The organism is Mesorhizobium sp. NFR06, from assembly GCF_900115245.1.
Taxonomy (GTDB): Bacteria; Pseudomonadota; Alphaproteobacteria; order Rhizobiales; family Rhizobiaceae; genus Mesorhizobium.
Genome location: NZ_FOVT01000012.1, coordinates 54,692 through 162,556 on the forward strand (window position 1 = coordinate 54,692; position 107,865 = coordinate 162,556).

Annotated in this window: 122 protein-coding genes and 2 pseudogenes; 53 read left to right on the forward strand and 71 right to left on the reverse strand. The window is 64.7% G+C overall.

Features of this window, described 5'->3' with window-relative positions:
- The first annotated feature begins 361 nt into the window (after positions 1-361).
- The 5 genes from F3H96_RS20515 to F3H96_RS20535 all read left to right on the forward strand — a co-directional run bounded on the left by F3H96_RS20515 (position 362) and on the right by F3H96_RS20535 (position 4,966).
- Positions 362-1,528, forward strand: a complete 1,167-nt coding sequence (locus F3H96_RS20515) for a cystathionine beta-lyase (protein WP_149803549.1) — start codon at positions 362-364, stop codon at positions 1,526-1,528.
- 137 nt (positions 1,529-1,665) lie between these two features.
- On the forward strand, positions 1,666-2,364 hold the full coding sequence (locus F3H96_RS20520; RefSeq protein ID WP_149803678.1) for an RNA polymerase sigma factor: 699 nt from the start codon (positions 1,666-1,668) through the stop codon (positions 2,362-2,364).
- 257 nt (positions 2,365-2,621) lie between these two features.
- Positions 2,622-3,146 carry a DUF4142 domain-containing protein gene (locus F3H96_RS20525; protein ID WP_149803550.1) on the forward strand — a complete coding sequence of 175 codons (525 nt, stop codon included), beginning with the start codon at positions 2,622-2,624 and terminating at the stop codon, positions 3,144-3,146.
- Between the two features lie 89 nt (positions 3,147-3,235).
- Complete coding sequence (locus F3H96_RS20530; RefSeq protein WP_244620080.1) at positions 3,236-3,526, forward strand: cupredoxin family copper-binding protein; 291 nt, start codon at positions 3,236-3,238, stop codon at positions 3,524-3,526.
- A 360-nt stretch (positions 3,527-3,886) separates the two neighbouring features.
- Complete coding sequence (locus tag F3H96_RS20535) at positions 3,887-4,966, forward strand: HPP family protein (RefSeq protein WP_149803552.1); 1,080 nt, start codon at positions 3,887-3,889, stop codon at positions 4,964-4,966.
- Positions 4,967-4,977: 11 nt separating this feature from the next.
- Here F3H96_RS20535 and F3H96_RS20540 read toward each other — a convergent pair whose 3' ends face one another.
- Positions 4,978-5,850, reverse strand: coding sequence for a crotonase/enoyl-CoA hydratase family protein (locus F3H96_RS20540; protein WP_149803553.1), 873 nt, complete (start codon positions 5,848-5,850; stop codon positions 4,978-4,980).
- 80 nt (positions 5,851-5,930) lie between these two features.
- Here F3H96_RS20540 and F3H96_RS20545 point away from each other — a divergent pair, with 80 nt between their 5' ends.
- Entirely contained in the window at positions 5,931-6,542 is a 612-nt protein-coding gene (locus tag F3H96_RS20545; RefSeq protein WP_149803679.1) for a TetR/AcrR family transcriptional regulator, read from the forward strand.
- Between the two features lie 161 nt (positions 6,543-6,703).
- On the opposite strand, the gene F3H96_RS20550 is transcribed toward F3H96_RS20545, so the two are convergent.
- The 6 genes from F3H96_RS20550 to F3H96_RS20575 all read right to left on the reverse strand — a co-directional run bounded on the left by F3H96_RS20550 (position 6,704) and on the right by F3H96_RS20575 (position 13,557).
- A complete protein-coding gene (locus F3H96_RS20550; RefSeq protein WP_149803554.1) occupies positions 6,704-7,690 on the reverse strand; it encodes a substrate-binding domain-containing protein in 987 nt (328 codons plus the stop codon).
- 87 nt (positions 7,691-7,777) lie between these two features.
- Positions 7,778-8,854 (reverse strand): ABC transporter permease, encoded by a 1,077-nt coding sequence (locus F3H96_RS20555; RefSeq protein WP_149803555.1) that lies wholly within the window; start codon positions 8,852-8,854, stop codon positions 7,778-7,780.
- Positions 8,854-10,371 (reverse strand): sugar ABC transporter ATP-binding protein, encoded by a 1,518-nt coding sequence (locus F3H96_RS20560; protein ID WP_149803556.1) that lies wholly within the window; start codon positions 10,369-10,371, stop codon positions 8,854-8,856. The genes F3H96_RS20555 and F3H96_RS20560 overlap by 1 nt, the downstream gene beginning before the upstream one ends.
- Complete coding sequence (locus F3H96_RS20565; protein WP_149803557.1) at positions 10,368-11,381, reverse strand: LacI family DNA-binding transcriptional regulator; 1,014 nt, start codon at positions 11,379-11,381, stop codon at positions 10,368-10,370. The genes F3H96_RS20560 and F3H96_RS20565 overlap by 4 nt, the downstream gene beginning before the upstream one ends.
- A gap of 159 nt (positions 11,382-11,540) precedes the next feature.
- Positions 11,541-12,767, reverse strand: coding sequence for an anion transporter (locus F3H96_RS20570; protein WP_149803558.1), 1,227 nt, complete (start codon positions 12,765-12,767; stop codon positions 11,541-11,543).
- Between the two features lie 625 nt (positions 12,768-13,392).
- Positions 13,393-13,557 (reverse strand): DUF3309 family protein, encoded by a 165-nt coding sequence (locus F3H96_RS20575; protein ID WP_149803559.1) that lies wholly within the window; start codon positions 13,555-13,557, stop codon positions 13,393-13,395.
- A gap of 289 nt (positions 13,558-13,846) precedes the next feature.
- On the opposite strand from F3H96_RS20575, the gene F3H96_RS20580 reads away from it, so the two are divergent.
- From F3H96_RS20580 to F3H96_RS20595, 4 genes are all read left to right on the forward strand, one after another.
- On the forward strand, positions 13,847-14,014 hold the full coding sequence (locus tag F3H96_RS20580) for a Thivi_2564 family membrane protein (RefSeq protein WP_149803560.1): 168 nt from the start codon (positions 13,847-13,849) through the stop codon (positions 14,012-14,014).
- 45 nt (positions 14,015-14,059) lie between these two features.
- Entirely contained in the window at positions 14,060-14,350 is a 291-nt protein-coding gene (locus tag F3H96_RS20585; RefSeq protein WP_149803561.1) for a hypothetical protein, read from the forward strand.
- A gap of 101 nt (positions 14,351-14,451) precedes the next feature.
- Positions 14,452-14,895 carry a GFA family protein gene (locus tag F3H96_RS20590; RefSeq protein WP_149803562.1) on the forward strand — a complete coding sequence of 148 codons (444 nt, stop codon included), beginning with the start codon at positions 14,452-14,454 and terminating at the stop codon, positions 14,893-14,895.
- Positions 14,896-15,355: 460 nt separating this feature from the next.
- Complete coding sequence (locus F3H96_RS20595; RefSeq protein WP_149803563.1) at positions 15,356-15,856, forward strand: PAS domain-containing protein; 501 nt, start codon at positions 15,356-15,358, stop codon at positions 15,854-15,856.
- A 128-nt stretch (positions 15,857-15,984) separates the two neighbouring features.
- On the opposite strand, the gene F3H96_RS20600 is transcribed toward F3H96_RS20595, so the two are convergent.
- Positions 15,985-16,212 (reverse strand): hypothetical protein, encoded by a 228-nt coding sequence (locus F3H96_RS20600; protein ID WP_149803564.1) that lies wholly within the window; start codon positions 16,210-16,212, stop codon positions 15,985-15,987.
- A 52-nt stretch (positions 16,213-16,264) separates the two neighbouring features.
- Here F3H96_RS20600 and F3H96_RS20605 point away from each other — a divergent pair, with 52 nt between their 5' ends.
- Positions 16,265-16,600, forward strand: coding sequence for a hypothetical protein (locus tag F3H96_RS20605; protein ID WP_149803565.1), 336 nt, complete (start codon positions 16,265-16,267; stop codon positions 16,598-16,600).
- A gap of 303 nt (positions 16,601-16,903) precedes the next feature.
- Here F3H96_RS20605 and msrA read toward each other — a convergent pair whose 3' ends face one another.
- The 7 genes from msrA to F3H96_RS20640 form a co-directional block, all read right to left on the reverse strand.
- Positions 16,904-17,425, reverse strand: a complete 522-nt coding sequence (gene msrA / locus F3H96_RS20610) for a peptide-methionine (S)-S-oxide reductase MsrA (RefSeq protein WP_149803566.1) — start codon at positions 17,423-17,425, stop codon at positions 16,904-16,906.
- A 76-nt stretch (positions 17,426-17,501) separates the two neighbouring features.
- Positions 17,502-17,756 (reverse strand): hypothetical protein, encoded by a 255-nt coding sequence (locus F3H96_RS31180; RefSeq protein WP_244620081.1) that lies wholly within the window; start codon positions 17,754-17,756, stop codon positions 17,502-17,504.
- A gap of 172 nt (positions 17,757-17,928) precedes the next feature.
- Positions 17,929-18,927, reverse strand: coding sequence for a bestrophin family ion channel (locus F3H96_RS20620; protein WP_149803567.1), 999 nt, complete (start codon positions 18,925-18,927; stop codon positions 17,929-17,931).
- Positions 18,928-19,142: 215 nt separating this feature from the next.
- Complete coding sequence (locus tag F3H96_RS20625) at positions 19,143-19,493, reverse strand: hypothetical protein (RefSeq protein WP_149803568.1); 351 nt, start codon at positions 19,491-19,493, stop codon at positions 19,143-19,145.
- A 343-nt stretch (positions 19,494-19,836) separates the two neighbouring features.
- Complete coding sequence (locus tag F3H96_RS20630; RefSeq protein ID WP_244620082.1) at positions 19,837-20,535, reverse strand: terminase family protein; 699 nt, start codon at positions 20,533-20,535, stop codon at positions 19,837-19,839.
- Positions 20,486-20,899, reverse strand: a complete 414-nt coding sequence (locus F3H96_RS20635; RefSeq protein ID WP_149803570.1) for a hypothetical protein — start codon at positions 20,897-20,899, stop codon at positions 20,486-20,488. The genes F3H96_RS20630 and F3H96_RS20635 overlap by 50 nt, the downstream gene beginning before the upstream one ends.
- On the reverse strand, positions 20,892-21,392 hold the full coding sequence (locus tag F3H96_RS20640) for a hypothetical protein (protein WP_149803571.1): 501 nt from the start codon (positions 21,390-21,392) through the stop codon (positions 20,892-20,894). The genes F3H96_RS20635 and F3H96_RS20640 overlap by 8 nt, the downstream gene beginning before the upstream one ends.
- A gap of 242 nt (positions 21,393-21,634) precedes the next feature.
- Here F3H96_RS20640 and F3H96_RS20645 point away from each other — a divergent pair.
- Positions 21,635-22,605, forward strand: a pseudogene (locus tag F3H96_RS20645) (IS1595 family transposase).
- Positions 22,606-22,664: 59 nt separating this feature from the next.
- Here F3H96_RS20645 and F3H96_RS20650 read toward each other — a convergent pair.
- Positions 22,665-23,447, reverse strand: a complete 783-nt coding sequence (locus F3H96_RS20650; RefSeq protein WP_149803572.1) for a hypothetical protein — start codon at positions 23,445-23,447, stop codon at positions 22,665-22,667.
- Between the two features lie 285 nt (positions 23,448-23,732).
- The gene (locus F3H96_RS30620; protein ID WP_188131471.1) at positions 23,733-23,906 is read right to left on the reverse strand and encodes a hypothetical protein; all 174 of its coding nucleotides are present in this window, start codon (positions 23,904-23,906) and stop codon (positions 23,733-23,735) included.
- Between the two features lie 610 nt (positions 23,907-24,516).
- On the opposite strand from F3H96_RS30620, the gene F3H96_RS20655 reads away from it, so the two are divergent.
- The 4 genes from F3H96_RS20655 (at position 24,517) to F3H96_RS20670 (ending at position 26,286) form a co-directional block, all read left to right on the forward strand.
- Positions 24,517-24,843 carry a hypothetical protein gene (locus F3H96_RS20655; protein WP_149803573.1) on the forward strand — a complete coding sequence of 109 codons (327 nt, stop codon included), beginning with the start codon at positions 24,517-24,519 and terminating at the stop codon, positions 24,841-24,843.
- Between the two features lie 128 nt (positions 24,844-24,971).
- Positions 24,972-25,430, forward strand: a complete 459-nt coding sequence (locus F3H96_RS20660; RefSeq protein ID WP_149803574.1) for a hypothetical protein — start codon at positions 24,972-24,974, stop codon at positions 25,428-25,430.
- Between the two features lie 206 nt (positions 25,431-25,636).
- Positions 25,637-25,906: a hypothetical protein gene (locus F3H96_RS20665; protein WP_149803575.1), complete on the forward strand. Its 270-nt coding sequence runs from the start codon at positions 25,637-25,639 to the stop codon at positions 25,904-25,906.
- Between the two features lie 74 nt (positions 25,907-25,980).
- Complete coding sequence (locus F3H96_RS20670; RefSeq protein WP_149803576.1) at positions 25,981-26,286, forward strand: hypothetical protein; 306 nt, start codon at positions 25,981-25,983, stop codon at positions 26,284-26,286.
- Positions 26,287-26,376: 90 nt separating this feature from the next.
- On the opposite strand, the gene F3H96_RS20675 is transcribed toward F3H96_RS20670, so the two are convergent.
- Positions 26,377-26,799 carry a DoxX family protein gene (locus F3H96_RS20675; protein ID WP_188131472.1) on the reverse strand — a complete coding sequence of 141 codons (423 nt, stop codon included), beginning with the start codon at positions 26,797-26,799 and terminating at the stop codon, positions 26,377-26,379.
- A 317-nt stretch (positions 26,800-27,116) separates the two neighbouring features.
- Positions 27,117-27,872 (reverse strand): tryptophan 2,3-dioxygenase family protein, encoded by a 756-nt coding sequence (locus tag F3H96_RS20685; RefSeq protein WP_149803577.1) that lies wholly within the window; start codon positions 27,870-27,872, stop codon positions 27,117-27,119.
- A gap of 140 nt (positions 27,873-28,012) precedes the next feature.
- Between F3H96_RS20685 and F3H96_RS20690 the strand changes: the two genes are divergently transcribed.
- Complete coding sequence (locus F3H96_RS20690) at positions 28,013-28,486, forward strand: Lrp/AsnC family transcriptional regulator (RefSeq protein WP_149803578.1); 474 nt, start codon at positions 28,013-28,015, stop codon at positions 28,484-28,486.
- A gap of 488 nt (positions 28,487-28,974) precedes the next feature.
- On the opposite strand, the gene F3H96_RS20695 is transcribed toward F3H96_RS20690, so the two are convergent.
- The 3 genes from F3H96_RS20695 to F3H96_RS20705 all read right to left on the reverse strand — a co-directional run bounded on the left by F3H96_RS20695 (position 28,975) and on the right by F3H96_RS20705 (position 30,807).
- Entirely contained in the window at positions 28,975-29,334 is a 360-nt protein-coding gene (locus F3H96_RS20695) for an SPW repeat protein (RefSeq protein WP_149803579.1), read from the reverse strand.
- A 133-nt stretch (positions 29,335-29,467) separates the two neighbouring features.
- Positions 29,468-30,529, reverse strand: coding sequence for a PAS domain S-box protein (locus F3H96_RS20700; protein WP_244620083.1), 1,062 nt, complete (start codon positions 30,527-30,529; stop codon positions 29,468-29,470).
- Positions 30,530-30,561: 32 nt separating this feature from the next.
- Positions 30,562-30,807 carry a hypothetical protein gene (locus tag F3H96_RS20705; protein ID WP_149803682.1) on the reverse strand — a complete coding sequence of 82 codons (246 nt, stop codon included), beginning with the start codon at positions 30,805-30,807 and terminating at the stop codon, positions 30,562-30,564.
- A gap of 269 nt (positions 30,808-31,076) precedes the next feature.
- On the opposite strand from F3H96_RS20705, the gene F3H96_RS20710 reads away from it, so the two are divergent.
- Entirely contained in the window at positions 31,077-31,409 is a 333-nt protein-coding gene (locus F3H96_RS20710; RefSeq protein ID WP_149803580.1) for a hypothetical protein, read from the forward strand.
- Positions 31,410-31,520: 111 nt separating this feature from the next.
- On the opposite strand, the gene F3H96_RS20715 is transcribed toward F3H96_RS20710, so the two are convergent.
- Positions 31,521-31,937: an HD domain-containing protein gene (locus F3H96_RS20715; RefSeq protein ID WP_149803581.1), complete on the reverse strand. Its 417-nt coding sequence runs from the start codon at positions 31,935-31,937 to the stop codon at positions 31,521-31,523.
- A gap of 318 nt (positions 31,938-32,255) precedes the next feature.
- Here F3H96_RS20715 and F3H96_RS20720 point away from each other — a divergent pair, with 318 nt between their 5' ends.
- The 5 genes from F3H96_RS20720 to F3H96_RS20745 all read left to right on the forward strand — a co-directional run bounded on the left by F3H96_RS20720 (position 32,256) and on the right by F3H96_RS20745 (position 35,419).
- Complete coding sequence (locus F3H96_RS20720; protein ID WP_149803582.1) at positions 32,256-32,459, forward strand: CsbD family protein; 204 nt, start codon at positions 32,256-32,258, stop codon at positions 32,457-32,459.
- A gap of 543 nt (positions 32,460-33,002) precedes the next feature.
- Positions 33,003-33,542, forward strand: coding sequence for an inorganic diphosphatase (locus F3H96_RS20730; protein ID WP_149803584.1), 540 nt, complete (start codon positions 33,003-33,005; stop codon positions 33,540-33,542).
- 11 nt (positions 33,543-33,553) lie between these two features.
- On the forward strand, positions 33,554-34,150 hold the full coding sequence (locus F3H96_RS20735; RefSeq protein WP_149803585.1) for an isochorismatase family cysteine hydrolase: 597 nt from the start codon (positions 33,554-33,556) through the stop codon (positions 34,148-34,150).
- Between the two features lie 202 nt (positions 34,151-34,352).
- Positions 34,353-34,865, forward strand: a complete 513-nt coding sequence (locus F3H96_RS20740; protein ID WP_149803586.1) for a ferritin-like domain-containing protein — start codon at positions 34,353-34,355, stop codon at positions 34,863-34,865.
- Between the two features lie 281 nt (positions 34,866-35,146).
- Positions 35,147-35,419 carry a hypothetical protein gene (locus F3H96_RS20745; RefSeq protein WP_149803587.1) on the forward strand — a complete coding sequence of 91 codons (273 nt, stop codon included), beginning with the start codon at positions 35,147-35,149 and terminating at the stop codon, positions 35,417-35,419.
- On the opposite strand, the gene F3H96_RS20750 is transcribed toward F3H96_RS20745, so the two are convergent.
- Together F3H96_RS20750 and F3H96_RS20755 are read right to left on the reverse strand one after the other, a co-directional pair.
- On the reverse strand, positions 35,382-36,389 hold the full coding sequence (locus tag F3H96_RS20750; protein ID WP_149803588.1) for a YihY/virulence factor BrkB family protein: 1,008 nt from the start codon (positions 36,387-36,389) through the stop codon (positions 35,382-35,384). The two genes, F3H96_RS20745 and F3H96_RS20750, sit on opposite strands and share 38 nt — an antisense overlap.
- A gap of 11 nt (positions 36,390-36,400) precedes the next feature.
- Positions 36,401-37,504 carry a flavodoxin family protein gene (locus F3H96_RS20755; protein WP_149803589.1) on the reverse strand — a complete coding sequence of 368 codons (1,104 nt, stop codon included), beginning with the start codon at positions 37,502-37,504 and terminating at the stop codon, positions 36,401-36,403.
- Positions 37,505-37,782: 278 nt separating this feature from the next.
- Between F3H96_RS20755 and F3H96_RS20760 the strand changes: the two genes are divergently transcribed.
- On the forward strand, positions 37,783-37,968 hold the full coding sequence (locus F3H96_RS20760) for a hypothetical protein (RefSeq protein ID WP_149803590.1): 186 nt from the start codon (positions 37,783-37,785) through the stop codon (positions 37,966-37,968).
- A gap of 26 nt (positions 37,969-37,994) precedes the next feature.
- Here F3H96_RS20760 and F3H96_RS20765 read toward each other — a convergent pair whose 3' ends face one another.
- On the reverse strand, positions 37,995-38,312 hold the full coding sequence (locus F3H96_RS20765) for a hypothetical protein (protein ID WP_149803591.1): 318 nt from the start codon (positions 38,310-38,312) through the stop codon (positions 37,995-37,997).
- A gap of 17 nt (positions 38,313-38,329) precedes the next feature.
- Positions 38,330-39,331: an SDR family oxidoreductase gene (locus tag F3H96_RS20770; RefSeq protein WP_149803592.1), complete on the reverse strand. Its 1,002-nt coding sequence runs from the start codon at positions 39,329-39,331 to the stop codon at positions 38,330-38,332.
- A gap of 558 nt (positions 39,332-39,889) precedes the next feature.
- Here F3H96_RS20770 and F3H96_RS20775 point away from each other — a divergent pair.
- Complete coding sequence (locus tag F3H96_RS20775) at positions 39,890-40,189, forward strand: DUF982 domain-containing protein (RefSeq protein ID WP_149803593.1); 300 nt, start codon at positions 39,890-39,892, stop codon at positions 40,187-40,189.
- Positions 40,190-40,319: 130 nt separating this feature from the next.
- Here F3H96_RS20775 and F3H96_RS20780 read toward each other — a convergent pair whose 3' ends face one another.
- Positions 40,320-41,039 carry a Crp/Fnr family transcriptional regulator gene (locus F3H96_RS20780; protein ID WP_149803594.1) on the reverse strand — a complete coding sequence of 240 codons (720 nt, stop codon included), beginning with the start codon at positions 41,037-41,039 and terminating at the stop codon, positions 40,320-40,322.
- Between the two features lie 165 nt (positions 41,040-41,204).
- On the opposite strand from F3H96_RS20780, the gene F3H96_RS20785 reads away from it, so the two are divergent.
- Complete coding sequence (locus F3H96_RS20785; protein ID WP_149803595.1) at positions 41,205-41,438, forward strand: hypothetical protein; 234 nt, start codon at positions 41,205-41,207, stop codon at positions 41,436-41,438.
- A 36-nt stretch (positions 41,439-41,474) separates the two neighbouring features.
- Positions 41,475-42,368 (forward strand): alpha/beta hydrolase, encoded by an 894-nt coding sequence (locus tag F3H96_RS20790; protein ID WP_149803596.1) that lies wholly within the window; start codon positions 41,475-41,477, stop codon positions 42,366-42,368.
- Positions 42,369-42,439: 71 nt separating this feature from the next.
- On the opposite strand, the gene F3H96_RS20795 is transcribed toward F3H96_RS20790, so the two are convergent.
- Positions 42,440-42,664, reverse strand: coding sequence for a hypothetical protein (locus F3H96_RS20795; protein WP_149803597.1), 225 nt, complete (start codon positions 42,662-42,664; stop codon positions 42,440-42,442).
- A 348-nt stretch (positions 42,665-43,012) separates the two neighbouring features.
- Here F3H96_RS20795 and F3H96_RS20800 point away from each other — a divergent pair, with 348 nt between their 5' ends.
- The 4 genes from F3H96_RS20800 (at position 43,013) to F3H96_RS20815 (ending at position 44,451) form a co-directional block, all read left to right on the forward strand.
- Positions 43,013-43,510: a hypothetical protein gene (locus tag F3H96_RS20800; protein ID WP_149803598.1), complete on the forward strand. Its 498-nt coding sequence runs from the start codon at positions 43,013-43,015 to the stop codon at positions 43,508-43,510.
- 131 nt (positions 43,511-43,641) lie between these two features.
- Positions 43,642-43,854: a hypothetical protein gene (locus tag F3H96_RS20805; protein ID WP_149803599.1), complete on the forward strand. Its 213-nt coding sequence runs from the start codon at positions 43,642-43,644 to the stop codon at positions 43,852-43,854.
- Positions 43,855-43,900: 46 nt separating this feature from the next.
- Positions 43,901-44,098 (forward strand): hypothetical protein, encoded by a 198-nt coding sequence (locus F3H96_RS20810; RefSeq protein WP_149803600.1) that lies wholly within the window; start codon positions 43,901-43,903, stop codon positions 44,096-44,098.
- A gap of 35 nt (positions 44,099-44,133) precedes the next feature.
- Positions 44,134-44,451 (forward strand): plasmid stabilization protein, encoded by a 318-nt coding sequence (locus F3H96_RS20815; RefSeq protein ID WP_149803601.1) that lies wholly within the window; start codon positions 44,134-44,136, stop codon positions 44,449-44,451.
- Between the two features lie 229 nt (positions 44,452-44,680).
- Here F3H96_RS20815 and F3H96_RS20820 read toward each other — a convergent pair whose 3' ends face one another.
- Positions 44,681-45,139, reverse strand: coding sequence for an Lrp/AsnC family transcriptional regulator (locus F3H96_RS20820; RefSeq protein WP_149803602.1), 459 nt, complete (start codon positions 45,137-45,139; stop codon positions 44,681-44,683).
- 184 nt (positions 45,140-45,323) lie between these two features.
- Here F3H96_RS20820 and F3H96_RS20825 point away from each other — a divergent pair.
- Together F3H96_RS20825 and F3H96_RS20830 are read left to right on the forward strand one after the other, a co-directional pair.
- Positions 45,324-46,066 (forward strand): annotated as a pseudogene (locus F3H96_RS20825) (AzlC family ABC transporter permease).
- On the forward strand, positions 46,063-46,362 hold the full coding sequence (locus tag F3H96_RS20830; RefSeq protein ID WP_149803603.1) for an AzlD family protein: 300 nt from the start codon (positions 46,063-46,065) through the stop codon (positions 46,360-46,362). Before F3H96_RS20825 ends, F3H96_RS20830 begins: the two are co-directional and overlap by 4 nt.
- Positions 46,363-46,375: 13 nt before the next feature.
- Here the strand turns inward: F3H96_RS20830 and F3H96_RS20835 are convergent.
- A protein-coding gene (locus F3H96_RS20835; protein WP_149803604.1) for an IS5 family transposase occupies positions 46,376-47,127 on the reverse strand; the annotation gives its coding sequence in 2 pieces (ribosomal slippage) (positions 46,376-46,797 and positions 46,797-47,127; 753 coding nt in all).
- A 93-nt stretch (positions 47,128-47,220) separates the two neighbouring features.
- Here F3H96_RS20835 and F3H96_RS20840 point away from each other — a divergent pair.
- A complete protein-coding gene (locus F3H96_RS20840; protein ID WP_188131486.1) occupies positions 47,221-47,802 on the forward strand; it encodes a hypothetical protein in 582 nt (193 codons plus the stop codon).
- A 31-nt stretch (positions 47,803-47,833) separates the two neighbouring features.
- On the opposite strand, the gene F3H96_RS20845 is transcribed toward F3H96_RS20840, so the two are convergent.
- From F3H96_RS20845 to F3H96_RS20865, 5 genes are all read right to left on the reverse strand, one after another.
- A complete protein-coding gene (locus F3H96_RS20845) occupies positions 47,834-49,936 on the reverse strand; it encodes an EAL domain-containing protein (protein WP_149803606.1) in 2,103 nt (700 codons plus the stop codon).
- 358 nt (positions 49,937-50,294) lie between these two features.
- Positions 50,295-51,203 (reverse strand): ankyrin repeat domain-containing protein, encoded by a 909-nt coding sequence (locus F3H96_RS20850; protein ID WP_149803607.1) that lies wholly within the window; start codon positions 51,201-51,203, stop codon positions 50,295-50,297.
- A 319-nt stretch (positions 51,204-51,522) separates the two neighbouring features.
- Complete coding sequence (locus F3H96_RS20855; protein WP_149803608.1) at positions 51,523-52,719, reverse strand: diaminopropionate ammonia-lyase; 1,197 nt, start codon at positions 52,717-52,719, stop codon at positions 51,523-51,525.
- Between the two features lie 313 nt (positions 52,720-53,032).
- Complete coding sequence (locus F3H96_RS20860) at positions 53,033-53,533, reverse strand: hypothetical protein (RefSeq protein WP_149803683.1); 501 nt, start codon at positions 53,531-53,533, stop codon at positions 53,033-53,035.
- 148 nt (positions 53,534-53,681) lie between these two features.
- On the reverse strand, positions 53,682-54,008 hold the full coding sequence (locus tag F3H96_RS20865) for a DUF1330 domain-containing protein (protein WP_149803609.1): 327 nt from the start codon (positions 54,006-54,008) through the stop codon (positions 53,682-53,684).
- Between the two features lie 180 nt (positions 54,009-54,188).
- Between F3H96_RS20865 and F3H96_RS20870 the strand changes: the two genes are divergently transcribed.
- Positions 54,189-54,881, forward strand: a complete 693-nt coding sequence (locus tag F3H96_RS20870; protein ID WP_149803610.1) for a helix-turn-helix domain-containing protein — start codon at positions 54,189-54,191, stop codon at positions 54,879-54,881.
- 286 nt (positions 54,882-55,167) lie between these two features.
- Here the strand turns inward: F3H96_RS20870 and F3H96_RS20880 are convergent, their stop codons facing one another.
- The 7 genes from F3H96_RS20880 to F3H96_RS20910 all read right to left on the reverse strand — a co-directional run bounded on the left by F3H96_RS20880 (position 55,168) and on the right by F3H96_RS20910 (position 61,593).
- Positions 55,168-56,154, reverse strand: coding sequence for a branched-chain amino acid ABC transporter permease (locus F3H96_RS20880; protein ID WP_149803612.1), 987 nt, complete (start codon positions 56,152-56,154; stop codon positions 55,168-55,170).
- Position 56,155: 1 nt separating this feature from the next.
- Positions 56,156-57,043: a branched-chain amino acid ABC transporter permease gene (locus F3H96_RS20885; protein WP_149803613.1), complete on the reverse strand. Its 888-nt coding sequence runs from the start codon at positions 57,041-57,043 to the stop codon at positions 56,156-56,158.
- 7 nt (positions 57,044-57,050) lie between these two features.
- The gene (locus tag F3H96_RS20890) at positions 57,051-57,755 is read right to left on the reverse strand and encodes an ABC transporter ATP-binding protein (RefSeq protein ID WP_149803614.1); all 705 of its coding nucleotides are present in this window, start codon (positions 57,753-57,755) and stop codon (positions 57,051-57,053) included.
- Entirely contained in the window at positions 57,748-58,539 is a 792-nt protein-coding gene (locus F3H96_RS20895) for an ABC transporter ATP-binding protein (RefSeq protein ID WP_149803684.1), read from the reverse strand. Before F3H96_RS20895 ends, F3H96_RS20890 begins: the two co-directional genes overlap by 8 nt.
- A 35-nt stretch (positions 58,540-58,574) precedes the next feature.
- Positions 58,575-59,783 carry an ABC transporter substrate-binding protein gene (locus F3H96_RS20900; RefSeq protein ID WP_149803615.1) on the reverse strand — a complete coding sequence of 403 codons (1,209 nt, stop codon included), beginning with the start codon at positions 59,781-59,783 and terminating at the stop codon, positions 58,575-58,577.
- Positions 59,784-60,076: 293 nt separating this feature from the next.
- Complete coding sequence (locus F3H96_RS20905) at positions 60,077-60,781, reverse strand: SDR family oxidoreductase (protein WP_149803616.1); 705 nt, start codon at positions 60,779-60,781, stop codon at positions 60,077-60,079.
- Positions 60,782-60,996: 215 nt separating this feature from the next.
- Positions 60,997-61,593, reverse strand: coding sequence for a YdeI/OmpD-associated family protein (locus tag F3H96_RS20910; protein ID WP_149803617.1), 597 nt, complete (start codon positions 61,591-61,593; stop codon positions 60,997-60,999).
- 325 nt (positions 61,594-61,918) lie between these two features.
- Here F3H96_RS20910 and F3H96_RS20915 point away from each other — a divergent pair, with 325 nt between their 5' ends.
- The gene (locus F3H96_RS20915; RefSeq protein WP_149803618.1) at positions 61,919-62,647 is read left to right on the forward strand and encodes an SDR family oxidoreductase; all 729 of its coding nucleotides are present in this window, start codon (positions 61,919-61,921) and stop codon (positions 62,645-62,647) included.
- Here F3H96_RS20915 and F3H96_RS20920 read toward each other — a convergent pair.
- Entirely contained in the window at positions 62,598-63,554 is a 957-nt protein-coding gene (locus tag F3H96_RS20920) for a LysR family transcriptional regulator (RefSeq protein WP_149803619.1), read from the reverse strand. The genes F3H96_RS20915 and F3H96_RS20920 overlap by 50 nt on opposite strands.
- A 13-nt stretch (positions 63,555-63,567) precedes the next feature.
- A complete protein-coding gene (locus F3H96_RS20925; RefSeq protein WP_149803620.1) occupies positions 63,568-64,470 on the reverse strand; it encodes a S1C family serine protease in 903 nt (300 codons plus the stop codon).
- Positions 64,471-64,663: 193 nt separating this feature from the next.
- Here F3H96_RS20925 and yghU point away from each other — a divergent pair, with 193 nt between their 5' ends.
- Entirely contained in the window at positions 64,664-65,533 is an 870-nt protein-coding gene (yghU, locus tag F3H96_RS20930; RefSeq protein WP_149803621.1) for a glutathione-dependent disulfide-bond oxidoreductase, read from the forward strand.
- Between the two features lie 111 nt (positions 65,534-65,644).
- On the opposite strand, the gene F3H96_RS20935 is transcribed toward yghU, so the two are convergent.
- Positions 65,645-66,190: a YbhB/YbcL family Raf kinase inhibitor-like protein gene (locus tag F3H96_RS20935; RefSeq protein ID WP_188131473.1), complete on the reverse strand. Its 546-nt coding sequence runs from the start codon at positions 66,188-66,190 to the stop codon at positions 65,645-65,647.
- A 207-nt stretch (positions 66,191-66,397) separates the two neighbouring features.
- Between F3H96_RS20935 and F3H96_RS20940 the strand changes: the two genes are divergently transcribed.
- Positions 66,398-66,691, forward strand: coding sequence for a hypothetical protein (locus F3H96_RS20940; protein WP_149803623.1), 294 nt, complete (start codon positions 66,398-66,400; stop codon positions 66,689-66,691).
- A 251-nt stretch (positions 66,692-66,942) separates the two neighbouring features.
- Here the strand turns inward: F3H96_RS20940 and F3H96_RS20945 are convergent, their stop codons facing one another.
- Positions 66,943-68,127 carry a PLP-dependent aminotransferase family protein gene (locus tag F3H96_RS20945; RefSeq protein ID WP_188131483.1) on the reverse strand — a complete coding sequence of 395 codons (1,185 nt, stop codon included), beginning with the start codon at positions 68,125-68,127 and terminating at the stop codon, positions 66,943-66,945.
- Between the two features lie 341 nt (positions 68,128-68,468).
- On the opposite strand from F3H96_RS20945, the gene F3H96_RS20950 reads away from it, so the two are divergent.
- Positions 68,469-69,209: a sulfotransferase family protein gene (locus F3H96_RS20950; protein ID WP_149803625.1), complete on the forward strand. Its 741-nt coding sequence runs from the start codon at positions 68,469-68,471 to the stop codon at positions 69,207-69,209.
- A 58-nt stretch (positions 69,210-69,267) separates the two neighbouring features.
- On the opposite strand, the gene F3H96_RS30625 is transcribed toward F3H96_RS20950, so the two are convergent.
- The 5 genes from F3H96_RS30625 to F3H96_RS20975 form a co-directional block, all read right to left on the reverse strand.
- Positions 69,268-69,426 carry a hypothetical protein gene (locus F3H96_RS30625; RefSeq protein ID WP_188131474.1) on the reverse strand — a complete coding sequence of 53 codons (159 nt, stop codon included), beginning with the start codon at positions 69,424-69,426 and terminating at the stop codon, positions 69,268-69,270.
- Positions 69,427-69,779: 353 nt separating this feature from the next.
- Positions 69,780-70,514 carry a DJ-1/PfpI family protein gene (locus F3H96_RS20955; RefSeq protein WP_244620084.1) on the reverse strand — a complete coding sequence of 245 codons (735 nt, stop codon included), beginning with the start codon at positions 70,512-70,514 and terminating at the stop codon, positions 69,780-69,782.
- Between the two features lie 70 nt (positions 70,515-70,584).
- Complete coding sequence (locus tag F3H96_RS20960) at positions 70,585-71,781, reverse strand: amidohydrolase family protein (protein ID WP_149803626.1); 1,197 nt, start codon at positions 71,779-71,781, stop codon at positions 70,585-70,587.
- Positions 71,782-72,151: 370 nt separating this feature from the next.
- Positions 72,152-72,610: a GFA family protein gene (locus tag F3H96_RS20965; RefSeq protein WP_149803627.1), complete on the reverse strand. Its 459-nt coding sequence runs from the start codon at positions 72,608-72,610 to the stop codon at positions 72,152-72,154.
- Between the two features lie 234 nt (positions 72,611-72,844).
- Positions 72,845-73,399, reverse strand: a complete 555-nt coding sequence (locus tag F3H96_RS20975) for an isochorismatase family protein (protein ID WP_149803628.1) — start codon at positions 73,397-73,399, stop codon at positions 72,845-72,847.
- 139 nt (positions 73,400-73,538) lie between these two features.
- Between F3H96_RS20975 and F3H96_RS20980 the strand changes: the two genes are divergently transcribed.
- Positions 73,539-73,949: a hypothetical protein gene (locus F3H96_RS20980; RefSeq protein ID WP_244620085.1), complete on the forward strand. Its 411-nt coding sequence runs from the start codon at positions 73,539-73,541 to the stop codon at positions 73,947-73,949.
- Between the two features lie 38 nt (positions 73,950-73,987).
- Positions 73,988-74,299, forward strand: coding sequence for a hypothetical protein (locus F3H96_RS20985; protein ID WP_149803630.1), 312 nt, complete (start codon positions 73,988-73,990; stop codon positions 74,297-74,299).
- A 106-nt stretch (positions 74,300-74,405) separates the two neighbouring features.
- Here F3H96_RS20985 and F3H96_RS30630 read toward each other — a convergent pair whose 3' ends face one another.
- Complete coding sequence (locus tag F3H96_RS30630; protein ID WP_188131475.1) at positions 74,406-74,615, reverse strand: hypothetical protein; 210 nt, start codon at positions 74,613-74,615, stop codon at positions 74,406-74,408.
- On the opposite strand from F3H96_RS30630, the gene F3H96_RS30635 reads away from it, so the two are divergent.
- Positions 74,601-74,822, forward strand: a complete 222-nt coding sequence (locus F3H96_RS30635; RefSeq protein ID WP_188131487.1) for a hypothetical protein — start codon at positions 74,601-74,603, stop codon at positions 74,820-74,822. The genes F3H96_RS30630 and F3H96_RS30635 overlap by 15 nt on opposite strands.
- A gap of 183 nt (positions 74,823-75,005) precedes the next feature.
- Here the strand turns inward: F3H96_RS30635 and F3H96_RS30640 are convergent, their stop codons facing one another.
- Complete coding sequence (locus tag F3H96_RS30640) at positions 75,006-75,146, reverse strand: hypothetical protein (protein ID WP_188131476.1); 141 nt, start codon at positions 75,144-75,146, stop codon at positions 75,006-75,008.
- Positions 75,147-75,190: 44 nt separating this feature from the next.
- Complete coding sequence (locus F3H96_RS20995) at positions 75,191-77,191, reverse strand: amidase (RefSeq protein WP_149803631.1); 2,001 nt, start codon at positions 77,189-77,191, stop codon at positions 75,191-75,193.
- A gap of 367 nt (positions 77,192-77,558) precedes the next feature.
- Here F3H96_RS20995 and F3H96_RS21000 point away from each other — a divergent pair, with 367 nt between their 5' ends.
- Together F3H96_RS21000 and F3H96_RS21010 are read left to right on the forward strand one after the other, a co-directional pair.
- Positions 77,559-77,657, forward strand: coding sequence for a putative RiPP precursor (locus F3H96_RS21000; protein ID WP_149803632.1), 99 nt, complete (start codon positions 77,559-77,561; stop codon positions 77,655-77,657).
- A 383-nt stretch (positions 77,658-78,040) separates the two neighbouring features.
- On the forward strand, positions 78,041-78,142 hold the full coding sequence (locus F3H96_RS21010) for a putative RiPP precursor (protein ID WP_149803634.1): 102 nt from the start codon (positions 78,041-78,043) through the stop codon (positions 78,140-78,142).
- 382 nt (positions 78,143-78,524) lie between these two features.
- On the opposite strand, the gene F3H96_RS21020 is transcribed toward F3H96_RS21010, so the two are convergent.
- From F3H96_RS21020 to F3H96_RS21070, 10 genes are all read right to left on the reverse strand, one after another.
- Complete coding sequence (locus tag F3H96_RS21020) at positions 78,525-79,715, reverse strand: hypothetical protein (protein WP_149803635.1); 1,191 nt, start codon at positions 79,713-79,715, stop codon at positions 78,525-78,527.
- Between the two features lie 358 nt (positions 79,716-80,073).
- Positions 80,074-80,850 carry an exodeoxyribonuclease III gene (gene xth, locus F3H96_RS21025; RefSeq protein WP_149803636.1) on the reverse strand — a complete coding sequence of 259 codons (777 nt, stop codon included), beginning with the start codon at positions 80,848-80,850 and terminating at the stop codon, positions 80,074-80,076.
- Between the two features lie 179 nt (positions 80,851-81,029).
- Complete coding sequence (locus F3H96_RS21030; RefSeq protein ID WP_149803637.1) at positions 81,030-81,683, reverse strand: alpha/beta family hydrolase; 654 nt, start codon at positions 81,681-81,683, stop codon at positions 81,030-81,032.
- Between the two features lie 232 nt (positions 81,684-81,915).
- Complete coding sequence (locus F3H96_RS21035; RefSeq protein ID WP_188131477.1) at positions 81,916-83,046, reverse strand: tetratricopeptide repeat protein; 1,131 nt, start codon at positions 83,044-83,046, stop codon at positions 81,916-81,918.
- Positions 83,043-83,954, reverse strand: coding sequence for a Ku protein (locus tag F3H96_RS21040; RefSeq protein WP_149803638.1), 912 nt, complete (start codon positions 83,952-83,954; stop codon positions 83,043-83,045). The genes F3H96_RS21035 and F3H96_RS21040 overlap by 4 nt, the downstream gene beginning before the upstream one ends.
- A 295-nt stretch (positions 83,955-84,249) precedes the next feature.
- Positions 84,250-86,748, reverse strand: coding sequence for a DNA ligase D (gene ligD / locus F3H96_RS21045; protein ID WP_149803639.1), 2,499 nt, complete (start codon positions 86,746-86,748; stop codon positions 84,250-84,252).
- Between the two features lie 237 nt (positions 86,749-86,985).
- Positions 86,986-87,210 carry a hypothetical protein gene (locus F3H96_RS21055; RefSeq protein WP_149803640.1) on the reverse strand — a complete coding sequence of 75 codons (225 nt, stop codon included), beginning with the start codon at positions 87,208-87,210 and terminating at the stop codon, positions 86,986-86,988.
- A gap of 99 nt (positions 87,211-87,309) precedes the next feature.
- Positions 87,310-88,551, reverse strand: coding sequence for a GNAT family N-acetyltransferase (locus F3H96_RS21060; RefSeq protein ID WP_149803641.1), 1,242 nt, complete (start codon positions 88,549-88,551; stop codon positions 87,310-87,312).
- Positions 88,552-88,560: 9 nt separating this feature from the next.
- Positions 88,561-89,868: a hypothetical protein gene (locus tag F3H96_RS21065; protein ID WP_149803643.1), complete on the reverse strand. Its 1,308-nt coding sequence runs from the start codon at positions 89,866-89,868 to the stop codon at positions 88,561-88,563.
- Complete coding sequence (locus F3H96_RS21070; RefSeq protein WP_149803644.1) at positions 89,865-91,049, reverse strand: glycosyltransferase; 1,185 nt, start codon at positions 91,047-91,049, stop codon at positions 89,865-89,867. The genes F3H96_RS21065 and F3H96_RS21070 overlap by 4 nt, the downstream gene beginning before the upstream one ends.
- Positions 91,050-91,445: 396 nt before the next feature.
- Here F3H96_RS21070 and F3H96_RS21075 point away from each other — a divergent pair, with 396 nt between their 5' ends.
- Both F3H96_RS21075 and F3H96_RS21080 read left to right on the forward strand, forming a co-directional pair.
- Positions 91,446-92,600, forward strand: a complete 1,155-nt coding sequence (locus tag F3H96_RS21075; RefSeq protein WP_149803688.1) for a DUF1972 domain-containing protein — start codon at positions 91,446-91,448, stop codon at positions 92,598-92,600.
- Positions 92,597-93,871, forward strand: a complete 1,275-nt coding sequence (locus F3H96_RS21080) for a cellulase family glycosylhydrolase (RefSeq protein WP_149803645.1) — start codon at positions 92,597-92,599, stop codon at positions 93,869-93,871. The genes F3H96_RS21075 and F3H96_RS21080 overlap by 4 nt, the downstream gene beginning before the upstream one ends.
- Positions 93,872-94,250: 379 nt before the next feature.
- Here the strand turns inward: F3H96_RS21080 and F3H96_RS21085 are convergent, their stop codons facing one another.
- Both F3H96_RS21085 and F3H96_RS21090 read right to left on the reverse strand, forming a co-directional pair.
- Entirely contained in the window at positions 94,251-95,588 is a 1,338-nt protein-coding gene (locus tag F3H96_RS21085) for a VpsF family polysaccharide biosynthesis protein (protein ID WP_210248160.1), read from the reverse strand.
- A gap of 1 nt (position 95,589) precedes the next feature.
- Entirely contained in the window at positions 95,590-97,701 is a 2,112-nt protein-coding gene (locus F3H96_RS21090; RefSeq protein ID WP_149803646.1) for a Wzz/FepE/Etk N-terminal domain-containing protein, read from the reverse strand.
- A 248-nt stretch (positions 97,702-97,949) separates the two neighbouring features.
- On the opposite strand from F3H96_RS21090, the gene F3H96_RS21095 reads away from it, so the two are divergent.
- From F3H96_RS21095 to F3H96_RS21110, 4 genes are all read left to right on the forward strand, one after another.
- Positions 97,950-99,470 (forward strand): formyl transferase, encoded by a 1,521-nt coding sequence (locus F3H96_RS21095; RefSeq protein WP_149803647.1) that lies wholly within the window; start codon positions 97,950-97,952, stop codon positions 99,468-99,470.
- Positions 99,471-99,564: 94 nt separating this feature from the next.
- Positions 99,565-100,848, forward strand: coding sequence for an NAD(P)/FAD-dependent oxidoreductase (locus F3H96_RS21100; protein ID WP_149803648.1), 1,284 nt, complete (start codon positions 99,565-99,567; stop codon positions 100,846-100,848).
- 249 nt (positions 100,849-101,097) lie between these two features.
- Complete coding sequence (locus F3H96_RS21105) at positions 101,098-101,595, forward strand: N-acetyltransferase (RefSeq protein WP_149803690.1); 498 nt, start codon at positions 101,098-101,100, stop codon at positions 101,593-101,595.
- Positions 101,596-101,664: 69 nt separating this feature from the next.
- Positions 101,665-102,666: an aldo/keto reductase gene (locus F3H96_RS21110; RefSeq protein WP_149803649.1), complete on the forward strand. Its 1,002-nt coding sequence runs from the start codon at positions 101,665-101,667 to the stop codon at positions 102,664-102,666.
- Between the two features lie 15 nt (positions 102,667-102,681).
- On the opposite strand, the gene F3H96_RS21115 is transcribed toward F3H96_RS21110, so the two are convergent.
- Entirely contained in the window at positions 102,682-102,909 is a 228-nt protein-coding gene (locus F3H96_RS21115; RefSeq protein ID WP_149803650.1) for a hypothetical protein, read from the reverse strand.
- A 414-nt stretch (positions 102,910-103,323) separates the two neighbouring features.
- Here F3H96_RS21115 and F3H96_RS21120 point away from each other — a divergent pair, with 414 nt between their 5' ends.
- Positions 103,324-103,851 (forward strand): Hsp20/alpha crystallin family protein, encoded by a 528-nt coding sequence (locus tag F3H96_RS21120; protein ID WP_149803651.1) that lies wholly within the window; start codon positions 103,324-103,326, stop codon positions 103,849-103,851.
- 202 nt (positions 103,852-104,053) lie between these two features.
- Here the strand turns inward: F3H96_RS21120 and F3H96_RS21125 are convergent, their stop codons facing one another.
- From F3H96_RS21125 to F3H96_RS21135, 3 genes are all read right to left on the reverse strand, one after another.
- Positions 104,054-104,683, reverse strand: a complete 630-nt coding sequence (locus tag F3H96_RS21125; RefSeq protein ID WP_149803652.1) for a glutathione S-transferase family protein — start codon at positions 104,681-104,683, stop codon at positions 104,054-104,056.
- 132 nt (positions 104,684-104,815) lie between these two features.
- Positions 104,816-105,916: an NAD(P)/FAD-dependent oxidoreductase gene (locus F3H96_RS21130; protein WP_149803653.1), complete on the reverse strand. Its 1,101-nt coding sequence runs from the start codon at positions 105,914-105,916 to the stop codon at positions 104,816-104,818.
- Positions 105,917-106,114: 198 nt separating this feature from the next.
- On the reverse strand, positions 106,115-106,348 hold the full coding sequence (locus F3H96_RS21135) for a hypothetical protein (protein WP_149803654.1): 234 nt from the start codon (positions 106,346-106,348) through the stop codon (positions 106,115-106,117).
- Positions 106,349-106,565: 217 nt separating this feature from the next.
- Here F3H96_RS21135 and F3H96_RS21140 point away from each other — a divergent pair, with 217 nt between their 5' ends.
- Positions 106,566-107,003, forward strand: a complete 438-nt coding sequence (locus F3H96_RS21140; protein ID WP_149803655.1) for a VOC family protein — start codon at positions 106,566-106,568, stop codon at positions 107,001-107,003.
- A 103-nt stretch (positions 107,004-107,106) separates the two neighbouring features.
- Positions 107,107-107,706, forward strand: a complete 600-nt coding sequence (locus F3H96_RS21145; protein ID WP_149803691.1) for a DUF922 domain-containing protein — start codon at positions 107,107-107,109, stop codon at positions 107,704-107,706.
- Positions 107,707-107,865: the final 159 nt, after the last annotated feature.

Genomic DNA, 107,865 nt, shown 5'->3' on the forward strand with positions numbered 1-107,865 from the left:
GGTTGCCGATGCGCTGCCTCCCATTCACGAAACGCATCGAAGGCGATTATTCCTGTGAGGTCAAGGGAAATGACCGAATCCCGACAGGTTTGAAAAGCAATTGCCGCAAATGCCTGAATTGCGGACATGAGCACCAGGAAATCGGCAGACCATGCGAACAAATCAGTCAAGTTGCGCCGTCGCGAATCCATCGCCCGGCGGTGAAATCCGCTTCTGCAATGGGCCTGCTTTATTGAGGGTGCGGGCCGTTGGATTGGCCCAGCGAAAGACCGGCTTTTGGCGGGCCCGGCGCGGTTGCGCGGGCTTTGCCGCCGCTTTATGGCTGATCTCCTGAGATCATTCGACAGGCGACGAACGAACCATGGCTAAAGACGGCATCGAAATGGGCATCAACACGCTGCTCGCGCATTCCGGCAACAATCCGGGTGACTATTTCGGCTTCGTCAACCCGCCGGTCGTGCACGCCTCGACCGTGATTTATCCCGACGCCGCGTCGATGGCCGGGCGCAACCAGAAATACACCTATGGCACGCGCGGCACGCCGACGATGGACGCGCTCACGCTCGCCGTCGATGCGCTGGAGGGCTCGGCAGGCACCATCGCGGTGCCTTCGGGGCTGGCGGCGGTGACGGTGCCGCTCCTGACCTTCCTTGGCGCCGGCGATCACCTGTTGATCGTCGACAGCGTCTACCATCCGACGCGTCACTTCGCCGACACGGTGCTGAAGCGCCTGGGCGTCGAGGTCGAATATTACGAGCCACGCATCGGCGCCGGCATTGCATCGCTGATCAAGCCCAACACCAAGGTGGTGTTCACCGAATCGCCGGGATCGAACACCTACGAGGTGCAGGACATTCCCGCGATCGCCAAGGCAGCGCGTGCCGCAGGCGCGATCGTGATGATGGACAACACCTGGGCGACGCCGCTCTATTTCAAGCCGCTCGATCACGGCGTCGACATCTCCATCCATGCGGCGACGAAATATCCTGCCGGCCATTCCGACGTGCTGCTCGGCACGGTGTCGGCCAATGAGGCCTGCTGGACGAAGCTCTATGACGGCTTCTGCGCGCTGGGTTGCTGTTCGGGTCCCGACGACGTCTACCAGGTGCTGCGCGGCCTGCGCACGTTGGGGGTCAGGCTCGAGCGCCACCGCAAGAGCGCGCTCGATATCGCGCGCTGGCTGGAAGAGCAGCCCGGCGTCGCGCAGGTTCTGCACCCGGCGCTGGAAAGCCATCCCGACCATGCTCTCTGGAAGCGCGATTTCTGCGGCTCGAGCGGCGTCTTCTCGATCGTGCTCAACGGCGGCGGGCAAAAAGCGCAGCACGCCTTCCTCGACGCGCTCAAGATCTTCGGCCTCGGCTATTCCTGGGGCGGCTACGAGAGTCTCGCCGTTCCGGTCTTCCTCGGCGACCGCACGATAGCCAGAGGCGCCTATGCCGGCCCGCTGATCCGCTTGCAGATCGGGCTGGAGGACGTCGAGGACCTCAAGGCCGACATTCTGCGCGGGCTCGCCGCCGCCGCCGGCTGACGGGTGCCGGCGGCCGCATGCAGCGGCAGACAGGCGTGGGTCGAGGCGGTAGGATGGCCGGGCAACCAACTCGGGAACCTTTTGCCGGCAGGCGCGTCCAATTGAGGATGCAACGGCTGCCGGGAGATCGGAGCGAGATGAGAAGGCCCGCGATTGAAGCCGCCGAGATCGGTGCGGCCGAGGCCGGCGACCTGGCGCTGGTGCGCAGGGCACTTGCGCGGGAACCGGATGCGTTCCGCGCCATCATCAAAACGTACAACCAGCGGCTCTACCGCATCGCGCGTGGCGTGATGCGCAACGACGCCGAGGCCGAGGACGTCGTCCAGGAGGCCTACATGCGCGCCTTCGCCAGTCTCGGCGCCTTTCGCGGCGAGGCCTCTTTGTCCACCTGGCTGTCGCGTATCGTCATCAACGAAGCCCTCGGCCGGCTGCGCAAGCGCAAGCGCCTCGTGGCGATGCCTGAAAACCCGGAGGCGCAGATCATCCGGTTTCCCCTAAACCCAAGTGAGTCGAACCCAGGCGACGATCCGGAGCGGACGATGGCGCAGCGGCAGATCCTCGGGCTCGTCGAACGCGCGACCGACAGCCTTCCCGATGTCTACCGCACCGTTTTCGTCGCCAGAGTCATAGAGGGCTTGAGCATCGAGGAAACCGCCGACCTTCTGGGCGTGCGGCCCGAGACCGTGAAGACGAGGCTGCACCGGGCGCGTGCCCTGGTGCGCAAGGCACTGGACGACGAGATCGGCCCGGTGCTGCTCGACGCCTTCCCCTTCGCCGGCCGACGCTGCGAACGGCTGACCCAGGCGGTGATGAAGCGTCTGGGGTTCGGCGATTGAGGTCGTCATCCTCGGGCGCAGCGGAAAGCGAAGCTGACGCGTAGCCCGAGGACCCATGCCCTGCCATCGGCCAAGGGATGCGGCGGTCGAGAAGCGCCTCGCGCAAATCTCCGTAACAGGTCTCACGAACAATGCAGGACCATCGTGTCCCTGCAGAATCTCCCCATTTCCCGGGAACGTTTCGCTCCTGCCCGCATCCAATGGCAGTCAACCACAAATGAAGCCCGAAGCCATGCGCGCCGGGCGAAGGAGATGCCATGTTCATGCGATCGACCACCGCCCTCGCCGCCGTTCTCTTCGTGGGCGCCGCGCCGCTGGCGCTCGCCGCCGAAAAGCCCACCGACCCGCAGATCGCCCACATCGCCTACACGGCCGGCACGATTGATATCGAGGCGGCGAAACAGGCGATCAAGAAATCGAAAAACAAGGAGGTCGTCGCCTTTGCCAAGGACATGGAGCGCGACCATGCGGCGGTGAACAAGCAGGCGCTCGACCTGGTGAAGAAGCTGAAAGTCACGCCCGAGGACAATGACACCAGCAAGGCGCTGGCCAAGGCGGCGAAGGAAGAGCGCGCCAAGCTGGAGAAGCTCAAGGGTGCCGACTTCGACAAGGCCTATATCGACAACGAAGTGGCCTATCATAAGCAGGTCGACAGCGCGCTCGAGACCCTGCTCATCCCCTCGGCCAGCAATGCGGAGTTGAAGAGCCTGCTGGAGACCGGCCTGAAAATCTTCCAGGGGCATGAGCAACATGCCGAACATGTCGCCGGCATGTTGAAATGAGGCCGCTAAATTGCTTTGACGCAATTCCGGACGGACGGCTGCGGCGAAGTCGCCGAGCCCAACCGTTTCACATTTTTCCTGGAATCGCTGTGGCCGCGCTGGCGCTGGCACTCAGCGCCTCGCCGGCGCTCGCGGCGACGATCGAGGTGACGATCGACAAGCTGGTGTTTTCGCCGTCAAGCGTTCAGGCCAAGGTTGGCGATACGATCGAATGGACGAACAAGGACGTGATTGCCCACACCGCGACGGTGAAAGGCGGCTGGGATGTGATGATCCCGGCAAAGTCGAAGGGCAAGGTGACGCTGAAGGCGCCGGGAGCTGTCGACTATTTCTGCCGCTTCCATCCCAACATGAAGGGCCATGTCGCGGTAACCCCTTGATCCGAGCTTCCGTTTGGTCCGCCATCCCCGAGAACGAGGCGCGTCGCGCCTCGTTCGACTTGACGGCGATCGTCTTCAAGCCGGAGCAGAGCCGGCATTGCCCGCCAGCCGCCATACGCCGGCGGCGCTCCTGGCCGAAGCAAGCGACATTTCGTCGGCAAGTTGCCGCACCGATTCCGCAAACTGTCGCAAGACCCCGGCGCGATTGGCAAAGCCGAGGCCGTTGGTGGCGCCCCCGCAGCTCCGCAGCGCGCAATAATATTCCCTGCATCGCCGACGAAGCGGATTGGTTTGGCTTTCCAATTTCCGCCTTGGACGGCATTGCCGACGACACAGGATTTCCGTTCCACAGGACCCGCCATGGCGTTTCGCCTCTTTGTTCCGATCCTGGCCGGCGCGACGCTGCGCGAGCGGCTGATCGCCTGCATCGGTGCGACCGTCGGTATCGCGCTCACCGGCATGATCAGCGGGTTTGCCATGGGCAGCGGCCCGCATGTGGCGCTGCTGGTGGCGCCGATGGGCGCTTCCGCCGTGCTGCTCTTTGCCGTGCCGTCGAGCCCGCTGGCGCAGCCTTGGTCGATCATCGGAGGCAACACGATATCGGCGCTGGTCGGCGTGACGGTGGCGCATTTCGTGCACGACACGGTGATCGCCTCCGGCCTCGCGGTGGCGCTGGCGATCGCCGCCATGTCGTTCACGCGCTCACTGCATCCGCCGGGCGGCGCCGCGGCGCTCACCGGCGTGCTCGGCGGGCCGGCGGTTGCCGCTGCCGGCTTTCTGTTTCCCTTCGTGCCGGTGGCGCTGAATTCGATGATCCTGGTCGCGCTCGGCTTCCTTTTTCATAAACTGTCGCGGCGCAACTATCCCCATGTGCATCTACCCGCCGCCGGTGGCCACGGCACCACCGACCGGCCGCCGGCCGAGCGCGTCGGCTTCCGACCCGAGGATGTCGATGCCGCGCTCTCGGCGCTCGACGAGACCTTCGACATCGACCGTGACGACCTCGAGCGCCTGTTGCGCCAGGTCGAGTTGCAGGCAATGGTGCGCTCGCAGCGCACGCTGCTTTGCCGGGACATCATGTCCTGCGACGTGATCTCGGTGCCGGATACGGCCTCCGCCGACGAGGCGCGCAGACAACTGATCGACCACAACATCCGCACCTTGCCGGTCGTCGACGCGGACGACCGGCTCACCGGCGCGGTCGGTCTGCGCGAGCTGACAAGAGCGACCGACACGGTCAAAGGGGTGATGTCGAAGGCCGGCACGGCCTCACCCGACACGCCGGCGATGAGCCTGCTGCCGGCGCTGACAGACGGCCGCAGCCATGCCGTGGTGATCGTCGATGGCGAGCGGCGCATTCTGGGCCTGATCACCCAGACCGACCTGCTGGCGGCAGCGGCGCGGGTTCAGGCGCCTGCGCCATTCAAGGCAGTGGCATAAAGGGCAGCCGATCACCCCGGCATATCGCCGCCTGCCGTGCGGTCGAGCCATCGCTTGGCTCGTCTTGCCTCAGCGGGCCAGGTGACATGCGTCCACGAACCGTCATAGACCGCTTGCCGCCGCTCGATCCACGCGCTCAAGCCTTCGCGCAGGTCCGCTGTCGGGGCCACGCGGGCGAATTGCTCGGCTTCGACCAGCAGACCTTCCGCGATGCTCGAGTTGATGCCGCGCGCCACCGCGGTGAGGATGCTGGCGACCGCCGTCGGTGAATAGCCGAGAATGCGACGGACAAGGTCGAAGGCCGCTCGCATCAGCTCGGCATGCGGCACGACCTGGTTGACGAGGCCGAGCTCGGCTGCGCGCGCCGGCGAAAACGCATCGCCCGTCAGCAGCAGTTCCAGCGCACGTTTGCGTCCCGCAAGTCTAGGCAGGCGCTGCGTGCCGCCGAAAGTCGGCGGCATGGCGAGCCTGATCTCGGGTTTGGCGAACAAGGCGCGCTCGCTGGCGATGGCCAGCGGCACGGCTTCGGTGATCTCGCAGCCGCCACCGAAGGCGATGCCGTTGACGGCGGCGATGACGGGCTTGCGAAAGGCTTCGAGCCGCGCCGTCAGGCGCTGGCCGCGCATGACGAAATCGCGCAGCGCGGCATCGGTGCCTTCTGCCACGCTCAACGAGAATTCGTGGATATCGGCGCCGGCGGAGAAGGCGCGATCCCCTGCCCCTGTGAGGATGACGGCGCGCACGCCGTCATCCGTCTCGATCAGGTCGAGGAGCGAAAGCAGCCGGTCGATCAGCGCGTAGTTCAGCGCGTTCAGCTTGTCGGGGCGGTTGAGGGTGAGGATCGCGACGCGGTCGCGCGTCTCGCTCAGCACGAGTTCGGTCATGACTTATCCTTTCCGGCGGTCGGCGGGAAGGGAGCACGCTTTCGATTGCTTGTATATTCACTAGGCGGTATACTTACATGATGAGCGAACAGCCCAATCCCACCCGAAAGCGCCTCGTCGACGCAGCGACCAAGCTCTTCTATGCCGAAGGCATCGGACGCGTCAGCGTCGACGCCGTGGCTGAAAAAGCAGGACTCACCAAGCGCACGCTCTACTACCATTTCAAGAGCAAGGACGATCTGATCGCGGCCTATCTCGACGGTCGCGACCAGCCTAACCTCGAGCAGATGGCAGGCTGGTTCGACGCGGCGGGAGGCGGAGCGGACAAAAAGGTCGAGGCTATCTTCACCAACCTGGCGCGGGTGGCCCGCCATCCCAAATGGAAGGGTTGCGGCTTCCTGCGCACGGCTGCCGAGTTGGCGGCGATGCCTGGGCATCCGGCGGTGAAGGCTGGAGCACGCCACAAGACCAATTTCGAGAAATGGCTGGCCGAGGCGCTTTCAAGCCACCATGTCGGCGCGGCGAAGATGCTGGCGCGCGAGATCGTGCTTTTGATGGACGGCGCCTTTTCGTGCATGCTGATCCATCACAATCCCGACTATGTCACCGCCGCCGGCCACGCCGCCGCGACGCTGATACGGGCGAGGATGGCGAGCGAAGGCGCTCACAGCCATTCCAGGAAAAGTGCTTGACGGGGTGGGCTCGGCGACTTCGCCACGGCCTTCCGTCCGGAATTGCGCAAAAAACGGTTCGGCGAGGCCGCGAACGCCGAACCGCTCTGGTGGGGCCTCACCAAAACAAGCAAGGCCCCTCGTAGGGGCCTTGCCATCTCAATCTTCGAAGTTCGGCGCGCCTACTTCCCCATCATCGACTTGGCGTTCTCCGCCGTGATCGCGGTGGTGTCCACGGTCACGGTCGCATCCACCGAGGTCGCGCAATCGAGCAGGATCTTCTTCGACATCTCGATCGCTTCCTTGGCGCCGGTTGGATAGGTGAAGGTCGCCGCCCAGTCGCCCTTGGCCACGGCTTCGATGCCGCCGGCCGGGCCTGGCAGGCCGTCGGTGCCGATGATCTTGACGTCCTTGCCCGCGCCCTTGGCGGCGAGCAGCGCGCCGGCCGCCATCATGTCGTTGGAGGCATAGAGCACCTTGATGTCGGGATGCGCCTGCAGCATGGCGGCAAAGGCGGTCTGGGCTTTATCCGGAACCCAGTCGGCGGCCTGCTCGGCGACGATCTGGATCTTGGCATTGCCCTTCACGCCTTCCTTGAAGCCGTTCAAGCGCTCCACCGCCGGCGTCGAACTCGGCAGGCCTTCCAGCACCGCCGCCTCGCCGCCATCGGGAAGAAGTTTCGTGGCCGTGAACTTGCCGGCTTCCTCGGCGATCTTGAAATTGTCGCCGCCGATGAAGGCCGTGTAGTCCTTGCCGGGGTCGCCCACTGTCTTGCGGTCAAGCTCGATCACCGGGATGCCGGCATCCATGGCGCGCTTCACGGCGGGCGTCAGCGGCGCGGCCTCGAAGGGCGAGATCAGCAGCAGGTCGACCTTCTGGGTGATGAAGTTGTCGACCTGCGAGGTCTGCGTGTTGACGTTGCCGGCGCCGTCGGCGATCTGCAGCGTGAAGCCGGGCACTTCCTTGGCCGCCGCCGTCAGCTCGTCATTGACGTGCTGGCGATAGGGCTCGGCGTTGTTGGCCTGCGAAAAGCCGATGACGAACTGGCCGTCCTTGGCACAGGCCTTGACCATCGGATCGGCGGCCTGGGCGGCTCCGGCAATGCACAGGCCGGCACCGGCCAGAAGCGCGGTCCGAAGTACGCGCGATCCTCTCTGTGTGGTTCTCATGCTCTCTCTCCTCCTTGTCTGGCGGGGCGCCAGACCTTTGGTTTCAGTCCGTGATTTCCAGTCCTTGGGAATGCTGCCGCCGGCCTCCTATCGCCCCAAACCCTCGCGGCGGCGAACGAGGGATTGAAGCACTGCCGCGAGCACGATGATCGCGGCGGTCGCGAGCAACTGCGTGGCGGGGGTGATGTTGTTGAGCTGAAGGATGTTGGCCAAAGCGCCGAGCATGATGGTGCCGGCCACCGTGCCGACCATCGAGCCCGCGCCGCCGAACAGGCTGGTGCCGCCGATGACGACGGCGGCGATGGCGGTGAGCTCATAGCCCATGCCGTCATTGGCGCTGCCGAAGTTGAACTGGCCGGCGTGCACGATGCCGGCAAGGGCGGAGGCAAAGCCGGTGATGGCGTAGACCGAGATCTTCACCATCGACACCGGCACGCCGGAAATGCGCGCGGCGCGCTCGTTGCCGCCGACGGCATAGACGTAGCGGCCGAAGCGGGTGGTGTTGAGCACCAGCGTAGCGATCGCGGCAAAGATGATGAAGACGATGGTCGCCACCGGCACGGTGTTGCCGAACAGGCGCTCGCCCAGCACCGCGAACACCGGAGGCGCGAGGCCCGGGCCGTCGCCATAGGAGATGTTGATGTACTGGTTGCCGGACACGATCAGCGCCAGGCCCCGCGCCGCCTGCAGGCCGGCCAGCGTCACGATGAAGGGCTCCAGCCGGAAGCGGGTGGAGATCGTGCCCTGGACGATGCCGAAGACGACTCCCATGGCGAGCACGGCCAAAATCGTCGGGATCAGCCCGAAGCCGCCGGAGATCATCATGGTGGCGGTGACCACGGCGGAGAGGCCGAGCACCGCGCCGACCGACAGGTCGATTCCGGCGGTGATGATGACGAAGGTCATACCGATGGCGATGATGCCGGTCTCCGACACGGCGCGCACGATGTTGGCGATGTTGTCGGGATTGAGGAACAGGATCTCGCCATGGCGCCGCGGCGAGAAGATGACGCCGCCGATCGCCACCAGCACCAGGCCGATCAGGCTCTGGAAGCGAACGATGATGGCCAGCGGGTCGACGCGATGCTTTTGCGCCGCAGCTGGCGCGGCCGTCGGGCTTGGCATCGCCGGGTTAGCCGTCCTCTCAATCTTCTGGTCCGACATCAGGCCTCCCTGCCATTTGCCGCGGCAAGCACGGTGTGCTCGTCGACGCCGCCGTTGAATTCCGCCACATTGCGCCCCTGGCGCAGCACCACGATCCGGTCGCAGAGCCCGATCAGCTCCGGCATCTCGCTGGAGGCCACCAGAATGCCCAGCCCCTGTGCCGCCAGCGCCCGCAGCCGGGCATAGATCTCGCCTTTCGCGCCGACATCGACGCCGCGCGTAGGCTCATCGAGCAGCAGCAGGCGCGGATTGCCGAGGATTTCCTTCGCCAGCACCACCTTCTGCTGGTTGCCGCCGGAAAGCGCTCCGACGGCGATGTCGGGATTCTTCGGGCGGATGTCGAACTGGCCGAAGGATTGTCTCACAGCCTCCGCCTGGCGGCGCGCCGACATCAGGCCGGCCGGCGAGATGCGGCGGATCACCGACATCACCAGATTGAGACCGACCGCCATCCTCAGCATCAGGCCGCTGCCGCGCCGGTCGTCGGTGACGAAGGCGATGCCGGCCTTGCGCGCCGCGTTGATGGATTCAAGCTTCACCGGCCTGCCGTCGACCGCGACCTCGCCCTGCCAGCGGCCGGCAAGGCCAGTACCATAGAGCGCGGAGAGCAGTTCGGTGCGCCCTGCCCCCATGATGCCGGCAAGGCCGACGATCTCGCCTTGCCTTACCTCGAGCGAAATGCCGCTCGGCGGCTGCCAGCCGGCGCTTTCACGGGCGAGTTTGAAGCTAGCATCCTTGAGCCTGAGCAGCGTCTTGCCGGCGCTCTTGGCGCGCCCCGGATAAAGCTCGTCCAGCGGCCGCCCGACCAGCAGCCGCACCAGCTCGGCCTGCGGCGCATGCGGCTCGGTGATGCCGGCGACACGGCCGTCGCGCATCACCGTCACGCGGTCGGCGATATCGGGCACTTCCTCGAGGCGGTGCGAGATATAGACGATGCCGACGCCGGTGGCAGCGAGCTTTCGCATGATGTCGAACAGTCGCTCGACTTCGCCGACGGTAAGCGCCGCCGTCGGCTCGTCCATGATCAGCACGCGCGAGGCATAAGACAGCGCCTTGACGATCGCCACCACCTGGCGTTGGCCGATGGAAAGGTCGGCGACGAGGCGCGCCGGGTCGATGGCGAGCTCGATCGCCTGCAGTCGCTTGCTTGCCTCCCGGCGCATCGCCGGCACGTCGAGCAGGCCGCCCGGCCGCATCAGCTCGCGACCAAGGAAAAGGTTCGCCGCGACGTCGAGCGATGGCACGAGGTCGAGCTCCTGGAAGATGGTGGCGATACCGGCAGCCTGCGCCTCGCGCGGATTGCTGAAAGTGACCGGCTTGCCGTCGATGCGGATCTCGCCCTCGTCGGGCGTGTGGACGCCGGACAGAAGATTCATCAGCGTCGACTTGCCGGCGCCGTTCTCGCCGAGCAGCGCATGGATCTCGCCGGCCTTCAGATCGAAATCGACGCCGCGCAGCGCCTGCACGCCGCCGAAGCGCTTCACCGCGCCGGTGACGGAGAGCAGCGGCGCGCTCATGCTGGCCTCGTGTGGACTGGCTTCGCGCAGGATTCACGCGCATGCAGCGTCGCCTGCAGCCGCACGGCGTGGGGTGCGGCGTCACTGGAAGCGATGCGGGCGCTGAGCAGCGCCGCCGCCTGGCGGCCGATCTCGGTGCAGGGCTGCTCGACCAGCGTCAGCCTCGGCTCGAAACAGTCGGCCCATTCGAAATCGTCGAAGCCGACCAGCGACAGATCGTGCGGGATGGAAAGACCTTTCTCGCGAATGGCGCGGACTGCCCCGATCGTCGTCATGTTGTTGCCGGTGACCAATGCGGTGGGCGGCGTCGGCAGCGACAGGATCGCATGCGTCGATGCTGTGGCAGCGCCCGTGTCGACATTCTCCGGCGAGACATAGTGCGGCAGACATTCAAGTCCATTGGCGGCGAGCGAGGCGCGGAAGGCGTCGATACGCTCGCGTGTGGTGGCGAGCCCCGGCTGGCCGGGGATATAGCCGATGCGCCTGTGGCCGAAGGAGGCGACGTGCTCGATCAGCGCCCGCATCGCCGTCTCGTTCTCGACGCCGATCTGGTCGAGGCGGTCGTCGGCGAAGCGGTCGATCAGCACGCACGGCACCTTCTTGTCGGCGAGATACTCGATCGCGCGCTGCGGCGCGCCCGAAGGCGCCAGGATCACGCCGTCGACCCGGCGCTGGTGGAAGGCGCGCACGACCTTGAGCTCGCGATCGGGGTCCTCCTGGGTGTCGGACAAAAACACCATCAGGCCAAGGCGCGCGCATTCGGCTTCGACGGCGCAGATGATGTCGGTGAAATAAGGATTTGAGATTGCCGAGATGGCGAGCCCGACGCTCCTGGTCGAGGCCACCTTCAGCGAGCGCGCCAGTTCGTTGGGCTGGTAGCCCATCGCGGCGATGGCATCGTTGATGAGCTGCGCCTTCTCGGGAGAGACGAAACGGGTGCGGTTGACGACATGCGAAACGGTCGAAACTGAGACGCCGGCGCGGCGCGCGACCTCAGCCATTGTCGGCATGACGGCTCTCACGGAGTGCCCGCAAGCGCTCCTCCCTATCTCGCGTTTCCCGTCCGCTCTGCGGCGGATATGGCAAAACCTTAGAGCCATCGAAACGTTTGCGCAATCGATTCGATGATGGAGCGCGACAGATTTTTATCGGAGGTGGAAAATCAACGGTCAGGAGGTGAAAGCGAGCCAGGCAGTGCCGGCGACAAGCGTCACCAGCGTCAGCGGCAGGCCGACCTTGAAGAAAGCGGAGAAGGAAAGCAACTTGCCGGCCGCCTTTGCCTGCTCGGCGACGATCAGGTTGGCGACCGAACCGAGTAGCGTGAAATTGCCGGCAAGCGTCGAGCTCATCGCCACGACCAGCCAGGCGCGCTGCGGGTTTTCCAACCCGGGAACAAAGGGGCGCAGCGCCAGCACCGCCGGCACATTGCTCATGATGTTGGAAAGCACCGCCGTGAAGCCCGACAGCCGCCAGACATCGTCGAGGCCGATGTTCTTCGCCCATGCGATCATGTCGGGCGTGAGCAGTGTGCGCTCCGCGCCCGCCACCACGACGAACAGGCCGGCAAACATGAAGAGCAGCGGCCCGTCTATCTCGCGGTAGATGCGCCGCGGCTTGATTGCCCGGGTGACCAGCAGGAACGCGCCGGCAATCAGCGCCGCCTTGGCGACGGGAACGCCGGCGAAGAAAGCCAGCGCCAAGAGCAGGCAGACGATGGTGGCCTTCAGCACCTGCCCGGGCAGCATGCGGCCGCGATAGACCTCCGGGCTTAGCTCGGCGGGGCGCGAGAATTCGGCGCGGTAGACGATGCGAACGATGGCGATGACGCAAAGCAGACCGAACAGCGCCACCGGCGCGAGCGCCAGCGTGAAAGCCGGATAGGAAATGCCGGACAGGGCGCCGATCACCATGTTTTGCGGATTGCCGGTGATGGTGGCGACGCTGCCGCAGTTCGAGGCCGTGCAGGTGGCGATAAGGTAAGGCACCGGGTTGCGGTTGATGACGCGGGTGACATGGACGACGATCGGCGCCATCACCAGGCAGATCGCGTCGTTGACAAGGAAGGCCGAGAGCACGCCGGTCAACAGCGTCACCATCACCAGAAGCATGAAGGGTGCATGGGCATGCTCGATGGCAAAGCCGCCGAGGGCGCGAAACGCCCCGGAAACCTTCAGATGCGCAACCACGATCATCATGCCGAGCAGCAGCGTGATGGTATCGAAATTGATGGCTTTGTAGGCATCTTCAATGCTGATCGCGCCGATGGCGATCATGGCCGCGCCGCCCAGCAGCGCGATGCCGGCGCGATCAAGGCGCAGGCCCGGAATGCGGCCGACGGCGACGCCGGCATAGGTGGCTACCAGGATGAAAAGCGCACCCGTGCCGGTCCATGTCATTGCAAGAAGGTTCCCGTTGCCTGCCCTGCCCGCCAGAATCGGCCGGCGCGTTAAACGGCATCACATCTAGCAAGGGCGGCGCAAAGGGAAAGCGCACAATCAGGTGAAAGCGTCATGACGCTTCGTGCCTTTCACATTCATAAACCCTAATGTAAAGAATGGTGAACTAACATGTGACCGATAATTCAGGGGTTGGGGACTAAACGGATGAATACGGTCGTTGAAGCGGAACATCGCGTCCCATCACGGGAGGAATTGATGCGTCCCAAGGAATGCTCCCGCTGTCACGGGGCAAAGAAGGTTTTCGTTTGCGCGCGCTGGATGAGCTCGAACGGCCATTGCTGCCCGGGGGGCACGCACCGCATTAATTGTCCGGGGCGCAGCATCGTCTGCCTCGAATGCAGCGGGCACGAAAGCTAACAAGTTCACAATCGCAATTTCCGGCCCTGATCCCGAGCATGAATGGCCGCCAGCTGGCCGAACAGCGTGCAAACATGTCTGGGTTCACCACTGCGTGCCCGACCACGATGTGCACTTCATCGCCTGGCCTTCATGCTGAGCAACCGGTTGTAAAGCTCAGGAATGCGCTGGCTTGATTGAACCGGTCCGACCGCCTGGCCGGCTATCAGATCCGTCCGAGCACGACCAGAATGATGATGATAACAAGAAGCAGGCCGAGACCGCCGCCGCCATAATAGCCCGTGCCGTAAAAAGGCCCGCCGCCCAAGCCGCTGAAGCCGCCCAGCAAGGCCAGAATGAGAATGATGATAAGAATTGTGCCGAGACTCATGGCTTTTCCTCTTCTCTGAAGCGCGATCCAGCGCCTGTTGTTACGAAATCAACTTGCAATCGACCCGCGTGTTCCACCCACCTTCCGACCGATGTTATTCAGCGTTGGCAGAGTGGTGGTAGCAGTGCCGAATACGTCTTCCATATTCCCTTCCTGAATATTCAAAGATGCTGAACAACGCCCCGCCGTTGGTCCTGTTCCACTTCATCGTCGTGGAACCATCTTTATGTCCGCAACGTTTGGGGCAGCCCGGTCGGGGCGGTCCTGGGGACAAAACGGAGGCACGCTTATGGGCGCATCGATACTCATCGGCATCCTGATCACCTTCCTCGTTGTGATCCTTGTGCTCTATCTCGTGCAGCGCCTCCCGCTCGATGGCCGCACGCGGCAGATCGCGCAGATCATCGTCATCATCATCGGGATCATCTCGTTGCTGAAATATCTTGCGGTGTTCTAGCGGCGGTCCATATTCGGCTGCGGCAACGTCGAAATCCGGTGTCCCATGAGAACTCGGTCGATCACACTCATTGCCGGCATGATTGCGTGCGCGGCAAGCGCCGCCTACGCAAGGCCGGACACGCGCGCCATGACCTGCGCTGCGGCGCAAGCGCTCATCCGAAACCGCCACGCCGCCGTGCTGACCACCGGACCCGACACCTATGACCGCTTCGTGCGCCAGTTTGGGACTGAATGTGACTGGCCCGAAGTGCCGGTGTCGATCCCGGTGCCGACCCGCGATGGCGAATGCCGCCTCTATCGATGCGCGGAGCCGGTCTTCGATTTCCCCAATTGAACGACGCCGCGCACGCCCGGGCGCGGAACGTTCCGTCCCCGGGTGAATTGTAACGGGCAGCGGCCTGGCCGCACCCGGATCAGCCTGCAGGAGAACCGGTGATGTCCAATCAGATCAAGCGCAGCGGCAGTTGCCTATGCGGCGGCGTGCGGTTCGAGGTCGCCGGCGAGCCGCTGCGCGTCGGCCTTTGTCACTGCAAGGACTGCCGCAAGACAAGCGGATCGGCCTTCCATGCCTATGCGGTTTGGCCGCTTCACGCGTTCGAAACAACCGGCATCACCAGCAGCTATGGCGCTCGAAGTTTTTGTCCTACCTGCGGAAGCCGTGTTCCGTACATCGGCGAGGATGAGGCCGAAGTCACGATCGGCAGCCTTGACATTGCACCGACCGAAGGGCTGGTGCCCGGCTACGAGCTTTGGATCGGACGCCGCGAGTCGTGGCTGCAAGCCATGCCCGGAGCACGCCAGTTCGAGCACGATCGGATCGCCGATGATTCGGCTGCCGGCGGTGAGGTCGGCGGCGAGCCGCAGCAGAGGTCGGCCTGAGAGACGATGACCTTAAGTCGAATGGAGCCGCGCGGCACATCAGGGAAACAGGCGGTTGGCAGTCATGAGGTCGCGGCTTTGCACTGTCTTAGGCAACAGCAGGCATATGGTTTTATCAACCTTATAATATATAAGAATTTTCGACCGTATGTCTCATAGCAATGCAACCTCTTGAATTGTTTCGCCTTCCGCCCGCTGTGCTTAGCGGGGTGACCCTCTCTGCGGTTGCATATCAAAGCGAAAATTCTTTCGGCTCAAGAAATTTCTTTTGCCGTATTGTTTTTGATTAATCAACTATGACGACCAAAATTGCCACAAGGGGCAAGCCTTATGACTTCGCGCCTTGTACAAAAGGCCACCTTTGTTTCTTTCAGTTTTTTGCTACATAGTGTTGCCGAAATTGAAGCCGTACGAGGCGGTTTTCATGACGTCGGCGCCTGACCACAGCCGAAACGTGCACATGCGGTATCCATCGATCGACGGGTTCTGGACCTGGGACATCAAGCGCGACCGTATCTACGGCGACGCCAATCTTTCCGACTATTTCGGCCTGACCCTCTCGCACAGAGCGTCGCTGGAACGATGGATGCAGAGCGTCGACCGGGACGACCGTCCAAGGGTTCGACTGGCGATCCGCAAGGCAATAGAGCGCAGGTCCGGCTTCCGGGAAGCCTACCGGGTCCGCTCGCAGAAGATGGGACTGCGCAAGATCCTGGCCGTCGGCCAATGCTGCGTCGACGAGGTGGGCGAGGCAGCGCTCTACTCTGGATGGTTCGTCGACCTGACGACGGATGCCTCGTGCGAAGAACAGGCGCTGCGCGAAATCCACAGTCATCTTGGGCAGGCCAAGGATATCGCGCGATCGATAGGCCACGACATGTTGTCCTATCTTCTGGACAACATCGAGGAAGAGGTCGAACAGCGGCTTGGCGCAAGATTGGGGAGGCGAAGATCGTCCTGAGGCAGCTTTCGCCGATTGTTCGCGGCCTAGAGCGGTTCACCGTTTCACGGAAACGCCAAACCGCCCTGCCTCTTTGCCTTGACGCAATTGCTGGCGGAAAACCGTGTCACGCTTTTCCTGGAATTGCTCTAGCTTCCAGGCCGCGGCTTGCCGCGCCTGCCGATTTCAGCCGTGACCATACGCGCGAAATGCGAGTGGGGCGATCGGAGTTCGATAAGCTTCGCTCGTTCCAGCGCCGCGTCGCCATAGTATTCAATCAGCACGCCGGCGGCCTTGGCGGCGTCGGCCCTCAACCGGCCGAAATCGGCCGACCCACCGGCGCTCGAGGGCTCGCTCCTGGCAATCACGTCAAGCATGGCTTGAAGCTTGTCAGGAGTGCCGCCCTCATCGTGCATGGTCGCTGTCCGATTGGGCGCGCAAAATATCGACATTTCCGCGCAATGTCCAACAGGTTGGTACAACCGAGTACAGCTTCACCGCGAGCGGGGCCACAATGTTCATACAAGCATAGTGGGTCAAAATTTCCGCGCCGACATTTGGGGGGCACCCATGGACCAGCCTAGCAAAATGGAAAACCTGCAATTTGCGCAGGGCATCTTGCGGGAGCTTCGCCAGAAGGCGGAAGCCGATGGCGAGAAGCTCCTGACATATCTTATCGACATGGCTTATCTCGAGGCCAGCGACCGTATCCGTGCCCATTGGATCGGCAGCCAAGAGCAGGAAGGCCGCCGCGCCAAGGGCTGACAGGCAAAAGGCAATTCCAGCAAAAACGCGTTGCGGTTTCCGTTCGGACTTGAGCCAAAACAGATAGATGGAGCGGTTTCTTCACGGCCGCGAACGATGCACCTTTGTGGCGGCTAAGGCGGGAACGAAAAAAAGCCCGCCATGCCTTCCGGCGTGGCGGGCTGACCTCAAGTCGCGGAGACTAAAGCGCGTCGCGCTGAACCCGATTCAGGTGACGCGCCTTTCAATCTTCGTATTGATGCATGTCATTGACCCAGAACCGCTGTCTAGGCGACATCCATTATGTTGGACAGGCCGGCCGGTCTATGACGCGGCGGCCTTCTGGCGGACCGGAAGCTTCCACCCCGGACGCACGAAATGACAGGTATAACCGTTGGGGTAATGTTCGAGATAGTCCTGGTGCTCGGGCTCCGCTTCCCAGAACGGCCCGACCGGAGCGAGCTCGGTCACGACCTTGCCGGGCCACAGGCCGGAGGCGTCGACGTCGGCGATAGTGTCCTCGGCGATCTGTTTCTGCTCATCGCTGGTGTAGAAAATCGCCGACCGATAGCTCATGCCGACATCGTTGCCCTGGCGGTTCTTCGTCGTCGGATCATGGATCTGGAAAAAGAATTCGAGCAGCGTGCGAAAATTGGTCCTGGCCGGATCATAGACGATCTCGATCGCCTCGGCATGGGTGCCGTGGTTGCGGTAAGTGGCATTGGGAACGTCGCCACCGCTATAGCCTACGCGCGTCGAAACCACGCCGGGCAAGCGCCGGATCAGATCCTGCATGCCCCAAAAACAGCCGCCGGCAAGAACGGCGCGTTCGGTGGATAAAGCCATGTCACACCTCCTTTGAATTGCTCCATAGATAGGCGTTGTGGCCTGCTTCTTCCAGCGGCTCGAGCGCCTAAGGGAGTCAGCGGTGCGGCAAGCGTTGCGGTTGATCGATGAACCGATAGCCGGAGCCTCGGCCATGACGGCACTGCGCTGGAGCCACCCTGTAGCGCCGCATGCCAGTCACCAGCGCCTGATCACTTCTCCATCGTCGGCTTGATCTTCCGAACAACGAGCTCAAACAGGACATCGGAAAGGCGGCGATGATTTCGGCGCGCTGCTGAGGCGAATAGTGGCCGGCATCGTCGATGGTCATGAAGGTGACGTGGCGGGTCATGGCAACTCCAGTTCCTCGCCCCGACGCAAGTGGGGGAGAGGCGGCGCGGCGAAGCCGCGACGGAGCGGGGCCGCGCTTTGATGAAAGAACACGAGTGAGAAAGCCGCGCCCTACGAAGCCCCCTCTCCGGCTGCTGCGCGGCGTTTCGCGCGGGGCGAGGAACTCGCGTTTTTCACATCGCGATGTCGTTCACCGGCGCCAGCGGCGCGGGAAGGTCCGTCTCCCCAAGCCCGCGGCGCAACTCAATCTCGATGTCGCGGCAGATCTGCGAGATGGGCACGTCGTTGGCGTTGCCTTCGAAGGGATTGGCGCTGCTTTCGCCGACAAGGTCGAGCGACATATACGCCCAGCCGAGCAGCGCGCTGAACGGGATCGTCAACCAGATCGCGACGGCCCCGAGCGTCCCCCCAAGCTTGCCCATGTCGGCGAAGACCGGGACCATGCCAAAAGGCAGCAAGGTGCAGAAGATCATCATGAATATCGTGCTGACGATCGCATATTGGCGCGGATAGGGATTGTTCTTGATGCGGTCGCAGCGCGCCTGCTGATCATGGAAGTCGCGGATGAGTTTCATCAGTTCGGAATAGACCGGGGCCGGCACGGCGGCGTTCTTGAGCAAGCCGTTGACCGTGGCCGATTGCTGTTCCAGCAGCGCGAGCGCCGGCTGCGGCGCTTTCAGCACGCCTTCGGCTTCCGCGCCGAGCAGCCCGCGCAATTCATCGCCAAGCGAGCCCTTGTCTTCCTGGACCTGATAGCGGCGCCGGTATTCGAGATTGGCCGCGCGCGCCAGCGACTCCCATGGCATCGGCCGGCGCAGCGAAAAACGCAGCGCTGCCAGCCAGGCAAGGTGGCGATAGATGAGCTGCCGCGCCGTCGCGGCATCGGTGAATTCCCGGCAGAAGTTCGACCACAGCCGGCTACTCGCGGTGATTTGCGAAAACGACTGCAGCGCCTCGTTGCTGCGGGTGAAGACCTGCGAATTCTTGAAGCCGGCCACCAGCGACACCGTGGTGCCGAGCACCAGCACGGCCGACCATGGCACCGAAAAGCCGGCGGTCGCCGGCAGGCGGTAGGTTGCGATGGCCAGGCCGCTTATCACGACCATGTAGATGACGCTGCGCCGCGACCAAAGCGCGAAATCCAGCAGCCTGTACGATCGGCCTACATACATTTTTCGAACCCCTCACGGCATGCAAATCGCGCGATTTGCGCTTCAGGCGCACCATAAGGGCTGGAAATGGTTTTGACAGGGGGCGGTCTGGCATCTCCCTTGCGGGAGAAGGTGAATCGGTGCGCAGCGCCGAGACGGGAGGGATGTTCCAGCGGAGTGAGACAGCGGCACCGCCTTCGGCGACACCTTCCCACAAGGGGAGAATGGAAGTGGCGCTAGCCCTTATATCCTTCGTTGACGCAGTCGTTCTTCCAGGCCCAGTCGAAATCGGCCTGCGACATGGAATGCCCGAGGCCCGGTTCGACGTAAGGGCCGGCGCCGTCGATATAGACGATGAATCGCGCCTCCTTGGTGAAGATGCCGACCTTGCTTCTGACGACGCCGCAGGTCTGGCCGGTCGCGCTGTCGCCGGTAAGGCCGACGCGCGAGAAGGTCGCCGCCGGATCGTTGATCAGGCCGCGCATCCTGGCTTCGGCGGAAGCGATCGCATCGGCGCGCCAGTCGCCGCTCGAGCCGGTGCAGGCCGAGAGCAGCGCGCAGGCAAGAAGCAGTTCTGGCAGTCGCATGTCGGCTCCGGATCGCGGCCGGAGGCTACTCCACCTTCGGTTGCGTCCAAAGCGACATCGCAAATCATGGTTTCGGCGCGGTTTCAGGTCACGAAAGGCGCCGTCGGCTAAGCTGCAGATCTCCCCACTTGTGGGGGAGATGTCCGGCAGGACACAGGGGGGGCGCGAAGGAACGCGACTTTTCCACTTTAGGGCGTTCGTCACCGGGTTGAGAGTGCAGATCAGCACCTCGGTAGGCAGGCGGGACAGCGCCCCCCTCTGCCCTGCCGGGCATCTCCCCCACAAGGGGGAGATCGGACGTCGCGTCGGCCTTCGCCAATCTTCAATACTGCACCAAAACGAATCAAGACTGGCTTATTTGAACCTGCCGTTCGCCGATCTCGTCCGCATTCAAAAACCTGAGCACCACATCGCTCATGCCGAGCAGCGGCGTGAAGGTGACGATGGTTATGCCGTTCGTGGCGTTGGTGCGGGTCAGACCCTCGGAATAGATATCCATTGGCGGCTCCTCGTCGAACCAGACGCCGTGCAGCGTCTCGCCCTGCCATTTCTCGCGGCCCTTCTCGTAGGACTTGAAGGAGAGCACGCTTTCGCCGGCCTGGACATCGCCGCCACCGCCCCAGCGCACGACGACGCTGTCCAGCGCACCGGGCGCGCCGCGGCCCATCACCGTGTCGGCGATCGCGTCGGCCGGGATCATGCCGGTGCCCCATTCGCCCTGTCGCTGCGGCGGTCCGACCAGCACGCGCTGCGGATTGTCACGCGTGCCCTCGCCGGTGACGCCGGCGGCCCAGAGCCGCACCGGCTGAGCGAACGTCTTGCCCACCCACCAGTCGGGATAGCGGCCGGTGAGGTGCATGGCCCACTCGGCGCCGCCTGCCCTGGTCTTGCCGAGCTGGTTGCCGGCCATGAACAGGCGCTCGCGGTTCGTCGCCCCCGCCGCGTGAAATTCAGCCTGGCGTTTGTACGGCGTGTAGGCAGCAAGCCGATTGTTACGACGTCTCCGTTCCAGTTCCTCGAGCAGCGCCAGGTAGGTCAGCATTTCCTTCGAGGAACGGCCTGAGGCTCGTTTCGAGGCCACGGATGCGGCTGCGGATCTCCTCATCGCTCAACTGCTCGAGACTGGTTCTATCGGCATCGACACGTTCCGAAAAATCCTTGGGCAGCAGCGTCAGCACGACCTTCAGATACTGGTCGGGCTTTTCCGCCCTGACCGCGGCGATGACGCCGGCGCCATGAGCGCGGAAATCGGCGCGCAGGGCTGCCGCGAAGTCGTCGCCCAGCGTCTTTTTCGAGCGCTTCGGGCGGGTGGAAATGGCGGCCCCGACGTGAGGAACAGCCGGCTTTCGCCTCGCCCGCTTGGCGCCAACGGGTTTGCGCCGCACGGCCTTGTTTTCGTCAACCATGGGCTACGGCGTTGGATGGCACGGCCTTTGCCGCCTTGCGGACCTTGCGCGCGGGTTTCCTGCGCGGCTTGGCGCGGGCCGGTTTCGGTAATGCCTGGTCGAATGGGCTGGACGCAGTCTCGCCAATCGCCAAGGCCGGTGGGACAGCGCCCCCCTCTGTCCTGCCCTTCCTCCGCAGCAGCTGCGCTGCAGCCGCGGAGGGCGGACCGGACATCTCCACCATTTGGGGGGAGATTGGCAGCTCCAGCGCCGGTGCTGCTTTCAGCATCGCACTGGCCGCAGCGATCGCCGAATGATCCAGGCCCTGGTGCGGAAAGCCGAAACGGGCAACGGCATCGACCGTGCCGCCGCGCACCATGCCGATGCGCACGCCCGGCGCGACCTGCTCGATGCGGCCGGAGCCGTGCGGCAGGCCTGCGCCCTCAAATTCGCCGATGGCGCTGACGATCTCGGCGCCGTCATCGCCGGTGATGATGGTGGCGTAACGTGGCATGGGGGCCTCGTGTTACAGGCAAATGGTGAGGCGGCGTTTCTTTGCGCCCGCTCTGTCGTGCCGGCGCTTCCAGCGAATGGATGGCACGCAAAAAACAAAACCCGCCGGGCGGCGGGTCGCTGGCGCAAATCAGCACCATGAATAAAATCATAGCATGACTGCCCTCACCCGGCAACACCGTATAGGCAAATTTTCCTAAGTACGGGCGATTTCATAGATTTGCGGCATAGGGGACACCGCAAATGCAACTCACTCACCCGATCTTCACCGACGCCGAAGCCGCCCGAGAACACCTTGAGGCGCAGCGCTGGCCGCATGGCCCAAACTGCCCGCATTGCGGCAATGCTCGCGCCGACCGCATAAAGAAGATGGAAGGCAAGGCTCATCGTCCCGGCCTGTACAACTGCATGGAATGCCGCGAACGGTTCACTGTCACTGTCGGCACCGTTTTCGAGCGCTCCAAGGTCGCCTTGAACAAGTGGCTTCTGGCTACGTTCCTCATGGCTTCGTCAAAGAAGGGCATGAGCGCGCACCAGTTGCACCGTATGCTTGGCGTCACCTACAAGACCGCTTGGTTCATGGCTCACCGCATTCGCGAAGCCATGAAGGAAGACGTTAAGTCGTCCGGCCCACTTGGTGGCGAAGGCAAGACAATCGAGGCCGACGAAACCTACATCGGCAAGCGCGACGTTCCCTACGTCTCACCGCAGCGCAAGGGCCGTCCCTTCCTCAAGAGGGGCAAAAGCGGCGGCGCACAGAAGCGTACTGTTGTCGCCTTGGTCGAGCGTGGCGGTTCCGTCCGTTCCTTCCATGTCCAGCACGCCACCAAGGACATCGTGCGCGATATTCTGGTCCGCACAACGCCGACCGCAAATCGACGCTCTACACCGACGAAAGCCGCCTCTACACCACGACTGGCGAGGAATACGCCAAGCATGAGACGGTCAACCACTACCGCAAGGAATACACTCGCGGCGAAGTCCACACCAACACGATTGAGAACGTGTTCTCGGTCTTCAAGCGCGGCATGGTCGGCGTCTACCAGCATTGCGGCGAAGCTCACTTGCATCGCTACCTTGCCGAGTTTGATTTCCGCTACAATCGCCGCGCCGCGCTCCAGATCACCGGCAACGAGCGCCACGACCAGTTGCTCGCCAAGATCGAAGGCAAGCGCCTCACCTATCGGCGGATTGGTGAAGCCAGTCACGCCTAAGCAGAAAGCGCGAGCGCTTTTGCGTAGAAAAATGCGTCACCGTAGGTGAAGCTCGCTCCTCATTTGTCCTTTGGCTCTGCTGCTTTGCTGATGGATTCAATCCGCGAAATTAGTGGCTCCTGAGAGAACCCCACGAACGCGCCAAATATGAAAGCTGAGAGGCCATTCGCATCAAATTGCGACAGGCGGACTTCGCCTATTGCGATCTCGAAAACGCCCGCTTTCAGGAAGGCGCCAGTCAGGAAAAGTAGTATCAATGCGAATATGGCCCTCATGGGAGGGGTAAACCGGTCGGCATCAATTGCATGAAGATCAAAAAACGTCACAGCGCGGCACCGCAGGAAAGATGAGAACGCAAGACCAGCGAGAAGGCCGGGCAATACCATGGCCAGCGCTGGCTGAATTACCAAAAGTGTCTGATCTGGCCCAATCAGGTAGCGGGCAGCCAATACAGCCAGCAGACCGAAGATCCCAACACCAAGCAGGATCGAGAAAAGCCATCCAACGATCTTCCGCATATGCTCGCTAATCATTCGGCCTTTCTCCGTGTCGAAGATTCGCTGTTGCAGGTTGTGGAGAGTGTCGATGCCAAGATCGGGCTGAGCCGTTTCGCCAACCAAACCGTATTGAGAAAGGCCGAGGAGTTCTTTGTAATACACTATGAAACGCTGATCGGCTGGCTGAAACATGCCTCGCAGAACCATAAGCGTGCGCTCGGCTTCATGCTTCAGAAGCCCTTGCTCTGGAGGTACTTCAGTTGCGTCTTTCGTAAGCTGAAAGGCAATGTCGTAGGGGTGCTCCGCATCCTTAGGATACGGAGATACAACATATCGTCCCGTCATTGTGGGGTTACTTCCCGCAGCAGGGGCAAATATCGGGAGCGAAAGAAATAGTAGTATCGCTCTTTATCTGGCGATTTGCGATTGAGTTTCCCAACTCGCGCTCTAACCGCTCGGCGATGTCAGCAACTGCATTCCCTGTGCTGGTGCTAGTCGCTATCTGCCCGGTTCTAGCCTGCCTGGAAAACTCCCGAAGCATTTTCCGAAAACGATCAACTTGCATTAACCCCTCCCTTGAAACTAGTTCAGAAGGGTACGCTAAAGCGTTTCTGGAACCAAGGCTATTCGCTACGTTGAGTTACCTTTTGTTCTCTTGATTTCTCGCTCTGGCACCAGCGCCTTCCGTTCCGACTTGACCGATGCCCTGCCGCCCTTGGGATCAGGTGGCGTCTTCAGCATTCGCTTCAGCGTCTCGTTGAAGCGCTTTTCGTCGGTTTTATCGGTCGGTTTCTCGCTGGCCATTGCCAGTTATCCCCAGAAAATGTGCGAAACCAGTGGTTTGGCGTTTGGAAGCCTTGTCGAAACCAACCGAATCAGGCCCGAATCATACCTCCAGCGCGATGGAGGGGAGTGAGCGGCCCAGGAAGCACTCACACTCCCGCCCACCGGGCGTCGCTGGTGGCGTACCCGCTACGGGTGCCTTCTTCCCCGAGCCATCCGGGGAAGTCGTAGTGGGGATGTGGGGCTGGTGCCCCGGCGCGCAGACTTCCGACCTCCGCATTCGGGTTCGATCCCCGACATCTCCACCGTCATAAGGTGTAACCGAATCGGTTACATCCGGTAAATACGTTTCAGCATAGTCGGGACAAATTGTCCCCTGTCCAGAAGAGCCGGCCTGACGGGTGATTTCATAACCGAATCGGCCATACCTTGTCACGTATATAATTAGGCAAATTTTCCTATTCCTCTTTGAATCCCGCCGCGAACGCCTGGCCGCCAAAAAACACCCCAACCGAGACAGGTCGCCGCAGGTGGGCATTTTTGTCGGAACCATGGACAGCCCGAATGGTTCCGCCCCCAGTCGCGATCTCTTCGCGACGCGACGACCTTTCGCCAAGAAAAGGAGAAAATCATGCTCAAAACCACCCTTGCGGCCTCGGTGCTCACGGTCGGTCTCGCGACTGCGGCGCTGGCCCAGAGCGCCGGGCATATGGGCTCAGGCAACTCGACCGGCTCCAGCAGCGGTACCGGCAGCGGTCAGACGGTCGTTCCCAATCCCGATGCCGTCGACCCGGGCACGACCGGCAGCATCTATGGCGGCCCGCTCTCTGACTACGGCATGAATTCGAACGCGGACCGGAACTGCCCGGCCAGCCCGCAAGGCGCGCAGCCGGATGCCAACCACCTTTCGCCCGGAACCGCTGCGCCGACCGTCAACGACAAGAACTGCGGCAAGTAACATCCGAAGCCATTTGTCGACCAAAGGCCGCGGAGCTTGCTCGGCGGCCTTTGCTTTGCAGACGCGGCACGCCGCGGCGGAACCATGCCGCGCTCTGGTCGTTGCAAGAAGCTAGAAGGGAGAATCCCATGGCTGACAATGATACAACCACAACCAACTCCGTCAGCGGCAACGGCAAGGGCGCGGCGGGCCGCCGCGCCAACGCAGCGCGAAGCAGCGCCGCACGCGGCAGCGCGCGGTCTTCCAGGGCCTCTGAAGGCGCGATGAAGAAGCAGATCGCGGACCTGAAGCGTGAGGTGAGCCGGTTGAACCGGGCGCTCGCCGACCAAGCCGAGGAAGCGCAGGGCTGGTACCAAAGCGCGACCGAACGCGCCTCCAGCCTCTACAGCGGCGCATCCGGCCGGGCCTCGCGGGCAGCGCGGCAGCTGCGCAGCCAGGCGCACAGCGTGTCGGAAACGGTGCAGCAGAATCCCGGCACCATTTCGACCGCCTTTATGTTCGGCGGTGTGGTCGGCGTGCTGATCGGCATGACGATCGCCAGGCAATCCGCGCCGGATCCGGACTGGTTCCACCGCTGGCGCCGATAGGCGCGGAGCGTTGGATGCGTGATGATCGCCGGCGACGGCGCCGGCGCGAAGGGAGAGGCCGGGCTGTCGCGCCCGGCTTTATTGCGTGAAACGGCTCGCGATTCCGGTCGAAAAGGCCGCCGAGCGGTTGTGCCGGAAATGCTCGGGACTGGCCATTAGCCAGAGCTTATGGAATCATTCCGGCCAAGGGAATCGCGGAGAGCGGCATGGACAGACCTGCCATGGCATCCGTCTTTCGGATGCGGCATGTGCCTGCAAGCATTTCGGGCGTTCGCAGCCTTGGCCGAGGCCAGGCCGATCCGATCTTCCATTCGAGGCCGCTCGGCGAAGCGATCCGTTTCATCGCCCAGGCCGATGGCCAATACGACCTCAGCGCCGTCGCCATCGCCTATGGCGATCGCCAGACGCCGCCGCTCGGCAACCGCGAGATCAGGCAGCTCTGGACCGAGTATGGCCAGCGCTGGATGGAGGTGTAATCCCGCGTAAGTCCCCGCCCGGATCGGAAATGCTCCTCATGCGTTCTTGAGGCGAGGTCAATGGGAGGAACGCCATGAACGTCGCCAATCTTCAGCTCGAAGGCCTGCTGATGGCCGTCGCCGCAATCAACCATGTGCTCGTCAAGAAAGGCGTGCTGAGCGTCGAGGAGATCGATATCGCGCTGCGCAAGGCCGAAGCCTGCGAGACCGGCGAGGAGCGCTCCGAGGCCATTTCGCCGTCGAACCGCGACGCCATCAATTTTCCCATCCGGCTGCTCGAGCTCGCCAACCAGTGCCAGCCCGAAGCCGACATGCCGTCCTTCTCGAAGCTGGCGCGGATGGTGGGCCAGATGAAGGAGCCGTATAACGACCAGATGTGAGCTGTGGTGCGAAAGTGCATTGCCTGCTGATGCCGGCGCCGCCCCGCCCTTCGGGCACCTTCTCCCCGTAGAACGGGGAGAAGGAAGAGTTCACGCCCTGCCCGGCCAGCCTTGGCGGACGGCCAGCACGCTGCCGGGCCCATGCACGGCGGCGTAGAGCAGGCCGGCGGCGAACGGGAAATGCGACATGAAGGCGCCGAACTCGGCCTGGTTCGCGGCCCAGTGCGACGGGCCATGGAAGGCAAAACCGAGAAAGGTGACATAGACCGCGCCGAGCAGCGCCAGCGGCGTCAGGAAGGCGCCGGTGAGAAAAGCGACCACCAGCAGCGCTTCGAGGATCGCCGCGCACCAGGCCAGAAACAGCGGGAACGGAAAGCCGGCGGCGGCGATGTAGCCGGCGGTGGCGCCCATATCCATGAATTTGAAGGCCACTGCCATGGCGAACATGGCGGCGAAGATGAGGCGGGCGATGAGAATGGCGGCGGTCTGCCACGCCGTTTGCGTATTGTCCACGATGTCCCTCCGGGTTGCGGTTGATGTGTTCCAAGGACGCACCAAGGACAAAGGTTCCGACAGGGCGGGGAAAATTTCTCCAACTGGTTCTCCAACTGGATGGAAAAGGGAGAGGTCGGCGGGACAGCGCCCCCCTCTGTCCTGCCGGACATCTCCCCCACGAGGGGGGAGATCAGATGTCGCGCCGGCCTTCGCCAATCTCGACCGTAACAGCAAGGAGGCGTGGCGCCCAAACTGCCAATCTCCCCCCAAGTGGGGGAGATGTCCGGCAGGACAGAGGGGGGCGCGAAGGAACGCTACCTGCGATCGTCTTTCCCCTACCCCGCGACCGCCTGCGGCGGATGGCTGATCGAGTCGCGCACGGTGCCGTATTCGGCGCCCCAGCGGTCCGTCATGTCGCAGCGGATGTCCCAAAGCTCGGGGAAGAAGCGGTGGCGGGCGCCGCCTTCGAGAATCTCCACTGGCCTGCCCTTCAACGACTTGGCGCCGAGCCCGATCGTGCGGTGGATGAGATAGAGGTGGTTGGCGCGGAATTTCTGGAACAGCTCGTCGAACTCGATCAGCGCCTCGGCCACGACATAGGAATCGCCATGGTCGTAGCGGGCGTCATAGATGTCCTCGATGCTCAGCCCGCGGCCGTCCAGATAAGCATGCTTGAAGGCCCGCCACAGATCCGGCGGCAGGCGCAGCAGAAACTTGAAACCCGGCGATTCCTGGCCGCTGCCATTGCCGAGCTGCAGGCGAATCTGCTGGTACTCTTTCGGCGACATGGTCTCCAAGAGGTCGAGCTGCGCCGTCATCATGCGCATCAGCCGGTGCACGCGACCCATCAGCGTGACGATGCGGTGGGTATTTTCTTTCTCCAGATAGTCGAGCACGTCGACCAGCGTGTAGGCGATGAGCTTCATCCACAGCTCCTCGACCTGGTGCACGATCTGGAACTGCAGCTCGTCGGCATTGACCATGTCGGCGAGCGGCTTCTGGCAAGAAAGCAAGTGGTCGACTTTCAGGTAGACGCCGTAGTCGCGCATCTCGGGCGCCTCGATGCGGGCGTGATAGTCCGTCTTGTCCATGGCTCATCTCCTCGCGCCGGCATGGTTTTCGACCTTGCGACAAGGATAGCGCTTTTGGCTTGAACATTGTTCCTTTCTGTTATCCGAATAGTGGCAAATAGAGGACGATCTGCGATCTTCCTCGCCGCACAGGAGAACGAATGGTGATGGATGCCGTCGACCGCAGAATAGTGGCCGCGCTGGAGCGCGACGCCCGGGTCTCCTTCGGCGAGTTGGCCGAGGCCGTGGGCCTGAGCAAAACGCCGTGCTGGAAACGGGTGAAGGCGCTGGAAGAGGCCGGGATCATCAAGGGTTATTCCACCCGCATCGATCCGGCCCGCATCGGCTTCGGCATCGAGGCCTTCATCCAGGTGTCGATCGACTTCGAAGTGTCGGATGCCTTCGAGGCGGCGGTGCGCAAGCATCCGCTGATCCGCCGCTGCTACGCCACCACCGGCGAGGCCGATTATCTGCTGCAGATCGTCACCGTCGACATGATGGCGCTGGACCGGATGCTGCGCGAGGAGCTCAGCCGCCTGCCGGGCGTGCGCCGCACCGTGACCTCGATGGCGATGCGCGAGATCAAGGGCGACATTTCATTCGCCGAGGCAGCGCGACACGCGCTGCGGGGGTGAGGGCGCGGCGCAATGATTGAGATGCCGGCAGGACAGCAGCGCCGAAGGATCGCGACGTCAAACTCTTGCCGCCGCGTCTTGACCGGGGAACAAAGGCAAAGCCCGGAGGGTCCCCCGCCGTCATGTCGGCCACCCGCGCCGCCTCTTCCTTCTCGGCATCGGCCTTGCGCTTCGGGCATTCCTCGAAATCATGGTCGCGGCCGCCGCAATAGGAGCAGCATTTGGCGGGAGTGTCGGGGTGGAGCATCGAGGCCATTCCCAAGAATGCACGAAAAAGTTTCCGGTTGCAGCAATTGCGTGAAGCCGCAATCGCCGTTCAGCCCCCTGCCCCGATATGTCTCTCAGGCAATTCCGAACGGAAAACCGCCGTGCACTTTGAATTGCTCTTTAACTCACGCAATTCCCGGCGGAAAACCGCCGTGCACTTTTCCTGGAATTGCTTTTAAGGAGCTCGCCGCTTGCGCGGCGGGCTCCCGCTCGATCACCGCTCACGCATGGGCGTGGGGATGACGGATGTCCCAGACGGCCCAGGCCGATGCCGCGACCACCAGCACGCCGAGCACGACATGCGTGGCCATGACATTCGTGTCAGCCGCGAACTTCAGCAACCAGGGCGACACGATCAGCCAGAGCCCGAGGACCAGATTTACCCATTCCTCCCATTCGGCGAACACCGAAAGCGTCGCCAGCGCCATGATGCCGAGTGCAACGCCGACAATCCAGGCGTTCCACGCGGGCACCATCGCCGCGGTGTATCCGATGACCCAAGGTGAGATGAACAGGCAGATCGCGAGGACCAGAGTGATCCAGTCCTGGCTCTTTTTTGCTTCCATCAGTTTGCTTGGCATTACAACCTCCATCGATGAAGCTTGACCAAAGCAACTGTACTCGCGTGGAAATCGCACGCTTACCTATTGATGTAATTACGGTTCTATGCAGCTACAAGGAGGCGTCGGAGCGCCGCCCCCGGGCAACGGCGGCTCAGGCGCCCAAGCCGTTTTCGGCCTCGGCGCCGAGCTGCGGCACCACGATTGCCTCGAGCGGCGCGTCGAGCGTCCATTTCACGCTGCCGGGCGAGCGTTCGAGGCTGGAGGAACCGCTCAGCGACTGCGGCGCCACCCGCTGCAGCACCACCGTGCCAAAACCCTTGCGCTCGGCCGCTTTGCGCGCGGCTGGGGTGTCCGCCGCGCTCAACGTCTCATGCCAAAGAAGATGAAAGCGCCGCCGCGCCTGCGGGTCGGTCTCGACCTTCCAGGTGATTTCGACGCGGCCACCCTCGGCGGCCAGCGCGCCATATTTGGACGCGTTGGTGCCGAGCTCATGGAAGGCCATGCCGAGATTCTGCACGGCGTTCGACTGCAGAGTCAGCAGCGGCCCCGAAAGCGAGATGCGTTCCTCATGGCCGAACGGCTTCAAATGCTCCTGGATCAGGTCGAACAGGCTGGCGCCGGCCCATTCCGAGGTGACCAGAAGGTCGTGCGAGCGCGACAGCGCCATGATGCGGGAACGGATCAGTTCCTCGAACTCGCGGGGATCGGTCGAGCGCTTGCTGGTTTCCCTGACCATCGACAGGATCACCGCGAACTGGTTCTTCACGCGGTGGTTGACCTCGCGCATCAACATCCGGATGCGGCGCTCGCTTTCCTTGGCCGCGCTGATGTCGCGCGCGATGGTGGAGGCCCCGACGATCTCGTCATGCCGGTTCCTGATCGGCGACACCGTCAGGGAAACGGCAATCAGCGAGCCGTCCTTGCGCCTTCGCGTGGTGTCGAAGCTCGCCACGCCTTCGCCCCTGCGGATGCGGCTGATGATGTCGCTCTCTTCGTTCCAAAGATGCTCGGGCAAAAGCATCAGGATCGACTGACCGACGGCTTCCTCGGCGCTGTAGCCGAACATGCGCTCGGCAGCGTGGTTCCAACTGGTGATGACGCTGTGCAGATCCTTGCTGATGATGGCGTCGTAGGATGAATCGACAATAGCCGCGAGACGTGCATCGGCGTTCGCGTCTTCCCTCTCCCTCCCCCCGGATGTCTTCATATGCATGACGTAGCGCGCTTCCGGCACAAGGCAACTGCCTAGCCGTCGCTGGGGGAGCGCTGAGGCTCCTCTTTGTGCGACGACGGCAGAACGCCGAAATCCTGCGACTTCGCGCCGGTGTCGGCCGTCAGGAACCCTTCCGACGCCAGTCCGCGCCGCAACAATTCGCGCACCGCCGCCGAGCGGCTCGGCATGCGCTTTTCGAAACGCCAATTCTCCAACGCCGCGAGCTCTTCGTCGGTCAGCATGACCTGCAAGCGCTGCGGCCGCTCCAACTCCGCCACTTTTGCCTCCATCAAAGACAAACGCCACGAATGAGTATATGCCTCACAATGAGTAGAAATAGGAAACGGCACATAGAGCGTCAAGGGTGTCTCATTAGCGAGTAGCTCTCAGCCTAACCTTGCTAAGGATGCGTCGAAACCGCATTTGATATATTATGCTAACTCGCTGATTTATTTATTGATTTTAACATTTGTGTATTGCCAGTCGCAGGCCGTTGGCGCATTGTGGCATCAGAGGGACAAACACTCCGCGAAAGGAGGGTTTTCCGATGTTCCAGAGGTTTTCGCAGAAATTGCGCGACGACGCCCACTGCAAGGTCCATGAGGCCATGCGGGCGAACGGCATCATCGACATCGTCGGGTTGTCAGAACAAATCAGGCTGAAAAACCTCGACGACAACATCGCACGCGAGGATGTCGAAAGCCTGGTGATGCAGATCGCGCAGCTTTACGGCGCGCCGATCGAGTTCGACGACCAGGCCCTGGCGGCGCTCGACCTGCCCGACCTTTTCGGCCGCGACAATCGCAACGACCTCGAAAAGGCGCTGCGTGAGCGTTCGGTGTCAGACGCGCCGGACGATTTGCTGCAGCTCGACGGATAGCCGGCGCCGCCGTCGGTCGGCTTCAAGCCGGATGCGGCTGCGAAAGCCCGGTCTCCCGGGCGCGATGCCGAAACGTGCGAAGCGGTTTTCGGTCGATATCATTTCTCCACTTCATCCGCGCCTGCTCGCCAGATCGTGCAGAATGCCAAGCCCCGTCTCGTATCGGTCCGGGGCGACGCCGGCCTGGTGCGCCTGCCAGAGATTGTCACGCAGGTCGGCCAGCTTCACCGGCAACGCAAGCTCGTTCGAAGCGGCGCGGCAGATGAAACCTTCCTCGCTTTCGTCCATGCGCCTGGTCAGCGCATCCACCGCCGCCACCACAGGCAGGCCGAAGCCGGCCGCCTGCAGTCGGTCGAGGCTCCAGCCGTCGCCCTTCTCGACGACGTCATGCAGGTAGGCGACGGTCTTTTCGTCCAGCGTCTCGACCGCATCGGCGACCCGCCTCAAATGTTCGATGTAAGGTTGGCCGGTCTTGTCCTTCTGGCCGCGATGGGCCTCTTCAGCGATCTTCGCCGCCTCGTGAAGCATGATTACCAACTCGCTCTTCGAAACAGAGCCCGCCCCGGCGAGGGACAACCGAGACGGGCTGGTTCGGGTCTGGGACCCAGTCAGGTGGCGCGCCTTCGCGGGGGAGCGGGCTGCGCGCCATCCTGCATTCAGAACATCGGCACCCCGGCGGATGTTCCCGCCCCTCCCGGATTTTTGAGAACGCGCCATCGGCGCGGCAAATGCTCCGGCATGACACCGGTTTTCCGGCCCGTATCGCCGCAGAATTGCTGTTCGGCAGGAACCTCGCGCCAGCGCTGCCGTTAGCCCAACAGGCAGTGTCCAACAGGAGGTACGGCGATGGACTGGAACCGCGTCGAAGGCAATTGGAAGCAAATGAAGGGCAAGGTCAAGGAGCAGTGGGGCAAGCTCACCGACGACGACCTCGACCGCAGCGCGGGCAAGCGCGACCAGCTCGAAGGCAAGATCCAGGAGCGCTACGGCATCGAGAAGGACCGCGTGCGTCGCGAGGTCGATGAATGGTGCAAAACGCAGGGGGCATAGCAGTCGGCTCTCTGGTCGCGCCGTCGCCAGGCCAGCCAGTGTCTCGGCACAACCCTGGCTAAGCACGCCGGCCGCGGCGGGACCAGCCATGCGCCGATGCCCGGCCAGAATGTGTTCAACGATGACAAATCACCACGCGCCGGAACAAGTCCAAGGACATTCTGTTTCAGGATGATAGGACATGCATCAAAGATGGCCCGTGATCGATCCCATTCGGAGGCCCTTTCAAGGTTGCTGAGACGCCAGTTTTTCAATGAGACACTGAGGCGGCACTTGCGTATGTGGCCGCTTTTTCGAACAGACCGCCAACTTCCAGACCGCCTTCGGCCCCTTCTCGACAAACTGGCGCGAAAGAAAGGTCGTCACGGCTCTGCCAAAGACGGCGAAAGCCGTCGTTGACTCCCGCGAGTTGGCATCCGGCGGACTGTGAGGGCTCGACGTCATGCCCCGCGGCGGCGCTCCGCCGTGCCTTTTCTTCGCCATGGAACATTCGCATGCCGGCGAAGTTCACCTTGCGCAACGCGACTTGGCCCGGCTCCGCAAATGGCGAACTATCTGAGACTTCCGGCAACCTCCAGGAACCTGTTTCGCGTCGTCATTGAAACGCCGCGAGGATCGGCCGCGAAGCTGGCCTACGAGCCGAAGACCGGCGTGTTCGAATATTCCCGCCCTCTTCCCGTGGGGAACACCTATCCCTACGACTGGGGCTTCGTGCCATCAACGCTGGGCGACGATGGCGATCCGCTGGACGGACTCGTCATCCACCAGGCGGCGGCCGCACCGGGCGTCGTCATAAAATGCGACCTGCTGGGCGCACTCAGGGTAAAGCAGCGCGATCGTGACGGCTCGAAGGTTCGTAACGACAGGTACATTTTTTGTCCCCATAAGCAGGACGCGCCCGATGAACCGGTGACGTCGGTCGATGTGCCTGAGGATCTTCGCCGGGAAATTGAGCAGTTCTTCCTGTCGTCGGTACTGGGCACAGGCAAGAAAATCAAGTTGAAGGGCTGGCAGAACGCTGCCGATGCCAGGGCCTCGCTGACGAAGGCAATGAAATCCTTCAGGCGAAAATTCGCTCGCTGAACGGACGCCCGATGCCTGTCCTGCGCCCGATACCCGCAAACGCCGTGCATATCTGTGTGGACATGCAGCTTATGTTCATGCCTCCCGGTCCGTGGGCGGTCGAGTGGTTCCCGCAGACCCTGCCCAAGGTCATACAGCTGACGCAGAGGAGCCCCGCGCGAACCATCTTCACGCGCTTCATTCCGGCTATGCGCCCGGGAGAGGGTCGCGGCCAATGGCGCAGTTACTACGAACACTGGGCGGAAATGACACTGGAAAATGCCGGAGCGGACATCATCGAATTGGCGCCGGAACTGAAGAGCTTCGTTCCGCCGGCACGACAATTCGACAAGCCGGTCTACTCGCCCTGGTTCGACGGCTCGTTGGCCCGCGCGCTCGCAACGGAGCGTGCGGAAACCATTATCGTCAGTGGCGGCGAGGCCGATATGTGTGTTCTGGCCACACTGCTCGGAGCCATCGATTTCGGCTTTCGCACGGTGCTGGCCGAAGATGCGATCTGCAGCACGTCCGACGAAGCCTATGACAGCATCGTGCGCCTATTCACCAAAAGATACTCGCATCACGTGGAAGTCGCCCCGGTGGACGAAATCGTGGATTTCTGGGTCTAAGCTGGCGCGAACCGGAGCCAGCCAAACAGATGTGGATGAGGATCACGATCGCCGCGAGGTGCCCGCCGCACGGGCAGCGACCGGTGAATCGGCGAGTCAATAACAATTGATGTTTTCCGCCGGGGTCGCGGCTGAAATTCTTTTCGGAACAAGTCTCCTCGGATGGGGTTGGTGATGGTTCCACCCAACAGGAGATGCATAGATGGCAACGACGAAAGCGGCCTCGAAGAAGGGCCTGAACGAACTCTTCCACGACACGCTGAAGGACATCTATTTCGCCGAGAAGAAGATTCTCGCGACGCTGCCCAAGATGGCGAAGGCGGCGCAGGACGATGCTCTGAAAGCGGCTTTCGAAAAGCATCGCGACCAGACCGAGGAACACGTGGCGCGGCTCGAGGAAGTCTTTGACGTGATCGACAAGAAGCCGGTGGGCAAGACCTGCGCGGCCATCATGGGCATCACCGAGGAAGGCGCCGAGATCATGGAGGAATATAAGGGTTCGGCCTCGCTCGACGCGGGCTTGCTGGCTGCGGCGCAAGCCGTCGAGCATTATGAGATCTCGCGCTACGGCACCCTCAAGACCTGGGCGCAGGAACTCGGTCTCACCGAAGCCGTGAACCTGCTCGACAAGACGCTGACGGAGGAGAAGGAAACGGACGCGGCGCTGACCGAGCTTGCCGAATCCGCCGTCAACATGGCGGCCGAGGCGGCTTAAAGCGCGTCGCGCTGAAACGGATTCAGGCGACGCGCTTTAAGTCTTTGTTTTGATGCATGTCGTCATCCCAGAACCGCTGCACACTTCTGGGCGACATGCATTAGCGGCGAGCACCGGGCAGCAGGCTCACCCGAGCTTCGGGCCGGGCGCAATGCCGTTGCGTCAGGCCCGCGCTTGCCTAGAGGCGCGGGCTCGGCCGGACAAATGAGGATAGCCACCCTGGAGGCCCGGCGCAAATGCCAGTCGTGAAGCCGATTGTTCCATCTGATAGGCGCGCCGGCATGATCAGATCGTCGCTGCATCTGCTCAAGGGCATCGGCTATTCGATATCGACCGTAAGCGTGGTCCTGTTGGCCGCCGTCAGCTGGGGAAATGCGTCGAAAAGTCCGTTGCTGATCGCCTGTCTGCTCGGCGGCGCCGCCACTTCGATCATAGGTATGTTCTGCCGCTGGCTGAGCTATGAAATCGAAAAGCGGGACCAAAAGCGGCTCGACCGCCGGGCCGAAGGGGAGCGTCTCAATCGCGCCGCAAGATCCGGGAAACAAGCAAGGTGATCAGGCTGCCGACAACGATCCATGCGCCTACCATCTCGGCTCTCGATGGCCGCGCGGCAGCGACGGCACCGGACCCGGTCCGCGTGGGCCCGTCGCGCGCTATCGCCACCACCGGCGCGAGATCGCGCCGGCTGCCGCGCCGCACCGAATAGGCGCGCGTGATCTCGGCGCCGAAGAGGAATATCTGGGCCGAGTAGTAGACCCAGACCAGCACGACCATCAGCGCGCCCGCCGCGCCGTAGGAGGTGGCGATGGCGCTGGTGCCGATGTACCAGCCGATCAGCGACTTGCCGATGGTGAAGAGCAGCGCCGTGACCACCGCGCCGACGCCGACGTCGCGCCATTTGAGCGTACGGTCCGGCAGGACCTTGTAAATGGCGGCGAAAAGCAGCGCGATCAGCACGAAGGAGACGACCGTGTTGATGGAGCTCACGATCAGTTCCCCGAAGGGCAGGCTGCGGTTGATGACTTCACCGAGCGCGGCGATCGCCGTGCTCGCCGCAAGCGACACCAGAAGCAGGAAGCCGAGGGCCGCGACGAGGCCGAGGCTCGCCGCCCTCGCCCGCACCAGGCGCGACAGCGACACACCGTTGGGCTTCACCTTCCAGATCTCGTTGAGCGACTGCTGCATCTCGCCGAAAACGCCCGACGCCGTGACGAAAAGCGTGACCAGCCCGATGAGCGTGGCAAGCGTGCTTGACCAGCGATGCGCCGCGCTCTCGATCGTTGCCTTCAGAAGGTCGGCGCTTTGCGGTCCCATCACGCCGGATATCTCGGCCGAGAGCGCCAATTGCGCGGCGTCGTTGCCGATGACGACGCCGGCGATCGCCACGACGATCAAGAGGATCGGCGCGAGCGAGGTCGTGGCATAGAAAGCGATCGCCGCACCGTGGCTCAGCGCATTGTCGTCGACGTAGCCTGCGACACTCTCCCGCAAGAGCACCCAGCCTTCGCGAACCCAGCCCGGCATCGTCGCCTCACCTATTTTGGACGCGGATCCTCGAGCCCGGCGCCGATCGTGGGAAACTCGCCTGCGCGGCGCTTGGCCACTGCGTCCGCCAGGGCCAGCGCGGCGTTCTTCACTTCGGCCTGGATGTCGCTGTCGGCGTCGAGCTCGTCATGGCTGGTGGCATAGGACTTCCAATAGCCGATATAGCGGTCGAGCTCGGCCATCCCGCCGACCGGATCGAGCTTGATCGAACGCAGCCAGTCGGCAAGCGCGCGGCGAACGCCTTCGGCGCCTTCCGTGTCGCCATGCACGACGACGGAGAACAGCCGGCCGGCGAGATGGCGCGGATAATGCCAGCCGGCGAGCTCGGCCTTCTTGGCAAGGGCGGCATCCTTGCCTTGTGTCAGCGACGGGTCGGGATTGCCGCCGTCGGCGCAGACCATGCGGTCCATCATCAGCTTGATCGGCGACGAGGGCTGATACCAATTGACGGGCGTGACGATCATCACGCCATGCGCCTCGACCCAGAGCGGATAGATGTCGTTCATCCAGTCCTGCACCTGGCCGAGCGAATGGTTGGGATAGCAGGAGCACGGCCAGTGGCAGAGCGCCGCCGCCGTTGAGAAGCACGCCTTGCAGGGATAGATCTTGCGGCCATATTCGGAGGCGAGGCGCGACAGGTCGAGCACCTCGACCGAGAAGCCCGGTCTGTCGGCAATGGCACGGCGCGCCAGCTCGACCAGGCGAAAGCTCTTCGACATCTCGCCGGGACAAGTGTGCTCGCTGCGCGAGGAGCCGTTGACGATCAGGATGCGCGAAGGGGCGGCCTTGTCCTCGTGGCGGCGCTGTGCCGCCTCGACAGCATCATGCGCGGCGATCCATTCGACCGAAAGCTCGTAATCGGGGTCGTGGAAACCCTCGCCCGCCTTTCGCGTGACCGGGCTCTTGCGCTCCTCGCTGTAGCCCTGCCAGGCAATCTCGGCCAACCTGCCGATCGCATCGGCCTCGGCCTCGAAAGCCGGATCGTAGAACAGCTTGCGGTAGCGCTGCTTGAATTCCGCCTCGCCGAGGCGCGGGCTGGGCATGCCGGTACGCGGTTCGGTGTTGGCTTTGTCGGATCGCGCCTGCCCTGCCATTTGCCTCCCCACGCCGGACACGGAGCGGGCCGGGTGCGACCAGAGCTCGACTGCCTTGTCGTTGGCCAGGGCGTGAAGCCGGAGAAACCAGCCCTGTTCTCTTTGCCGCCAGGTCCGGCTGACGCGGCCCGCTGAGCAAAACCCGGTGGCAGCGCGATGGTTCCCTCGTAACCGGTCGTCGTCGCACCAGCCGGTGTCGCCGACATTGCCGCGAATTTTGCAATGACAAACAATCGATCTATATTAGCTGACTAAGTGATTCATGGCACCGTGAACCGATGGCCAAGAAGAAGAATAGGCAGTCCGACTCCGGCGTTGCGGCGGCCACCCCCGCCGAGATCCACGAGGCGGCTTATTTTGCCCGCAAATGCGGGCTCACCCGCGACGAGGCCTTGCAGATGATCCGCGAGGCCAACAGGTCGGCGGCCGTCAAGCCTGCCGAGAGTGAGAAGCGTAAGCACTGACCTTTATCGAGCACGCGGCGGGTAATTCATTGCCCCGTCTGAGGTGGAACCTGACCCGGCTTGATCACCGGCATCTCGCTGCCTGTCGGTGGCGGCGTCTTGGCGTTCTCGTCGCCGGTCGGCGGCGGCTTCAGCACCCCGCCGCAATCGCTGAGCCGCTGCGACAATTCATCCGTGTCGGCCTGCTGCACCTGTTTCTGCTGCTGGCCGTTGGCGTCGGGCTTGGCTTGGCAGTTCTGCATCTGCTGGTCATCCGGCAGGTCGCTCGGCTGCTGGGACGTCTGGGCCGTCGCCGGCAGCACCGGGATCAGAGTGAGGGCTGCGATGAGAAGCGCTTTGTTCATGGGATCCTCCTGATGGGTCAGTAACCCCCGATGATCGGCAGGATCTCGCCGGTGATGTAGCTCGAGCATTGCGGCGAGGCCAGGAACACATAGGCCGGCGCGATCTCTTCCGGTTGCGCCGGCCGCTTCATCGGCGTCTTGGCGCCGAACTGCGAAACGTCCTCGGCTTCCTTTTCGGACGGATTGAGCGGCGTCCAGACCGGCCCTGGCGCCACCGCGTTGACGCGGATGCCCTTGCCGATGAGGTTGCCGGAGAGCGCGCGGGTGAAGGCGTGGATGCCACCCTTGGTCATCGAATAGTCGATTAGTTGCTTCGAACCCTCGATGCCGGTGACCGAACCGGTGTTGACGATCGCCGAGCCCGGCTTCATGTGCGGCACAGCCTCCTGCGCCATGTGGAAATAGCCGTAGAGATTGGTTTTCAGCGTCGTGTCGAAATGCGCTTCGGTGAGGTCGGCGAAGTCGGCCGAGTGCACCTGGAAGGCCGCATTGTTGACCAGCACATCCAGTTTGCCGAAGGCCTTGATCGTCTCACCCACCGCCTTGCGGCAGAAGGCGCGTTTGGCGACGTCGCCGCGCAATGCGATGCAGCGCCTCCCTTCCGCCTCGACGGCCTGCTTCGTCGCCTTGGCGTCGCGGTCCTCGCTGAGATAGACGATGGCAATGTCGGCTCCCTCGCGCGCGAACAGCACGGCCACCGCGCGGCCGATGCCGGAATCGCCGCCGGTGATGAGCGCCACCTTGTCCTCGAGCTTGCCCGAGCCTCGCCAGAACGGCGCGTCGTAGAGCGGCGCCGGCTCGAGCGCCCATTCCTCGCCGGGCTTGGGATGATGCTGCCTGGGGAAAGGCGGCACGGGGTATCGGCGCGCGCCGGCCTGCATGGCGCCTGGCGATTTCGGCTTCGGCTTGCGCCGATCGGTGGCGTCGACCTTGCGCTGCACGCCGCGCTGCCTGCGCGCCGTCTTTGCCGTGTCTGATTTGTCGGCCGCGTCGGATTTCGTTCGGCTGCTGGTCGGCATGGTGCACTCCTTTTCGAAGGACAACGCATGCCGATTGAAAAGGTTGGCCCGCAAGGAGTTGACCTCGCTTCGGGTCCCAGCTCGCCCGCGCACCGGCGCATACATCAAAGTTAAATGCGGCCGCCGAGCCGCGGTGATAATCGTTGCCCGTTTGGAGGGCCCTTCAGGAGGAGTCCCATGGACGTTCGAACTCTCATAGGCAGCCTCTCGGCCGCATTGCCGCGCCGGCGCGGCGCTGCACCGCCGATCCCTGTCAGGGTGATCCGCGCTTCGCTCGCCGAAGTGCCGCTCAGGCCTCGCCCGCGGCCGCCGCATCGGCCGCCGCCGCCGGCCCGGCCCGCGAGCAACATGTAACCTCGGAACGAGGCCTTGAAACCAGCAGGCCGGATGCAACCGACTCTCGAAGTCATCGTTTTACGGCCATCGTCAATTTTATGGTGCGCCATGAAACCCTTGCGTATGAGCAACCCGCTTCTCGTCCTCGCCGCCATCGTCACGGCCGCGCCCTTTGTCGGCCTTGCCTGGCGGACACGCGAATGGCTCGGATGGTGAAGACCGATGAGCCGCTTTTTGCCGCTCACCATCCGCTTCGTCAGCGGCGGCACGATGGTGGTCACCACCGTCGCCGAGGCCAGGAAGGCGCTTGACGGCGCATGGAAGAACAAGGAGGCGCCGGCCTATCTCGAAGCGGCCCGGCTGGTGGACGACGCGATCGCGGGCACCTGCCGGCCGGCGATCGCCTTCGCCGCCTTCAAGAAGGCTGCCGCGCAACAGGGCCTGCTCAAGCCTGCCGGGCCAAGTGCCGCCCTCACCATGCTCGACCAGCTATGGTCGCGCTCCAAGGGGCCGCCCGGCTAGATCAGGATGACGTTTTGTTGAATCGCCATCCTGATCTCACTCTTTGCGAGAGCATGATCTTCTCCGAAAACCGGTTCCCACTTTTCGGGATCATGCTGTAGACGTTCCCAACCAACCTGTTCCGGCCGACCTATCTCGGCTCGCGGGTCATGCTGAGATAGGTCGGATCGAACTCGGCGATCGCGACCAGCCGCTGCCAGTCGAGGATCGTGATTATGTGGTTTGTCCAACCGATCACGTTCATGCGGCGCAGCGTGCCGATCACCCGGTTCATGTGGACGACGGAAAGGCCGATCACGTCAGCGAGTTCGGCCTGTGACAGCGGCAGGTGGAAGCTCATGTCGCGGGTCTTCTTCACCACCTGCAGCCTGACGAACATTTCGCATATCAGATGCGCCAGATGGGAGGTCTTGGAACGGCGGCCCATGGCCACGATCCATTCGCGGTGGATGGCGCCGTCGACCAGCGTGTCCAGCCACAAAAGCCGGGTGAGATGCGGCGCCTGTTCGGTGATCGTCTTGAGCCTGCCGTGCTCGGCCGCGGCCACGTGGCAGGGCGACAGCGCCACGATCCCGTGATCCATGGTCTTGAGCAGGAAGGCATGCAGGTCGACAAAATCGCCGGCGACCTGCAGCGAGGTGAACTGACGTCCGCCGTCTTCCAGGACCTTGTAGCGAGCGGCCAGCCCGTCGATGATCAGCGTGCTGTGGGTCGGCCTGGTTCCCTCCGAAACGATGTCCTCGCCGACGCCGACATATTTCTCGATCGACAAAGTAGCGGCAAGCAGCGCCTTTTCTTCTTCCGACAGGGCGTCGTGCTGGCCAAGGTTGAGATAAAGCGATTCCAGCATCCGGCGTCCTCCATTCGCAACAGCTAACGTCGGGGCGCGGCTCCGGTTGCAGGCGGCCGCACGCCCAAGGACCGGCGCGTGGCCGGCTCTGCCCGGGATCAGCAGCTTGGAACCATCACGTCACTGGTGGATTGAGCGTCGAAATCGCCGGGAATCAACGTGCCGATGGAACGCTTCTACTTCGACCTAGACAACGCCGAGAACAGCCAGGAGGACACGGAGGGGCAGCTTTTTCCCAACCGCGAACGCGCTGGGATGGAGGCGTTGCGCATCCTGTATGACGTCGCTCTCGACGAGGTGCCGGGCGGCGGGCATCTGTCAATCACGGTGAAGGTGCTCGACGACAAGCGAGACCAGATCTTCGAAGCGTCGCTGACATTGAATTCTGCCTGGAGCTGAGCCGGCCTGTCGGCTTGAGCCACCGGAGGACAAGCCATGTTCGAGGCGTTCGACAGTCGCGAGATCGACACCGGGGAAGCGCGGATTTTTACGCGACGCGCCGGCGACGGGCCTGGTCTGCTGTTGCTGCACGGCTTTCCCGAGACGCATGTGATGTGGCGCGACGTGGCGCCGAAACTGGCTCGGGATTTCACCGTCATCTGCGCCGATTTGCGCGGCTACGGGCAAAGCTCCTGCCCGCCATCGGCCGCCGACCACGCGCCATACGCCAAGCGCGCCATGGCCGGCGACCTGGTGGCGCTGATGGAGACGCTCGGCTTCACGCGCTTCCTGGTCGCCGGCCACGATCGCGGCGGGCGCGTCGCCTACCGGATGGCGCTCGACCATCCGGACCGCGTCGAGAAGCTTGCCGTGCTCGACATCGTCCCCACCGCCGAGGCCTGGGACCGCGCCGACGCAAGGCTGGCGCTCGGCTACTGGCCGTGGTCGCTGCTGGCGCAACCCGAACCGCTGCCGGAGACGATGCTGGCGGCCGGCGCGGAGGCGGTCGTCGACAATGCGCTTTCCAACTGGGGATCCGCGCCTGCCACGTTCCCGCCAGCCGTGCGGCAGGCCTATGTCGATGCGCTGCGCGACCCGGCGCATATCCACGCCATCTGCGAAGAGTATCGCGCGGCGGCTTCCCTCGACCGCCGTCACGATCGTGAGGACCAGGCAACGGGTCGGCGCATCGCCTGTCCGCTGCTGGCGCTGTGGAGCGAGCACGGCGCGCTCGCCGAATGGTACCGCGACGAAGGCGGGCCGCTCGGCATCTGGCGGAGCTGGGCCGACGATTCAAGCGGCGGAGCAATGCCCGGCGGCCACTTCTTCCCGGAGGAGTCGCCGATCGAAACGGCGGCCACGCTCGACGCGTTCTTTTCCGGAAGATGAAGGCTTCCGGAAGATGAAGGCGCCCATTCCCGCAGGCGGCGCGGTTCAGGCACGCGCCTGGGTGGCCCGGCTCACCTTAGCATCAGACAAAGCAACGGCAGCGCCGTCAGGCCGATCGCCATGACAATGAGCGTGGCATGGCCGAGACGCTCCGCGCGCCTGGCAATTTCGGCGATCTCGTCCTCGTCGTTGATGACGTCGAGGAAGGAAAGATCGGCACTGGTGGCGCGGTTGTTGTCGTTGGCAGGCAGGCCTTCGGCATCCTGCCGGGCGGGGCTTGCAGAAATGTGGGTCAAAACGTCGTCTCGCTCCGAAGCCGCTCACGGCCTTCTTGTTGTTGACATGGGTGCCCGCCGTCATTGCGCGGGGGGCGATCGGCGAACACCCAGGATGGCCGGCGATGGAGGGGGCTTTCTCGTCGGCCGCTCACCAATTCGCAAAAAGCACATTGGTTGCACTGACCGGCCCAATGCGCCGGTATGGTCAGACTTCAGTCTGACCCGGGTCCCGAAATGTTTCAGGGGGAACGTCCGTCGCTCCCAAGCCGCGTCACATGGAACCAGTTCGGCTTCTTTCGGTTGCTTAGAGGCCGCCGCGGCTGAATGGCCGACGGCTCCATTCGGGCATTTTTGATGGAGGCACCGATGTCCTTGCATACGCTTCACCCCGAGCGCGTCGACGAAACCCGCATGCAGGCTTATTCGGTTTTTGCGCCGATCCTCATCAATCTGCTTGCCCAGAAGCTTGCCCGCCACCAGGGCATGAAGGAACTGGACAAGCTCGAGAGGTCGCTGGTGCGGCTGGTCGAGGAAACGGACGTCGCCGCGCCGGATCCGGAAGCGATGAAGGAATTCGCCATCGAACTCATCGTCTCGACGCTGCGCAATGTGCGTGAACACCCCGACGCCAAGCACGACCTGGAAGAGATCGACGGCCGCCGCGCCGAAGGCCGCTCGGAAGATCCCGACACGCTGGAAGAGCAGCTGCAGTCCGGGCTCGAGGACAGCTTTCCGGCAAGCGATCCGCCGGCCGTGGTCTCGACCGCGATCACCGGCGGCTCGAAGGATATCGTCGGCACCGACGAGGTGCTGCGGCGCAAGAAGGAAGCTTCCGCGCGCCGTCGGGAAAAACGGGAAACCTAGGCGCGCAATCAAGGGTGGCGCTCGCAGCCAAGCCGAGCGGCGGGCCGTCCTGAGCCGCCAGAGGTGAACGCGCGGACAAAGGGAACCAGTCCCGCCGCGGAGGGTTGGTTCAGCATCGGAAGGAAAAGACCATGCGCAAAAGCGAACTACCCCACCGCCCCGGCGCGGCCGGCGCTCCGTCCTCCGACGATTTGCCGACCAAGGGCGGCGACGATCCCGATGTCCGCTTCCTGGCCGAGAACACCGATCTGTCGCCCAGGCAGGCGCGGGAACTGATCCGCGAGCACGGGCACGACCGCGGCAAGCTTTTGGAGATCGCACGAACCATGAAGGCGGAGGGCTGACCTCTCCAACGCCGCGAAGGGCAGGCCCGCCGGAAGCGAGGTTGAGATGAGCAATTCACCGAAGACTGGACGTCCCGGAACATCGGATCAATGGCCGCGCTGGGAAGGCCCGAAGGCCAACAAGCCGCGTGGCTACCTGCCGGCCAAGGACGATCCCGACGAGAACCGGGATGCGGCGGGCGAGAACAACAAGGATCCGGAACGGTCCGATCTCGGCGACGCCGCCAAGAAGAAGCATTCCTGAGGCCGGCTTCATTCAGTGCAACAAGGAGCAAGACAATGCCACGCGGAGACAAATCGAAATACACCGACAAGCAGGAACGCAAGGCCGACCACATCGCCGAGGGCTATGAGAAGCGCGGCGTTCCGGAGAAGGAAGCCGAGCGGCGCGCCTGGGCGACCGTCAACAAGGACGACGCCGGCGGCAAGAAGGAAGGCGGCTCGGGGCGCGGCAAGCACACCGGCAATCCGGCCGCGCACAAGGGCGGCAGGATGGGCGGCAAGGCATCGGGCGAACGGTCGGCGGCCGAGCGTTCGGCGTCGGCCAAGAAGGCGGCGGCGACGCGCAAGCGCAACGAGAGCCACGCGGGGCATTGAGGCGTTTGGATTGCACAGACGTCCGCGATTGGCGAAATCGGCGGCACCGCGCTTTCTCCCCGTCACTATACGGGGAGAAATGCCCGGCAGGGCAATGAGGGGCAGAGCCGAGTCCGCGAGTTTTGTCGTCGCGGCGTAGGCGCCGGCCCTCAGGTCGCCGATCGCCGCGCCGCCCCTCATCCGCCCTTTGGGCACCTTCTCCCCGTTGAACGGGGAGAAGGAAAGAATCCTACAGCGGCAGCTCCGAGGTCTGCTTGATGGTCTGGCTGGGAACATCGGTCTTGACGTTCTGCACGCCCTTGATGCGGCTCAGATGCTCGGACTGGAAGCGGCGGTAGTCGTCGATGCCGGCCGCGACGATCCGCACCATGGCGTCGCAATCGCCCAGCATCAGATAGCACTCCATCACCTCGGGGAATTTCGCCACCTCGGCGGCGAAATGCTCGATCGTGTCCTCGTCCTGCTGTTTCAGCCAGATGCGGGTGAAGAAGGTCTGGCCGCGGCCGATCTTGGCCGGGTTCAGCACCGCGACATAGCGGTCGATGACGCCGGCCTCCTCCAGCAGCTTGACGCGCCTGAGGCAAGGCGACGGCGACAGGCCGACCTCTTTCGCCAGATCGTTGTTGGCCATGCGCCCGTCACGCTGCAAGGCGCGCAGGATACGTTTGTCGATCTCATCCAGCTTCATGGCTTGAAATTCCAATCTTCCGCCTGACTGCGCTACCCAGTGCCAAATTTAGGCAGAAATGGCGCATCTTCGCAACCCGATTGCGGGCCGTTTCGGCTATGGTCCGGTCACCGATAGCCAACAACCGACTGGGCCAACAACTGACTGGAGAGCGGCGGCCGCGAGGCCGGCCGAAGGCAAAGCCATGAGCGTTTCCGAGATCGCCCTCGCCGAGGGCCAGGCCGCCAGCGGGCGCGGCGGCGAGTTCCGGCGCGGGCTTGCCGCCTCGACGCCGGTGCTGCTCGGCATCATTCCCTATGCGCTGGTGCTCGGCGCGCAAGCCGCGCAGAAGGGGCTCGGCGTCGTCGAGGTGCCGCTGATGACCGGCCTCAACTTCGCCGGCGGCTCCGAATTCGCCGCCATCCAGCTCTGGACCTCGCCGCCGCACGTTCTTCTGATCGCCGCCATCACCTTGCTCGTCAACAGCCGGCATTTCCTGATGGGCGCGGCGCTGGCGCCATTCATCAAGCACCTGCCGAAGCGCCAGGTCTTCCCGGCGCTGTTTTTGATGTGCGACGAGGGTTGGGCGGTGGGCCTGGCGGATGCGCGGCACCGCGCCGCCGCCGGCATGCGGCCGGCCTTCAGCCTGGCCTTTTATCTCGGCGCCGGCCTGCCCTTCTACCTCGCCTGGGTCGCTTTCACGACCTGCGGCGCGGCCCTTGGGCCGGTGCTCGGCGACGTCCAGCAATATGGTTTTGCGATGGCCTTCCCGGCCGTCTTCCTAGTGCTGCTCCGCGGCATGTGGAAGGGTTTTTCCGCGGCGCGGCCCTGGCTGGTCAGCCTGGCGGTGGCGGCGCTCGCCTACCTCGTCGTTCCCGGCGCCTGGTATGTGGCGGCCGGGGCGTTGTCCGGCTGGTGGCCGCCTGGTTCCTGGCAGGTGACGAATGATCGATCCGATGACCGTGTTCGCCATCCTGGCGATGGCCGGCGTGACGTATCTCACCCGTATCGGCGGCTATGTGGTGCTGCGGAACAGAACGCTCGGCCCGCGCGCCACGGCGGTGATGGAGGCCGCGCCCGGCTGCGTGCTGATCTCGGTGATCGCGCCGGACTTCGTGTCGAAGAACCCGGCCGACCTCGCGGCTTTAGCCATCACCGTGCTTGCCGCCACCAGGCTGTCGATGCTGCCGACCGTAGTGATCGGGGTGGCTTCGGCGGGCGCGCTGCGGTGGCTGATGGGCTAAGGCCTGTGGGGATTCATCTGGAATTGATGACGGCAGCGGCGAGATGGATCATTGCGGCGAAGCTTTGATTGGTCTTGTCGGCTCGCATGGCGATGCGCTTGAACTCTTTGAGCTTGCAGAAGAAATTCTCGATGAGGTGCCGCCACTTGTAGAGCTCGCGATCAAGCGGCAAGGGTCGTGCCCTGCGCGGATGCTGGGAGATAATGATCTTGGCGCCGCGTTGGTTGAGATCGGTGACGATGTGATCGCTGTCGAAGGCCTTGTCGGCAATCAGCCCGCCAAACTCGATGCCTTCAAGCAGCGGTTCGACGCCGATCGTGTCGAAGCGCTGGCCGGGCAGCAACTCGAAACGCACGAGATTGCCCAGTGCATCGGTGAGCGCAAGGATCTTGGTTGTCATGCCGCCCTTGGAGCGGCCGATGGCCTGGCTCTGAGTCCCCCTTTTGCGCCCTGGCCGTGACGGTGGACCTTGACGATGGTGGCGTCGACCATGGCGTATTCCATGTCCGGCTCGTCCGAACAGGCCTCGAACAGCTTCGCGAAGACATCGGCCTTGCGCCAGTCGCTGAAGCGCCTGAACGCGGTGCTCCAGTTTCCGAACATCGCCGGCAGATCGCGCCACGGACTGCCCGTGCGAGCGATCCAAAGAACAGCCTCTATGAACAGCCTATTGTTACTGCCGCTGCGCCCAGGGTCGCTCGACTTGCCCAGACAATGCGGTTCCATCTTCGCCCATTGCGCATCCGTCAGTACGAATCGTTCCATCCAAAGCTTGAATCACATTCAAGCTTCAACGTGAATCCCCACAAGCCTTAGAGCATGATGCCGAAAAGTGTGAAGCGGTTTTCGGACGACATCATGCTCTATCTCTTTGATTTAGAGACGGATTCGGATTTCATGTCGACTCGACCTGAAAATCATCCGGCTCTAGGATGGAGCCGGCGCCGGAGTTGCGATCTCCCCCCGGGGATCGCAACTCGGCGCGGCAGCTCAGTCGTCGCCGCCATGGCCGCCGCCATCACCGCCGCCGCCACCGTCACCGCCGCCGTCATGGCTGCCGCTGTCCCCACCACTTTCGCCGTTGCCCTCACTTTGATGATGATCGCCCTCATGATCATCGCCCGCATCGTCACCCTGGTCGCCCTGGTGCGAGCCGATGTCGACGCCGTCATCGTCGTGATCGCCTTGCAGATTTTCAGCCGCGGTGTGATCTTCTTCATGGCTGCCTGTGACGCCCTGCTCTTGATCGTCCTGCACCGGCGCGGTCACCTCGCCGCCGTGATCGGAGCCCGCGAGCGACGGCTGCGCCGCCAGAATGCCGAGCAAGGAGACCGAAGCCACCAGCAGCAAGGGAAAGGCCTTCATGTCGTCTCCTTCCGGCCGGCGAACCGCCATTGTCGATGGCAGATCATCTGCCTGGCCGGATTACGGCGCCCTTAAACGGGTGGCTTCAATTTTAGCGATTGCTTATTTACATCTGCCGCCTGGCAGGCAGAGCCAATCCGCCTGTCGCCCGCGCGACGATCGCTTCCAGCGGCTCGGGCCGGTGCAGGAAAAAGCCCTGGCCATAGGCGACCCCCATGCCCTGCAGGATTTCCAGCGCGCTGTTTTCCTCGATCTTCTCGGCCACCACGGCGGCGCCCATCGACCGGGCGATGCCGGCGATCGCCGAGACGATCTCGCGGTCGAAGCGGCTCTCGGCGATGTGCTCGATGAAGGAGCCGTCGATCTTGATGGCGTCGATGGGGAAGCGTCTGAGATATTCGAACGAGCTCATGCCGGCGCCGAAATCGTCGAGGCTGACGCGGCAGTGGCGTTGCCTGGCCTTGCGCACGAATTCTTCCGCGGCGTCGAAATTGGTGACGGCGGCGGTTTCGGTGATCTCGAAGCCGATGGCCGAGGACGGCGCGCCGCTCTCGGCGATGGCCTCGTCGACGAAGTCCCAGAGCTGCGGATCGGAGAGCGTCTGCGCCGACAGGTTGAAGTCGAGCGAGATGGCGCCGGCGCGCATCGCCTGGCCATGGCGCGTCAGCACGGTGCGGATGATCCAGCGGTCGAGCCGGGCGGCAAGGCCGAAGCGTTCGGCGACCGGCATGAACCCGCCGGGCGGGATCATCTCGCCGTTGCGGGCCTCCAGCCTGGCCAGCACCTCGACGTGGCGGTTGACTTCCCACGGCTGGCCAAGCCGGTGGATCTCCTGGCCGAACAGCTTCAGCCCGCCGTCCTCCATCGCATCGACCAGGTCGGCGGCCAGCCGCGCGGCGTTGAGGCCGACGGCGCCCGACGTCGTCTCCGGCGAGAACACGGCGAAGCGGGCGCGGCCGCCGGCCTTGGCGGCGTAGCAGGCATCGTCGGCGCAGGCGAGCGCGTCGGCCACCGCCATGTTGCGGTCGCGCACGAAGGCGATGCCGATGCTGGCGGCAAGCCGGCGCGAGGTGACCGCCGAGCCGTGATCGGCATCGCGCACCGCGGCGAGCACGGCGCGGGCAAGCCGCTCGGCGCAGGCGTCGCTGCAGTTCGGCACCAGCAGCGCGAATTCGTCGCCGCCGAGGCGCGCCGCATGCGCCGACGCCGGCAGGCTGGCGAGGATGCCGGCCGCGACGCTCTTCAGTGCCAGGTCGCCGGCGGCGTGGCCGGCATAGTCGTTGAGCGCCTTGAAGTAGTCGAGGTCGACGTAGAACACGGCGAGCGGCAGACGCTCGGCCATGGCGATGTTTTCGGCGAGCAGCCGGTCGAAGGCCGCGCGGTTGAGCAGCCCGGTCAGGGCATCGTGACGCGCGGCATAGGCCAGCTCCTCGGCGCGCTGCTTCTCGTCGGTTATGTCGCGCACGGTGCCCAGGATCTGACCGGCCGAGCCGACACCGGCGATGAAGCGTACCAGCGACTCGAGATGGCGGACCTGGCCGTCACGCAGGACGATGCGGTATTGCGAGGCGACGACGCTGTTCGAGCCGGGCGCGATCTGATGGGCTCGCTCGGTGGCTTCCTTGTCGTCGGGATGAAGATAGGTGTGCCAGAGTTCGGCCGCCACCTCGTCGGTATCGGCAACGAGGCCGAATATCTCGCGGGTGCGCGCGTCCCAGTAGCTTTTCCTGGTGCCGATGTCGTGATGCCAGATGCCGGTGCCGCTGGCGGCGATCGCCAGGCGGAAGCGGATATTGACCTGCTCGAGCGCTGCCTCCGCCTCCTTCTGCCGGGTGATGTCGGTCTGCACGCCCATCAGCCGCAGCGGCTTGCCGTCGGCGTCCCGTTCGACGATGCCGCCGCGGTCGAGCACCCAGACCCAATGGCCGTCCTTGTGGCGCAGGCGCAGCTCGGTCTCGATGGAATCGACAAGGCCGGCGATATGGCGGTCGCCGCTTTCCTGCGCGCGCTGGCGATCGTCGGGGTGGGTAAGCGTCAGCCAGAGATCGGACGTGTTGGCGAGCTCGCCCGCCTCATAGCCCAGCATCTTCGACCAGGTCGGCGAATAGTAGCAATCGCCGGTCGACAGATTCCAGTCCCACAGGCCGAGATGAGCCCGGTCGAGCGCCAGCGCCCAGAACTTGCCGTTGCGTTTATCGTCGTCCGCCATGCCCAGTTTGTCTTCCGCCCCGTCGCGCAATTCTGCACGAAACGAGAGAAGAAAGAGTTACCGGAGATAGCGGGATATCTCCCCCTTGAGGGCCCTTGAGGGGGAGATGGCCGCGGAGCGGCCAGAGGGGGTGGTCTCACGTAGATTGCCGACGCGATCTTGTCGCACAAGGCGCTGGCGCTCCACGCGCTAGCACCCCCTCTGTCGCCTTCGGCGACATCTCCCCCTCGAGGAGCCTTCGCCGCACCACCGCCGCATGAAATCGCGCGCTCGATCGCGGCGCTCACCTGCGAGCGGAAACTGCGGCGTCGCCGCTACAAGCTAATTTGCGGATCACAGGACCCGCCATCAGGAGCAATCAATTGTCGGGAAGCGGCAACGGTGTCTCGCTCAAGGTCCGGAGATAGGCGATGACGTCTGCTCGCTGCTTTTCGTCCCGCAGACCCGGGAAAACCATATCTGTTCCGGGCAAGGCGAATGCCGGATTTGAGATAAAAGAATTGAGGTCCTCAAAGGTCCAAGCGCCGCCGGCTTCCTTTATAGCTGACGAATACGGGACATCGCTTTGTGAAGCCTTCGGCCGCCCTACGACGCCCCACAGATTGACCCGTTTGGGAATCTTGAGGCTCGGCGATGCAAGATGACAGGCCCCGCACGTTCCGTCGAAAATCTCCTTGCCTGATTCAGCGCTTGCCGATGCAAGTCGAGCCGAAATCGGCGCAATGGCCGGTTGTCCGGCGCCATGACTGCGCAAGTAGGCCACGACGTCGTCGTGACCACTGAGCTTGGCCAAATGTATGGGCGGATTTCCATTCGATGTCAGTGCGTTGACCTCCGCACCGGCGTCCACAAGATGGATGACGCACTGAAGGCAGCCATTTTCGGCAGCCACGTGCAGCGGCGTCTGCGCTTTCGCCAACTGATTTGGATCGGCCCCATTGTCGAGCAACAGCTTCACGATCTCAGCGTACCCAGCCTTGTTGGCGGCATAGAGTGGAGTTCTTTGCCAGCTGACGGGCAGGTTGACGTCCGCCCCACGGTTGATCAGAAGTTTGGCTAACTTGAGATTTCCGCCTTCGCAGGCGATGTAGAGCGCCGTGACGCCGTCAATTTCGTTAACAGCGGCGCCTTTGTCCAAGGCGGAAGCCACCGCTGCGACGTCGCCCTTCTTGACAAGATCACCCAAGCTGCTCGCCTGGGCGGGCAGTGCAAAAAGCCAAAGGACCCACGAAGCCCGGATCACCCATATGCGTCCCCGCTTGATCATTGTATCCTCCCTACGGCAGCCCACAGCTTCGTCCCGGGCAGTCAACAAGATTGAGTTTCAATTTAACCCAAAGCGGAAATTTAGTATACGCTAATATAACAGCGCCGGCTCCGCGAATAACCTCGCCTTCGTGCATTTCGCGTCAATCAGGCTGTGGCCGCAGCTTGACGAGGCCTGGCATTGGTCGCCAACCCGGTTTGGCCACGATTGCAGAACCGCTGAATTGCCGGCGGGCCAGCGATCCTGCCTAGATCCCGAGTATCGGGTGAGATTGCGCGAAGGGGCCGCGCCCGACCGCAGCGCCCCTTCCTGGAATGCTTCATGCAATCTGCAGGAGCACCTCGTCCGGCGCCACGCCGACAAGCTCGGCATAGCGGCCGGGGTCGGTCGCGCCCTCCGAGTTGATGGCGAGCACGCGGGAGTTGGCGTCGAGGCCGAGCGCGGTCCGCATCGCCTTGTCGCCGGCCGCGCGGATCAGTCCGGCGAGCCCTGCGCCGCCGCTCTCGCCGGAGACGATCGCCGGATCATTGCCCGACGGGCGCGCCAGCCGCTTCATCACCGCGACCGCATCCTCTTCGTCCACCGTCATGAAGGCGTCGCCGACGCGCGCCAGCACGCGCCAGGCGACCAGCGACGGCTCCGCGCATTCGAGCATCGTCATGACGGTCGGCTGCCCATGTCCGATCGTTACCGGACGTCCGGCCTCGGCCGAGGCGTAGACACAGGCCGAGCGTTTCGGCTCGACCACCACGGCTTTCGGCCGCCGCCCGCCGAGCACAATCGCCATATGGCCGGCAATCGCCGCCGCGAAACCGCCGACGCCGGCCTGCAGGAAGACATGCGTTGGGGGTTGGGGCAGGCGCCGCAACGCCTCGCGCACGATCACCGTATAGCCCTGCATGACCAGGCCGGGAACGCGCTCGTAGCCCGGCCAGGAGGTGTTGGAGACGATCTTCCAGCCGCGCTCGGCGCCGACCCGGGCGACTTCGCGCACCGCGTGATCGTAGCCGCCCTCGACATGCACGATCTCGGCGCCGAAACGGGCGATGGCCGCGACGCGCTCGGCGCTGACGCCGGCATGGACGAAGATGACCGAACGCGCGCCGACCAGGCCGGCGCCCTGCGCGACGGATCGGCCATGATTGCCGTCGGTGGCGCAGACGAAGATCATGCCGGAGGCGATCTCGCGCACTTTTTCGTCGCCGATCTCGCCGACATCGACCGCGCGGCCGAGGCGTTTGCCGGCCTCCTCCAGCACCAGCCGGATGACGGCATAGGCGCCGCCCAGCGCCTTGAAGCTGCCGAGGCCAAGACGCCGGCCTTCATCCTTGACATGAAGGGCCGCGATGCCGAGTTCATCGGCCAGTGCCGGCAAGCCGTGCAGCGGTGTTTCGGCATGGTTGTCGCGGACCTCGAGATAATGCTCGGCCCGTTCGGCGCCGGCCATGCCAAGGGCCTCGGCATCGGCCGCAAGCAACGGCTGGTTGTGTTCGGGACGTTGGTTGAGCAGTATCATGGCATGCTTCCGAAAGGCACTGGACTCAATTGGCGCGTGCGAGAATCGCGCTCTCATCTCGCTGAATGATTGAAGTTTGTTTCAAATGGATGTCGCCAGATGCCGGGCCTGGCAGGACTCGGCGCCTCCGACCGTACCATTTTTGGGGGCAACCCGGGTCGAAAACCGGTCATTTCGCGTTTTCTCCTCCTGCGCTCAGTCGGCCGCCGTCCTGGCGGACGAGCCGTTCCCGCGCATCGCGGCCGAGGCTGCCGGACCGGACATCTCCCCCACAAGGGGGGAGATTGGCAGTTTCACCGCCGGCCGCCTATTCCTACTGGGTCGGCATCATCGCGTGTTCGCACGACACTTTCGGGTTCATGTCGGCGAAGGTGCCGGTCGGGTTGCCCTTCCAGGCCCAGACATGCAGTTCGTAGAACTCGCCCAGGCCGTAGCGGTTGGGGGCGCTGTTGAAGTTGAACAGCTGGCCGTCGAGCGATGCCGGCCCCTTCGAGGTGATGTATTCGACCGCCACCAGCTTGAGCGTGCCGTCGGCCATCGGCTCGTACATCACCGCCTCAGGCCTGGCGATGTCGACCTTGTCGTCCTTCAGATAGGTGCCGTTGACATAGTGGATGCCCATGGCGCCGCCGGTAATGCCGCTGGCGCAGGGAATGGGCGCATAGCCCTCGGCCGCCGCCGCCTTGACGTCGAGAAAGCGGCTGTTGGCGGCCCGAACCTTGTCGGCCAGGGGACTGGGGCCGGACATGGAGGCGTCCGGCTGCTGATGGGCCTGCGCGAACGAGGCGAACGCGGCAAGCACGGCCCCCGCCATGAGCAGCCTGCCATTGAAGTTCGATGTCATCTTCCTGTTTCCTGAAAAAAGGCCGGGCTCGCCGGCCGCCGGAAATATGGCGGCGCGACGGGCAGGCGCTGTGGTTGTTGTCGATTGACGATGCCGAATTCGGTGCGACGAGCGCCGGTCATCCCTTGGGCAGATATGAAATCGTTCCAGCCAGATCGGTGTTGTCGATCAGCTGGAAGCGGCTGTCGCTACCGCCCCGGCGGGCCGACACGAAGGGCGCGTAGGCCGGATCGTCGGTGAAAGCGCGCGCCGCCGCTTCGGACGGGAAAGCCATCAGCGCGATCAGTGTGGTGTCGAGCGGCTTGCCTTCGACCGTCTTCACGTTGCCGCTGCGCGCGAGATATCTGCCGCCGTGCTTGTGAACGAGGTCGTGCACGGTGGCGGCATAGTCCGGTATCCATTTGGGGTCTTTCACCTTGATGTCCGCGATAAGGTAAGCGGTCATGAACAGTCTCCTGGTTGTTGTGGCGCACAGGAGGATCCCGTGCGTCGGCCAAAGGGCTCGCATGGCAGCACGACCGCCAACCAGTCCGCGATCTGTACCGGGCCGGTACAGTTTCTGTACTCGCCGCTTCATTCGTGAAGGTCTAATGTTCAGCCCAGCTTCGAGGGAGAGACGCCGATCATGGCCCAGCACGGATACAAGCAGTTCTGCCCGCTATCGATGGCCGCCGAGGTGCTGTGCACCCGCTGGACGATGGTGCTGATGCGCGAACTGGTCGCGGGTTCGACGCGTTTCAACGACCTGCGCCGCGGCGTCCCGAAAATGTCGCCGACCCTTCTGTCGCAACGGCTGAAGGAGCTCGAATTGGCCGGGATCGTCGAGCGCAAGGAGGTGCCGGGCGAGAAGGGGATCTTCGAATACCAGCTCACCGAAGCAGGGCGTGACTTGCGCCCGGTCGTCGAGGCGATGGGCTTCTGGGGGCAGAAATGGGTCGAGTCGCGGCTGTCGCTCAAAAACCTCGATCCGTCGCTTCTGATGTGGGACATGCGCCGCAACCTGAACCCCACGCCGCTGCCCGAGGGGCGCACGGTGATACAATTCCTGTATCAGGAGCTGCCGGCGTCGAAACGGTCGTGGTGGCTGATCGTCGAGAAGCATGGCGAGGTCGATTTGTGCTGGTACGATCCGGGCTTCGACGTCGACCTCTACGTCTCGACCGACCTGCACACGATGACGGCGATCTGGATGGGGCTGCTGACCGTCGAGAAGGCCGGCGCCAAGGTCGCCCTGACCGGCGACCAGGCCATCGGCAGGAAGATGCAAACCTGGCTGGGGCTCAGCCCGTTTGCGGTCGAACCGAAGCGCGCGGCCTAGCCAGACACCAGCTTGCGCTTACCACGTTTGCGGCCATGGACCGGGTGGGGTCGATTGGGCGCGGCGCGGAAGCTGCCAATCTCCCCCCAAGTGGGGGAGATGGCCGGCAGGCCAGAGGGGGGCGCTGTCCCGCCGGCCTATCAGCCTAAAACAGCCGCTTGGTCGCTAAGGTTGTCGGGCAAATCAGAAAGGCTGGCGATCCTTCGCGCCCCTCTCTGCCCTGCCGGCCATCTCCCCCACTTGGGGGGAGATTGGCTGTCGCCACCGCTTTCGCCAAGTTGCGGGCTCAGCCCTGGCCACCGTCGCCCCTCGCCGCTCGTCCCAGCCAGCGCGCATAGATCTCGCCGACGATGCCGCGGCGGAAAATCAGCACGCAGACCATGAAGATCAGGCCGGTGGCGATGGTCACCGGGAAGCCGGAGGTGGCCAAGGTGTTTTCCAGCCCGACGACCAGACCGGCGCCGACGACCGGGCCGACCATGGTGCCGATGCCGCCGAGCAGCGTCATCAGGATCACCTCGCCCGACATCTGCCAGGTGACATCGGTGAGCGTGGCGAACTGGAAAACGATCGCCTTTGTGGCGCCGGCGAGGCCGGCGAGCGCCGCCGACATGACGAAGGCGGCGAGCTTGTAGCGGCCAACCGAATAGCCGAGCGAGATGGCGCGGTTCTCGTTCTCGCGGATGGAGCGCAGGATCATGCCGAAGGGCGAGTTGACGATGCGCCAGATGGCGAAGACGCCAACCAGGAAGACGGCGAGCACGAAGAAATACATGTTCATCGGCACGTTGAGGTCGATCAATCCGAGGAGCGTTCCGCGAGGCACGCCCTGGATGCCGTCCTCGCCTTCGGTGAACGGCGCCTGGACGCAGAAGAAATAGAACATCTGCGCCAGCGCCAGCGTGATCATCGAGAAGTAGATGCCCTGCCTTCGGATGGCGAGGAAGCCCATGACGAGGCCCATTGCCGCCGCGCCGATGGTGCCGAGCAGGATGCCGGCCTCGGGCGGCCAGCCCCAGGCTTTCACCGCATAGGCGCAGAAATAGGCCGCGCCGCCGAAGAAGGCGGCGTGGCCAAAGGAGAGCAGCCCGGTGTAGCCGAGCAGCAGATTGAAGGCGCAGGCGAACAGCGCGAAGCACAGCATCTTCATGACGAAGATCGGATAGATCACGAAGGGCGCGGCGATCAGCGCCACGATGCCCAGCGCCACCAGCGCCCGCTCCAGCCTGACGGAGGCGGCGGCGCGTTGCTGATGAAGGGTCGCCTCGCTCATCTCAGGCGTCCCTTCCGAACAGGCCGGCGGGCCGAAGCAGAAGCACGATCGCCATGATGACGAAGACGACGAGGTTAGAGGCTTCGGGATAAAACACTTTGGTCAGGCCCTCGGCGAGGCCGAGCATGTAACCGGTGACGATGGCGCCCAGGATCGAGCCCATGCCGCCGATCACGACGACGGCGAAGACGACGATGATGAGGTCCGAGCCCATCAGCGGGCTGACCTGGTAGACCGGCGCGGCAAGGATGCCGGCGAGCCCCGCCAGGGCGGCGCCCAGCCCGTAGGTGAGCGTCAAGAGCAGCGGCACGTTGACGCCGAAGGCCTGCACCAGCTCGGGATTCTCGGTCGCGGCGCGAAGATAGGAGCCGAGCCTGGTCTTCTCGATCAAGAGCCAGGTGCCGATGCAGACGATGAGCGAAGCCGCCACCACCCAGCCGCGATAATTGGGCAGGAACATGAAGCCCAGATTGGTGCCGCCGGCGAGCAGCGCCGGCACGGCGTAAGGGTTGCCGGAGACGCCGTAATAGTAGCGGAACACGCCTTCGATCACCAAGGCCATGCCGAAGGTGAAGAGCAGGCCGTAGAGCGGATCGAGCCGGTAGAGCCGCGACAATGCGAGACGTTCCACCAGCATGCCGAACAGGCCGACGGCGACCGGCACCAGGATCAGCGCCGGCCAGTAGCCGATGCCCAGATGCACCAGCAGCAGATAGCCGACGAAGGCGCCCAGCATGTAGAGCGCGCCATGGGCGAAGTTGATGATGCGCAGCAGGCCGAAGATGACGGCGAGCCCGAGGCTGAGCATGGCGTAGAAGGAGCCGTTGATGAGGCCGACCAGGAGCTGGCCGAGCAAGGCCTGGATGGGGATGCCGAAGACTGTCAGCATGGCGCGATCATACCCCCAGCACCTCGTGCAGCTTGTCCGTATGCGCGGAAAGCTGGCCGACCGGAAAGCCCTCCACCACCTTGCCGTGGTCCATCAGGTAGAAACGGTCGGCGATGCGGGCGGCGAAGCGGAAATTCTGCTCGACCAGAAGAATGGTCATGCCGCGCTTCTTCAGCGTCGCCAGCAGCTCGCCGATGCGCTGCACGATCACCGGCGCCAGGCCCTCGGTCGGCTCGTCGAGCAAAAGCATCTCGACCCCGGTCCGCAGAATGCGGGCAATCGCCAGCATCTGCTGCTCGCCGCCGGAGAGTTTCGTGCCCTGGCTGTTGCGGCGCTCCTTCAGGTTGGGGAAGAGTTCGAAGATTTCCTCGACGCTCATGCCGCCCTTGGCCACGACCGGCGGCAGGATCAGGTTCTCGTCGACGGTGAGCGTGGCGAAGATGCCGCGCTCCTCCGGCACGAAGCCGATGCCCTGATGGGCGACACGATGCAGCGGCAGGCGCATCAGGTCCTTGCCGTTGAAGGTGACGGAGCCGGTGCGCTTGCGGATCAGGCCCATGATGGCGCGCAAAGTCGTGGTCTTGCCGACGCCGTTGCGGCCGAGCAGCGTCACGGTCTCGCCGCGCGAGACGTCGAGGTTGACGCCGTGCAGGGCATGGCCCTCGCCATACCAGGCGTGGAGATCACGTACGGCAAGCAGCGGCTCACCCATGCTCGGTCCCCCCATGCTCGGTGCCCCCATGCTCGGTGCCCATGTAGGCGACACGCACGCGTTCGTCCTTGCTGACCGTCGCATAGTCGCCGGCGGCGAGCACCTGGCCGCGCTGCATGACGGTGATCCAGTCGCAGAGATCGGCAACGACGGTGAGGTTGTGCTCGACCATCAGCACGGCACGATCTTTTGCCAGCGAGCGGATGATGCCGGAGATCGTGCCGACATCCTCATGCCCCATGCCGGCCATCGGCTCGTCGAGCAAAAGCACCTTCGGGTCGAGCGCCAGCGTGGTGGCGATCTCCAGCACGCGCTTGCGGCCATAGGAGAGATCGCCGGCGAGCCGATGCGCCGCATCGTCGAGGCCGACGATGGCGAGCAGCTCGCGCGCCCTGGGCGTCAGCTGGTCCAGCGCCGAGACCGGGCGCCAGAACTGGTAACCCAGGCCGCCCGGCCGCTGCAGCGCGACGCGCACATTGTCGAGCACGGAGAGGTGCGGAAAGATCGCCGAGATCTGGAAGGAGCGGACGAGCCCCATGCGCGCCACCTTGGCCGGCGGCGTGCGGGTGATGTCGGTGCCGAGCAATTCGATCGTGCCGCTGGTCGGCTGCAGGAATTTGGTCAACAGATTGAAGATGGTGGTCTTGCCGGCGCCGTTCGGGCCGATCAGCGCATGGATCTTGCCATGATGGATGTCGAGGTCGACATCCTTCACCGCGACGAAGCCGGCGAAGTCGCGCCTGAGGCCGCGGGCGGAAAGCACCACCCGCGGCGTCTCATTCATGCCGTCCGGCCGGACGGCGGTGGCGGTGTCGAGCGTCACTTGGTGACGAGCGGGCAACCGCTGTCCTCGGCCTTCATGAAGGCCTTGTCGCCGGGAATCGTCGCCAGATAGGTGTAGTAGTCCCAGTCCTTCTTCGACTCTTCCGGCTTCTTGACCTGGTAGAGATACATGTCGTGCACCATCGAGCCGTCGGCCTGCACCTTGCCGTTGGCGGTGAAGACGTCGTTGACCGGCATTTCATGCAGTTGCTTGGCCACCGCTTCGGTCTCGTCCGTGCCGGCCTTGTCGATGGCTTTCAGATACTGCGTCACCGCCGAATAGGTGCCGGCCTGGATCATGTTGGGCATGCGGTTGGTGCGCTTGAAGAAGCGTTGGGCGAAGTCGCGGCTCTTGTCGTCGCGATCCCAGTAGTAGCCTTCGGTCAGCACCACGCCCTGCGCCGCCTGCAGGCCGAGGCCATGCACTTCGGCGAGCGTGAAGAGGAGTGCCGCCAGCCGCTGGCCGCCGGCGACGATGCCGAACTCCGCCGCCTGCTTGATCGAGTTCGAGGTGTCGAGGCCGGCATTGGCAAGGCCGACGATCTTGGCGCCGGAGGACTGCGCCTGCAACAGGAAGGAGGAATAGTCGGTGGCGCCCAGCGGATAGCGCACCTCGCCCAGCACCTTGCCGCCGCTGGCCTCGACGAGCTTGGCGGTCTGGTCCTTCAGCGAATAGCCGAAGGCGTAGTCGACGGTGATGAAATACCAGCTGTCGCCGCCCTGCTTGACGAGCTCGCCACCGGTGCCGACCGCCTGGGAGTGAGTGTCATAGGCCCAGTGGAAGCCGTAGGGCGAGCACTGCTTGCCGGTAAGGTCCGTCGAAGCCGCGCCGGTGACGATGTCGATCTTCTTCTTTTCCTTGGAAAGCCCCTGGACGGCGAGCGCGACGGAAGACGTGGTCAGCTCCATAATCGCGTCGACCTGTTCGGTGTCGTACCATTGGCGGGCGATGTTGGAGGCGATGTCGGGCTTGTTCTGATGGTCGGCGCTGACGATCTCGATCGGCGCGCCCTGGACCTTGCCGCCGAAATCCTCGACCGCCATCTTGGCGGCCTCGACCGACCATTTGCCGCCGAAATCGGCATAGACGCCCGACTGGTCGTTGAGGATGCCGATCTTGACCTTGCCGTCGGAGATTTCGCCAGCCGCCGCCGGCATTGCGGACGCCGCGAGGAGCGCGGCCGAGACGAGATAGGATGCTTTCACTGGTGGTTCCTCCCTTGTGGCCAACCACGGCAAACGCAGCCGACCTCGCAATGGTTCAACAGTTCCGTCCGGATTTTGGATTTTTGGGGCCTCGATCCTGTCTCCCGCTCCTCCTCCTGCGGGTTCCTTGTTTTGCGGGGCGGGCCGCCGCGTGCCCTGGGTGCACGGGCGCGAGCCTAGCATCACATTTCACGGGTGGAGAATGCTATTTTCGTAGCATGGCGGATGGATGGGACGACCAGTTGCCGGAGACGATCAAGAGGCTGGGAAATATCCCCCTCATCGACGCCTACTCACCACGGCAGCCGCTTGCCGTCGCGAAAAAATCCGCCGGTCGGGCCGTCGTCAGGCAAGGTCGCGGCCCAGACGATGCCGGCCGCCCCTTGCGCGACCGGGCGACCGCCGGGGCCGCCCATGTCGGTCGCGACCCAGCCGGGGCAGATCGAATTGACCAGCACGCCCGAGCCGCGCAGCTCGGCCGCCAGGATGCGGGTCAGCGCGTTGAGCGTCGCCTTGCTGGTCGAATAGGCCGGCGCGCCGGCGCCCATCGAGGCGAGCGAGCCGCCTTCCGACGAGACGTTGACCAGCCGGCCATGGCCGGAGGCGACAAGCAACGGCACAAAGGCGGCAGCTATGCGCCAGGCGCCGAAGACGTTGGTCTCGAAGGCCTCGCGGATCACCGTCCAGTCGGGTTTGAGCGCCCGCGCCGACGGGTCGTAGTGGATCGCGGCATTGTTGATCAAAACATCGAGCCGGCCGAAGCGGCGTTCGACCGCGGCCGCGGCCTGCGCGGCCGCTTCAGGCGCGGCGACATCCAGCGCGATGGCCTCGACCTTGCCGCCGCTGTTCTTGGCCGCCGCCTCGCCCTTGGCGAGGTCGCGCACGCCAATGACGACGGTGAAGCCGAGTTCGGCCAGCTGCCTGGCCGTTTCCAGGCCGATGCCGCGATTGCCGCCGGTGACGAGGGCGACTTTGGCGGAGTGGGTTGCTGTGTTCATCGCGCGTGCTCCCGTGGTCTGCTCCATAAAGGATCGCATGGGCGGCATTGTTTGATTAGAGAGCGACGATGGCAATCATTATGCGATGTGGCGCATGAATTTGCTGTCCCATTGCGAGCGAGGCCGAGTTCCTTCGCACCCCCGGCCTGCCCGTCCTCCGCAGCAGCCGCGGAGGGTGGACCGGCCATCTCCTCCGCAATGCGGGAGATTGGATTCTATTTCTTCTGCGGGTGGATCGTCTCGCCGCGCTTCAGCATGGCCACCAGATCGGCGATCTTCTTGCGGCGCCCTGCCTCGGTCTTCATGTTGTGGGTGCGGAAGGCGAGCGCGAAGCGGTTTTGCGCGGAAAGCGCCGCCAGCATTTCCTTCGCCTTCGGCTCGGCATCGATCGCCGCCTGCAGGTCGGGCGGGATGGTCATCTTCTTCGATCCGCCATAGGCGCGATCCCAACGGCCATCGGCCTTGGCCGCCTCGACCTGTTCGAGGCCATGCCTGGTCATGCGGCCCTCCTCGATCAGGCGCGCGACGTTGTCGACGTTGATCTTGCTCCAGATGCTCTTCCTGCCGCGCGGCGTGTAGCGCTGCAGGAAGCTTTTTTCATCGAGCGACTTGCGCACCGCGTCAATCCAGCCGAAGCAGAGCGCGACGTCGATCGCCTCCTTCGGCGTGATCGAGGCGAGCCCAGAGCCGACCTTGTGGATCTTGATCCAGACTTCGCTTTCGCGGTCGTGATTGTCGGCCAGCCAGGCATGGAAGCTTTCGGCGTCGGGGAACTCGCGCACCTTGTCCGGATCGACTTTCATCGGGGGCATCGTTTTTCCTCCTAGCGCGGCGCGAAAGCTGCCGATCTCCCCCCTTGCGGGGGAGATGGCCGGCAGGCCAGAGGGGGGCGCTGTCCCGCCAGCCTGTCGGGGCCTCATCGCCGTCTCTGCTTATAGTTGATGGAGATTAGACGGAAAGGCCGCGATCCTTCACTCCCCCCTCTGCCCTACCGGGCATCTCCCCCACAAGGGGGGAGATCGGCTGCTTCATCGACACCGCCTGTCCTTCATCGGACTCTCCGATGGCGCTATCGGTTTCTTCCGTTTCCAATCTGCCGGCTCAACCGCCAAATGATCGTCCATGCAAAGGAAAGGCATGGACATGGACAAGCAGAAAATCCTGATCGTCGGCGGCAGTTCGGGCATGGGGCTGGCGCTTGCGAGGCGCTGTCTCGCGGAAGGCGCCGGCGTCGTCATCGCCGGGCGCGGCGAAGCGAAGCTGGACGCGGCGCGCGGAGAGCTCGGCCGGCCGGCCGCTCTCGAAACGGCGGCAGTCGACATCGGCAGCGAAGACCAGGTCGCGGCGCTCTTCCAACGCATCGACCGGCTCGACCATATCGTCAGCACCGCGGCCGATATCGAAGGCGCCTATCGGCTGTTGCCCGAGATCGAATTGGAAGCCGCCCAGCGGGTGGTGGAGAGCAAGTTCTACGGGCCGCTGCTTCTGGCCAAGCATGGCGCGCCGCAGCTGCCGGCCAACGGCTCGCTCACCTTCGTCTCCGGCATCGCGGCCTATCGGCCGGCGGCGCGTGGCGCGGTGGTCGCGGCCGTCAACGCGGCGCTGGAAGGGCTGGTGCGGGCTCTGGCCGTCGAGCTGGCGCCGATCCGCGTCAACGCGGTCTCGCCCGGCTGGGTCGACACGCCGATCTGGGAGTTCGTCGCCGGCGACAAAAAGGACGACACGCTTGCCGCGATGGCGAAGCGCTTGCCGGCGGGACGGGTCGGACGGCCGCAAGACATCGCCGACGCAATTCGCTTCCTCATCGGCAACGGCTTTACGACGGGAGAGACGCTGCATGTCGAGGGCGGGCAGCGGCTGGTTTGACCGGCGTGAAATTCTCGCCCACCGCTGCGAGCAGGCGTTTCAAAGCCGGCGGCTGGACGCGGCGGCGGCGCCAGATCATCACCACGTCCGCCGAGCGGACCGGCCCAGGCCAGGCAAGCTCGGCCACCTCGCCGCGATCGATCGCGGCGGCGGCCGCGAGCCGCGGCACGAGGCCGAAGCCGGCGCCGGCCGCCACCAGACCGGCGATGGCGTCGATGCTGCCGGCTTCGGCGGCGAGGCTGGGCTTGCCGAGACCTGCCCCGGCGAAGGCGGTGTCGACCATGGCGCGGTAGACGCAGCCGGTCTCGGTGGCGACGAAACGCTTGTCCGCAAGCGTCGCCAGATCGACATCGGCCCGGTTGTCGCCGGGCGGCGCGATCAGCGCCAGCGGCTCGGTGGCGACGACGCGCCTGGCAAGGCGCCGGTCCGGCGCGCCGTCGTCGACATCACGCTCATGGGGCTGCTCGAAGCAGAAGGCGACGTCGATCGCGCCGTCGCCCAGCCTGCGCAGCAAGTCGCCGCTGCCGGCGATCCTGAGCTTGATGTCGATGCCGGGGTGGTCGGCCCGGAAACCGGCGAGCCATGGGGCCAGCCTTGCCGAGGCGATCGTCTCCAGCGCGCCGATCGACAGGCTGCCCGCCGTCTCGGCCCTGGTGGCATCGACGGCGGCCCTGGCCTCGTCGGCCAGCGCCAGCAATTCCTCGGCATAGGGTTTCAGCGCCTCGCCGGCCGGCGTCAGGTGCAGCCCCTGCCGCGAGCGGATGAAGAGGCTCGAGCCGAGCTCGGCTTCCAGCGCCTGGATCTGGTCGCTGACGCTCGACTGGGCGAGATTGGCCGCCTGCGCGGCGCGCGTGACGTTGCCGGTGCGCGCGACCGCCAGAAAGGTCTTCAGCAGCCTGGGATGCATCGCGGCTTCGAAGCTACTGCAGCTGCGGCTTCTTGAGGAAGGAATTGCGGTCGGCGGATTTTACCCTGAGCCAGGTCTCGCGGCCGTCTCGCACGACGCGCAGCGGGATTTCAGCGCCGGCCGGATTCTGCCAGAGTTTTCTGTAGAAGTCGGCAAGGCCATCCACTTCGCCGTCGCGCACGTCGGAGATGATGTCGCCCTGGCGCAGGCCCGCCTTTGCCGCGGGACCGCCTTCCGCGACGCTCATCACCACCACCATGCCGCTCGATTCGGCCGAGAAGGCGCCGAGCCACGGACGCGGCGCCTTCGCCGCCTGGCCGCGCTTGATCAGATCGTCGAGGATCGGCGTCAAAAGATCGATGGGCACGACCATGTTGATGTCGGCCACCTCGCCGGCGCGGCTCATCTGCAGGCGCAAGGAACCGACGCCGAGCAGCTTGCCGTTGCGGTCGAACAGCGCCGCACCGCCCCAGGACGGATGCGCGGGTGCGGTGAAGATCGCCTCGTCGATCAGATATTCCCAATAGCCGGCGAATTCCTGCTTGGTGACGATATGGGCGTCGACCTGCTGGCCGATGCCGTCGGCGAGCGTCACCGCGTCGCCGATATTGGCCTTCCTGGCGTTGCCGAGCTGGACAGCCGGAAGATTGAGCGGCGACAGCGCCTGCACCAGGCCGAAGCCGGTCTCCTGGTCGTACGCCAGCGCATGCGCCGGCACGACGCGGCCATTCTGGTCGGTCAGCCACACCTCCTCGGCCTCGGTGATGAGATAGCCGATGGTGAGCACCAGGCCATTGTCGCGGATCACCACGCCGCTGCCTTCGCGACGCGTGCCCAGCGCATTGGCGGTGAAAGCGTCGTCCGGCACCGTGGCGCGCACGGCAACGACGGAACGCGAGATTTTTTCGACGGTCATCGATCCATCCTGCATAGCGGGTCTTGTTCTATAAGTATGGCCGAAGGAGCGCGGTGCAAGGGTCTTCTCCGCCCCTCGCGGAACTGGCACAAGCACTAGTTCAACGAAGATTGAACTTTTTTCTTTGACGCGCGCCGAACCGCACCTAAGTCTATCGGCAACGGAGACGTTCGCGAAACACGAGGCCTCGCATATGGACCAATACATCCCGCCGAAAGTCTGGACCTGGAACAAGCCGAATGGCGGCGAGTTCGCTTCGATCAACCGGCCGATCGCAGGCCCCACGCATGAGAAGGAACTGCCGGTCGGCAAGCATCCGCTGCAGCTTTACTCGCTCGCCACGCCGAACGGCCAGAAGGTCACGATCATGCTGGAGGAATTGCTGGCGCGCGGCCACGAGGGCGCCGAATACGACGCCTGGCTGATCAAGATCGGCGACGGCGACCAGTTCGGCTCGGGCTTTGTGAAGGTCAACCCGAATTCGAAGATCCCGGCGCTGATGGACTATAGCGAGCCGAAGCCGGTGCGGGTCTTCGAATCCGGCTCGATCCTTACCTATCTGGCCGAAAAATTCGGCGAATTCCTGCCGACCGAGCGGGCGGCGCGCACCGAAACCTTTTCATGGCTGTTCTGGCAGATGGGGTCGGCCCCTTATCTCGGCGGCGGCTTCGGCCATTTCTACGCCTATGCGCCGGAGAAGATCGAATACGCCATCGACCGCTTCGCCATGGAGACCAAGCGGCAGATGGACGTGCTCGACCGCCGGCTGGCGGAAAGCGAATACCTCGCCGGGCCGGATTACACGATCGCCGACATGGCCGTGTGGCCCTGGTATGGCGGGCTCGCCAAGGGCCGCAGCTACAATGACGCCGCGCGGTTTCTGTCGGTGCATGAATACAAGCACGTACAGCGCTGGGCCGACGCCATCGACGCCCGGCCGGCGGTGAAGCGCGGCCGCATGGTCAATCGCATGTCCGGCGACCCGGCCTTCCAGCTGCGCGAGCGCCACGATGCCAGCGACTTCGAGACGAGGACGCAGGACAAGCTGCAAGCGGCGGAGTGATGAATTCCACCTCCCCATGTCGGGAGAGTCCGCTAAGCAGCGGGGCGAGGTGCGGGCGCCGTCTCGGACCTTCGGTCCGACCTCCCCACAAGGGGGAGGCAGGGCGTCGCGCTACCGCCCGAATGTATATGTCACACTGGCCTCGCCCAGCGCCTGGCTTTTCGCCGCGACAGATACCATCTCGGGTGATGGATTGTCCGGCGTCCGCAGCTTCGCCTCAGCCAGCGCGTAGAGCGTGACGACATAGTGGTGCTTGCCGCTGCCGGGCGGCGGGCACGGGCCGAAATAGCCGGCGCGACCGACGCCGCCCTCGCCCGACACCGTGCCCTTGGGCATGCGCTTGCCGCTCTTCGAGCCGGCGCCCTCGGCCAGGCCCTTGGCGCTCGCCGGGATGTTCCAGGCCAGCCAATGCCAAAAGCCCTTGCCGCCATTGGCGTCGGGATCGAACATGGTGAGCGCGTAGCTCTTGGTGCCGGCAGGCGGATCCTTCCAGGCGAGCGCGATGGAGACGCTCTTGCCGCCGCAGCCGGCATTGTCGCCGAGATATTTTGCATTCCATTTGTCGTTCGATACCGACGGGCTGGAGATCTCGAAGGCGGTTGCCTGGGTGGCGAACGCAGCCAGCGCGAGCACGGTGAAGCAAAGGCGCGAAATCATGGCACTCCTCCCCTTCTGGCCAAGGTGGCAGATACTATAGCTAATGTCCGACGGCATTCGCGCAACTTTGTGTGACGTGCCGGCGAATCGGCTGCCGCGCCGCGCGGCGATGCGGCCTTTTCACGAATTCTTTCAGCCGGAACATCGCCCGGAAAGCTCCGTTGGAAATCTGTGCAATCAAACGATGAAACGCCTTGGAGACTTCCAATGATGAAGAAAATTCTTGCAGCTTGCGTGCTCACCGCAGCGCTCGCGACGTCGGGCGCGATGGCGCAATCGACAGGCACAAGCGGCGGAGGCATGAACGGCACGGGCAGCGGCCCGGCGACCGGCGCCACGCCGAACCCGGCAACCCCAAGCACGACGGACACCACCACGACGAACTCCACCAAACAGTCGGGCGGCATGGAGGATCGCTGCAAGGACAGCGGCGCCAATGACACCGACAACAACACGCCCAGCGGCGCCATGACCTCCAATATGCAGAACTGCAACAAGTAGCGCCGCCCGACCACGTCGCTGGTGGCGCGGGAGTGCGCATGAAAAAAGCCCCGCCGGTGGAGGCCGTCGGGGCTTTTTCATTCGGACCATGGAGGTGGGACCCCACGGCCGGGTCGATCCAGGGGTGTTGGATCGGCCGCAACCCTAGCCGAGGAATCGGCCGCGCCGATAATCACGCCTGCGCACTATCAATCACGCCTGCGCGAGGCGCAGGTGATAGCCGGCTGTTGATTCCCCTCTCGAGGGGGAGATTACCCCCGCAACAACCTCGCCAGCCGCGGCACGCCCTCACCCACCGCGCGGTCATCGGCAAGCGTGAACGACATGCGCAGCGTGTTGCGGCCGGTGCCGTCGGCGTGGAAGGCGTTGCCGGGCACGAAGGCGACCCGCGCCTCCTTGACCGAACGCGCCAGCAGCTCGGTGGCATCCGTGCCTTCAGGCAACGTCAGCCAGACGAACATGCCGCCGTCCGGGCGGTTCCAGGAAACGCCTTGCGGCATGTTGGCCTCGAGCGCAGCGAGCAGCGCGTCGCGCCGCTTGCGGTAGGCGCCGATCAGCTTTTCCACCTGGGCGTCGAAGATGGTCTCGGCGACACGGTGCATCACCATCTGGTTGATCGAAGGGCTGTGCAGGTCGGAGGCCTGCTTCATCAGCACCAGTTTCTCCACCACGTGGCGCGGCGCGCAGACCCAGCCGACGCGCATGCCGGGCGAAAGAATCTTCGAGAAGGAGCCGCAATAGAGCGTGCGCGCCTTGTCGATGCCGCCGGAGCGGGCGCAGTCGAGCGCCAGGATCGGCGGCACGCCCTCGCCGTCATAGCGCAGCGCGCGATAGGCGGCATCCTCGATCACGGCGATGTCGAGCTCGCCGGCAAGGTCGAGAACCGCTTCGCGCTGCCTGGCGTCGAGCGTGTTGCCGGTCGGGTTGGCGAAATCCGGCACCAGATAGGCGAACTTCACCTTGCCGCCTTTCGAAAAAGCGGAAGGCTCGGCGGCGGCCGCACGGTAGGCCTCCGGCGTCATGTTGCCGCCGGCGGTGTTCAGCCGGTCATAGCGCGGCTCGTAGGCATTGAAGGCCTGCAGCGCGCCGAGATAGGTCGGCCAGGTCACAAGTGCGGTGTCGCCCGGCGACAGGAACAGCTTGCCGAGATAGTCGAGCGCCTGCTGCGAGCCCGAGGTGATGAAGATGTTGCCCTCGTCGCAATGGACGCCGAGCTTGCCCATGTAGACGGCCAGCCATTTGCGCAGCGGCAGGAACCCCTCGCTGACCTGGTACTGCAGCGCGGCACCGGCCTCGGCGCCGCCGAGCACGGCCTGGTAGGCATCGCCGATAGCCCGCGACGGAAACAGAGAAGGGTCGGGAATCCCACCGGCGAAGGAGATGATGTCCGGCTGGTCGAGCAGTTTCAACAGCTCGCGGATTTCGGAAGCCTTCATGCGCGAGGAGCGCGAGGCCAGAAGGTTCAACAGAGTCAAGGCGCACCTCCCGCGGGGCGTATTATTTAGGTCAACTTGGCTGACCTATTATCAGGCTTTTCCTGCAAGTTGAATAGCCCAGGCCGGGAGCGCGCGCAGGCCAATGAGCGTTCATAGCCTTCATCACCCATCGTTGCGGCACAGGCGGTGGTCCGGAGGGCACCGCCATCCCGATCGCCAGACTATTCAAGACTATTTAGCGGTCGCGCATGGAAACCAGTTGCGCCGATGCGCAAGCGTATGCAACCTCATTCCACAAGACGGGCCAGAAAGAGAATAGCGGTCCAAAAATGGGAGGGGTAATGACTCTCGAACTTATCGGGGCCGGATTCGGCCGTACCGGCACCTGGTCGACTTTCGCAGCGCTGAACCGGCTCGGCTTTCCGAGCTACCATATGCAGGAAGTCATCATCAACAAGGCCAACAAGGGCCATCTCGATTTCTGGCGCAAGGTGGCGAACAGCCCGCCCGGCAGCCAGCACGACTGGAACGCGGTCTTCGCCAACTACCGGGCGACCGTCGACAACCCCGGGTGCTGCGTGTGGCGCGAACTGATGGCCGCCTATCCGGAAGCCAAGGTGCTTCTGACGCTGCATCCGCGCGGCGCCGAGGCCTGGTACGACAGCACCATCGACACGATCTACTTCACCGAGAACGTCTGGCAGTTCAGGGTGCTGGAATGGCTGACGCCGTTCGGCCGCAAGTTCGGCGACATGTCGCGCAAGCTGGTCTGGGGCCGGACGCTGAAGGGCGTGATGAACGACCGCGACAAGGCGGTGGCGCGCTACAATTCCTATGTCGAGGAGGTGAAGGCGGCGGTGCCGCCGGAAAAGCTCTTGGTGTTCAAGGTCAGCGACGGCTGGGCGCCGCTCTGCGATTTCCTCGGCGTCGCGCTGCCCAACGAGCCCTTCCCCAACCTCAACGACCGCGCCAGCATCAAGAAGATCATCAACGGGATGATCATGGGATCGTATCTGATGCTCGCCGGCGTGGCGGCCGCGGTCGCGCTGGCGCTCGCCGGACTGTGGTGGTGGCTGGGGTAGTCGGTGGCCTGGATAGAGGCCACCAAATTGCCGTGGCACCGTTCCTGCGGCCGCGAGATCAAAACGGCAGGCGGATTTCGTCGGGCTGGTTCGACCGTTCCGGCCAGCCGATGTCCTTCTGGATCTCCTGCGGCAGCCGGTTCAATTCGCGCGTCGTCCGGCGGCGCTTGCTCGCCCGTGCAAAGGCGGCGCGGATGCGGTTAAGGCTCTTAAACATCGGGACCTCCACAAATCAGCGACGGAAAAACGGCGCCGCCTCTTCACCAGACGCCGCTTTTGCGATGCGTCTGTAACCGGTCGATTGCGCGCGAACGGTGAAATGCTTCACGAAGCCGAGCCGGCCTGAAACATATGCATGCAAACTAATTTCGTGGAGCTGGGCATATCGCAGCCGCTGAGCCTGCCGGGGCCGTGCGAGCTTAAATGCCGGACGCTTGGGGCAATCCGCCGAGGTTTTGATTCACCAGCGACCGGGAATGTGGGTCGGGCGTTATTCCGGCGCCTGGGAATCCGAAACGGGCACCGCGGCGGTCTGCACCGCAGGCCGGCCTTTGCGGACAAGTCCGACGCTCAGTCGCCCCGCGCCATCACTCTGCCCAGTGCCTGCGCGATCCCTGCACCGGTCGCCGTGTTGCGCTGAACCATCAGCGATATCGCCGCCTCCGAGGCCTTGTCGGGGTGGCCGGCGTCGAAAGGCGGCGCCGGATCGTACTCGATCGAAAGCTGGATGGCCTTGGCAGCATCCGGGCCAGCGATCTCGGCGATGATTGAGAAGGCGAAGTCGATGCCGGCGGTGACGCCCGCCGAGGTGAAGACATTGCCGTCGCGCACGATGCGGCCCTTTTCGTGCATCGCGCCGACCAGCGGCAGCAGGCCGGTGTAGGCCCAATGCGTGGTGGCGCGGCGCCCCTGCAGCAGTCCTGCGGCACCGAGCAGGAAGGCTCCGACGCATACCGACGTGACGTAGCGCGCATTGGCGGCCTGGCGGCGGATGAAGTCGACCGTCTCGGCATCGGCGAGCGCATCGACCACACCGGCGCCGCCGGGCACGCAGATCAGGTCGAGCAGCGGGCAGTCTTCGAAGGTGCGGTTCGGCATGAGCGCAAGCCCTCGATCGCTGGCTACCGGCGCCATCGTCTTTGCCGCGACATAGGTCGCCGCCTGCGGAAATTTGCTGGGCGACGACATCGAGGCGGGCGTGGCAAGCCGGCTCAAAACCTCGAATGGGCCTGTGAAATCGAGCTGGGTGATGCCGGGAAAGATCACGAAGCCGACGTTGAAACCCGACATGGCAAAATCCGACATGGCTGTCCCTCCGAAGCCATCGAGCGCAATCTACCTGTTCAGGCGATATTAGGCGAGCGACATGTAATCCTCAGCCGCTCACCTTCCCATCTCTGGCTACTTCCCTGCCCGCGCGATACACCGTCCGCTCCTTCGGCACCGCCACCACCGCTTCCGGTACATGCTCGGCCTTCAGCGCCACGAAATCGGCCTTGGCGCCGACGGCGATGCCGTAGCCTTCAAGCCCCAGCGCCTTGGCGCCGGCACGGCTCACCAAATCGTAGGCCGCTTCCAGCTCCCAATCCTCGTAGAAGCCGGAACGATAGCCGATCATGTTGGCGCGGTTGAGCATATCGCCATCGCCATAGGGCCACCAGGAATCGCGGATGTTGTCGGAGCCGGCGAAGACGGTGACGCCGGCCCTGCGCAGCGCCGCCACCGGCGGGAAAGGATGGTTGCCGGGCGCGTTGGTCATGAAGGAAACACCGGCGGCGGCGATCCTCTCGCCGGCTTTGGCCAATGCGTCGGCAGAAATGTCGCCCAGCGCATAGGCATGGCTGACGGCGACCTTTCCCTGCATGCTCAACGCCGTGGTTCGGGCGACTAGCTCCTCGATCTCGAACAGGCCAAGCGTGCCGCCGTCGTGTAGGTGGATGTCGACGCCGGCGCCGTGCTTTTCGGCGAGGCCGAAGACGACGTCGAGATGGCCCTTGACGTCGCGGTCGAAGCTCGCCGGATCGAGCCCGCCGATCAGGTCGCAGCCGAGCTTCAGCGCCTCGTCCAGCAGTTCCGCCGTGCCGGGCGAGGACAGGATGCCGCTCTGCGGGAAGGCGACGAGCTGGATGTCGATGAGGTCGCGGTATTTTTCCCGCACGCCGAGGATCGTCTCGACATGCTTCATCCCGACCGCGGCGTCGACCATGACGTGGCTGCGCATGGCGAGGCTGCCATTGCCGACGCAGAGCTCGAGCTGGTTTTTCGCGCGCTCCGCCATAGGCGCGGCCCGCTCCAGGTTGCGCATCTGAAAAGCGACGCGCTCGCGCACGTCAAAGCCGTCGGTGCAAGGAATGTGCGGCCGCCAGGCGTCGCCATAGAAGGAGGTGTCGAGGTGGATATGGCCCTCGACGAAGGCCGGCAGCACGAGCCGGCCGGCGAGGTCGACGGCGCCGGCCGGCGGCGTGGCCGCGTTGGCGGCCGGCGCGATGGCGTTGAAGCGGCCGCTGGCGACGATGAGATCGACGATCGTGCCGTCGGCAAGTTTGGCGTTGAGAAAATGAGTCTGGTTCACGATGCAATCCGTTGAAAAGAAAGCGTCACTCGTTGCCGGTCGAGCGGACGAGGTCAATGCGGCAAGGCGTAGAAAGTGTTTCGCCGGAGCTGCCGATCTCCCCCACAACGAGGAGATCACGCGCTCATCGGCCTGGCAAATCGACAACTTGCACGCCCGCCATATTCCGCTTTCGCGTAAGTTTCAGCGGGCGGCAAATATGCGATGGTAAAGTCTGCGGTACGAGGCCGCCGTGGTCGACGCGGACGCCCAAGCACATCCCCAACAATGCGCCCCCAACGGACGCGTCGACCATGAAACGGAAATGGCAAAACGGCGGCCTTGCCCAGGGTCGCCGTTTTCTCGATCGGCCGTTTCGATCAGCCCGGCCTCAATCAGCTTGGGCCTTGGCGTATTCGGCGACCAGGGGCTCATATTCCTCGAAGGATGGCAGCGCCGCGTAGCTGTGCACGGCCGGTGTGGCCGCCCAGGGCAATTTCTCGGCCGTCCAGGTCTCGATGAAGGGCGAGAACCAGGCATGGTCGTCGAGCATGGTCGGGCGCAGGTTGACGAACCAGTCGAGTCCTTCCGGGCGGGTGAACATCCAGGTCATGCAGTAGCCGCAGAAATAATGCTTTGAGGCGCCATGCAGCCCGCCCACCACCGGCTCGCCTTTCGTCACCTCGAAACCTTGCGAAGGGATCGCCGCGCTCAGCGAAAAGGCGCTGGACGACATCGACTGGCAGCCGGTGCAATGGCAGGCCATGGTGAGCAGGGGCTTTGCCGAGATTCTCAGGCGCACGCGGCCGCAGCGGCAGCCTCCTTCGGCGGGGAGAGCAAGGGCAGGCAAGGTGGGCTCCTTGGGTTGGGATTGCGGAACGAGGATTCAACGGCAAATGCTGGCGGGACAGCGCCCCCCTCTGTCCTGCCGGACATCTCCCCCACGAGGGGGGAGATTAGCAACTTCGGCGCCTTGCTTGTCCTGCAACGTCGGCTATTGGCGAAATCGTCGATGACAGCCAATCTCCCCCCTCGTGGGGGAGATGTCCGGCAGGACAGAGGGGGGCGCGAAGGAACGCGGCGTTCAGCCCTTGTCCGTCAGCTCCGCCGTCGTCTTCAGCCGCACGCCCTGTCCGGCAAAGGCCTGGTTGTGGCGGGCGATGATTTCGGGCGCTTTCTCCTTGTCGCTGTCCAGCGTCGAATGGGCGTCCGCAACAATGGTGACGGCGAGCCCCTCGGCAAAGGCGCCCTTCACGGTAGCGGCGACGCAGAAATCGGTCTGGGCGCCGATGAGCACGACGTCCTTCGCGCCCTGCCCCGCCACCCATTCGGCCAGTTCGGGGTTGGAAAAGGCGTTGCCGACGCGCTTGCCGAAGGTCGGCTCGTCGGCGGCCTGGCCGAGCAGCGGCCAGACCGGCCAGCCTGAGGCGCCCGGCGCCAGCGGATCGCCCTGCGGCCCGTCATGGCGCACGAACGCCACCTTGCGGCCGGAGCGGCGCGCCCAGTCGATCAGTTTTCGCGCGCGCTCGGCGATCGTGTCGGCATCGTGGATCGGCGGGTCGAAACGGCCGTCGAACATGCCGGTCTGCAGGTCGATGACGATGAGCGGCGCGGCGGCGGAGGGAGCGATGTCTGGCATGGCGGCGAAGATAGCGTGGGTGTGGGATGGGTCAAGGACAAGGTACAACCCGCGAGCGGCCGAGGAATGAAGTTAACAATCAAGAGTTGAAATGTGGATGAGATGCAACTATCGTTGCCGGGCAATGGGGGTGAAGATGATGGAACAATACACCGTATTCCTGATCGGGGCAGGCACACGTGGCGATGATGAGCAAGCCGTCTTTACGCTGCATGATGCGGGGACAAAATGCCAACTCATCTGCAGTTATCGGGACAAGGTTATCGAGGCTGAAGAGGATGACTACTTCGAAGCGCTCTTTCAGATTCGCCTACGCCTTGAATTGGATGGGCTGCTGCCTTTCTGCTACGGCGCCAGCGGGAGAGTCTACCCGGAAGGAACGGTGATCAAGATGAGCCGGGGACTAATCGCCTGCAAAGTGAAGATGGGGCAGCCGCCGAAAGAGACCGATCTGGTCAACATCTTTGCGGACGGCCACGATGTGGTGCCTGCCTTTCCACGAATGCAACAGGAATGCTGGGACGCCTGGCTCGCTTCATTGCCTTCCTGACGAGAAGCATCGATACGCCAACCCACGGGAACTTACGCATGACTGCCGCTGATCCTGATTGGCCTTTTGACGATCCGCCAAATGTGGCCGTCATTACGATTCATCAGATAATCAGGGGCGAGCACATTGTCGACTACGTTGCTCACGATGATGACGATGGGGCCTGGCAGTTCCTGAACCGGGCTGTCGATTTCAAGATGGCCGATGCCATGCTTGTCGGTCTATCTGAGATGGTGAAGATCGATAGCTCGCTCCGCGAACTCTGGGATCTTCCTTATGGCTGGTGCGCATGGCGCAATGGAGAAGGGCAGCCTTGGCAACGTGCAAGGAAAGGGCCAGAGGCAGAGTGATGGCTGGAGGCGACGGCCGCTGGCTTCGTCATCCTAGGGCGGAGCGACGCGCGCAGACCCGAGGATGACGATAACCGAAGGTCGGCACCTTTCCCTCCTCCCACGGCTACGACATCAGCGGCATAGGCCCCTTCAGCGCCTCGGCCAGCGCACCGCGATCGGGCGCGCCAGCCTGCCGGCCCGGGGGGCGGTGGGGCAGCCAGCAGCGCACCTGCGGCTTGAAGCCGGGGCTGTCGACCACCTCGACTGCCTCGCGCCATTGGCTGCCCGACAACGCGCCGGGCGTGACGACACCGATGCCGTGGCCGCGCGCCACCAGCGACATCCTGAGATCGGCGCCCTACGCCTCAACGCCGACATGGAAGGGCAGCCGCGCCACCTCGAAGCGGTGGCGGATGAAGGCGCGAAAACTGCAGCCGGTCTCGTTGAGCACCCAGGGGTAGCGCGCAAGATCGTTGGCGGCGCGATCGGCTCGCTGCTGGCCGGGGTTGCGTGGGCCTGGGGCGGCTGGAACGCGGTGTGAGTCGCCGGAGCCGTATTCGGATTCATCGCGCTGGCGGTCGACCTGGCGGGCGGCCCGGAGTGATCGCCCTCAGGCGTTCCTCGGATCGGTCAGGCATTGCGGGATCGAGCGGTTGGCGGCGATCAGCCTGCCGCGCACTTCGGAAGTGCCGGCGCAGATTTTGCCAGCAGGCGCCGATGCCCTTCATTTCGCTGCCGAGCCCGCCGTCGGCGCTGCCAGCATGGTCACGACCTTGACGCCGCAGGCGAGATTGCGGTCGGGATCGGTGACGTCGACCTCCGACTTGAAGCCGCAATGGTATCTCGGCTCGTCGGCCAGCGACAATTGCAGCAGGCCGATCGTTGAGGCGGCGGCGGGACCGCTTTGCCTCAGCCAATCCCAGCTGTCACGACATAGGCGCCGGCGCTGCGCCCATCGGGCAGGCGTGTGATGGCCGTCACGATCGAGCCGTAGGCGCCGCGCCAGACGCTGTGGAAGCCTTGATGCGTCACGGCCGGCACGACGACACGGCCGCTGTAACGACCGCCTTCCGCTTGCATGAGAACCGGCTCGCCATTGACATGGACCGCGACGGCGGCCGGCTCGTCCGCGCCGACTTCCAGTTCGATCGCGATCTCGTCCGTGTCGCCGGAGCGCGTCGTCAGTGCGGTCAGCGCCAGCGCCGGCAGCGCATCGCCAACGCGACGCGCCTGGCCCCTGCCCTCGAACACATCGTCGGCCAACGCCGGCGTGCGCGGCGGCGCGGTGCGGCGCCGCGTGGCGCGCTCGTAGCCGCCGGCAATGGTCAGCAGTGCCACATCCTCATAAGCCTTGCCGGCGAAGGTCAGGCCGACCGGCATGCCGATGTCGGCCATGATGCCCATCGGCACCGTCACCGTCGGGATGCCGAGGTGGCGCCAGACGAGATTGCCGTTGGCGACCCAGGTGCCGTTGCGCCAGGCAAGCCGGGCGGAGGCTTCGTTGACGTCGGCATCGGCCGGGCCGACATCGGCGACCGCCGGCAGCACCACCGCGTCGAGGCGGTTGGCGTCGAGCCAGTCCTCGAAGTCGATGCGGCGCGTTGCCTCCAGGCCCTCGAGCCCCGCCGCGATGCCGGGAATATCGTCGAGCGGCGCCACACCCAGCCTGGCCCTCTCGACATAATGCGCCAGGTCGAAATCGGCATCGCCGTAACGGTCGGGCAGCGTGCCCGGTGGCTGCGGGAAGATTTTGGCGCCGTCGACCGAAGCGAGGTCGGGGATCTTCGGATCGCCATTGGCGCGCAGGAAATCGTCCCACGACCAGATGGAAAGGTCCCAGATCTCGCGGTCGGCAAAATCCTCTGGCACCAGGCCGCGATCGACCATCGATAGCGCGCCAGGACGGTCGCGCTCGTAGTTGGAAACGACGGGGAAATCGACCTCGACCACTTCGGCGCCGAGCGCCTCGAGATCGCGCGCCGCCTGCCGCCAAAGCTCCAGCACGCTGGCGCGTGTCTCGATCGGGCGATCGCCGCCTTCGTCCTTGCCGATGTATATTTTCGGCACGCCGAGGCGTTTTCCCTCGAGCGCGCCTTGCAGCGCAAGCGCTGTGTAGCGCGCCGGCCTCAGCGCCGACGCTTTCGGAATCTCCACCCAGGGCTGGACGCGCCAGAAATCGCCGCGCGTCTCGCCGTCGTCGGCGACGATGACGTCGAGCAGTTCCAGCATGTCGGCAACGGTCCGCGCATGCGGCACCACCACATCCATGGTCGGCACCAAAGGCCAGTTGCCGCGCGCCGAGATCACGCCGCGCGACGGCGTGTAGGCGACCAGCGCGTTGTTGGAGGCCGGCGCGCGGCCCGACGACCAGGTCTCCTCGCCGAGCCCGAAGGCGGCGAAGGAGGCGGCGGTCGCCGTGCCCGAGCCGTTCGACGAGCCGGAGGCGAAGGCGGCGGTGAGAAAATCCTTGTTGTACGGACTCTCGGCGCGGCCGTAGACGCCGCGCTGCATGCCGCCATTGGCCATCGGCGGCATGTTGGTGAGGCCGATCAGCACCGCGCCCGCGGCGCGCAGCCGGGCGATGGTAAAGGCATCCTCGTTTGCGGTCAGATGCTCGAAGGCCGGCGAGCCGGCCGCGGCCGTCAGGCCCTTCGCCTTGTAGCTGTCCTTGGCGGTGTAAGGGATGCCGTCGAGCGGCCCGCGCGTCCTGCCCTCGCGGCGGCGGCGATCCGATGCCGCCGCTTCCTCGAACATGTTCGGGTTGAGGATGGGCACGGCGTTGAGCGCAATGCCGTGGCGGTCGTAATGCGCAATGCGCCGCAGATACGCGCCGACCAGTTCAACGCTGGTGAGGATTCCATCCTCCAGCGCGCGGCGCAGGTCGGCGATCGAGGCTTCGACTATATTCATGGGCTGGGCGAATTCCTGGTCAATCTTTCCGCCTTCCGTGGCTTGAAACGCGAAAGCCGTGTTCCGTCACACCTCCTCTGCCCTGCCGGGCATCTCCCCCGCAAGGGGGAGATCGGCTGGCGCCGTCGCTTTTGGCCAATCGCCAGCGTCAGGAATGGCGCCAGGGCCGAGACTGCCGGTTTCCGGCCAATCTCACAATATTCGCGGTGGCACCCGCAATGTCTTCACACGGGCGAGCGCCTAGCGTGCGAGCAGAAAGCCGAATTCCACAAGAATAGAAAGGCCGGCGCGGTTGAAAGAACCCGGCCCAGTTGACAGGAAACCTCTGTATGACATTATCCAGTGGGATTTTGAGGAGAGACTTGGCATGAAGAAGATCTACGAGAAGCCCACCTTCGTCCGCAAAGGAAAGCTTTCAGCAATCGTCAGTACGATCTCTGTTATCATCGTACCACCTCCGGGCTGATCGGCGCCGGCCTGGCGCGCGAGATCGTTGTTGTCTTGAGACGTTCGCCCCCGGCGTTGCTGGGAAAGTGACTTTGTCTGCATCGCCGGCCGATACGTTTCGCTCCCACTTCCGACCGGCGCGGTCATCGCCCTGTTGGGCGGCGATTTGACCAGTAGAACGCCGTCCCCGGAGCAGAGCGGGCCACTTGCTTGACAGAAACCGCTCATATGGGATTATCCGTCAGGGATCGCTGAGGGTGCAATCACATGAAGAAGACTTACGAGAAGCCGGTTTTCATTCGCAAAGGCAAGCTTTCGATGGTTGTGGCAAGTCCTTCGCTTGCCAACGGCGCCGCATGAACTGTTCGTGCCTTGCCGGCACGAATCGATGGGGGAACTAGTATGAAAAAGACTTACGAGAAGCCGGTTTTCATTCGCAAAGGCAAGCTTTCAGCGGTCGTTGCGACCGCTTCGTTGGTGGTCAACGGCAACGTCCTCACCTGAGCGTGAGCGCCAAATCCGCCCGGCAGCCTTAAAGCGGATTCAGGCGACGCGCTTTTAAGCCTTTGTTTTGATGCATGTCGTTGTCCCAGAACCGCTGCGCACTTCTGGGCGACATGCCTTGCGGCGCCATCGGCCGCCAGCAAACAGCCGAGGGCTTGCTTGACAGAAGACGCCGTATGAGATCATCTCCCACACCGTTCAGGGGAGCCTTGCCATGAAGAAGACCTATGAGAAGCCGACGCTGGCAAAGAAGGGCCGGCTCTCTACCGTCACCGCGGTCGCTGCCTCCGTCGCCGTCTGATCCGTAGTCGGCAGGCGTGACGTCTGTGCGCGAAGCCCGGCGGCTGTAAGGCCGCTGGTGGCCGGTACGGTTCCGGCGACGTCAAGGCGCAATCACCAGATCATCCAGCACGGCCTGCCAGTTGTGCCTGGTGGAGATGCGCACGCGCGTCACCGCCTTCAGCATCGGCGCGTAGTGGACCGGCGCCAGTGCCGACAGCACGATCTGGTCGCTGGCGATGCGTTCTTCCCCCAGCCAGCTTTCGATCAGCGCCATCTCGCCTTCGGCATTGAGCCAGGCCGCCGTCAGCATCACCGAATGGAAGCCGAAGGGCGTGGCGCGGCCGAACTCGGCCGGATGGCCGCTGCTGGTATAGGCGATATAGGCGCCCGACACGTTGCCGTTGACATAGCCCTCGCTGTTGGCGGTGTGGTCGTGCGACATGGCGTTGAGATTGCGCCAGTCGAGCCCGGCATGGCCCGACGGCACCTTGCACAGGCCGCGCGGGGTTATGTCGTCGAAGCCGATGGCGGTGAGCGTCGCATCCGACTCGAGCGCGCCAGGCGCCAACAGGCCGAGATCGGCCGGATAGGCCGACAGGTCGAGCCTTCGGTCGAGGCCTGAGCCGGCGATGACGATCGCGTCGGCGTCGACGCCCACCGGGAAGCGGAAGGCAGCGTCGCCAGGCAGCGCCCGGCTTTCGAGCAATCGGCCCTTGCCCATGACCGACAGCGTGGCCCCCGTCGCCGCCGGCGTCCTGCCGCCGACCGTCCGCCCCGGCGCCAGGCCGACCGGTTTCGGCAGGCTCTCGCCGGCAAGGCCAACCATCGAGCCCGGCGCTTCCGAGAGGCGCACCGCCTGGTCCTGGTTGGCGCTGCTGGCGCGCCAGCCGGGCGGCACCGAGACCGAGAAACGATAGATCCCGGGCCGCTGGATCGCCGCGCTGCGGCGCTTCGACGACATCGGGAAATTGGCGAAGCCGGCGGCGTTGCTGCGCGCCGCGGCGAGGAAGGCGCCGCGCTCGTCATGGAGCCGCACCACGATGCCCGCCATCGGCCGGTCGGCGACGCCATAGCTGCCGTCGCCATCGACATCCATGTAGATGAAGGACGAGAAGTTGAGCTTGGCGGATGTCGGGCCCCATTCGGCGCGCGGCGCGTAGTCGCCCGCCGGATCGGGATTGCCGCGCGCCTTGCGGCGCTCCCGGCGCCGGCGCAGCGCAACCGCGATGAGGGCGATGGCGCCGGCAAGGACGAGGGCCGAGACGAGGATGACGAGGAGGCTGTCAGCCATGGCGGGGATGTGAAGGCCGGAGACATGCGTTCAAGATGGGCATGAGATTACAATTCCCCTCCAATTTCCTAGCAGACTAGCGTGGGACATTGATGCTGCAAGTCGTTGGCTGTGGAAGGCCATCTCGCATTGATATGCCGGCGTTCCTTCGCGCCCCCCTCTGCCCTGCCGGGCATCTCCCCCACTTGGGGGGAGATCAGAAGCTGCGCTGCTTTCGCCAATCTCCAACGTCGCAGAAACGGGCAAGGCGCTGAGGCTGGGGAGATGTCCGGTCCACACCTCCGCAGCTGCTGTGGAGGACGGGCAGGACAGAGGGGGGCGCGAAGGATCGCCAGCGAGCGCGAACTTCAGCGAAAACTCAGGTCGCCAACTCCACCCAGACCGGCGCATGGTCGCTGGGATTGTCCCCGCCGCGCACCTCACGGTCGATGCCCGCCGCTTTCAGCTTCCGAGCCAGCTTCTTCGACAGCAGGATATGGTCGAGCCTGAGGCCTGCGTCGCGCGGCCAGCGGTTCCTGCGGTAGTCCCAGAAGGTGTAGAGCCTGTCCTCTTTAGGAAAGACTTTTCGCAGCGCGTCGGTCCAGCCCTGCTCGATCAGCGCGGCGAAGGCGGCGCGGCTCTCAGGCTGGACCAGCGCGTTGTCGTCATAGGAGCGGGTCTGGTAGATGTCGCGCGGCTCGGGCACGATGTTGAAGTCGCCGGCCAGCGCCACCGGCAGGCCGGTGTCGAGCAATTGCCCGGCATGCGCCGCGAAGCGGTCGTGCCAGGCAAGCTTGTAGTCGAATTTCGGCCCCGGCTGCGGGTTGCCGTTCGGCGCGTAGAGGCAGGCAATGACGACGCCGTCGACGGCCGCCTCGATGTAGCGCGCCTGGTGGTCGGCATCGTCGCCGGGCAGCGCGTCCCTGGTCAGCACCGGCTCGGCGCCCCGCGCCAGGATGGCGACGCCGTTCCAGGTCGACTCGCCCTTCGATACCGCGCCATAGCCAGCCTTGGCGAGCCTGGTCAGCGGAAACTGCGTGTCGCGGGATTTCAGTTCCTGCAGGCAGACGACATCGGGTTTGGCCTTGGCGAGCCAGGCAAGCAGGTTTTCCAGCCGGCCGTTGATGTTGTTGATGTTGAAGGTGGCGAGTTTCATTCGAGGATGCCGCCGCCTCGCGCTTCGCCATCCTCGGGCTTGACCGGCTTGACCCGAGGATCCATGCCGTGACGCATGCCGAGGAATGCGGCGGAGAAGAATTCTGCACCGTCGCAGCGCTCTGAGGTAACGGCATGGATCCTAGGGTCTGCGCGCGTCGCTTCGCTCCTTGCTCCGCCCTAGGATGACGACGCCGATGGCGGTGCCACCCACGCCATGATCGTCTCGGCCACCGTCTTCAGGTGATCCCCCGTCGAAAAGCCCGAGATCGCCTTGCGCGGCTTCAAATCGTGGTCGCCGTCCTCCAGCCAGATCACCTCGATGGCGTCGGACAATCCGTAGGTCGCGACCTCTTCCCTGGTGCCGAACTCGTCGCGCGTGCCCTGGAAGATCAGCGTCGGCGTCTTCAGGTCGATGAGATGCTTTGTCCTCAGCTGCTCGGGCTTGCCGGGCGGATGGAACGGATAGCCGAGGCAGACCAGGCCGGCGATCTCGCCCTTGGCGAACATCTCGTCGGCGACCATCGAGGCGACGCGTCCGCCCATCGACTTGCCGCCGATGATGAGCTTGCCGGTCACGCCCTTGGCGCGCAGATCGGCGATCGCCTTCACACATTCGGGGTTCACCGTCTCGGCGCGCGGCGGCGGCTTGCGGTGGCCGTAGCGGCGGGCGGCCATGTAGTGGAACTCGAAGCGCGCGACGCGGAAGCCGGCCGTGGCGAGCGCCTTGGCGGTGGCCGCCATCGAGGCGGAGTCCATCGGCGCGCCGGCGCCGTGGGCGAGCAGGATGGTGACCGGGGCGGTGTCGGGGCCGTCGAAGAGGAAATAGGTCATGGGGCGGTGTCTCGCGCGATACCGACGCTGCTGATCTCCCCCCTTGTGGGGGAGATGCCCGGCAGGGCAGAGGGGGGCGCGAAGGAATGCCGGCTTTCGGTTAAATCTCTCCGGGACGAGGCGGTCAGAAATGTGTCGATCCGTCGGCGGGACAGCGCCCCCCTCTGTCCTACCGGACATCTCCCCCACAAGGGGGGAGATTGCCTGTCATCTCGGCCTTCGCTGATCATCGTTACCCAGCCGTGCGCGCCATGTGCAGGTCGACGAACTGTATTCCCTTCTGCGCGGTCCGCGCCCATTCGGACTCGCCGTCCAACTCCAGATACCGCACCCACAGCCGGCGCGCCTCACTCAGATTGCCGGCGTCGAATTCCAGCCGCGCGAGGTTGAACACCGGGTCGGCATAAGTCTTGTCGAGCGCGATCGCCTTCTGCAGATGGCGCCTTGCGGACGCCACCTTGCCCTCGTCGCTCATCAGCCCGGCAAGGTTGAACCAGGCCTCGACGAAGCCCGGATCGAGTTTTATCGCGCGCGCATAGTCATGCGCCGCCTCCGCGACGCGGCCGGCGCCGCGCAGGCAGTTGGCGCGGTTGAAGGCGGCGATGGCATCCCTGGCGTCGATCGCCATGCAGCGCTGGTAAAGGGCCGCCGCATCGTCGTGGCGCCCCTCCTCTTCCGCTTCTTCCGCCTCGGCGAACAATTCCTCCAGCGTGTCGTCTGCCGACATGCCCGAGCCGAGGTCGAACAGCAACTGGCCGTCGAGCTCGCTCCTGCCGTCGTCGAGATAGATCGCATCCGGGCGGCCGTGCTGCGAGCCGAGGTTGAGCGACTTGGCGGTGAGCGAAGCGACCGGACCGGAGCGGTGCACCGAGCGCGCGATCGCGCCCCAGGAGGCGCCGCTGGCGATCAGCCCGGCATATTTGCGGGCGAGGATCAGGTCGCGGAAGGAATAGGGCTCGCCGTCATGCTCGAAGGCGTCGAACAGCGACAGCATGTCGAGGTCCTCGCCGGCGAGCCGCGACTGATCGATCAGCGACTGCCTGGACAGCGACGAGGCGTCGGGCGCCTTCAGCAGGCCGAGCAGTCGCAGAAAACCGTTCTCGCTGACGAGCGTGCGGCCGGCCTCGCGCTCGGTTTTCACGCGACGCTCGATCTCGGCATCGCCGGTCCTGCCCGTCCCCGCCTTGGCGAGAAGTGCGCGGCCGAACACGACATGCGTGGTGCGGCGGGTGACGCCGCGCCTCAACTCGGCATGGCGTCGTTCCACCTCGCGCGCAGCGAGGCGCAGCGGAAAGGCGGCCAGGGCGCCGACGACGCCGAACACGGCGCCGGGAACGATCGCTGGCCCTGCGTTTCCCGTCACTTCTTGCTCTTGCCGACGGCCTTCAACAGGTTCGCCTTCAGCGGGTTCTCAGGCGCGCCGCCGGCGGCCGCCTTCTTGGCGGGCTTGGCGGCCGGCGCTTCCTCGGCCTTGCTCTTCGATTTTGCCGGCGGCTTGGCCTGCTGCGACAGGCTGGCCTTCAGCGCATCCATCAGGTTGATGACGTTGCCGCGCTCGGGCGCCGCCGCGATGATCGGCTTGTGACCCTTCAGCTTCTCGCGGATCATCGCCATCAGCGCCACCTCGTAGCGATCCTCGTAATTCTTCGGATCGAAGTGGGTTTGCTTCTGCTTGATCAGCGCCTCGGCCAGCTGCAGCATTTCGGGATCCGGCTTGGCATCCGGGATGTTGCCGAAATATTCAGCCGTGCCGCGCACTTCGTTGGGATTCCTCAAGGTGCAGACGAACATGCCGTTCTCGCGCGCGCCGATCGTCACCACGCGCTCGCGGCTGGACAGCACCAGGCGCGCGATGGCGAGCTTGCCGGACTTGCGCATCGCCTCGCGCAGCACCGCGAAGGTTTCCTCGGCCATGGCGCCGTCGGGGGCGAGGTAATAGGGCGAATCCTGGTAGATGACGTCGACTTCGCCCTCGTCGACGAAGGCCTCGATGCTCATCGTGTGGTTGGATTCGATGCGCACCGCATCAAGGTCGGCATCATCGATGATGATGTACTGCTTGTCCTCGTATTCATAGCCGCGGACCAGATCCGAGCGCTCGACCAGGCCGAGCTCGGGATCGACCGGCTTCATGTTGATGCGGTTGTGGGTCTTCTTGTGCAGCTGGTTGAACGAGATGCGTTCGCTCGCGCTGGTGGCCGGATAAAGCCGGACCGGACAGCTGACGAGGCTGAGCTTGAGGTAACCTTTCCAACTTGCCCTGGGCGCCATGATGAACTCCTACGCGGCCATGCACTGACATTTAGCTCGAGCATGATCTTTCTCCAAAAACCGGTTTCCAGTTTTTGGGATCATGCTCTCTGCAGCGCTTCATCCGAAGGACGGTTGGCGCTGTGGAAATCCTACACCGACCTTTGATCGTAGCGGTAAAACCCTAGCGAAGTGTTTTCGGGCGGAGTTGCGGCGGAGGATAGTTCAAATTGTAGCGAGCGTCGATGGAGAGGAATTGAAACGCCGGCAGGACAGAGGGGGGCGCGAAGGAAGTCGACGCTCCTCGCTAACTTGGCTAACTTGCCTTTTCAAACGCCGGCAAATCCCTTGCCGCCTCGTCGATCTCCGCCCAGGGATCGCCCGATGTCTCCAGCAATCCCGGCAGCGAGGCGTAGTTCAGATCCTCCGGCGCGTCGATCGTTTCCAGGTCGGTCCAGCTCACCGGGGTCGAGGCCGGCAAGTTGGTGCGGGCGCGCAGCGAATAGGGGGCGGCGGAGGTGTGGCCGCGGGCGTTGCGGTGGAAGTCGATGAAGATGCGCTTCTTGCGGTTTTCCTTGCCCATGGTCGTGGTGAAGGTGTCGGGCGCGCTTGCCGCCAGCAAGGTCGAAATAGCGCTCGAGGCCTGGTGCAGCTTCTTCCAGTTCTGCTTGCGCGTCACCGGTACGGTGATGTGGATGCCCTTGCCGCCGGAGGTTTTCGCGAAAGGCACCAGGCCAAGGCTTTCCAGTCCGGCCTTGATGTGGACGGCCGCCTCCACCACCTCGCGCCATGAAATCCCCTCGCCCGGGTCGAGGTCGAAGACGATCTGGTCGGGCTTGTCGAGTTTGGTGCGATGCGTGCCCCAGGTGTGGAACTCCACCACGCCGAACTGCGCCAGCGCCAAATAGCCCTTGGCGTCCTCGACCGACAGATAGGTTTTTGTCTCGCCTTCCGAATTGATGCTCTCGAACACGGCCACCGAAGGCGGCATGCCGGTGAAGGCGTGGCGCTGGAAGAAGCAGTCCTGCGGCTTGCCGGTCGGGCAGCGCACCAGCGACACCGGGCGGCCGATGATGTGCGGCAGCATGAAATCGCCGACCAGCGCGTAATAGACGGCGATGTCGAGCTTGGTCGGGCCGGTCTTGCCGAAAATGCGGCGCTCCGGATTGGTGACCCAGATGGTGGCGAGATCGGATTCGGCGATCAGCCGCTTGCGCTTGACCGGAACCGGCGTGGTGAGGCCGCCGACATCGCGCAGGCCGCGAAAGACGCCATGGCGCAAGGCATTGTCGGCGGTGCGGTTGGAATAGTGGATGCGGGCCGACAGCAGCGGCTTCACCCAATGCATTTCGCGCATCACCTCGCGCGGCACGCCTTCGGGTGGGGTGGCGCCCGATGTCAGCCGCTCCAGCCGGGCCAGCAGGTCGGTCGCCATCTCACGGTCGAAGCCGGTGCCGACCTTGCCGCGATAGTGCAATTCACCATTCTCGAATTCGGCCATGCCGAGTGCGGCCAGCCCTTCCGCCCGGTCGGAGACGGTGTAGCCGGCGATGACGAAATCGCCCTTCTGCAGCGCCTTGACCTTGGTCCAGCTCTTGGTGCGGCCGCTCTGGTAGATGGCGTCGGCGCGCTTGGAGACGACGCCTTCGAGACCCAGTTCCGTCGCCTGCTCGTAGAGCCCGCGCCCATCGCCCTCGACATGGTCGCTGTACTGGATGGCGGAATTGGCGGCCTGGCCGGCGAGCAGCTCGGCAAGCAGCGCCTTGCGCTTTTGCAGCGGCGCCTTGCGCAGATCCCAGCCGTCGAGGTGGAGAAGGTCGAAGGCGTAGAAATGCAGTTTCGACCCCGCGCCCTCGGCCAGCGCATCCTGCAGCAGCGCGAAGCGCGAGATGCCCTTGTCGTCGAGCACCATGATCTCGCCGTCGATGATCGCCTGGCTGACCGGCAGGCGCGCGAAAGCCTGGGGAAGATCGCCGTAGCGTTTCGTCCAGTCAATGCCGCCGCGGGTGATCAGCCGCACCTCGCCGTCCACCACATGCGCCATGGTGCGGTAGCCGTCGAATTTTATCTCGTGCAGCCATCGTTCGCGCGTGTTCTCCGCCGGCCCCTCGCCGCCCGGCGGCTTCGGCACCTGGGTGGCGAGTTGCGGCTCGATGCGGGTCGGCGGGTCGGCCTTGACGGCGCCGGGCAGCGCGCCGGGCTTCAGCGAACCGGGCCTGGGCGGCAGGCGCTCGCGCTTCTTCGGCGGCGCCGCCAGTTCCTCGATGCGGCGGCCCGACTTCACGCTTTCCGGCCGCGCCTCAAGGATGTCGAGCTCGGTGTCGGAGGCGAGGTCGCGCTCCTTGAAGAGCAGCCAGTTCTTTTTGTTCTCGTCCTCGCCGGGCTTCGGCTTCAGCCGCGTCAGCATCCAGCCGCCATTGAGTTTTTGCCCGGCCAGGCGGAACTTGAAGGCGCCGGTCCTGAGGCTTTTTTCGACATCCTCCATCGGCGCCCAGGTGCCGGTGTCCCAGACGATCATCGGCCCGCCGCCATATTCGCCTTCGGGGATGACGCCTTCGAAGTCGATATATTCGATCGGATGGTCCTCGGTCTCGACGGCGAGGCGCTTGTCGGCCGGGTTGAGCGATGGTCCGCGCGGCACGGCCCAACTTTTCAAGACGCCGCCTACCTCGAGGCGCAGGTCGTAGTGATCGGCTGTGGCGTGATGTTTGTGCACGACGAAGCGGTTGCCTACACCTACTTCCGGCCCGCCGGGCGGTTCCGGCGTGCGGGAGAATTCGCGCTTGGCGCGGTAGGGGGTGAGTTTGGAGGGCATGACTAGGTGGGGGCAGCCAAGGGCAAACGCCGAGTTCCTTCGCGCCCCCCTCTGTCCTGCCGGACATCTCCCCCACTTGGGGGGAGATCAGACGTCACGTATGCTTTCGCCAATCTCCTACGTGGCAGGAAGTGTGCCGCGAACGAAGCTGCCAATCTCCCCCCTTGTGGGGGAGATGTCCGGCAGGACAGAGGGGGGCGCTGTCCCGCCAGCCTTGCCATCGTCATACGCAAGCGCTCAATCGTCAGTGGCCGGCGTTAGTTCGAGCTCCGCCGGCGTCAGCCCTTGCCTGAGCTGGCTCAGCCGGAACTCGTCGACCCAGTAGGCCTCGCCGTCGACCAACACGCGGGCGCTGTAGGAGCCGCCGGAGAAGCGCTGCGCGGTGACATAGACCTTGTGGCGCTCAAGCGCGGTCTTCACCGCGGCGCGGCGGGACTTTTCTCTGGCGACGGGACTGGCCATGGCTTCACTCGAACACGCCGCCGCTGAAGATGCGGCTGGCCGTAAGCATGGCGGAGAGCGGAATATGAGTCAATTTCTGCCGGGCCCGGGCTTGTCCGCTCAGCGCGGCGCCCGCAGCCGCCGCCAGCGCTGCATGACTTCCTGCGCGACCTTGAACAGGCGCGGGTTGTCGCGCACGAAGGCCACCCCTTTGCCGCGGTATTTGATGGCCCCGCTCGCGGCCACGCCCTTCAGCGTGATGCCGTAGCAAAGTTCGGACAGCACCGACTTCACCGCGCCCATATGTTCCTTGTAGCTCTGGTTGCCGACCGACAGGTCGAAATAGTCGAACCCCTGTCCGCGCCCCCATCTGATCAGCTCGCCCATGATGCAAAGCCCCGGCGAGACGTTGGGCACCGCGCCCTGGTCGATCGCGACCAGAAGCGCGTGCAAGGTGCCCAGATGGACCGCCAGGTACTGGACCGCGACCATGGCGTCCCCGGCACGCAGGCCGAAGATCCGCACCGAACCGTCGGTCAGGCCGCGATGCGCGGCGTCGCGGTAGAAATCGACGACCCGCGGCTGCGCCAGCAGGTCGAACCGGCCGAGCTCGCGAAAACGGCTGAGCCGCATCTCGATCAGCCTGCCAAAGATGGAATCCACGAGGGCCGGCGTATCGGCTTCCACCAGGGCCAGGCCGCCATTGCGGTCGAGCCGGCGCAGGTCCTTGTTGAGCGCCTTGACGAAAGACGGGCGGCAGATGCGCTTGACGACGGTTTCAGCATCGCCGTCCATGGCGATACCATAGTGGGAGTGGATGGAATCTCGCGCCGGTGAAAGCAGCGCCAGCGGGTTGGCGACACCGCCGACCTCCTTCGGGATGCCGACGATGTGGATGCGGTCGGCCGGCGGCAGCACGCAAAGCACCGCCGCCCACGCGGCCTCGGCGGATTGCCTGGTCCAGGAGGTCGTGTCGGCGAGCAACGGCGCGGAATAGTCGCACACCCCGCAGCTCAGCCACTCGATCACCCAATGCTGGAACGCGCGGCGCCGCATCAGCGGCAAAAGCATGACCGGTTCGCCCGTCGCGGCGTCCCTCACCTCGACGATCGCAAGTTCGGCCCTTGGGGGCACGAGCCGTTCGACGATCCCTTCGGCCCAGGCGAAATGCTGGTGGCCGGTGCACACGCCCGTTGTCTCGAGGCGCAGCCAGAGCGGCTTGACCGCTTCGAGGCTGGTGTGCAGCCGCGCCTCGTAAGCGCCGCTGGCGGCGCCGGCGGCGCCGGCGGCGCTTGGCGGCGCGGCCTCGTCTTCGGCCAAGCCGGTCGTCACTGCGGCCATCGGCATTGCCTGGCTTGCCACATCGTTCTCCTATCGTCTGTGCACAGCGAGCGTGGCCGCGCGGCGCCAGGCGCCGAACACGCTGAGACGCTGCTCGTTCGGGTGCTCGAGATTCCACATTCGGTGGGCCGCGAAATACCATGAAGCCGCCAGCACGAAGGTCTCGGAGACCGCGGCGCCCGCAAGCGACCAGGTCGACGGCGCGATGGCCAAAAGGATCCCGATCGCCGTCAGCCCGACGATCGCGCCGGCCATGGTGATGAAGGCGACGATGCGGAAATCGCCGAGGACCTCGAGGACGATGCGCGGCATGACATAGGCCATGATCGGCACGTAGTTGGCGATGGCGAAAAGCCCGATCAGCCCGACCGAGGCATGCTGCAGGGCCTGGGATTTGATCATCGGCAGGATGAACAGGATGCCGCCGCCATAGGCCAGGCTGCCAACCGCCATGACGACGGCCCAGATCTTGGCCTGCGCCCACACGCGCTCGAATTGCATTTGGCGCGCCAGCTTCGCGAGCTCGGGCTGCGTCATGTTCGAAAAAGCAAGGCTGATGATGCGCAACGGCGCAAACATCACCTGCACCGCCGCCAGCGGCGCGTAAGCCGCGGGTCCGGCGATGCCCGCGACCAGCAACGCCAGGCATTGTCCCTGGATGTTGGTGGTGGTGGCGCTGAATCCCGACCACCAGAGCTGCGGCCAGAGTTTTGCATAGCGCCGCCAGGTCGGCGCGCGGAAGGAGACGCGCAGCATGCGGCGCGCCAGCCTCGCCAGCACGGCGATGCCGACGACATTGGCCGCGGCAAGCGCATAGAAGGTGACCTGCAGCGCGTCCGCGAAGAACCAGATCGCCAGCCCCGCGAGGACGATGCCCGCGATGGTGAAGACGGCGTCGCTGATCGAGACGACGAGTTGCATGCGGCGCGCGAAGAAGGCGGTGCGCATATGGCTGCGCAGCGACCAGGCGCCGACGAAGCAGGCTGCGCCGATGCCGCTCGGATCGCCCAGGAGGCGCATCAACAGCCCCGTGCCCAGCCCCATCAGCAGCGCCACGACCAGCGCCGCCGATCCGAAGGTCACGTCATGGGCGTCGACGCCGGCGCTGTTGGTGCTCTTGCTCATCCAAATGGTCGCGGGCACGGCGGTGAGCGAGCGGATGTAGGACAGGCCGACGCCGCCCATCACCATGGCCAGCGCGAAGAGGCCGTAACCTTCCGCCGACAGAAGATGCAGCAGCGCGATGTTGAGGGCGAAGTGAAAACCGCTCTGCATCGCCTCGCCGCCGATCATCAGCATCAGGCGCCGCACCAGATGGCCGGGGAACACGAACTTCACGGGCTCGTCTCCGCCTGACGGGCGACACGCGCCCGCCCGTGCCGCGCCGTTACCGCCTTCAGCTTGTCGGCCACGATCGCCACGATCGCGGCGGCGGCGATATGTTCGCTGAAGACCGCCTCGTAGCGCGCCCGGCCGGCGGCGGCAAAGCCGCGCCACAGATCCGGCCGCAGGACGATCTCGCCGAGCTTGCCGGCAAGGGCGGCGGCATTGCCCGGCGGCACCTGCCAGCCGGTCTCGCCGTCGGCCACCACTTCCACCAGGCCGCCGATCGCCGACACCAGCGGCGGCCGGCCCCAGCCCATCGCCTCGATGGCGACGCGGCCGAGCGATTCCGGTCGCCGCGACGGCACCGCGACGATGTCGGCCCAGCTGTAGTGGTCGGCGGGATCGGAGACGAAAGGCAGCACCTCGACATGCCCGGTCAGCCCCATGCGCGCGACCAGTTCGGCCAATGCCTGCTCGCGCTCGACGCTTTCGAAGGCGCCGCCGACGAGGCGGACCTCGACGCGATCGCGCAACGCGACGGGGAGCGACGCGACGGCGTCGAGCAGCACCTCCTGCCCCTTGATGCGGTTGACGCGGCCAAGCAGCAGGACCTTGAGCGGGCGGCTGCCGTCATAGGTCGTCGGCAGGGCGGCGACCGGGCCGGCAACGCCGTTATAGACGACATGCGTGCGCCGGCCCCCGGCATCGACGGACGGCGGATCGCCGAAGGTGGCGCGCGTGGCGCGCGAGTTGAAGATCAGATCGGCCTTGCTCCATCGCATCAACGCGACGAGCACCTTGCGCAGGATGCCTTCGGGAATCTCGTGGATGTGCAGCAGCGCCTTGCGCGGCAGAAGCCGCGCGGCCAGCGCATAGTCGGCGATGATCGAGGTGTTGATATAGGTCAGGTCATTGTCGCGCATGCGCCGAAAGGCCCGCCACAGCGCCGCCGGCAGCCGCGCCATCTCGACGGTGGCGAGCTTGAGCATCGCCTGGCGCCTCAGCACCCAGAGCGGTTCGAAGACGATGCGGCTGGCGTGCGGCTTGAGGATATCGACGATAGGCCCCTCGCGCGGCAGCACGACCTCGATCTCGGCGGAGGGAAACGCGGCGCGCAGCGCAGCCACGCTCTCCGCGAAGCTGCGGTCAGAGCCATAGAGCTCGTAGCCCTGATGAACGCAGGCAATGCGCATTGCTATCTATCCACCCTGCACCCCGAAGTCCGCCGCTCGGCACCGGACCCGTCAAGCGCGGAAGAAACTTCATGCCAAATCGGCACGCCGCTCTACCCAGCGGTGGCCCCAGCAGGCCAGGGAGCAAGGATCATGCCGGGTCTTTGAATGCCCGGCCCCGACCCCCGGGAACCCCAGCCGTGCCCCGTATCGGTACACATACGTCGTGAAAGTTGACCGATAATGAAGCAAACCACGCGTTCTGAAGAGAAATTTTACAACTTCATGAGATTGTTCGCCTTGGGGGTACCCTGGCACGGAAGTTGCTGGGCGTGTCATTGACAGAACAGCAACCGTGACCGAATCCCGGGGGAACCCTTTATCTTGAAACCGGAACGACCTTCCATCCTGATCGAAATGCCTTCGATCTTGATCCTGGGAACGCGCGGCATTCCGGCTTCGCACGGCGGCTTCGAGACATTCGCCGAGCGGCTCGCGCTTTTCCTGGCGGGGCGCGGCTGGAATGTCGGCGTCTACTGTCAAAAGGAGGTCGAGCGCGTCAGCCAAAGGGTAAGCACCGAGAGGTGGCGCGGCATCGAGCTCATCACCATCGAGGTCGCCTCCAAGGGCCCGCGCGCGACACTGGAATTCGACTGGCAATGCGTGCTCGACGCGGCAAGGCGGCCGGGCGTGTGCCTGGTGCTCGGCTATAACGGCGCGGTGTTCCTGGCCTGGCTCAGGCTGATGCGGCGCAAGATCATCACCAACATGGACGGCATCGAGTGGCGGCGACCGAAATGGGGACCGGCGGCGCGCAGCTGGTTCTGGCTCAACGAATGGATCGGCGCCTGGCTCTCGCACCGGCTCGTGGCCGATCACCCGGCGATCGCCGACCACCTGGCGACAAGGCGGCCGCGCAGCGCCATCGCCACCATTGCCTATGGAGCGGACCCGGTGACCTCGGCGCCGGAGGAGCCCATTCGCGCTCTCGGGCTCGAGCCCGGCAAATATCTGGTGTCGATCGCGCGCATCGAGCCCGACAACAACATCCTGCCGATCGTCGAAGCCTTCCGCCGCCGCGATCGCGGCGACGTGAAGCTGGTGGTGCTGGGCACGCTCGACGACGACATCGCCTACCACCGCGCGGTGCGCGAAGCGGCGGGCAGCACGGTGGTGCTGCCGGGCGCGATCTACGACCAGGCGACGGTGAAGGCGCTGCGCTACCATGCGCGCGCCTATATGCACGGCCACACGGTGGGCGGCACCAACCCCTCGCTGGTGGAGGCGCTGGCCGCCGGCAACATGGTGATCGCGCATGACAACCGCTACAACCGCTGGGTCGCCGGCGAGGCAGCGCTTTATTTCGGCGATACCGACAGCCTGAGCGAACGGATCGACGAGGCGCTGGCCGACGACGCGCTGGTGGCGCGCCGCAGCAAGGCGGCGCGAGCGCGGGCGAGCGAGGCCTTCCGCTGGGACGACGTGCTCACCGCCTATGAGAAGGAAGCGCTGCGGCAGCTCGGCGTAACCGCCGCCATGCCGGCGAAAGCCGACCGCGCCCGTCCCGCATGACCGGCTGGTCGCGCCGCCGGATCCTCGGCGCGGCGCTGGCCGCGGCGACAGTACCACTGGCGAGCGCGGTTCCTCCGTCAGCCTCCGCAGCGCGTGCCACCCTCGGCGAATGGCCTTTCAGGCGCGGCGTCAACGCCTGGCCGTGGTTCGCGCTGACGCGCGAATTTCCCGCGCCCCGCACCGATTACGACTGGCCGCCCTTCCAGCCGCAGCGGCCGGTGCCGACACCGGCCGACCTCGCCCGGCTGCGCGCCAGCGGCCTCGATTTCATCCGCCTGCCCGTCGATCCGGGCCCGTTCCTTGCCGCCGACGCGGGTCGGCGCGCCGATCTCATGGCAATGCTGGGCGCGGCGGTCGAAGCGGCTCGAGCCGCCGATCTCGGCGTCATCGTCAACGTGCAGGCCAACGGCGCCACGCATTACTGGAATCCCGAGCGCATGGTTTCCGGCATCGAGGCGCCGGAATTCGCGCGCTACCAGGTCTTCGTCGGCGAAGTGGCCGGCATGATGGCTGATCTGGCGCCCGGCAGGATCGCGCTGGAGCCGGTCAACGAGCCGCCGCAGGACTGTTCCTCTGAAGCCTGGCCCAAGGTGCAGGCGGCGTTGCTGACCGCGGCGCGAGGCTCGGCGCAAAAGCTGCCGCTGGTCGTCACCGGCGGCTGCGGCTCGATGGTGCGCGGCCTGACCGCGCTCGACCCGGGGCCGCTGGCGGATTACGAGCCGATCCTGTTCACCTTCCACTTCTACGAACCCTATCTGTTCAGCCACCAGGGCGCGCCGTGGATGCGCGAGCCGGTCTACCGCGCGCTGAACAACGTGCCGTGGCCGGCCTCGGCCGGGACACTGGATGCGACGCTGGCTTCCGTCAGGGCGCGCATGGCCGAGGACAGCGAGAGGTCCGACGAGGCCAAGCGCGCCGCCTATGCCGAGACCGAGCGCGTGCTCAAGGTCTATTTCGACGCGCAGCCCGACCGCGGCTTCATCGACAACTATCTTCGCCAGGTGCGCCAGTGGGCGGACGGCCACGGCATCGCGTCTCGGCGCATCATCATGGGCGAATTCGGCGCGCTGCGCACCGATGCCCGCTACACCGCCGCGCCCAACCCGGACCGCGCCCGCTACGTCGCCGACGTGCGGCGGAGCGCCGAAGCCTTCGGCTTTCCCTGGGCGTTCTGGGACCTGTTCGACGGCATGGGCATGATGGACGACACCACCCGCGCGCTCGACCCGGCAATGGTCGAGGCGCTCGGGCTGACGATGCCGGCGGATTGAGCTTTATCTTTGAATCGGAGCCAACCCATGCGTCGTCATTCTAGGGCGGAGCAAGGAGCGAAGCGACGCGCGCAGACCCTAGAATCCATGCCGTAACGCCGGCCATAAGATGCAGCGGTCCAGAATCGTCGCCAATGTCGCCATCCGCTATCGCAATTGCATGACCGGTTACGTCCATACATCGCCGACGCCATCCAGCGCGAAACGTCATTGAAGCGCTGGCCGCGCCACTGAAGGTCGAGCTCGTCGAGAAGACCAATCACGAATGGTTCGAGCTCTTTCTCGGAATGGCCGGTGATCGTTCCGCACTGTCGCGGCGCTCATGCGTCACGGCATGGATTCTAGGGTCTGCGCGCGTCGCTTCGCTCCTTGCTCCGCCCTAGAATGACGACACCCGCGCTATGCGGTGCTCCTTGCGGCCTCCCCCTCTCGCCGGCCGGTAAAGCGCCAGCGCAATCACCACGAATTTGGTCAGCAGCGTCGTCTTCGAAGCGATACTTTCGGAGGTGTTGAGCAGGATCAGCCAGCCCAGCATCGGCAGCCAGATGCCCGGGTGGCAGCGGCGTGCGACCTCGTGCATGAACAGCGCGAAGCCGAAGAAGATCAAAAGCGTGAAGAACGCGCCCTGGTAGAGCGTCATGCGCAGGACCGGGTTCTCGATGCCCTGCTCCAGGCCGGTGATGCGGCGCATGCTGTCGAGCAGGTCGACGTCGGGCCCGACGATGAGGTCGCGCAATTCCAGGTGCCTGAAGAGGTCGAACATCTCGACGCGGGCATTGGCGCTGCCGCTGTCGGAGACGAAACGTTCGAGCAGCGCGTCGAAGAAGCCGTAATAGCCGGCGAGCGCGATTGCCAGCGGCAGCAGCGCGGCGAGCACGATCACCAGCGCCGCGCCGAGAAGGTTGACGCGTCCGGTCCTGAGCTGCGCAAGGCCGCGGATGAGCACATAGACGCCGCCGAGCAGGATCGTCAGCACCATCCCGGAGCGACCGCCGAAGGCGACCAGCGCGCAGAATTGCAGGCCGACGAGCCCAAGCCTGAGCGGCGTCGACAAGCCGCGCGAGCCGGACAGCAGCGACAGCACATAGATCGACGTGACCGTGGCATTGGAAAGCGGGTGCCCCTGCAGCGCGGTGGAGCGCAGGTCGTTGACGAACACGGCGCCGTCGAACCTGTAGGGAAACACCAGATGCTTGGTGCCGAACTCGAAGAGCGCCAGCAGCGCGTTGACGGTCATGACGACATGGATGACGACCCGCAACCAGGCAAAGGTCTTCTCGTCGTCCTCGCCGAGCAGAAGCACGAGCAGCGCCGGCGCGACGAAAGTGTCGATCATGCCGGCCATGCCGGGACGCTGCCTGAGGATGACGACGACCAGAAGCACCGTCGAGATCACCGCCATCAGCATCGTTGCCGGCCGCTTGTTGGCGACGTGGACCGCGTAGCCGACCGGATTGCCGAAAGTGCAGGAGCGCCAGATGAAGACGAGCACGACAAGATAGGTCGACGGGTGGATCTTGCTCAGCGCGCTGCCTTGCAGGCCGTCGTAATTATAGCCGACAAGCCACAGCATGCCGCCGGAAACCGAAAATAGCAGCAGCACCGCAACCGTCAGGCCGAGCCGGGTCAGCGTGTCGACGGAGACGACGCGCCGGCCGGTCGCGCCATAAGCCGAAGCCGGGACAGGCCGCGTTGGGCCAGCCAGGACCGAGGCCATTTCAGGCCGCCTCGTCGACCAGCATGGCGCCGGTCGGCAACCGCCCCATGACGGAGACCGCTTGCGAGGTCGCGGCGACGTCGCGCATCGGCGTCGCGTTCAGCCTGGCGACCAGCAGGATCTCGTCGGCCATGGCGACCAGCGGCAGGACGTTGAGGTCGTCGGCCAGCGCGCCGCCGTCGACGACGACGAGCTCGAAGCTGTGATTGGCCTCGGCCAGCATGCGATGGGCGAAATAGAGCGCCTGGGCTTCCTGGAACACCGCGGTCGGCCGGCCCCGGCCGATGAGCGCCACGGAACTGCCCGGCGCGTAGCGGCTGACGGCGTCGAGCGGATATTCGCCGCGCAGCACGTCGAGCACGCCGGGCTGCGGGTCCTTCTGGCCCTTGCCGGCATTGATGTCGATGAACAGCACGCGCCGGCCCCTGGCCGCCGCGGCATTGGCGAGCTGCCAAGCCACCCTGGACCGCTGCGCCTTGTCCTCGGGCGGCGACGCCACCAGGATCGAGGGCACCAGCGGCCAGTCGGGCGGGCGCCTGGTCGAGGCGGCGATGCGCTGCAGCGCAAGCCCGGCCACGGCGTCGGTCTTCGCAGGCGCTGTGCCGGAGCGGCCGAACGGCCAGCGGCGGCGCGCCGCCTTGCCGGGCAATACGCCCAGCACCGGCGCCTCGATGGCCGACTGCATCTGGTTGGCGGAAAGCACGGTCGGTGAGAGATATTCGGCGATCAGCGCCATGCCGATGCCCAGCGCCAGTCCGCCGAAGACGGCGCCGAACACCAGCAGCCCCTTCGGCGGCCAGCTCTTCTTCAGCGCCGGCATGGCATAGGAGATGATGCGGGCATTGGTGCTGTTGACGTTGGTCTGCTCGCGCGTTTCCTGGGCGCGCTGCAGGTAGTTGGCATATACGGTGCGCACGGCATCGAGATCGCGCTGCAGCTCGCGCAGCCTGACGGACGCCTGGTCGGTGTCGAGCGACTTGCCTTTCAGCGACGCCATCTTGGCCTGCAGATCCTTCTGATTGGCCACGGCGCGCTCGTAGTCGGTCTCGGCGGCGGTGACGAGGCGGCCGAGCTCGCGTGAAATCAGCTTGCGCAGGTCGCTCAGCTGCTGCTGCGCCGCAATCATCGAGGGATGGCGCGGCCCGAGCTCGGTGCCGAACTGCGAAATCTGGTCGACCAGCGTCGCTTCCTGCGCCCTGAGGCTGGCGATCACCGGCGAGCGCATCGCTTCGGAGGTCGCATCCGGCGCACCGCCCTGCCGGCGCAGCTGGTCGACCTGGGCCTTGAGCTGCGCGGTGCGGGTCTGGGCGGCGGTCAGCTGCGTGTTGAGGTCGGTCAGTTCCTGGTCGCTGACCAGATTGCCGGCGGCCATCACCATGTTGTGCTCGGCCTTGTAGGTCTCGACGGCGTTGGCCGCCTGCTCGACGCGCTTGCGCTGGTCGTCCAGCCGGGCGCTGATCGCGTCGGAAGCCTGGGCCGCGGCCTGCGAGCGCGCGGCCGCCTGATCGTCGAGATAGGCCTGCGCAATGGCGTTGGCGAGCTTCGCCGCCAGGTCGGCGCTCTTGGCGGTGACGACGATGTTGAGCACGAGCACCTTGTCGTCGCGCTTCACGGCCAGGCGGCGGCGCAGCGCATCGAGCGTCTCAGCCGTCCTGTCGCCGTCGTCGGAGCCGAAGACCATGCCCAGCCAGCGGTCGAGCACGCCCTCGCCGTTGAACTCCGGGTTCTTGGTCAGATTGGTCGCCGCGATGGCGCGCAAAAGGACGCCGTTCGACTGCGCGACGCTCACCTGGCTTTCGACCTGGGTGATGCCGCCATCCGGCGAAATGCGGCTCGGATTGACGTCGTTGGTGACGACCTGGAGGTCCTGCGGGTCGATGATGATCTGCGCCGTCGAGGAGTAGAGCGCCGGCGTCAGCATGGCATAGATGAGCGTCGCGGCGGTGAGCAGCGCGGTGACGGCAAGGATCATGAAACGGCGCCGCAACAGGATGCGGCCGAGATCGCCAAGCTCGACCGTGGCGGACGCGGGCGCGGGCGCGTAATAGGCCGGCGCCGGCGCGACCGCCTCCGGGGCGTTCCGCTGAGGCACCATGAGCAGGGATGGTTGCAAAGGTCGCTCCGACAACGCTCCATCGGCCGGCAAGACGAGAAATGCGGCGTTGACCTAGCTATTCCCGGCAACGATTAAAACACTGTTAATTATGTTCATAAATTCATGCCGTGCTGGCACGAAGTTTGCACCGACGCAGTGGAATTTGAGTGCAGCCCAAAATCAGGAGACATCGTGCGCATGCGGCGGGAACTTGACCTGGCCAGCCGGGCCGCCGGCGGCGGATGCGAGCCGCCCGAGGCTTGGCCATGCGGCTGAATCTGCGCCTCGACGGCGATTGCGTGCGCGCCTTCCATGTCGCGCTGGCGGAGCAGCTGTCGCTGCTTCCCGGCGTGGAGCTTTCGATCGACGCCCGGCCGGCGGCAGGCGGTGTGCCGCGCGGCGCCGAGGCGCTGTTCCAGCTTGAGACGCTGATCCATCGCCTGACCGCCGATGGGACGGCCAGGCGTGTGCCGGTTTCGACGCTGGCCCGCCATGCGAGGCCGTCCACGCCGGCCGACCTCACCATCGATCTCACCGGCGATGTCGAGCCGCAAGGCCGACGGGTCTGGCGGCTCGCCTATGACGGCGTCTGCGGCGAGGAGGCCCTGCTGGCGCCGATCCTTGCCGGTCGCACGCCCTCGGCCCGCCTCGAACAGAACGGCGCAACCGTTGCCGAGGCACGGCTCGGCACCGAATATCACGGCATTGCGCTTGCTTGCTTCCAGGACATGCTGGCGCGCAGCGCCAGCCTGATCGTCGCGGCGGTGAACGGCGCCGTGCGCTCGACGCTGCCGGTGCTGCCCGAGCCGTCATCCGAAGCGCTACCCGCGGCCATGCCGTCGGCCGCGAGACTCGGCGTGCGGGCAGCCAAGGCGACGGCGCGGCGCATTGTGCAGCAGATCTATCATCTGTGCTACAACGCCCCGCACTGGCGGGTCGGCTGGCGCGAGACCGGGGGCAAGGACCTGTACGACCTGCGCGCCCATCCGCAATCCGGCTGGCGCGATCTGGCCGACGACGGCAGCCGCTTTTATGCCGACCCGTTCCCGGTGCTTTACCGCGGCCAGGTGACGCTGTTCGTCGAGGACTATGTCCACCGAACCGGCAAGGCGATCCTTTCGGCGGTGGCTTTCGGGCCGAACGGACCGGCCGGCCAGCCGAAGCCGGTGCTGGAACTGCCCTATCACCTCTCCTACCCCTTCGTCTTCGAGCGCGACGGCCAGATGTGGATGGTGCCGGAAAGCTCGGCCAACCGCAGCGTCGACCTCTACCGGGCCACCGCCTTCCCGGGCGGCTGGGTGAAGGAGGCGACGCTTTTGTCGGACATCGTCGCCAGCGACGCCACGCTGGTCGAGCATGGCGGACGCTGGTGGATGTTCGCCACCGTGCGCGACGGCGGCGGCGCCTTCTCGGACCAGCTCTATCTCTGGTCGGCGCCGGATTTCCGCGGACCGTGGACGCCGCATACGAAGAACCCGGTGCTGATCGACATCGCTTCGGCGCGACCGGCGGGCCGCATGGTCAGCCGCGGCGGCCAGCTTCTGCGCCCGGTGCAGGATTGCCGCCGCAGCTATGGCGCGGCACTCGGCATCGCGCGCGTCACGCAACTCGACGAGAGCGGCATGGAGCAGGTCGTCGAGACGATCCTCAACCCCGGCGCCGGCTGGGCCGGCCGCAAGCTGCATACGCTCAACGAGGCGGGCGGACTGGAGTTCATCGATGGCTCGGCCATGGCGCCGCGCTGGAAGCAGGCCAAGAACGGCACCACCCAGGGCGATGGGAATTAACCTAACCTTTCATTGCTACCCGGCTCGCCCCTGGGTTGCTTGAGATTGTTTTGACCACCAGGGATATTTGTCCCCGTGAGCTTGGAGAACAGAAATGAGCACCGAACAGGGGCGCGAAACACCTGCCGCGCCGACCGGCCGGGCCGAGGTCGATGTGGCGATCGTCGGCGCGGGGCTAGCCGGCACGGTGCTCGCGCTGTCGCTCGCCAAGGCGGGCCGCAAGGTCGCGCTGGTCGATCCTCATCGTATCCACCATGACGAATTCCGGGCCGAGAAAACCCGCGCGGAGCAGATGGGGCTGTTCGAGAAGCTAGGCCTCGGCCCGGTTTTCAGGTCCCTCGCCACGCCGATGACCGATCTCCATGTCTTCCGCTTCGGCCAGTTGTTCGAGCGCAAGCAGACCTGGGAGTACGCCTTCTCCTACACGCCGCTGGTCAACGGCCTGCGCGCGGCGCTGCCTCCGCACGTGCCGCTGACGGTGGGCAAGGTCGCCGAGGTGTCGACCGGACCGGACCGGCAGCGCCTGGTGCTCACCGACGGTTCCGCCATCGATGCCCGGCTGCTGGTGGTGGCCACCGGCTACAGCGAGGCGGTGCGGCGCGCCATCGGCGTCGAGCGCATCGAGGAATCGAAGGCGCATTCGCTGTCGATGGGGTTCGATCTCGCAATCACGTCGCAGGATTTCGGCTTGCAGTCCCTCACCTTCTACGGCAGGCGGATCGCCGATCGAATTGCCTTTCTTACCCTCTTCCGGATCGGCGAGCGGTTGCGCGCCAACATGTTCGTCTACCGGACCGTCGCCGACCCGTGGGTGCGGACGTTCCGCGAAAACCCGCAAAAGATGCTGCTGGAACTGATGCCGGAGATTGCCGAGCGGTGCGGCGGCTTCGCCGTCGCCAGCGAGGTCGAAGTGAGGCAGGTCAGCCTGACGACGACGCGGGGCCATCGGCGCGACGGCGTCGTCTTCATCGGCGATGCGTTCGCCACCACCTGCCCGGCGCAAGGCGACGGCATCCACCGGGTGCTGACCGATGTCGATTGCCTCAGCTCGACGCATATCCCCGCCTGGCTCGAAACGCCCGGCATGGCGGCCGAAAAGATCTGCGCCTTCTACGACGATCCGATCAAGATCGCTGCCGACGAAAGAGCCATGCGCGCCAGCATCTACGCCAGGCGGATCACCACCGAGACCGGGCTGGAATGGCGGCTGCGCCGTCTGCGCAACAACACCGCGCGCCATTTGATGATCTTCGCCCGTCGGTTCCGCGACGCGGGAAAGCCGGTCACGTCGCGCCTGGCCCAGGAGGAACTGCTTTCCTCCGAACCGGCAGAGCGCCCGGCTGGGAACATAATCGCGAGCGAGCTTACCAATCCGTAGGTCGCGATCCTCGGCGCAGCCGGTTTAGATCATTGTGAGCAGTGTCTCCTGCTCGGCGGGACAGCGCAACCGTCGGCACCAGTTGGCCCGCTGCCGCCTCTGCCGGCTCGGCAGCAGGCCCCCTCTCCGTCCGCATTGCGGCCACCCTCCGCCGCTTTGCGGGGGCGAGGAACCAGCGCTCTTCGAGTGTCGGGATTGGCCGCGCCATCCGCTTCGCCCTATCTTCGGATTGGAACAAGGATGACGACCATGACCCGCATCCGGGCAATGACGCGCGACGACCTGGCCGACGTATCGCGCCTGCTCGGCCAATCCTGGCGCAGGACCTATGCGCCGATCATGGGCGACGAGACCGCGGCCCGGCTTTCCGACGACAAGCACGCGCCGGAAAAGCTCGCGGCCGAGCTCGACGACGAGGACAAGATGTCCTTCGTCGCCGAACGCGCCGACGGTTCGATCGCCGGCTACGCCATGGCGGCGATGGACGCAAAGGGCGATGTGATGCTGGACCGGCTGCATATCGAGCCGCAGGCGTTCGGCAGCGGCCTGGCGGCGGACCTCTTGCATGCGGTGCTCGCCGCGCATGCCGGCATCCCCAGCATCGCGCTCGAGGTGATCGAGGGCAACGACCGGGCGATCGCCTTCTACCGCAAGCATGGCTTCGAAGTGGTCGAACGCCGGGAGGCCGCGCATGGTGTCGACGGGCACGCCTCGCTGATCATGCGCCGCATGCTGCCGAGGGCTTGAGCGCCGCTGGACGCCCTCCTTCCCGGCCCTATAATTTAGCCGGATTGCAAATTCGGCCGGAGAGAACGCATGAGCCTCAGCAAGCACAAACTCGGCAGCCAGGGGCTCGAAGTCTCGGCCATCGGCCTCGGCTGCATGGGCATGAGCCAGTCCTACGGCCCTGCGGACGAGGCGGAATCGATCGCCACGATCCACCGGGCGATCGAGCTCGGCTGCACTTTCCTCGACACGGCCGAGGTCTATGGACCCTTCATCAACGAGGAACTGCTTGGTCGCGCCCTGAAAGGCCGGCGCGATCAGGTGACGATCGCGACGAAGTTCGGCTTCCGCATCGCCGACGGCAAGCAGGCCGGCGTCGACAGCCGGCCGCAGCACATACGCGAGGTGGTGGAGGCTTCGCTCGCGCGGCTGGCCACCGACCGCATCGATCTCCTCTACCAGCACCGCGTCGACCCGGCCGTGCCGATGGAGGATGTCGCGGGCGCCGTCGGCGAACTGGTGGCCGAGGGCAAGGTGCGCTTCTTCGGCCTGTCGGAAGCCGGCATCGCCAACATCCGTCGCGCGCATGCCGTGCATCCGGTCTCGGCGCTGCAGAGCGAATATTCGCTGTGGGAGCGCAACCTCGAGCCGGAAATCATCCCGGCGCTGAAGGAGCTGGGCATCGGCCTGGTGCCGTTCGCGCCGCTCGGCCGCGGCTTCCTCGCCGGTGACGTCAGGCGGGCGGAAGACTATCCCGAGGGCGATTTCCGCCGCGGCGATCCGCGCTACCAGGGCGAGAATTTCGGCTTGAATGTCGCGGCGGCCGCCACCGTGCGCGACATCGCCGCGGCAAAAGGCGTCAAGCCCGGCCAGATCGCGATCGCCTGGCTGCTCGCCAAGGGGCCGGAATTCGGCATCGACATCGTGCCCATCCCTGGCACCAAGCGGCGGACCTATCTGGAGGAAAACGTCGCGGCGGCGGACATCACGCTGGACGCCACCGAGATGCTGGGGCTCGACATGGCGCTGACGCCCGACAAGGTGTCCGGGCCAAGGTATAACGAGCGGGCGATGTCGACGGTGGACCGGTAGGCAGTTACCCGCCCCTTACTTCTTCTTGCAATCCGGCAACGCCTCCATCGCCTTCCTGGCCTCTGCCTCGCTGTCGTATTTCTTCTTGCCGAGATCGACGACAAGCGTCCCATCGGGCTTTTTCGGCACGATCTCGCACTGTTTCGACACGGCATCCCTGGCGACCCAGTATTGGTCGGCGGCGATGGCAGGCAGGCTGGCAATGCCGGTGGCGAGGATAGCGAAAGCGATGGTACGGACCATTGCCGATCTCCATTGTTGCCGAAAGCAGGCGGGAACTCGCGGCGGCACACTGCTGCGAACATGACGGAAAACCGCCATGCGCTTTTTTGCCGAAACTGCTTCAACGGAAACGCCGTGCTCGGCCTTCCGTTCCGGCATCGTCCTGCGTTCCCGGGCGGCGACAAGAAGGCCCAAATTCATTGCATCCGCCGGCCCATCGAAGAAAGCCTGGCGCAGCGGCAAAGCGGGCCTTGACTTCGTCGAGCCGTTGCCCAGATCGGTGCTAGCCGATCTCGTGCGCAAGCGCTGGACATGCGGGTGCGATCGGAGCGCGGCCGACGCCCCCCGCAGGACCAGTCAGGCCAGCACAGCCTCGACGCTGTCCGGTGCCCAGGCACCTGCATCGCCTCTTGCAACCGAGAAGGAGACATCGAAATGGCTATGCGCGATCTCATCCCCTGGGCCCGGGAAGGCAACAAGACCCCCGGTCTCTATCGCGAAAGCGATCCCTTCATGGCGCTGCATCGCGAGATGAACCGCCTGTTCGACGACGCGTTCCGCGATTTTGGCAGCAGGATGCCGTCGCTCGGCGACTATTTTGGCGGACGCGCCGGATGGCCGAGCGTCGAAATCTCCGACACCGACTCCGAAGTCCGCATCACGGCCGAGATGCCCGGCATGGAGGAGAAGGACGTCGAGCTGATGCTGGACGACGGTATGCTTACGCTGCGCGGCGAGAAGAAGTCGCAGACCGAGGACAAGGACAGGCAGTTTTCCGAGCACTTCTATGGCCGCTTCGAGCGGCGTATTCCGCTCGGCACCGAGATCGAGGAAGACAAGGTGCGCGCGGATTTCCACAACGGCGTGCTCACGGTGACGCTGCCCAAGACCCAGCGCGCCCAGGCGAGGGCCAGGCGTATCCCGATCGGCGCCGGTGCCGGCTCCCCCAAGAGCAAGCATTGAAGGCCGGCCGGGGCATAGGATCATGATGCCGAAAAAGCGTGAAGCGGCTTTAGGACGACATCATGCTCTATCGCTTTGATTAAGGGCAGGATGATTTCAGGTCGACTCGACGTGAAATCGTCCGGCTCCAGGCAAGAGCTGTTCCAGGAAACGGTTCCACTTGGAATTGCGTAGATTGCAGAGCTGTGCCCGGCCCGACGGTTCATCCGCCCGAATGTGGGTCGATGCCATAGGGGTGTACGGGATAGCCAGGGCCGATCACTTCGCCCACCCGACCGATCCAGGCGCCGACCGCCGGATAATCGGCGAGCGAAAAACCGCAATCCTCGGCGCGGTGGCTGTAGGCATAGACGGCGATGTCGGCGATGGTGAGCGTGTTGCCAACCAGGAAAGGCGTCGCTTGGAGGCTACGCTCGAGAGCGCCAAGCGCGCGGGCGCCGGTCTCGCGCTTGCCGGCGACCAACGCCTGATTGCGCTCCAGTCGCCCGGTCAGCGTCCAGAAGCGCAGCGAGCCGATGACCGGCTCGACGTAGTACTGCTCGAAGAACAGCCACTGCATGACCTTGGCGCGTGCAAGGCGGTCCGCCGGTAGATAGGGCGTGCCCTCCGCGACGCAGGCGAGGATCGCGTTGGACTCGGCGATCGCCTCGCCATTCTCCACGGCGAGCACCGGAACGGCGCCGGCCGGATTGAGTTTCAGGAACGCGTCCGTGTGGCTCTCGCCCTCGAAGATCGACACTATGCGTGTCTCGTAAGCGATGCCGAGAAGGCCGAGCAGGACGCGAACTTTCCAGGCATTTTGCGACGGGAGATAATCGTAGAGCGTGAGCATAGGGCGGTGGGCCTTGGTTTCGTGACATTGCTTCGCATAGAGGGGTGGAAGGCGCCACCCGATTTATGCGGAGCTAATATGAGCTGCGAGACGCTGACATAGATAGTGGAAAGCCCTGACGGCCTCCGATTGTTACCCCCGCCCCGCAATATCCTTCGCCACCGCCTGCGCCTCGATGCCGATCTCGCGCAGCAGGCCGGTGACCGGGTTGTAGAAGCCGACGAGATAGACGCCGAGCTGCCTCGCACGCGGATTCACCCCGCTCTTTTCCGGCCGCAGCTCCGCCGGCAGGAAGCCGTCATAGCCCGGGCGGTAGCCGGTGGCGAAGATCGCCGCGTCGAACTTCTTCTCCACCCCGTCGGCGAATGTCACGCCGTGCCCGGTGAAGCTTGCGATATCCGGCGCGATGCCGATCCGGCCGGCCTTGATCGCGGCAACCGTGCCGACGTCGATCACCGGAATGCGCCCGGCCTCGATCTGCGCGAGGATGCCTTGCTTGGGCCGCACGATGCCGTATTTCTCCAGCCGGCCCAGCGCCAGGTCGAGGATTTTCGGGAACATCCAGTCGTTCAGCGCCCGCGGCATGGTCCGGCTGGCGATGCCGACCATCTGGATCGGCACGCCGAACAATTGGCGCGGCACGATGTGGACGCCCTTGCGCAGCGACATGGTCGGCCTGGCGCCGCTATCGGCAAGGTCGAGCGCAATCTCGGCCCCCGTATTGCCCATGCCGACGACCAGCACGTCCTTGCCGGCATAGGGCGCCGCTTGCGTGTAGGCGGAGCTGTGCAGCACCTCGCCCTTGAAGGCCTCGATGCCGGGAAAGCCTGGCATGACCGGCTGGGCGTTGTTGCCGGTGGCGACGATGACCTTGCTGGCGCTGAACGGTCCAGCATCGGTCTCGACCTGCAGGCGGTCGCCCTCGCGACGGATGGATTTCACCGTGACGCCGAAGTGCGGCTTCAGGCCGAAACGCTGCGCATAGGCATCGAGATAAGCGACCACCTTCTCGCGCGGCACATAGCGCGGATGGCTCTTCGGGAACGGCACGAAGGGCAGCGAGGAAAAGGATTTGACGGTGTGCAGATGCAGCCGCCGGTAATGCCGCCGCCATGACGGCGCAATCTCGGCGGCCTTTTCCAGGATGACGAAGTCCTGCCCGGCCTTTTTCAGGCAGGCGGCGACGGCGAGCCCCGCCGGGCCGGCACCGACAATGACGACATTGGTGTCCAAAGGCTTTTCCTCCCGCCAAAGTGGCAGAGGCTATGCCGGGAGACGGGCGCGCGACAAGTAGGGGATATCACCTATCCGCCAACGCTAGAGCATGATGCCGAAAAGCGTGAAGCGGTCTTCGGACGACATCATGCTCTATCTCTTTGTTTTGACGCAATTCCTGACGGAAAACCGTGTCACACTTTTCCTGGAATTGCTCTAATCCGTCGCGGCCGGCGCCCCGGGCTCGTCTTCGGGCGGTTCGAGGATCTCGATCAGCTTTGCCACGCGCGGGCCGGGCATTGCGTGGCCCTCATTCACCAGCGCCTCGTCGGCGCCGATCCAGGCGAAGGCCTCGCGCAATTCCTCCAGGCTGGCGCCGGTGAGCGCGATGTCGGCGATGACGGCTTCGTCCACCGGTCCAAGCACGGAAATGATTTCGTTGCGGGTCATCTTGTCCTCCCTCACAGGTCGGGATGATTGCGCAGGGAAAACGACCGAGCGGTGAAGCGGGTTCCGAGCGCGGCGGCACATCTGCCCCAAGCGTGTTCTCGACTATGTTCCCCGGCCTTGGCCGGGTTCGCTTCGAGCATCCGTTGTTAGGCCGGGCGACGCCTTGTAGGTTGGAACGACAGCTCGGACATTGGAAACATGGCGGGAGATTGGAAACATGGCGCTCAAGCGGATGGACAACGTCGGAATCGTCGTCGAAGACCTCGCAGGGGCGATCGATTTCTTTCGCGAACTCGGCCTCGAGCTCGAAGGGCGGGCCACGATCGATGGAGAATGGGCCGGACGTGTCACCGGACTGGGCGATCAGCATGTCGAGATTGCCATGATGCGCACCCCGGACGGCCACAGCCGGCTCGAGCTCTCCCGGTTCCTCGCGCCGCCCGTCGTCGCGGATCACCGCAACGCCCCGGTCAACGCTCTCGGCTACCTCCGCGTCATGTTCACCGTGGACGACATCGACCAGACGCTTGAAAGGCTGCGCAGGCTGGGCGCGCGGCTCGTGGGCGAAGTCGTCCGGTATAAAGACGCGTATCGGCTCTGCTACATCCGCGGGCCTGAAGGGCTTCTCATCGGACTCGCCCAGGAACTCGGCTGAGCGCAATGCGAAGACGAATGGCCAGGAGCGACCAATGCCGGCGAGCGCGTCCGGGTCGCCCACGCAAGAACCGCGCTTCCCGTCCGAGATCCAAAGTGTGCATATGAAGCCCGCCCTCATCCTCGCCGCCCTGCTCCTGCCCTCGCCGGCGCTCGCCGACTGGAAACCCATCGAGAAAATCGAGCCCTATGCCATCTCGGGCCAGAGCGCGGAGCAGCTCTATCTCTCGATCGGCGAAAAGGGTCCGGTCGTCGGCAAGGATACGGCCGGCAACGCGCGGCGCGTCATCGCGCACACCTTCTTCAAGCTGACCTGGCAGCGCGACTACCAGCCGCAAGGCGGCGCCTGCGTGCTGAAGACCGCGAGGCCGAAGCTGATCATCACCTACACGCTGCCGAAACCGGCGGGAAAACTCGCGCCCGCCTTGCAGGCGCGCTGGGATGCCTTCGCCGCCGGGCTGGCCGCGCATGAGAAGGTGCACGGCGCCGGCATCGTCGACATGGTGGACAAGATCGTCGCCTTCAGCACCGGCCTCAGCGCCGAGAACGATCCCGGCTGCAAGAAGGTCAGGGCGCAGCTGACGCAATATCTCGACCAGCTCTCCAGGGCCCAGCGCCAGGGCAGCCGCGACTTCGACAAGGTCGAGTTCGGCGAGAAAGGCAACATGCTGAAGCTGATCGCGGCGTTTTTGAGCGAGGGCTAGTCTTGGCAGAACGAGCGCCGAGGCAGATACAGCTGATCTCCCTCTTAGGGGGAGATATCCGGTCCACCCTCCGCAGCTGCTGCGGAAGGACGGGCAGGACGGAGGGGGGTGCTTGGCGACGAGCCGTTATCGGGTAGCTCCCGTCAGTCGCTGCAACGC

Bases quoted from the DNA above. Each gene is read 5' to 3' on its own strand.
- F3H96_RS21115 (WP_149803650.1), bottom strand. From the start codon at position 102,909: ATGGTCCGTACCATCGCTTTCGCTATCCTCGCCACCGGCATTGCCAGC.
- F3H96_RS21110 (WP_149803649.1), top strand. From the start codon at position 101,665: ATGAGCCTCAGCAAGCACAAACTCGGCAGCCAGGGGCTCGAAGTCTCG.
- F3H96_RS20770 (WP_149803592.1), bottom strand. From the start codon at position 39,331: ATGCCGACCAGCAGCCGAACGAAATCCGACGCGGCCGACAAATCAGAC.
- F3H96_RS20860 (WP_149803683.1), bottom strand. From the start codon at position 53,533: ATGGCGGGGGCCGTGCTTGCCGCGTTCGCCTCGTTCGCGCAGGCCCAT.
- F3H96_RS21135 (WP_149803654.1), bottom strand. From the start codon at position 106,348: ATGACCCGCAACGAAATCATTTCCGTGCTTGGACCGGTGGACGAAGCC.
- F3H96_RS20660 (WP_149803574.1), top strand. From the start codon at position 24,972: ATGGCTGACAATGATACAACCACAACCAACTCCGTCAGCGGCAACGGC.
- F3H96_RS21095 (WP_149803647.1), top strand. From the start codon at position 97,950: ATGCGGCTGAATCTGCGCCTCGACGGCGATTGCGTGCGCGCCTTCCAT.
- F3H96_RS20695 (WP_149803579.1), bottom strand. From the start codon at position 29,334: ATGCCAAGCAAACTGATGGAAGCAAAAAAGAGCCAGGACTGGATCACT.
- F3H96_RS20830 (WP_149803603.1), top strand. From the start codon at position 46,063: ATGATCGATCCGATGACCGTGTTCGCCATCCTGGCGATGGCCGGCGTG.
- F3H96_RS20520 (WP_149803678.1), top strand. From the start codon at position 1,666: ATGAGAAGGCCCGCGATTGAAGCCGCCGAGATCGGTGCGGCCGAGGCC.
- F3H96_RS20670 (WP_149803576.1), top strand. From the start codon at position 25,981: ATGAACGTCGCCAATCTTCAGCTCGAAGGCCTGCTGATGGCCGTCGCC.
- F3H96_RS20780 (WP_149803594.1), bottom strand. From the start codon at position 41,039: ATGCTGGAATCGCTTTATCTCAACCTTGGCCAGCACGACGCCCTGTCG.
- F3H96_RS20905 (WP_149803616.1), bottom strand. From the start codon at position 60,781: ATGAACACAGCAACCCACTCCGCCAAAGTCGCCCTCGTCACCGGCGGC.
- F3H96_RS20890 (WP_149803614.1), bottom strand. From the start codon at position 57,755: ATGGGTGAGCCGCTGCTTGCCGTACGTGATCTCCACGCCTGGTATGGC.
- F3H96_RS21085 (WP_210248160.1), bottom strand. From the start codon at position 95,588: ATGGCCTCGGTCCTGGCTGGCCCAACGCGGCCTGTCCCGGCTTCGGCT.
- F3H96_RS20545 (WP_149803679.1), top strand. From the start codon at position 5,931: ATGAGCGAACAGCCCAATCCCACCCGAAAGCGCCTCGTCGACGCAGCG.
- F3H96_RS20815 (WP_149803601.1), top strand. From the start codon at position 44,134: ATGCCACGCGGAGACAAATCGAAATACACCGACAAGCAGGAACGCAAG.
- F3H96_RS20535 (WP_149803552.1), top strand. From the start codon at position 3,887: ATGGCGTTTCGCCTCTTTGTTCCGATCCTGGCCGGCGCGACGCTGCGC.
- F3H96_RS21125 (WP_149803652.1), bottom strand. From the start codon at position 104,683: ATGCTCACGCTCTACGATTATCTCCCGTCGCAAAATGCCTGGAAAGTT.
- F3H96_RS21010 (WP_149803634.1), top strand. From the start codon at position 78,041: ATGAAAAAGACTTACGAGAAGCCGGTTTTCATTCGCAAAGGCAAGCTT.
- F3H96_RS20635 (WP_149803570.1), bottom strand. From the start codon at position 20,899: ATGGTTGACGAAAACAAGGCCGTGCGGCGCAAACCCGTTGGCGCCAAG.
- ligD (WP_149803639.1), bottom strand. From the start codon at position 86,748: ATGCCCTCCAAACTCACCCCCTACCGCGCCAAGCGCGAATTCTCCCGC.
- F3H96_RS20720 (WP_149803582.1), top strand. From the start codon at position 32,256: ATGGACTGGAACCGCGTCGAAGGCAATTGGAAGCAAATGAAGGGCAAG.
- F3H96_RS20775 (WP_149803593.1), top strand. From the start codon at position 39,890: ATGAGCCGCTTTTTGCCGCTCACCATCCGCTTCGTCAGCGGCGGCACG.
- F3H96_RS20685 (WP_149803577.1), bottom strand. From the start codon at position 27,872: ATGGACAAGACGGACTATCACGCCCGCATCGAGGCGCCCGAGATGCGC.
- xth (WP_149803636.1), bottom strand. From the start codon at position 80,850: ATGAAACTCGCCACCTTCAACATCAACAACATCAACGGCCGGCTGGAA.
- F3H96_RS20805 (WP_149803599.1), top strand. From the start codon at position 43,642: ATGCGCAAAAGCGAACTACCCCACCGCCCCGGCGCGGCCGGCGCTCCG.
- F3H96_RS21000 (WP_149803632.1), top strand. From the start codon at position 77,559: ATGAAGAAGATCTACGAGAAGCCCACCTTCGTCCGCAAAGGAAAGCTT.
- F3H96_RS20650 (WP_149803572.1), bottom strand. From the start codon at position 23,447: ATGACGGGACGATATGTTGTATCTCCGTATCCTAAGGATGCGGAGCAC.
- F3H96_RS20915 (WP_149803618.1), top strand. From the start codon at position 61,919: ATGGACATGGACAAGCAGAAAATCCTGATCGTCGGCGGCAGTTCGGGC.
- F3H96_RS20540 (WP_149803553.1), bottom strand. From the start codon at position 5,850: ATGACCGAACTCGTGCTGAGCGAGACGCGCGACCGCGTCGCGATCCTC.
- F3H96_RS20655 (WP_149803573.1), top strand. From the start codon at position 24,517: ATGCTCAAAACCACCCTTGCGGCCTCGGTGCTCACGGTCGGTCTCGCG.
- F3H96_RS20760 (WP_149803590.1), top strand. From the start codon at position 37,783: ATGGCCAAGAAGAAGAATAGGCAGTCCGACTCCGGCGTTGCGGCGGCC.
- F3H96_RS21030 (WP_149803637.1), bottom strand. From the start codon at position 81,683: ATGACCTATTTCCTCTTCGACGGCCCCGACACCGCCCCGGTCACCATC.
- F3H96_RS20820 (WP_149803602.1), bottom strand. From the start codon at position 45,139: ATGAAGCTGGATGAGATCGACAAACGTATCCTGCGCGCCTTGCAGCGT.
- F3H96_RS20845 (WP_149803606.1), bottom strand. From the start codon at position 49,936: ATGGCGGACGACGATAAACGCAACGGCAAGTTCTGGGCGCTGGCGCTC.
- F3H96_RS20940 (WP_149803623.1), top strand. From the start codon at position 66,398: ATGATGAAGAAAATTCTTGCAGCTTGCGTGCTCACCGCAGCGCTCGCG.
- F3H96_RS20910 (WP_149803617.1), bottom strand. From the start codon at position 61,593: ATGCCCCCGATGAAAGTCGATCCGGACAAGGTGCGCGAGTTCCCCGAC.
- F3H96_RS20945 (WP_188131483.1), bottom strand. From the start codon at position 68,127: ATGAAGGCTTCCGAAATCCGCGAGCTGTTGAAACTGCTCGACCAGCCG.
- F3H96_RS21080 (WP_149803645.1), top strand. From the start codon at position 92,597: ATGACCGGCTGGTCGCGCCGCCGGATCCTCGGCGCGGCGCTGGCCGCG.
- F3H96_RS20995 (WP_149803631.1), bottom strand. From the start codon at position 77,191: ATGAATATAGTCGAAGCCTCGATCGCCGACCTGCGCCGCGCGCTGGAG.
- F3H96_RS20855 (WP_149803608.1), bottom strand. From the start codon at position 52,719: ATGATACTGCTCAACCAACGTCCCGAACACAACCAGCCGTTGCTTGCG.
- F3H96_RS20585 (WP_149803561.1), top strand. From the start codon at position 14,060: ATGAGAACTCGGTCGATCACACTCATTGCCGGCATGATTGCGTGCGCG.
- F3H96_RS20625 (WP_149803568.1), bottom strand. From the start codon at position 19,493: ATGCGACTGCCAGAACTGCTTCTTGCCTGCGCGCTGCTCTCGGCCTGC.
- F3H96_RS20920 (WP_149803619.1), bottom strand. From the start codon at position 63,554: ATGCATCCCAGGCTGCTGAAGACCTTTCTGGCGGTCGCGCGCACCGGC.
- F3H96_RS20630 (WP_244620082.1), bottom strand. From the start codon at position 20,535: ATGCTGACCTACCTGGCGCTGCTCGAGGAACTGGAACGGAGACGTCGT.
- F3H96_RS20955 (WP_244620084.1), bottom strand. From the start codon at position 70,514: ATGTCGGATTTTGCCATGTCGGGTTTCAACGTCGGCTTCGTGATCTTT.
- F3H96_RS20730 (WP_149803584.1), top strand. From the start codon at position 33,003: ATGGCGAACTATCTGAGACTTCCGGCAACCTCCAGGAACCTGTTTCGC.
- F3H96_RS21105 (WP_149803690.1), top strand. From the start codon at position 101,098: ATGACCCGCATCCGGGCAATGACGCGCGACGACCTGGCCGACGTATCG.
- F3H96_RS20895 (WP_149803684.1), bottom strand. From the start codon at position 58,539: ATGAATGAGACGCCGCGGGTGGTGCTTTCCGCCCGCGGCCTCAGGCGC.
- F3H96_RS20570 (WP_149803558.1), bottom strand. From the start codon at position 12,767: ATGACATGGACCGGCACGGGTGCGCTTTTCATCCTGGTAGCCACCTAT.
- F3H96_RS20870 (WP_149803610.1), top strand. From the start codon at position 54,189: ATGGCCCAGCACGGATACAAGCAGTTCTGCCCGCTATCGATGGCCGCC.
- F3H96_RS31180 (WP_244620081.1), bottom strand. From the start codon at position 17,756: ATGACCCGCCACGTCACCTTCATGACCATCGACGATGCCGGCCACTAT.
- F3H96_RS20785 (WP_149803595.1), top strand. From the start codon at position 41,205: ATGGAACGCTTCTACTTCGACCTAGACAACGCCGAGAACAGCCAGGAG.
- F3H96_RS20745 (WP_149803587.1), top strand. From the start codon at position 35,147: ATGATCAGATCGTCGCTGCATCTGCTCAAGGGCATCGGCTATTCGATA.
- F3H96_RS20515 (WP_149803549.1), top strand. From the start codon at position 362: ATGGCTAAAGACGGCATCGAAATGGGCATCAACACGCTGCTCGCGCAT.
- F3H96_RS20810 (WP_149803600.1), top strand. From the start codon at position 43,901: ATGAGCAATTCACCGAAGACTGGACGTCCCGGAACATCGGATCAATGG.
- F3H96_RS21140 (WP_149803655.1), top strand. From the start codon at position 106,566: ATGGCGCTCAAGCGGATGGACAACGTCGGAATCGTCGTCGAAGACCTC.
- F3H96_RS20555 (WP_149803555.1), bottom strand. From the start codon at position 8,854: ATGTCGGACCAGAAGATTGAGAGGACGGCTAACCCGGCGATGCCAAGC.
- F3H96_RS20740 (WP_149803586.1), top strand. From the start codon at position 34,353: ATGGCAACGACGAAAGCGGCCTCGAAGAAGGGCCTGAACGAACTCTTC.
- F3H96_RS21120 (WP_149803651.1), top strand. From the start codon at position 103,324: ATGGCTATGCGCGATCTCATCCCCTGGGCCCGGGAAGGCAACAAGACC.
- F3H96_RS20620 (WP_149803567.1), bottom strand. From the start codon at position 18,927: ATGTATGTAGGCCGATCGTACAGGCTGCTGGATTTCGCGCTTTGGTCG.
- F3H96_RS21040 (WP_149803638.1), bottom strand. From the start codon at position 83,954: ATGGCGCCCAGGGCAAGTTGGAAAGGTTACCTCAAGCTCAGCCTCGTC.
- F3H96_RS20850 (WP_149803607.1), bottom strand. From the start codon at position 51,203: ATGATCAAGCGGGGACGCATATGGGTGATCCGGGCTTCGTGGGTCCTT.
- F3H96_RS20565 (WP_149803557.1), bottom strand. From the start codon at position 11,381: ATGCCGACAATGGCTGAGGTCGCGCGCCGCGCCGGCGTCTCAGTTTCG.
- F3H96_RS20575 (WP_149803559.1), bottom strand. From the start codon at position 13,557: ATGAGTCTCGGCACAATTCTTATCATCATTCTCATTCTGGCCTTGCTG.
- F3H96_RS20690 (WP_149803578.1), top strand. From the start codon at position 28,013: ATGGTGATGGATGCCGTCGACCGCAGAATAGTGGCCGCGCTGGAGCGC.
- F3H96_RS21075 (WP_149803688.1), top strand. From the start codon at position 91,446: ATGCCTTCGATCTTGATCCTGGGAACGCGCGGCATTCCGGCTTCGCAC.
- F3H96_RS20975 (WP_149803628.1), bottom strand. From the start codon at position 73,399: ATGCCAGACATCGCTCCCTCCGCCGCCGCGCCGCTCATCGTCATCGAC.
- F3H96_RS20525 (WP_149803550.1), top strand. From the start codon at position 2,622: ATGTTCATGCGATCGACCACCGCCCTCGCCGCCGTTCTCTTCGTGGGC.
- F3H96_RS20665 (WP_149803575.1), top strand. From the start codon at position 25,637: ATGGACAGACCTGCCATGGCATCCGTCTTTCGGATGCGGCATGTGCCT.
- F3H96_RS20700 (WP_244620083.1), bottom strand. From the start codon at position 30,529: ATGCATATGAAGACATCCGGGGGGAGGGAGAGGGAAGACGCGAACGCC.
- F3H96_RS20935 (WP_188131473.1), bottom strand. From the start codon at position 66,190: ATGATTTCGCGCCTTTGCTTCACCGTGCTCGCGCTGGCTGCGTTCGCC.
- F3H96_RS20925 (WP_149803620.1), bottom strand. From the start codon at position 64,470: ATGACCGTCGAAAAAATCTCGCGTTCCGTCGTTGCCGTGCGCGCCACG.
- F3H96_RS20600 (WP_149803564.1), bottom strand. From the start codon at position 16,212: ATGCTTGACGTGATTGCCAGGAGCGAGCCCTCGAGCGCCGGTGGGTCG.
- F3H96_RS30625 (WP_188131474.1), bottom strand. From the start codon at position 69,426: ATGTTTAAGAGCCTTAACCGCATCCGCGCCGCCTTTGCACGGGCGAGC.
- F3H96_RS20735 (WP_149803585.1), top strand. From the start codon at position 33,554: ATGCCTGTCCTGCGCCCGATACCCGCAAACGCCGTGCATATCTGTGTG.
- F3H96_RS20550 (WP_149803554.1), bottom strand. From the start codon at position 7,690: ATGAGAACCACACAGAGAGGATCGCGCGTACTTCGGACCGCGCTTCTG.
- F3H96_RS20790 (WP_149803596.1), top strand. From the start codon at position 41,475: ATGTTCGAGGCGTTCGACAGTCGCGAGATCGACACCGGGGAAGCGCGG.
- F3H96_RS20985 (WP_149803630.1), top strand. From the start codon at position 73,988: ATGACTGCCGCTGATCCTGATTGGCCTTTTGACGATCCGCCAAATGTG.
- F3H96_RS20950 (WP_149803625.1), top strand. From the start codon at position 68,469: ATGACTCTCGAACTTATCGGGGCCGGATTCGGCCGTACCGGCACCTGG.
- F3H96_RS20595 (WP_149803563.1), top strand. From the start codon at position 15,356: ATGCGGTATCCATCGATCGACGGGTTCTGGACCTGGGACATCAAGCGC.
- yghU (WP_149803621.1), top strand. From the start codon at position 64,664: ATGGACCAATACATCCCGCCGAAAGTCTGGACCTGGAACAAGCCGAAT.
- F3H96_RS21145 (WP_149803691.1), top strand. From the start codon at position 107,107: ATGAAGCCCGCCCTCATCCTCGCCGCCCTGCTCCTGCCCTCGCCGGCG.
- F3H96_RS20560 (WP_149803556.1), bottom strand. From the start codon at position 10,371: ATGAGCGCGCCGCTGCTCTCCGTCACCGGCGCGGTGAAGCGCTTCGGC.
- F3H96_RS20865 (WP_149803609.1), bottom strand. From the start codon at position 54,008: ATGACCGCTTACCTTATCGCGGACATCAAGGTGAAAGACCCCAAATGG.
- F3H96_RS20750 (WP_149803588.1), bottom strand. From the start codon at position 36,389: ATGCCGGGCTGGGTTCGCGAAGGCTGGGTGCTCTTGCGGGAGAGTGTC.
- F3H96_RS20880 (WP_149803612.1), bottom strand. From the start codon at position 56,154: ATGAGCGAGGCGACCCTTCATCAGCAACGCGCCGCCGCCTCCGTCAGG.
- msrA (WP_149803566.1), bottom strand. From the start codon at position 17,425: ATGGCTTTATCCACCGAACGCGCCGTTCTTGCCGGCGGCTGTTTTTGG.
- F3H96_RS20715 (WP_149803581.1), bottom strand. From the start codon at position 31,937: ATGCTTCACGAGGCGGCGAAGATCGCTGAAGAGGCCCATCGCGGCCAG.
- F3H96_RS20885 (WP_149803613.1), bottom strand. From the start codon at position 57,043: ATGCTGACAGTCTTCGGCATCCCCATCCAGGCCTTGCTCGGCCAGCTC.
- F3H96_RS21070 (WP_149803644.1), bottom strand. From the start codon at position 91,049: ATGCGCATTGCCTGCGTTCATCAGGGCTACGAGCTCTATGGCTCTGAC.
- F3H96_RS20640 (WP_149803571.1), bottom strand. From the start codon at position 21,392: ATGCCACGTTACGCCACCATCATCACCGGCGATGACGGCGCCGAGATC.
- F3H96_RS30620 (WP_188131471.1), bottom strand. From the start codon at position 23,906: ATGGCCAGCGAGAAACCGACCGATAAAACCGACGAAAAGCGCTTCAAC.
- F3H96_RS20840 (WP_188131486.1), top strand. From the start codon at position 47,221: ATGCTCTATCTCTTTGATTTAGAGACGGATTCGGATTTCATGTCGACT.
- F3H96_RS21020 (WP_149803635.1), bottom strand. From the start codon at position 79,715: ATGGCTGACAGCCTCCTCGTCATCCTCGTCTCGGCCCTCGTCCTTGCC.
- F3H96_RS20590 (WP_149803562.1), top strand. From the start codon at position 14,452: ATGTCCAATCAGATCAAGCGCAGCGGCAGTTGCCTATGCGGCGGCGTG.
- F3H96_RS20710 (WP_149803580.1), top strand. From the start codon at position 31,077: ATGTTCCAGAGGTTTTCGCAGAAATTGCGCGACGACGCCCACTGCAAG.
- F3H96_RS20980 (WP_244620085.1), top strand. From the start codon at position 73,539: ATGGAACAATACACCGTATTCCTGATCGGGGCAGGCACACGTGGCGAT.
- F3H96_RS21100 (WP_149803648.1), top strand. From the start codon at position 99,565: ATGAGCACCGAACAGGGGCGCGAAACACCTGCCGCGCCGACCGGCCGG.
- F3H96_RS20580 (WP_149803560.1), top strand. From the start codon at position 13,847: ATGGGCGCATCGATACTCATCGGCATCCTGATCACCTTCCTCGTTGTG.
- F3H96_RS20800 (WP_149803598.1), top strand. From the start codon at position 43,013: ATGTCCTTGCATACGCTTCACCCCGAGCGCGTCGACGAAACCCGCATG.
- F3H96_RS21055 (WP_149803640.1), bottom strand. From the start codon at position 87,210: ATGGCCAGTCCCGTCGCCAGAGAAAAGTCCCGCCGCGCCGCGGTGAAG.
- F3H96_RS20755 (WP_149803589.1), bottom strand. From the start codon at position 37,504: ATGGCAGGGCAGGCGCGATCCGACAAAGCCAACACCGAACCGCGTACC.
- F3H96_RS20765 (WP_149803591.1), bottom strand. From the start codon at position 38,312: ATGAACAAAGCGCTTCTCATCGCAGCCCTCACTCTGATCCCGGTGCTG.